Origin of the sequence: Hoeflea ulvae, from assembly GCF_026619435.1 — a bacterium.
Taxonomy (GTDB): Bacteria; Pseudomonadota; Alphaproteobacteria; order Rhizobiales; family Rhizobiaceae; genus Hoeflea; species Hoeflea ulvae.
Genome location: NZ_JAOVZQ010000001.1, coordinates 630,714 through 745,118 on the forward strand (window position 1 = coordinate 630,714; position 114,405 = coordinate 745,118).

The following is a 114,405-nucleotide window of genomic DNA, read 5'->3' on the forward strand; positions in this document are numbered from 1 at the left end:
ATGGGTGGCAGGGGCGGTGATCCTGTTTGGCTGCGCGGTGCCGATCACCATCGATGTTCTGGCGCGGTACTTCCTCAACCGCGGCCTGGTGGAGAGTTTCGAGGTTTCGGGTTACGGCCTTGCCGCCTGCATCGGGCTTGGCCTTGCCTTCACGGTCACCACCAAGGCCCATATCCGGGTCGATTTTATTGTGGCCAAGATGCCGTTTCCGGTGCGCGCCGCCTGTGATCTGCTGGCGGCCTGCGCCCTCGCCGTGGTGGCGGCGGCGCTGGCCTGGTTTGCCTGGGGCACGGTTTCGCAGTCCTGGGCGATGGGCGCGCGCTCGATGTCGCAGCTACAAATTCCCATAGTGATCCCGCAAGGCCTGTGGTGGATCGGACTGTTCTGGTTTGCCTGCATGGCCGTGCTGGCCCCGGTTCAGGCCGTGATCCGCCTTATCAAGGGCGACCGTGCCGGGTTTGAGGCGGCGATCGGGTCAGCCGATCTCAATGCCGAGATCGATGAAGCCGTGCACGCCGTGGAGGAGCTGCGATGATCTGGGCAGCGTTTCTCCTGCTGCTGGGAATGCTGGTGCTCAGCCTGCCGGTGGCAGCTGTTCTGGCCCTGACCGGCTACATCCTGTCCGAAAATTATGCGTTTTTCCCGATGACGGGGGCGGCGGGTGAACTGGCCTGGAATTCGTCCGAGGATTTCATCCTGATAGCAGCGCCGATGTTCATCATGATGGGCGAATTGATGCACCGCTCCGGTGTCTCGGGACGGCTGTTCAACGCGCTGACGCCTTGGTTTGCCCGGCTTCCGGGCCGGCTGATGCACACCAATATCGCTGCAAGCGCGGTCTTTGCCGCTACGTCAGGATCATCCATCGCCACCGCCGCCACCATCGGCACCGTGGCCATTCCGAACATGGACAAGGGCGGTTACAACCGGCCGCTGTTTCTGGGCTCCATCGCCGCCGGCGGCACGCTGGGCATTCTCATCCCGCCGTCGATCAACATGATCATCTACGCGGTGCTGACCGACACCTCGGTCGCCGATCTCTACGCTGCCGGATTCATCCCCGGCTTCCTGCTGGCCACGCTGTTTTCCGGCATCGTTCTGGCGCTGGTACTGTGGCGGCCGCACTGGGGCGGACCAAAGGTGGTCGATGGATCGCTGTGGCCGGAGCGGCTCAGGGGGCTGCCGCATCTTCTGCCGCCTCTGGGACTTTTCGCGATTGTGGTGGGCAGCATCTATGCCGGACTTGCCACCCCGACCGAGGCAGCAGCTCTGGGGCTGATCGCCACGGTGATCCTGGTGGCGCTGAACGGCAAGCTGACCCTGCCGGTGTTGCTGAGCGCCTTTGAAGGCACCGTGAGAACCACCTGCATGATCATGCTGATCGTGATCGCGGCCTTCTTTCTGAATTTCGTCATGGTCTCCATCGGCCTTGTCGGCGCGATTACCGATGCGGTGCTCTCGCTCGGCTGGCCGCCTCTGGGCATGCTGCTGGCCATTGTGGTGTTCTACCTGCTGCTCGGCTGTTTCATGGAAACGCTCTCGATGATGATCGCCACCACCCCGATCATCGTGCCGGTGATTGTTGGCCTGGGTTATTCCCCGGTCTGGTGGGGCGTGGTGTTCGTGATCCTCATCGAGGCCGCGCTGATTACCCCGCCGGTCGGCATGAATCTCTATGTGGTGCAGGCCGTGCGCAAGGGCGGCGGCGCGTTTACCGATCTGTTCAAGGGGGCTGCACCTTTCCTTGTCGCCATGCTGATCATGATCAGCCTGTTGATTGCCTTTCCGCAGCTGGCGCTTTGGCTGCCCACAATCGTCAATCCGAAAAGCGGCGGATAAAGCCGTTCAACCCAAGGGAGACTATGATGAAACTTCTTGCAACAACGACGCTCGCGACACTTCTGGCCCTGCCGGCAACAGCCCAGGAGATGCCCGCCACCGAATTCAACGTGGTCGGCTCCATCGGCAGCCTGTCGATGTACACCGACAAGGAACTGCCGTTCTGGTCAGAAACCGTGCCTGCCGAAACCGGTGGCAAGATAACCGCCAATGTCAAACCCTTCACCGAGCTCGGTTTCAAGGGCGGGGAGATCTTCCGGCTGGTCAGCAACGGCACCCTGCAAATCGCAACCACTGTCTTGGCCTACAATTCCGGTGAAGTGCCGCGCAACGAGGCCACCGATCTGGTCGGCGTGCTTTCCAGTGTCGAGCAACTGGCCGAAGTGGCCGACGCATGGCGGCCTTCCTATTCCGAGTTTCTGGAAAAGGAACACAACATCAAGCTTCTCGGCTTTGGCACCTATCAGGCCCAGGTGATCTATTGCCGCGATGAATTCACCTCGCTCGCCGATCTGGCAGGCCGCAAGGTGCGCGCATCCGGTGCCTCGCAGCAGGCCTTTGTCAGCCATCTCGGCGGCTCGCCTCTGTCCATCGCCTTCGCCGAAGTGCAGCCTTCGCTGGCCAGCGGCGTCGTCGATTGCGCCATCACCGGTGCGCTGTCAGGCTACAAGGCCAAATGGCATGAGAGCGCCAAGTTCATCTCGCCGATGCCGGTCAATTTCGGCCTTGCGGCACAGCTTGCCAATCTCGAATGGTGGAATGGTCTCGACGCTTCTGTTCAGGACTACCTGACAACAGGACTTCGCGGCCTCGAAACCTCGATCTTTGAGCTGGCGGCCACGGAAACCGAAACAGGTCTCGCCTGCAACACCACCGGCCCATGCTCCGAGGGTGAACCGGCCGGCATGACACTGGTCCCGATGACGGAAGCGGACGAAGCCCTGCGCGCCGAGGCCGTGAAGGTCGCAATCCTGCCGGCCTTTGCCGAACGCTGCGGCGCCGACTGCGTCTCCGCATGGAATGCAACCATCGGCGAAAAGCTGGGCGTTGCCATCCAGTAAGACATTTTGGGGCGGCGGGTCATCCTGCCGCCCTGATTCAACCAAGGGTTCGCTCAGTCCTGGCCCAGACCGCTAGATCCCGGTCATTGCGCCAAGGTCAGCGCTGTGCGCCTGGATAAACGCCTTTGTCCCATCGGCAAAATAGGCCTGCGCGATGCCGGGCCCAAGCCTCTCGAGGCGGAATGTATGGGTCTCGCCGTTCCTGAATTTTTCATAGCGGGTCCAGTAACTGTCTCCGTCGAACCCGTAAATGCCGGCGTCAGCCTCTCCCGACGAAAACCGCACTGCGCAGCGGCCATCCGATCCGTAATCGATGACCGCAAACAGAGTCTGGGTTTCGGGTGGAAAGCAGTAGATTTTGCGCCCTTCCAGAAACAGTCTTACCTCGTCGGCATGCATCATCATCCACCTTGATTGGTCACATCGTTCTGCTGATACAGGATCTGGAGACCGATCTCCAAGTCCAGCCAGGCACTTCTGTGAAAATGATGCGCGGCTGTTTGACAGTCAAAACTGTCCGCCGGCCTTTGCCCGCCCGTGCTTATGATGCCGGCTTTGTTAACCGCAAAATAAGGCGACGTCCTCAACTCGACGCCAATGGCCAGTCCGCGCCCGCCGACATCGCCGTTCTCGGGCAGTTCCGCCATTTGCCAGCTTTTTCGCCGGACAACCATGGTCACACCGGGATGCCTCCGGACGAAACCCAACAAAAAACCCCGCTTTCGCGGGGCTTTTTGGATGTTCTCGGATACTCCGGAACAATGAATTGGTGCCCAGAAGAGGACTCGAACCTCCACTCCCTTGCGAGAACTACGACCTGAACGTAGCGCGTCTACCAATTCCGCCATCTGGGCATTGGCGCGGATTTAGGGGGTCTCGGCGGCCGTGTCAACGACAGAATGCATCGCCTCCGAAATAATCCGGTCTTTGTTGGAATTTGCCGGCAAGCCGATGATATTTTTCCCGATCCCGATCCCGATCCCGATCCCGATCCCGATCCCGATCCCGATCCCGATCCCGATCCCGATCCCGATCCTGTTTCTGTTTCTGTTTCTGTTCCTGCAGCGGCAATGCGCCGGGTCCGCATCCGCGTTGTCACGGGCGGCGCAAGCTGGGCGGCGGGAGCGGCGCGGCAGAGACCGGCCGTCTGGCAGTGAGACGTGTCGGGTGAATTGACAAGGTGAAGTTTCGGGCAGCCTGTTCGCGTCTCCGGATGTCGCGTCCGCCGGCTTCCCAAGGCCGCTTTCCGGGCCTATGGATTCCGCATGCATCCCGAAGCCGTTCCCACTGCTGCACACACGCTCCCGCCGGACCCGCCGGCGCTTCCGGACGGGTCCGGCGCGGCCGAGGCCAGGCGCGGCGCGTTGCTGGTGTTCGGTGCTGCCCTGGTGTGGAGTTTTGGCGGCGCCCTTGCCCGCGGGCTCGAGGTCACCGATCCCTGGACCATCATTGCTTGGCGGTCCTTCTTTGCCGCGCTGTTCCTGCTCGGCTTCATGCTCTGGCGCGACGGCCCGGCGGGCACGATCAGGCTGTTTCGCACGATGGGACTGCCCGGCCTCGCCGTGGCGCTGTGCTTTGCCACCGCGTCGATCTCTTTCGTGGTGGCGCTGGGCTACACCAGTGTCGCCAATATCCTGCTGATGCAGGCCGGCGTGCCGCTGATGGCAGCACTGCTCGGCGTGGTGTTTTTGCGCGAGGCGGTGGACCGGGTCACCTGGGCGGCGATCCTGGCGGTGATTGCCGGTATCGCGGTGATGGTGTCGGATTCCTTTGCGGCACAGGTGTCCTTCGTCGGCGACGGACTGGCGCTGCTGATCGCGGTGGTGTTTGCCGCGGCCACGGTGATTACCCGGCGCCATGCCGGCGTGCGGATGACGCCTGCGGTCTGCCTCGGCGTCATGATCGGCACCGCGGTGGGCGTCGGCCTGTCAGCCGGGCTGAGGGTCAGTGCAGGCGATTTTGGTCTGCTGCTGCTGTTCGGCGGCTTCAATCTGGGGCTCGGCATGGCGCTGTTTGCCACCGGGGCGCGGATGATTCCTTCGGCGCTGGCCGCGCTGATTTCGACCATGGAGCCGGTGTTGGGGCCGGTCTGGGTCTGGCTGATCCATGCCGAAGTGCCGGCGCCCAGAACCCTGCTGGGCGGCGGCGTGGTGTTTCTGGCGCTGCTGGGCCATATTCTCTGGCAATGGCGCCTGAGCCGCCGCACGGCGCTGCCGCTGCCCAACTGAAGCGGGGTGAGGCTGCGCCGGTCAGGTCCGGCGTATGAACGTCAGTCGCCGATCTTCAGCGCCTCGATGAAGGCTTCCTGCGGGATGTCGACCTTGCCGAACTGGCGCATCTTCTTCTTGCCGGCCTTCTGCTTGTCCAAGAGCTTGCGCTTGCGCGTGGCGTCGCCGCCATAGCATTTTGCGGTCACGTCCTTGCGCATCGCCGAGATGGTCTCGCGCGCCACCACCTTGCCGCCGATGGCCGCCTGGATCGGGATCTTGAACATGTGCCGCGGGATCAGGTCCTTGAGCTTTTCGCACATCACCCGGCCGCGCTTTTCCGCCGCCGAACGGTGCACCAGCATCGACAGCGCATCCACCGGCTCGTCATTGACCAGGATCGACATCCTGACCAGATCGCCTTCCTCATGGCCGGTGATCTGGTAGTCGAAGCTGGCATAGCCCTTGGAGATCGATTTCAGCCGGTCGTAGAAATCGAACACCACCTCGTTGAGCGGCAACTGATAGGTCACCATCGCCCGCTTGCCGACATAGGAGAGGTCGGTCTGGATGCCGCGCCGGTCCTGGCACAGTTTCAGGATCGCGCCGAGATACTCGTCCGGCGTCAGGATGGTGGCCTTGATCCACGGCTCCTCGATGCTCCTGATCTTGACCACATCGGGCATGTCGGCCGGATTGTGCAGCTCCAGCACATCGCCATTGGTCATGTTCATCCGGTAGACCACCGAGGGAGCGGTGGCGATGAGATCGAGATTGAACTCGCGCTCGAGCCGCTCCTGGATGATTTCCAGATGCAGCAATCCAAGAAAGCCGCAGCGGAAGCCAAAGCCGAGGGCTGCCGAGGTTTCCATCTCGAACGAGAACGAGGCGTCATTGAGCCTGAGCTTGCCCATGGCGGCACGAAGATCCTCGAAATCTGCCGCATCGACCGGGAAGAGGCCACAGAACACGACGGGCTGTGCCGGCTTGAAGCCAGGCAGTGCCTGGGCGGTCGGGCGACGGTCTTCGGTGATGGTGTCACCGACGCGGGTGTCGGCCACTTCCTTGATCGAAGCGGTGATGAAGCCGATTTCGCCCGGTCCGAGCGAGTCCATCGCCACCAGCTTGGGCGTGATCACGCCGACCCGCTCCACCGTGTAGCGGGCATCGGTGCCCATCAGGCGGATCTGCTGGCCCTTTTTCATTTCTCCGTCGATGACGCGCACCAGCACGATAACGCCGAGATAGGTGTCGTACCAGCTGTCGACCAGCATGGCCTTCAGCGGATCCGTGACCGTGCCGCCCTTCGGCGGCGGCAGCCGCTTGACGATGGCCTCCAGCACGTCGGGGATGCCGATGCCGGATTTGGCCGATATCATCACCGCGTCGGAGGCGTCCAGTCCGATGACTTCCTCGATCTGTTCCTTGATCCGCTCGGGTTCTGCGGCCGGCAGGTCGATCTTGTTGAGCACCGGCACGATCTCGTGATCGGCATCAAGTGCTGCATAGACATTGGCCAGCGTCTGCGCCTCGACGCCCTGGCTGGCGTCCACCACCAGCAGCGAGCCTTCGCAGGCGCGCAGCGAGCGCGACACTTCATAGGCAAAGTCGACATGGCCGGGCGTGTCGATCAGGTTGAGCACATACATCTCGCCGTCCTGGGCGGTGTAGTGCAGTCGCACCGTCTGCGCCTTGATGGTGATGCCCCGTTCCTTCTCGATATCCATCGAGTCGAGCACCTGCTTGCTCATCTCGCGTTCGGCGAGGCCGCCGCAGGTCTGGATCAGACGATCGGCAAGGGTCGACTTGCCGTGGTCGATATGCGCGACGATGGAGAAATTGCGGATGTGGGAAAGGGGCGTGTTGCTCATAGGCCGCGATTTAGCAGTCCTGCGGAAAAAGGCAATCGCGGAAAGCGCCGAATCTGTGGCGTTTGGGCCGTGATCGCATCCGAATGACGTCCATTCATGACATTGCCTGCCGGGGACGGCCTTTCGGCCGGCGGCGAACCGCTTCGCGCCATCTGGTTTGGGCCGGTCCTGCCGGCCGGAAAACCGCGCGCACCGAAGCTGAAACTCTCCGGCCGGCACTGTCTGGCGAAGACTGGCAGGCCATCCGCATTGCACCGACAGCAGAAAATAATGACTGCCATGCCTGCACCCGGCCCTTGACGGGACCGAACTTTGCCAGCTCTATAAAACCCCTGCCTGAGCCGGTTTCGATGATGATATGCCGGGGGCGGCGTATTGTACAAAGATACAAGGCGTACCGGCAGGGTAGATGATTGCAGGGGGCTGACAAGTGTATGTAGGCAAGGATTCGGAAGAGCTCAGCATTATTGATGTTGTCCTGGCTCTCTGGCGCGGCAAATTTGTAATTCTGGGCATCACGGTGATCGCGCTGATCGCGGGCGCGGGTTTTGCTTCCCTGCAGAAGGACAGCTACCAGGTCTCCGTCGCCATACATTCCGATTTTGGCGGGTCCCTCGATGGAGGGGTATTGTTGGCCGAGCTTGGTCCGGGCTGGGCCCTGGGAGCCAATTGGCTGCCTGTTCCGAAAAAGGTCCGTACGGTCGTTGCGCCTGTGAGCGAAGGCGCGGACATATCTCCCTACGTGACAGAGGTGAGCCAGGCCGTGAATCGCGTGGCCGAGAGACAGGAGAAACTGACCGAAATCCAGAAGGACGTTCTTACCGAGAGACTGCCCTATGCGATGCGGGATTCCGATTCACTGGCTGTCACACTGTTCAATCTCGAGGTCTACAGTGCCCGGGTGGAAGCCGGGCAGGTCTTCGGCAAGGCGCTTGGCCCCGAAGAGAGCGACATGACCGGCATTTCCACAATTCCGGCCAGGACCGACAGGATTTTCCTGCTGGCAGCGGTTGTGGGATTCGGTCTCGGCTGTTTCATCGTACTGGCCGGCCATGCCGTGACCAATTACCGGCGCTGGAAAAAGGCCTCTCAACCTGCCTGACCCGGCATCTTTCTTCCCATTTTGAAAGCCGGGCGTATCTGCCACGACTGCCCGCCGGCCGGTCCCAGACAGCATTGTGCTGCGAGTTGCACAGCCCGGCAAAGGCTGTTAACTGCCTGCCCTGATCTGCGGCGGGGCCACCATCCACGTGGTCGATCGGCTCGGGCAGCGCGAAGGCGAGCATCTCCCGCCGGGTGCGCATTGGCATGACGACCCCCAACCGCCGCCTATGGCTGCGATCTCGTCGTCATCCTGACCGAATGGAGCGATTTTGTCGGTCTCGACTTCAAGGCGCTGGCTGCGGTAATGGCGGTGCCGCACATGGCGGATCTGAGAAATGTCTATGCGCCCGGGGACGTCGAAAATGTCGGTTTCACACGCTATTACGGGGTCGGGCGCGCCCGTGCGCCGGTTTGAACAGGATATGGCTGTGCCGCGTCAGGAACATTTCCCGCGTACCGGCGCATATGATACTGGATGGATCATCAATGTCTGAATCGGACGTAGCATCACGATGAAATACTGTTACCAGTGCCTTCAACCCGACACCAGGCCCAACACCCGGTTCACCGAAACCGGACTGTGCCCGGCATGCAATTATTGGCAGCAGCACAAGCAGATCGACTGGGACGAGCGCACCGAGATCCTGCTGGAGATTGTCGAGGAATATCGCAATCCCGATGCGCAGTATGACTGCATCATCGGTGTTTCCGGCGGCAAGGACAGCACCCGCCAGGCGGTCTGGGTCAGGGACAAGCTGGGGCTGCGGCCGTTGCTGGTCTGCCTGTCCTACCCGCCGCAGCAAGTTACCCAGCTCGGTGTCGACAACCTCTCCAACCTGATCGAGCTCGGCTTTGACGTGATCCAGTGCTGCCCCGGTCCGCAGACCTGGCGCCAGTTGATGGGTGTGGCGTTCGAGAATTTCGCCAACTGGGCGAAGGCCACGGAAATGGCGCTGTTTTCCGCCGTGCCGCGGCTGGCGATCGACTACAAGATCCCGCTGATCCTCTGGGGTGAAAATCCCGGCCTGCAGCTTGGCGATCTCGGAACGCTCGGCCGCACCGGCTATGACGGCAACAATCTGCGCAACATGAACACCCTGGCGGGTGGCGACAGGGACTGGATGCTGGCCACCGGGCTGTCGGAGAAGGACCTGATCCCCTACGACTATCCGACAATCGACGAGTTCGAGCAGCATGGTATCCAGGTGATCTATCTGGGATGGTTCCTGGGCGACTGGTCGCTGCTCAACAACGGCATGATCTCGGGGTTGAGCGGATTGAGGTTCCGGCATGATCCGCCCGAAAACACGGGTGACCTTTACGGGGTGACGGCGCTTGACGAGGACTGGGTGACGCTCAACCAGATGATCAAGTACTACAAGTTCGGCTTTGGCCGTGCGACGGACTATGCCAATGAAATGATCCGGCTCGGCACGGTCGACCGGAAGACGGGAATTGAGCTGGTGCAGAAATATGACGGCATGTGTTCGGACACCTATATCCAGAACTTCTGCGACTATATCGGCATCACGCCGACGGCGTTCTGGGAGAAGATCCTCGCGGTGACCAACAAGGACCTGTTCGACGTCTCGGGCAATCAGATCAAACCGAAATTCACCGTCGGCGAGGGGCTATGACTGAAGACAATCCGGGTTCCGTCCGCCCCTGCATCGGCCTGATCGATTACAAGGCCGGCAATATCGCCTCATTGCGCGGAGCGCTGGAGCGGCATGGCTTCAAGGTCATCGTGTCCGACAGCGCTTCCGCCCTGGACCGGGCCGATGCGCTGGTTCTGCCCGGCGTCGGGTCGGCCCAGGTCGCCATGCAGACGTTGCGCGACAACGGCCTGGACCGCTACATCGCCGACTGTTTCAGGTCCGGCACCCGGCCGATGCTCGGCATATGCCTGGGCATGCAGCTGATGTTTGACCGGTCGGAGGAAGGCCCCACCGAGACGCTGGGCCTGTTGCCCGGCACGGTCAGCCGCTTCGCCGACAATGGCTGCCATGTCGGCTGGGATGTCACCCGGACGCTGGCAGACGACTGCGACGAGCCAAGCTGGGCGCGGGCAGCGTTCTATTTCAACCATTCCTATTACGTGCCCGCCGACCCGGACTACACGATTGCCGAAGTGTCCGGCGACGACAATGTGCCGATGGCCGCTATCGTCCAGAAGGGCTGCTTTACCGGGGTGCAGTTCCATCCCGAAAAAGCCAGGCCGCCGGCGCGACGCTGCTCGCCCGGCTGCTGGGCAATGCAAGAGGAGAGCCACATGCTTAAGCGGCTGATTGGCGTCATCACCGTCAAGGACGGTTGGGCAGTCCAGTCGATGGGCTATGGCCGGTACCTGCCGCTTGGCCGGCCGGAAATCCTGGCGGAAAACTATGACCGATGGTTTCTCGACGAGATTCTGATCCTGTCGATCGACCGGACCACGAAAGGCCTCGGCCCCGATTTCGAGACCATCCGCAAGATCGGCGCGCGCCGGCTGGTGACGCCGCTGGCCTATGGTGGCGGGATCTCGAATGCCGCACAGGCGCTCGACATTGTCCATGCCGGGGCTGACCGGCTCTGCTGTGAAACCGCCTTTGATGCGGAAAGCCCCGACAGGCAGGCACAGCAGGCCGCGCTCGAGGCAATTCGCGATGCTGTCGGTGTCCAGGCCATGTTGCGGGTCATGCCGCTCGAGAAGGCCGACGACGGCACCATTGTCAGGTTCGATTACCGTAGCCGCCAGACCCGCCCGCTGCTGGTCACCGAGATCCAGGCGCAGAGTGCGCTGTTTTCCGAGTTGATCCTTGTCGATCGCCGCGGAGAGGGTGGACTGGCGACCTTCGACCCGGCGCTGCTTGAGCCCTTCGCCGGCAGCCATCTGCAGATTGTCGCATTTGGCGGCATCACCGAGCGTGATCAGGTCGCAGACCTGCTGGGCCGGGACAATGTTTCCGCCGTCGCGGTCGGCAATTCGCTGAGCTACAGGGAGATGGCCAACCGAACCCTGATTGCCCCCGGCTCGATCGACGACACCCGTTTCATAACCTATGGCGTCGAGACGCGAGGAGCGCGGCAATGGTGATTACGTGCAAACGCTGCCTCTATACCGAGAACCATGCGCTGGGGATCGTCTTCGATGACGAAGGCATCTGTTCGGGCTGCCGGATCCACGAGGAGAAGGACAGCCTCGACTGGGACAAACGCTGGACGAAGCTGGAGCAGGTGGTCGAACCCTATCGCCGCAAGGACGCACAATATGACTGCATCGTCCCGGTCACCGGCGCCAAGGACGGGCATTTCATTCTCGATCTCGTGGTCAACCGTCTTGGCCTGACGCCGCTCGTGGTGTCCTACAACAAGTTCTTCAACACCCCCGAAGGCATCGCCAATCTGGCCAATCTGCGGATCAAGTTCAACGTCGACTTCCAGCTGAAGAACGTGAACCCCCATGTGGTGAAGCGAATTTCCAAGCACACGCTCTATCGCTACGGCAACATGTACTGGCCGGCCCTGGCCGGCGAGACCGTGTTCCCGGTGCAGGTGGCGGTGATGATGAAGATCCCGCTGATCATCTGGGGCGCGCATCAGGGGCTCGAACAGGTCGGCATGTTCTCGCATGAACACGAGGTCGAGATGTCGCGGCGATACCGGAAGGATCACGATCTTTTCGGCACCGAGGCGCGCGACCTGACCCAGGCCTGGTCCGATGTGACCGACGAAGATACGCTGAACTACCGGTATCCGGCCTTTTCCGACATCGAAGCGCTGCAATTGCGCGGCATCTATCTGGGCAATTACGTCCGCTGGGATCCGCTGGCCCAACATCTCGACATGGTTGCCCGCCACGATTACCAGGGCCGGTGGCAGGCGCGCACCTTTGATATCTACGACCATGCCGATTGCTACGCCTATCCGGGGCTGCATGATGTGCTGAAATATTTCAAGCACGGCTACTCCAAGGTCCGGGACCAGGCCAGCAGGGAGATCCGCTTCGGCCGGCTGGATCGCGCGCAGGCCGCGGCCCTGGTGTCCTATTACGAATCGCGCGAACCTGCAGACATGGATCTGCTTGCCAATTGGCTGGGCGTGCCGGAAGCCACGTTGAAGATGGTCGTCAACCGGCACCGCAACGACAGGATCTGGGACGAGGTCTCGCCAAACCGCTGGGTCAGGCGCCCGGGGACCGGCGCGGCCGAGGAACTGGAAGATATCGGCGGCATTCCGGCGTCCCAGCCGGAGCTTCCGTGGAGCCAGCCGGGCTGTTCAACCCACTGCAAGGATGCCGAACGCAAGCTGATCACCGTCGGACGGGGGGTAAAATATCCGCTGCCGCCGCCGCTTCCGGAGGATGAGGGCGGATATCTATGAGACTGGAATTCCGCATGTTTGACGCCGGCGCAGGTGACTGCCGCGCCGGCAGGCCCTGCTTTCACACCCATTTTTCGCATTGGATCGGCCAGACCGGATGACACAGATGAAAAAGACGGTTCTTTGTTTTTCCCGCTCCTACCTGTCGGTGCTGCTGCCGCGGCTGCTGGCCGAGGACAAGGACATCGAGGCGCTGCACATCGTCCAGACCGACGAGGAAGAGCGCAACATCGTCGCCCTTGGCCAGAAGGTCGTGCTCAATCTGGGCAAGATCAGCAGGGAAGCCGTGCGTTCAAAGGACAGCCCGGTGTGGCGGGAACCGGCGGACATGCGCAGCCTGACCGGCTTTGATTTTTCCCCGATCTATGCGGATCGATACCTGCCGGAATTTCCGCAAGAGACACGTCAGCGGATCGCCGGCGCCATTCAGGCCGGTTTCGAGGAAATCTTTGCCAGCCACCGGATCGCCGGCGTGCTGTCGGAACCGGTGGCGCTGTTTCCGACCCACTACCTGCTGTATCTGTGCAAGAAGCATGACGCCCGACCGCTTTACTGGGCCAACACCTATTTCCCGGGGCACTTCTATTTCACCCACACCATCAACATGGTCAATCCGGTGCGGCGGGACGTGCCGGAGGCGCTTGATGAAGACGGCCCGCTGGTCAGCGAGATCCGCAGCTATCTGGAAAAAGTGGCGTCCGACGAGGCCGGTCCGGTCTATCACCACAAGTTTTCCAAGGGAAAACAGTCCGGATGGTCCTATTTCCGCCAGCGCAAGGGCATGGACGCCCTCGTGCTGTCCCCGGGACTGGTGTCGAAAGGCCTGCAGATCGCCCGCTGGGGACGGGCGCAATCGCTCAAGGCGCTGTTTCCGCGCACCGGCGACTATATCAGCGCGGCATCGGCTGCGGAGCACCGCTTCTATCTGCGCAATCAGTTCTACAGCCTGTCGCATTACGATGAAGCGCCCGGCGTCTTCGATGCCGGCAATGTCTTCTTCCCGCTGCAATACGAGCCGGAAGCCTCGCTGCTCTACGCCGCACCCTGGGCGCGCAACCAGTTTGCGGTGATCGAATCCATCCTGCAGGCGCTGCCGGAAGGCAAGCTCCTGTGGGTCAAGGAACACCCCAACCAGTTCGGTCCGCTGTCCGGTCCGGCCTGGCAGGCGCTGCGACGGCGCTATTCCAATCTGCGGCTGATCTTCGGCCGGGAAAACGGCAGGCACCTGATCCAGCGCTGCAGCCTGGCAATCGCGATCTCGTCGACGGCGGGTCTCGATGCGCTGATCTTCGGCCGCAAATGCTTCGTCCTGGGGGACAGCTACTACCAGGATTTCCCCGATGCGGTGCGGATCGGCAGCACGCGCCATCTTGCCGCAGCCCTCAACGACATGACGAACTATGTTGAAGAAAACCGCCGAGGTGATATTGCAGCTCTGACGCGTGCGCTCGGCAAGTTCGCCCGCTTCACCCATCCCGGTGACCCGCAGCCGAGCAACGAACTCTACGTTGCGGAAAATCTCGATGCCCTGCGGCGGGCAATCCGGTCGGAATTGGCAATCGAGGGCTGAGAGGCTAGATCTGTTCTGCGGATTTGCACGCGATGGCCGAGAAGACGGCGATGATACCTAGGACACGAAACAAGGGGTTCCCACAATGGCACTGACTGCCCATGAAATTGCGAGCTTTGTCAAATGGCGTCTGACTCCCGTGCGGTACATGGGCAGAATGCGCTATATCCGTCCGCATCACCTGTTCAAGGCGCCCCGCCCGCAAAGCCCTGTCGGGCTGGAGGTCGAACAGCACGGCTATGCGACCGGACCGGTCCGGACGGGCGCGGAGCTCGAGGAGCTCAAGCAGACCTTCCTGCCGCGCTCGCCTGAGCGCAAGCCGGACGGACTGAAGGCCCCCTTCGTCAATCTGTCGCGCAGCGAGGATTTCACGGTCGACAATCCGCTTTGCCGGCTTGCCTTTTCCAGGGAAGTATTTGACGTCGCGCTGGATTATTTCGGCGGCCGCTTGCGCCTCGACAGTCTGCAGGTGCTCTATTCCTTCCCCGATGATGGGGTGATGAAGGAAAGCCAGAAATGGCATCTCGACTATGGCGACAGCAGGTCGCTGCACTGCGTCATGTATCTGACCGATGTTGTCGACGATGCCGGCGGCCCCTTCGTGTTCATCGACAAGCAGGCTTCCAAACGCGTCGGACGCGGACTGACCATTCGCCGCATTCCCGACGACCAGCTGGTTGTCGAATCCGGCCATGCCGAACAGAAGACAATCTATGGCGAAGCCGGATCATCGGTGTGGATCGATCCCGCAGCCTGCTACCACTATGGCAGCCGGTGCAAGACGCCGCGGGTGGCCGTGTTCGTGACCTTCAACTCCGATGCGCCCTTCGTCGCGCCGGTTCCGCTGGTGCGCGACAATGCGGCCAAGATCGCGGAAGTCGGCAAGAAACTCCGCCCCGACCTCGATCCCAAGATTTTCGACCGGCTCCTCGGTTTCTAGGTTGATGTAAGACGATATGGGGTTTCCACTTCAGAAGTTCGGCCGCGCGCTCGGCGACGAGACGATCTTTGCGGTCCTGATGGTGGCCGCATCGTCCCTGAGCTTCATAAAATCCATCTCTCTGGCGATGATCTTCGTGCCGGAGCAATTCGGCCTGTATATTTCGAGTGTCGGGATCGCCACGCTTACCAGCGTCCTGGTCAGCTTCGGCCTGATCGAATCCACCACCAAGCTCTATCCGCACATGTATATCATGAGCGACATGGCGGGCATTCGCAGCCATATGCGGCGCGCCATATCGCTGCTGGCGGTGCGGATCATTGCCCTGGTGGCGGTGGCGGCCGTGGTGAAATTCGCCCTGCCGGATTTGCTGCAGTCGCTGTCCTACCTGACGATCGTGCTCGTCGGCGGACTGTCGATTGCCATCGGCGCGCTCCTGCTGATGGCCTCGCTTGTCAGGGCGATTGGCAGCGTGCGCATGCTGTTGATGTTTTCCTTCATGCGCGGCCTGTTTCCGTTGTGCCTGTCGCTTCCCACGGCGCTTCACTTTACTTGGCACTACGTGATCATTGCGGAAATCGTGGCGACATGGATTGTCTTCGAAGTGACCTCGCGGTGGAGCCGCAAATTCAATCACCCGCCGTCATCCGCCAGCCCAACCGAGCTTGACGAGACATCGGGAAAGGGCGGTTTCCTGCTCTACATCGCCGGTCTTTCCAGCACCTCGATCACCTATGGCAGCAGAAGCCTGGTGGCCGCATCCTACGGCACCGCCGTCGCCGGCGCCTTCGGCACGATCGGTATCATCCAGCAGATGGGGACGATGCTCGGCGGCGTCTTGGCGCAAAAGCTGGGCCCGACCCTGATCAAGGATGCGGCCACCGGAAACATGCGGCTGTGGCGGATCGGCTTGCTTGCACTTTTGATGATGCTGTTTGCCGCCGGCGCGACGGTCGGGCTTGTAGGCAGTTTCTACGTGCCGTTCTTCGCCAAATTCTGGGCGTCCTATGGCATCTCCCCGCAATTGCTGGTTCTCGTCGGAGTGTCCCTGTTCCTGCCGATCAATCTGGTCTTCCAGTTTGCCCTGATTGCGCGCAACGATGAAAAGACAATACTTTACGGTTCGATCGGCGCCGCTGTCCTTTGCTATTCGGGATTTGCGATCACGATTATCATGGGTTGGGGGTTGTCAGGCTTTGTCCTATCGGTCATTGCGGCGGACATGTTTCAGTTTGCTCTTCTGGGCGCAAAGCTCATCAAGCCCCGCCAGATCATCAGGGCGATGATCGAGAAGAACAAGAACTAGTCGAACGAAAGTGATGTCGCTGATGTTGAGATCTGTCAGGTCGATCCTTTTGAGGATGTGGCTCATCGAGTATCAAATTCGTGCGCATATCGCCTTTGTCCAGTTCCTGAACAGGCGGATACCCTATGCCGGTCGCTATCTCGGCATGATCATGGATCGGCTGATCCTGATCATCTACGGAATCGACATGCAGTCCAACAGCATTCATGTTCACCGGCTGTTGCTTGGCCATCCGGTGGCTGTCCATCTCGGCGGGCACGGCATCTATTCTGCTGGCCGCGTCCGGATGAATGCCTGCGTCCGGCTGACCGCCCGCGATGTCGGCGACCCGGAATATGAGCGGCTTTATGCCGAGGACCGTGTCTTCGTTCTGGGTGACAATGTGGTGCTCGGAGAAGCCAGTATTCTTCTCGGTCCGCTCGAAATATGTGACAATGTCGTCATCGGCGCCGGTGCGCTGGTCAACAAGTCGATCACGGAGCCGGGCATCTATGTCGGTTCGCCCGCCCGCAAGGTTGCCGAGGTGCCTGACGACCGCTGGGTCAGGGAGGCGGAGGTTTGAGCGTTCCCGCGACAGCGATGCAGCAGGAGCGCCCCGGCCCCCTGCGCAGGCTGGCGCATGTGCCGGTTGTCGATCTCGTCTATCTAGCGGTTCTGTTCTTCTGCCTGTTCCCCTATGTCCAGCTGGTTCCGCTCAGCAGCTATACCCAGCCCTACGGCTTCCTGATGGCGGCAGTGCTTGCGATGCTGTGGCCGGGCACGATTCCCGGCCTGCCGAAACTGGATCTGGTTCTGCTGGTCTATATCGCCGCTCTGGGATGCGTGATGTTTTCCATCGAATTCGTCGGCACGCTCGATATGCGGGAAGCGAGTTTTCTGTTGAGCTATCTGACGCCGCTGGTGACAACGGCTGCCTGCTACGCCTTCCTCCGCAGGAGCCCGGAGCTGGTCAGAAAATGCGTGATCTATGCGATCTTTGCCTGGCTCGGCGTCAGCGTGCTGCAATATCTGATCTCGCCGACATTCCTGACATTTCTCATAACCAGCAATTCGGAGCTCGGCTCCGACATCGTCGCTTCGGGGCGCGGCGTGATCGGTCTTGCGCCCGAGCCCACCCACGCTGCCTTCCACATCATTCTTCTGGGGGCGGTCGTCGCCTTTCTGGGCGGGCCGCTCTGGGTCACGCTGATGGCGCTGTGTTCGACCCTCCTTGTCTACCGGTCTGCAAGTGCGATCCTGGTCTTCGCGATTGCGCTTCTGATCTGGGGCGGGCTGCGGCCCTTCTGGCGCAGCTGGGTTCTTGGAGCCGTGGTGCTGGCCGCGCTGATTGCCCGTCCGCTGGCCCAGCTCTTGGGGGATTCCACCCGCATCGGCAGTCTGATGGGGCAACTGTCCGAGGGCGGATTGGGCTTGCTGGTCGCGGATTACAGCACCAATATTCGCCTGGCCGGCATGTTCATGCCGATTTACCATGCGTTCGAGAACTACCTGATGCCTCAGGGAATTTCGATTGAACGATGGGGGGAGATACGCTCCGAGATCCTGTCGCAATATTCCTGGATCATGGATCTCAGCTTCGCCGGCCCGGCAACCGGCTGGGGCCTGTTCATCGTTCAGGGCGGCTTTCTCGGTGTGCCATTCGTCATCTACGGCGCCTACCGGTTCTTCGGTCTGCGCGGTGTGGTTCTCAGCTATCTCGCGGTCGCCTGTTTCGTGGTGTTCATGAACCAGTTCTACGTATCGACGCCTGCATTCGGCCTCGTGCTGGCCGCCATTCTCTATTCCGGCAGCCGCGACAGGTCTGTGGCAGCCGGAGACAACCAGCCGCCGGCTGGCAACAATTCCTAGGTTGGGCGCATGATGAAAATCGTAATTGTCGGGGCGTCCGGGTTCGTCGGTCAGCAGGTCATTCCGTTGCTTGAGCGCAAGGACGTGGAGCTGGTCCTGACCGGCCGGGATCCGGAGAAGCTCCGGCAGCTCTTTCCCGGCGCCACCGTCTGCGGCCATGACGATCTTGTCAGCGCTGCGTCATCGGCCGACCTGTTTGTCAATCTGGCCGTGGTCAACAATGACAGCCAGGCCACGGAGGCCGAGTTTCGCGCGGTCAATGTGACCTTGATGCAGGAGCTTTATGCAAAGGCGCAGGCCGCAGGGGCAAAGGTCTTCTGCCAGTTTTCGACCTTTATCGTCGGGCGCGCGCCGCAGGCAACACCCTATGGGAAAACCAAGGCCGAAGCCGAGGCGTGGCTGGGAGGCAGGACGGAGCTGCCGGTCATGATCATGCGCATTGCCGCCGTTGCCGGCGACACGGACTTCCGCGGCAAGCTGGCTGTCCTCAACCGACTGCCGGCAGCCTTGCGCCCCACGGCACTCAATCTGCTGTCCGCCCTGCGCCCGATCGTTCGCCCGGGCGATATTGCAGACAGCCTGCTCTGGGCGGCGCGCAACCAGGCCCATGGCACGGTCTTCGTCTCCAGCAGGCAGATCGGCAACTGGGTCTATGGCGTTGGTAAATTCTGCCTCGACATCGGCTTTGCGCTGGCCGTGCTGATTGTCCTGTGGTGGCTCCTGCTGCTGGCCTATATCGCGGTGCGCTTTTCCAGTCCGGGGCCGGGCCTGTTCATCCAGGATCGTGTCGGGCAGAACGGCGCGGTGTTTCAGTGCTACAAGTTCAGAACCATGCAGGTGGGCACTCCGCAACGCGGCACGCATGAATTGCGTGGCACGTCGCTGACCCCGATCGGGGCCTTCCTGCGCAAGACCAAGATCGATGAATTGCCGCAGATCATCAATCTCCTGATGCGCAACATGAGCCTGGTGGGGCCTCGCCCGTGCCTGCCCATGCAGACCCTCCTGGTCGAGGAGCGCAAGCGACTCGGGGTGCTGCGCGTGCTGCCCGGCATCACCGGCCTGTCGCAATTGCGCGGCATCGACATGAGCACGCCGGTGGAACTGGCCAAATCCGATGCGGAGTACATCGCGCTGCGCACTTTGCCCTATGATATCAAGATGATAATATTGACGTTTCTCGGCAAGGGCTTCGGTGATCCTGCACAGCGCAAGGACGCGTGACGGCGCGGCGCGCCAACATTTGACTGCATCAGTGGTCAGGACTATACGGTCTGTCAGACGGCCGTTTCTACATGACCGCCTTTATTCAACGGGGAATATATGTTCGAAAATTCGACTATTCTGGTCACGGGCGGCACCGGCTCGTTTGGTAAAACCTTCGTCCCGATGACATTGGAACGCTACAACCCGAAGAAAATCATCATTTTCTCCCGGGACGAGATGAAGCAATGGGAAATGGCCAAGGGCTATCACAACGACCCCCGCGTCCGCTTCTTCATCGGCGATGTCCGCGATCGCGAGCGCCTGTACCGTGCTCTCGACGGTGTCGATTATGTGGTCCACGCGGCTGCGACAAAGATCGTTCCGACCGCCGAATACAACCCCTTCGAATGCGTGAAGACCAACATCAACGGCGCGATGAACGTCATTGACGCGGCGATCGACAAGAAGATCAAGCGCGTCGTCGCGCTGTCGACCGACAAGGCTTCATCGCCGATCAATCTCTACGGCGCGACCAAGCTCGCCTCGGACAAGCTCTTTGTCGCGTCCAGCGCCTATTCGGGCGAGCACGGCACCACGTTCTCGGTCGTGCGCTACGGCAATGTCATGGGATCGCGCGGTTCGGTGATTCCGTTTTTCATGTCGATCAGGCAGAGCGGCGAGCTTCCCATCACCGACCCGCGCATGACCCGGTTCATGATCACCCTGGAACAGGGTGTCGAACTGGTCTGGCATGCCTTCGAGGACATGATCGGCGGCGAGATCTACGTCAAGAAGATCCCCTCCATGAAGGTCACGGACATTGCCAGCGTGGTCGCGCCCGAGGCAAAGCAGAAAACCGTGGGCATCCGTCCGGGCGAGAAGCTGCATGAACAGATGATCGGCTTCGAGGATGCGCCGTTCACCTATGAATATCCGCACCATTTCAAGATCCTGCCGGCGATCAACAACTGGGCCACGAGCGAGGACCGCATCAAGGACGGCAAGCTGGTGTCGGAGAATTTCATCTATTCGAGCGAGATCAACCCCGAATGGATGCAGGATTCCGAACTGGCCGAGTGGATCGCCGCCAATGACGACAAGATAGGCATTATCTGACATGATTCCCTACGGACGCCAGGATATTTGCGAAAGCGATATTGATGCGGTCATCGACGTCCTGAAATCGGATTTCCTGACGCAGGGCCCGCGCGTCCCGGATTTCGAGAAATCCGTCGCAACGAAGGTCGGCGCAAGCCATGCTGTCGCCGTCAACAGCGCCACATCGGCCCTGCACATCGCCTGCCTGGCGCTCGGTCTCAAGCCTGGCGACCGGCTCTGGACCTCTCCGATCAGCTTCGTCGCTTCGGCAAATTGCGGGCTCTATTGCGGTGCGATCGTCGACTTCGTGGATATCGACCCCGAGACCTACAACATGTCGCCTGTGGCGCTGGAAAAGAAGCTCCAGGCCGCCGAGGCCGATGGCACCTTGCCCAAGGTCGTGGTGCCGGTGGACATGTGCGGCCAGTCGGCCGACCTGCGCGAAATCCGGGCTCTCGCCGACCGCTACGGCTTCAAGATTCTCGAGGATGCCTCGCATGCCATCGGCGCGCGATATGACGGGCATTATGTCGGCGACGGGCGCTATGCCGACATCACGGTGTTCAGCTTTCACCCGGTCAAGATCATTACCACCGCAGAAGGTGGCCTAGCGGTGACCAATGACAAGGATCTGGCGCAGACCATGTCCCTGCTGTCCAGCCACGGCATCACGCGGGATCCCGCGCTGATGACCGGGGAAAAGGATGGCGCCTGGTATTATCAGCAGATCGAGCTGGGCTTTAATTACCGGATGACCGAGATGCAGGCAGCGCTGGGCATTTCCCAGATGGCGCGGCTGGATGACTATGTCGCGCGCCGCGCGGCCCTGGCGGAGCGTTATGACCGTTTGCTCGAGGGACTGCCTCTGCGCAGGCCCCGGCAGATGGAGGCCACGGCGTCGTCCTGGCATCTCTATATCATACAGCTGCACGATGCCTCGCAGCACAACAGCGTGTTTGATTCCCTGCGCGATGCGGGAGTCGGCGTCAATCTGCACTACATCCCGATCCACCGGCAGCCCTATTACCAGAGGTTGGGCTTTTCTGCGGGGGATTTCCCGGCCGCCGAGGACTATTACACGCGGGCGATTTCGATCCCGCTGTTCCCGACCATGACCGAAGACCAGCAGGACTACATCGTCTCCCGCCTGCGCGGCTTGCTGACGGGAGCCAGGGCATGAGAATCGCCGTCATTCCGGCGCGGGGCGGCTCAAAGCGAATCCCGCGCAAGAACGTCAAGGAATTTGCCGGAAAGCCGATGATCTCCTGGTCGATCGCCGCAGCACAGGCATCGGGCGTGTTTGACCGTGTCATCGTCAGCACCGATGATGAAGATGTGGCCACGATTGCCAGACAGCACGGCGCGGAAGTGCCGTTCATGCGTCCGGCCAATCTTGCCGATGACCATACGCCGACCGTTCCGGTGATAGCCCATGCCCAGCAATGGGTTGCGGACCATTGGGGTGCGCCGTCGGCAGTCTGCTGCATCTATGCGACAGCGCCCTTTGTCCGCGCCGAGGATCTTCGCGAAGCCTATGAGCTCCTCTCGGGGTCGGATGCCGACTATGTCTTCCCAGTCACCAGCTTTCCCTTCCCGATCCAGCGCAGCGTGCGCCTGACAGAGGAAGGCCGGATGGAGATGTTCTGGCCCGAACATGCGCTGACCCGCAGCCAGGATCTTGAGGAAGCCTATCACGACGCCGGGCAGTTCTATTGGGGCCGCCCCGAGGCCTGGCATGGCGGCCGCATGCTTTTCGGCGCGGGCTCGATCCCGCTGATTGTTCCGCGCTACCGCGTGCAGGACATTGACACGATGGAAGACTGGGCAACGGCCGAAGCCAAGTTTCATGCACTGCAGAATCTGGGATGACCGCCGGCCGGCTAGACATGACCGTGGCCTTCCGGGCCGACGCGTCGCTGTCAATCGGGGCGGGCCATGTGATGCGGTGTCTGACCCTTGCGAACGAACTTTCCGAACGCGGCGCGCGCTGCCGCTTTGTCTGCCGCGCCCATGACGGCAACCTGATCGAGCGGATTGCAGCCTCGGGGATGGAGGTTTCAGTCCTGCCCGCGCCCGGCAAGCAGGCCGACGGCTCTGACCAGCCGCTGACATGGCAGGACGACGCCGCCCAGACCGCCGGCGAACTGGCGGGACAAGAGGTCGATTGGCTTGTGGTGGATCACTACGGACTGCCCCATGAGTGGGAAAGCGAAATGGCCGGGCACTGCGCAAGGCTGATGGTCATCGACGATTTTACCAATCGCAAACATTGCTGCGACGTGCTCCTGAACCAGAATCTGGGCGCGCAGGAAGCCGCTTATGCCGGGCTTGTCGGAACCGGTACCCGCGTGCTCGCCGGCCCTTCATTCGCCCTGCTGCGACCGGAATTTGCCCGGGCGCGGGCCGAAAAGCAGCGCAATCCGCATCCGCATCCGCGGGCGACGGGCCCGAAGCGGATGCTGATTTCCATGGGCGGTGTCGACCTTCCCAATGTCACCGGCTGGATGCTTGAGCAGTTGAGTGACTGCGCGGCCGCGGACGCATGGGAAATGACAGTCGTCATCGGCGGGCAGTCCCCGCATCGCGAGACTCTCCGCAAAATACTGTCGGGCATGACGATCCCGAGCAGGCTGATCGTCGATGCGACCAATATGGCCGAATTGATGGCCGATGCGGATCTGGCAATCGGCGCGGCCGGCTCGACCTCGTGGGAACGCTGCTGCCTCGGCTTGCCGACGGTCGTGGTGGTGATCGCGGACAACCAGGAAAGCATTGCCCGGGCGCTGGTCGAGGCCGGAGCCGCGGTGCGCGTGCAATTCGGCGAGGATCAGGCCACTGGCGCGGTGCTGGCGGATGTGCTGGGCAATCCCGATCGCATCGCCATGATGGCAAAGCAGGCAGCCTCCATTGCCGACGGCCTGGGCGCTGGGCGCGTCAGCGATGTGTTGATCGGCGCGGCACCGGGTGCCGGCGAAGTTGCGTCCGCAGGCACACGATCCTTGACCGGGCCGGATTGACCTGCGACAGGGAGAAAATCGGTCGGAAAATTGCCGGATTGTGCCGTGACAAGCCGTGGAAGACCCGTCTCCGCGATTGACGGTTCAGGCTGACGATGCAACTTGATACCAATGCCGGGCGCCGCTGGAAGGCCGCCTGGCCCCGGATTTGCCGTTGCCGGCGCAATTCGACCTGCACCGCACGGCTGACAGTGAACGCCACCCGTCCTTTTTCTAAGGCAAGGAAGGTGTTCAACCTGCTTATCAATGATGTCGGGCCGACGGCCGGCAAGGAAAGGGATGAAAACAATGGCGCGATCAATATCGATCGGGGGGCGTATGATCGGTGCCGATCATCCGCCATATGTTATTTGTGAACTCTCGGGCAATCACAATGGATCGCTCGAGCGTGCCCTGCACATGATCGAGGTCGCTGCCCAGACAGGCTGCGATGCAATCAAGCTGCAGACCTACACGGCCGACACGCTGACCATCGATCATGACGGACCGGAGTTTCAGATCACCGGTGGCCTGTGGGACGGGCGCACGCTGTACAGCCTCTACCAGGAAGCCCACACTCCCTTCGAGTGGCATGCGGCGCTGTTCGCCAAGGCGGCGGAATGCGGCGTGACGATGTTCTCGACCCCGTTTGACGAAACCGCTGCCGACCTGCTCGACGAGCTCGGCGCACCGGCATTCAAGATCGCATCCTTTGAAGCCATTGACCTGGCCCTGATCGCCTATGTTGCCCGCAAGCGCAAGCCGATGATCATATCGACCGGACTTGCCAATCTGGGTGAGATCGAAGCCGCAGTGCACACCGCCCGCGACAATGGCTGTGACGACCTGATTCTGCTGCACTGCATATCCTCCTACCCCGCGCCGACGGACCAATCCAACATCCGGACGCTTCCGCATCTGGGAGAGGCGTTCAATGTGGTGGCCGGCCTGTCCGACCACACGCTGGGAACGGCGACCTCGGTCGCCTCGATCGCGCTGGGCGGCGCGGTGATCGAGAAGCACTTCACGCTGGCGCGGTCCGATGGCGGACCAGATGCGGCGTTCAGCCTCGAGCCCGACGAATTCAAGCGGCTGTGCGATGACTGCTACAATGCCTGGCTGTCACTGGGCGAGGTCAGCTATGACATAAAGGGCGCCGAGGCCGGAAACGTCGTCTTCAGGCGTTCGCTGTATGTCGTCGAGGACATCGCCGCGGGCGAAGCCTTCACCAAGCGCAATGTCCGCTCGATCCGGCCCGGTTACGGGCTGTCGCCTGCAGCGCTCGAACGGGTGCTCGGTTCGACCGCGACACGGGATATCCGCCGCGGCGAGCCCCTGAGCTATGATCTGCTCCGTCAGACATCGGCAAAAGCCGGCGAATGACACCGCAGTTGGACGACATTGTTGTCGGAGCGGGGCTCACCGGCCTGGCGGTCGTGGCGGGACTGGATCCCGCCCGCAAGATTGCCGTGTTCACCGGTCAGGATGGCGAGGGTCTACTTTCCTATCCGGGCACGCAGATGCCCTATGCGCATTTCGGTCCGGGCGGACTGGGCGCCTATTGGCACGGTGTCATCCCATTGTGCGACAGCACCGGGCTGGTCGAGAATCGCGATGCCTTTGCCCGCCTGTTTGCCCATTTCTACCCTTCCAGCCGGATCAGGCCGGAGCCGCGTGCCGACAGACTGTTCGTTCCCTGGTCTCCGATCAGACCAGCCAGGGAACTGGCGGGTCTGAAAGAAAAACGGCCCAATCTGACGACGGTCGATGCGTCGGTCACGTCGATCCGCAGCGAAGCCGGTGGCTTCGTGGTCGAGGCCGGAGGGTCGCAGACAAGTGCGCGTCGTCTGTGGCTGGCCGCGGGAGCAGTGGCAACACCCCGGCTTCTGGAAACGCTCACCGGCAAGCCTGCGGCAGACAGCCGGACGATCTCGGACCACATCATCGGATATGCCGGACAGATACCCGCAAGCGCGGCCGTCGCGGACATCATGCAAAGTATCCGTCGGGATCGGTCAGGGCTTGATATTCCAGCCTTCTACAATCAGCGCGGCGATATTCTCTACACGATCAGGCCGGCGATGTTCGATTTTGCCACGCTCGACAAGGGTTTCGAGAAACGCGCGGTGTTCGGACTGCCGCTTTCCAGGGGCCTTGCCGGGCTCAGGGGACGGGTCTCGCCCGGCCTGATCGCGGAGGCCCTGTTCAACAAGGCGGCGATCGGGCGCACGGCGAAGCTCTACAGCGTCTATTACCAGGCTGCCCTGCCAGGACTCTATGCGCTGGACCGGCAACTGGCATTGACCGGCCCGGTCGACCAGGACGCGATCCGGGCGCTGGGTGTTCGCGCGCAACAGGAAGCGCCCTTTGCCGATCTGATGCCGTCACACCATCCCGAGCGCTATCTGCCGGGCATTCACATGCACGGCTCGCTTGACACGGCGGAGCTGACGGACTTGATGGCCCTTGAAAACGGCGCGCAGGCGCTGCACGTTGTCGATTCCTCTGCCCTGTCCGTCATCGGGCCCGAGCACCATTCCTTCCGCGTCATGGCGCGTGCCTTTTCCATGGCTCGATCATTGTCGCACTAGCTAGTCCGGATCCCATGCCCAGAACGACCATCATCACTCCTGTCTACAATGGCGCGGCCCTGCTCGCCGAGACAATCGCCTCGATTCTGGCTCAGGATGATTCTGATTTTGAATATCTGATCGTCGATGACGGCTCGACCGATGCCTCGATGGAGATCGCCAATGCAGCGGCCGCGCAGGATGCGCGCATAAGGGTGCTGCAGATGCCGCGCAATTCCGGCGGCCCGGCCGGCCCGCGCAATCTCGGCATCCGCGAGGCCGGGGCCGACTGGGTTGCCTTTTGCGACGCGGACGATCTCTGGGCTCCATCCAAGCTGCGGCTGCAGCATGACCTGGCCGGCCGGGTCGAAGCCTCGATCTATGGCGTTACGCTTCAGAATTTCAATCACGGCGACACGATCGAGCCTCTCGCGGCCCCGGTAGGCACGCCGGAAAGTGACATCATTCCGATCAGCCGCATGCTGGTGAAAAACTGGATCGGGCTTTCGGGGGCGATGGTGCCCAAGGCGCTGTTCCACACCGTCGGGTTCTTCAACGAGGAACGCGCCTATGCGGCCGTCGAGGATTACGACATGTGGCTGCGGCTGATGGGCACGACAGGCCTGCCGGCGGTGAAGCTGAAGGCCCCGCTGGTTCACTACCGGATCCTGCCCGGCTCGATCTCGCGCAACAAGTTCAAGCACCTGGTCAAGGTGATGCGCGTCCAGCAGGCCTATTTCGAATCGAAAGGGCAGGGGACCCAGTTTCGCATCACGCTCCCTGCGCGCATCCTACGCTATGCCGCGGTCTCGATCGTGACCCGGATTTTCATCGGCAAGCTATAACCCGGTCAGGAGACCTCCTGTGAGCTATGACAAGAAACGTATTCTGGTAACCGGCGGTGCGGGCTTCCTCGGAAGCCATTTGTGCGACCGCCTGGTCGAGCAGGATCTCGAGGTTCTGTGCCTCGACAATTTTTACACCGGCCGCCGCCGCAATGTGGAACATCTGCAGGCAAAACCGAATTTCGAGCTGATGCGGCATGATGTGATCCAGCCCCTGCATGTGCAGACCGATGCGATCTACAATCTCGCCTGCCCGGCTTCACCGGTCAATTACCAGCGCGACCCGATCCAGACGATGAAGACCTCGGTCTTCGGCGCGCTGAACATGCTGGAACTGGCAAAGCGCTGCAACGCCACGCTTCTGCAGGCCTCGACATCAGAGGTCTATGGCGACCCGGAAGTCCATCCGCAGGAGGAAAGCTACTGGGGCCATGTCAATCCGATCGGCATCCGCTCCTGCTACGACGAAGGCAAGCGCTGCGCCGAGACGCTGCTGTTCGATTACCGCAGGCAGAACGGCGTCGAGATCCGGGTCATGCGCATCTTCAACACCTATGGCCCGCGAATGGATCCCAATGACGGCCGTGTGGTCTCCAACTTCATCATGCAGGCGCTCAAGGGTGAGCCCATCACCATTTACGGCGATGGCAGCCAGACACGGTCCTTCTGCTATGTCGACGACCTGATCGACGGCATGATGCGGCTGATGAATGCCGAAGACGGTGTCACCGGCCCGATCAACATCGGCAACCCGTCCGAATTCACCATTCTGGAGCTTGCCGAAAAGGTGCTGGCGATGATCGGAGGAAGCTCGAAGCTGAACCACATGCCGCTTCCCTCGGATGATCCGCTGCAGCGATGCCCGGACATTTCCAAGGCCAAGTCGACGCTCGGATGGCAGCCCAAAGTCAGCCTTGACGAAGGTCTCGAGCGCACGATCCACTATTTCCGCTCCTATGTCTGAGACGCCCGCCGCCGCCCCCGCAAGATCTGTCGTCATCGGGCGCAATTCTTCGATCTGGAAGGCTCTTGCGCCACGCAAGATGGCCTGCGTCACGGCAATCGGGCATGCGGATATCGGTGATTTCGAGTTCCGCCCGGACGACACGGTCTGGATATTCTCGTTTTCGCGGGATGACGCCGAGAACCGCCACCTCTTCGAGCGGTTGTCACAGGCCTGCAAGGGGTCGTTTGTCTATGTGTCGACGGCCACCGCAAATGTGGTGGATCACACCCGGTGCTACACCTATCCGACCGTAAAGCGCACGGCTGAGGACCTGGCGCGGCAAATTCTGGGTGCGAGGATTGTGCGCATCGGGCTTGTCCATGCCTCTGTCGAGGATCTGCCGGCCGGAACCTGTGCCGCCACCTCGTTCGATGACATCGCCAATGCGCTGCAAGGCGCGGATCTTCCTGCGCCCGGCGCCGGCGATATTGTCCGTCTCTACCGTCTCGAGACCCGGCCGTTCCGCTCGGCCCTGGAAAGGACCGCCTACAGCGCCTATAGCGCGCTTTTGATGAAGCTGTCGTCATGGCCATGCCTGTTGCGGCCGCTCGATGTTTTGCTTCGGGCGATGAACTGGAAATGGTACGGCTATCTCAGGCTGAGTTCCGCCCTGATCGAAAAGTCGGGTGAGGCCGGCGCCAATGCAACAGCGGGCGAGAAAAAGTGAGCAACCTGTCCTCCACCCTGCGTGGCGATTTCGATCATTACCTGCGGCTGGCCCAGCGGCCCGAGGGTGCGCCGCTGTGGCGCATGTTCGTCAATCCGAGATCCCTTCCCGTCGCCCTGATCCGCTGTGCGCGCGCATTGGAGCAAGGCCCGGTTTCGCTGCTGGCGCCCCTCCTCCGGCTCCTTGTCCTGTGGTGGTTCCGGGTCGAGGCCCCGAAGGGCGTCGACATCGCGCCCGGGCTGGTGCTGCCGCATCCGGGCGGCATTGTGCTCGGCTCGGCCCGGATCGGCGCCAACGTGATCATTTTCCAGAATGTGACGCTCGGGGCCCGCAGCTATGACGGCGCGTTTGACCTGTCCACCCGACCGGTCATCGAGGATGATGTCGTCCTCGGCACAGGCGCGGTGATCCTGGGGCCCGTCACCGTCGGCAAGGGCGCGCAGGTGGCTGCCAATTCGCTGGTTCTGTGCGATGTTCCTCCCGGCGCGACCGCCATTGGCGTGCCCTGCGAGATACGGGAACGGAAATGACACTGCGCGTCGGCATCATCGGCCTGGGCCGCATTGCCTGGGGCTATGACGGTGGTCACTGGGACAGCACGGCGCCGGCGCTTACCCATGCCTCGTGCTTTGCACGCCATCCCGACACCGAGCTGGTTGCAGCCTATGACCCCGTGACGGAGGCGCGTGCCGCATTTCGCACCGGCCATGCCGGGAACGCGCAGGTCGCGCTCCACGATGATCTGGACGCCTTTCTCAAGGAAAATCTCGATCTGGTCGCCATCGCCTCTCCGTCGGAGCATCACGCTCTCCACATCGCTGCCTGTCTGGATGCCAATGTGCCACGGCTGTGGATCGAAAAGCCGGTGACGCTGAAACTCGATGACTATTCGCGTCTTCTCGAGCGCATCCAGTCGATGCCGCAACCGCCGCGGACCTGCGTGAACTATCCGCGCCGCGCATTGCCGCAGCTTGCCGAGATGAAGCGCCATCTCGCGTCAAGTCAAACCCGGCCCGAAAACATTTCCATCGCGGTAAACTACAGCCGCCAGCTTGCGGTCAACGGCGTGCACATGCTCGATCTGCTCAGCGCCCTGACCGGCGCCACCGAGGTTCCACCGCTCGACTACCTGCGCAAGGGTCCCAACGGCAATCCGCAATTCGGCTTCAGCCTAGCGGGTCATCCGGTCACGGTGACAGGTCATGATCTGCCCTATCATCTCATCGAACTGAGCATCACCGATGGTCGCGGCCGCCTGTCGCTTGTGCGCGGCGGTCGTGATCTGGTCTGGGAAAAGGCCGTCCCCAATCCGGGCTATCCGGGCTTTTTCCATCTGGCTCCACCTCAAGGCCTTGAGGGTGTCGAAGACGGGGAAACGGCGATGAACCAGTCCATGTACCGCATGCTGTGTTCCCTGGCTGACCCGCAGGCGCCGGAACTGTCGACCTTCGAGACGGCCTGGTTCGCCCAGGCGCTTCTCGAAAGCGTCAGCGCAAGGGGCGGGCTGGCGGCATGAGGATATTGTTTGCCGCCGGAGATGTCGGCGGGGCGCGTTCGATCCTGCCCGTGGCCCGGCTTGCGTCCACGCGCGGCCATCACGTCAGCGCCCTGCAGCACGGCGTTCTTGCCACCGAAGGCGATCCGGCCTGGACCTGGCATGGCTTCGATCAGGCCCTCGACGCAGTGACCGGCATGGACATGCTGATTTACGCCACCAGCGTTTCCGATCAGAAAGCGGTGCAGACTGCGGCCCGTGCGCGGCATGCCGGTGTGCCCTGCCTGCACGTGCTGGACAACTGGTCATCCTATGCCGAGCGCATCAGCGGGATCGTGCCCGATGCCTATGCGGTAATGGACGAACTGGCGCAGGGCGAGGCGATTGCCGCCGGCGTCCCCGAACACATTATCCATGTCACGGGGCACCCAAATCTCGGGACGCTCGCCGATGAGGCGCAGGCTTATCCGGCGCTTTCGGGCAAGACCGGGATCCTGTTCGTCTCCGAGCCTGCCAGGGCCGACCAGGGCCCATCGGGACGGGGTTATGACGAGGCCGGGGTTGCCGAAGCGCTGGTGGCGGGGCTCGCCCGATGCAGGTTTGACGATGCGACGCTCTGGGTCGCGCCTCACCCGCGCGAAGACCGCGCCGACGTGACGGCGCGCATGACCGGTCTGATGCAACGCCACGGCGGCTTCATGCCGGTAAGGATTGTCCCGGCAGACCAGGTCCGCAGCTGCCTGCATGGCGCCAGCCACGTGGCGGGCATGACATCTATCCTGCTTTACGAAAGCTGGCTTTTGGGCCGGCCGACGCTGTCGCTGCAGCCGGGCCTTTGTGTCGCGGGACTGAGAACCCTGTCCCGCCGCCAGGGCGTGTTCTTTCATGACCGCAAGGCCGGCACTGACGAAACCATCGGGAAATGGCTGGCCGCCGCACCGGGACGGGCGCAACCGGCGCTGAGCCGGCACAGGGATGCGGCCGAAAATGTTTTGGCCCTTGCCGTGGAAATCAAGAAACCGTCAATTAAGTAGAGCCTTGGCCTCAGACATGATGCATTGTTTGGTTTACTGTCTGGCACGCCATCGGCTTAAGGGAGCGATATCATGCACATGAACCTAAATGAGCTTGCCATTCACGGTGGCAAGAAAGTCCGCGACACATTGTTCCCTGCCTATGTCACCGCCGGTGCAGAGGAAAAAGCCGCGGTGTCCAAGGTGATCGATGGCGGCGTGCTGTCGAATTATCTCGGCGCCTATCACGAGAATTTCATGGGTGGACCGGTGGTGCGCGAATGCGAGGCCGAATGGGCTGCCTATTTCGGCGCGGCCCATGCGCTGTGCGTCAACTCGAACACCTCCGGCCTGATCGCGGCCCTCGGCGCCATCGGCATCGGCCCGGGCGATGAAGTGATCGTGACCAGCTATTCGATGTCGATCTCCGCCACTGCGCCTCTGTTTTACGGTGCGCTTCCGGTCTTCGCCGATATCGAGGCCGACATGTTCTGCCTCGATCCGGCATCGATCGAAAGCCTGATAACGCCCAATACCAGGGCGATCCTTGTCGTCGACCTGTTCGGACAGCCCTTCGACGCGCCGGCAATCCGGGCGCTCGCCAAGAAGCATGACCTGAAGATCATCGAGGACTGCGCCCAGGCGCCGGGTGCCTCGCTGAACGGCGAGAAGGCGGGCCTTCTGGGCGACATCGGCGTGTTCTCGCTCAATTATCACAAGCACATTCATTCCGGCGAGGGCGGCATTCTTCTTACCAATGACGATGATCTTGCCCAGCGCCTTTCGCTGATCCGCAATCACGCCGAATGCGTGGTCGGCCCAATGGGAGTCACCGATCTCAGAAACATGATCGGCCACAATTTCCGCATGACCGAGATCGAGGCGGCCATTGCCATGTGCCAGTTGCGTAAGCTCGGCGGCCTCCTCAATGACCGCTGGGACAGGGTCCGTTATTTCGAAAGCAGGCTCGATGGTTTCGAAGGCTTCTCCATGCCGAAGGTGCGCGACGGAGCCGTGCACTCCTTCTATGTGCATCCCTGCCTGTGGAACATGGAGACCGGGGTTGACCGCAATCGCTTTGTAGAAGCGGTGAAGGCCGAATTACCCTGCTTCGAATTGCGCGAAAAGGAAGGCGTCAAGTTGGGCGCCGGCTATGTCCGGCCGATCTATTACCTGCCCGCCTTCCAGCAGCGCGTCGCCCTGGGCGGCAATCTCAACCCGCTGGTGGATGCCAGGCAGGATTTCGGACCCGGCCTGTGCCCCGTCGCCGAGGATTTGCACTTCAACCGGCTGATCTCGCATGAATTCATCGTGCCGAGCATGCAGGAATCCGACATCGACGACGTCGTGCGGGCGATCGAGAAGGTCTGGGATCAGAGGCACAAGCTGTAATGGCCAGGGCGGAGCGCCTCAGGGGCCAACATGTGCTGCTGGAGCCGTTCTCCGACCGGTATCTGTCCGAAGACTATGTCGGCTGGCTCAATGATCCGTCCGTCATGCGCTATTCGGAACAGCGGCACCGGCGCCACAGCCTTGACAGCTGCAAGGCCTTTGTCGCCTCGTTCGACACGTCGCCCCATCAGCTCTGGGCGATCGTCAGGGCGGATACCGGCGAGCATATCGGCAATATCACCGCCACGCATGATCCCAACAACCATATTGCCGATATCGGAATTCTCATCGGCGCCAAGGGCGTTCAGGGCAAGGGCTATGGCAGGGATGCCTGGCGCACGGTGCTGGATTACCTTGTCGCCAGGCCGGACCTCTTCAAGGTGACCGGCGGATGCATGGCGGCAAACACCGCCATGGTGCGCATCATGGAAAGCTGCGGCATGGCCGGGGACGGCTGCCGCCCGGCCCATTATCTGCTTGATGGCGCCCCGGTCGATCTGGTGTTTTACGCCCTCAGGGGCGCCCGCGGGCTGGCGGCCTGAAGTAGGTCCGCTGTATCCTGCTGCACCTAGCGGTCAGGCGCGTGCCAGTCGGTTTCGACGGATTTGCGGCGGCTCAGGCGCAGCGCCAGGCCGATCGAGACGCCGGCGCCGATGGCCACGGTCAGATCGACCAGAACGGTCAGAACCAGCGTCAGCAGCAGAAGCAGCACATCGCTTTTTCGGCCGCGGGCATAGTCGCGCCACTTGTGCGGCTCGGTCATGTTCCACGCCGTGACGATGAGCAGGGCGGCCAGCGCCGGCATCGCCAGATAGCTTGCCAGCGGCGCGGCAAACATCATCACCAGCAGGATCACCAGGGCATGGACGAGGCCCGCCACCGGCGTCTTGCCGCCGGCCTTGATGTTGGTCGCCGTGCGCGCAATCGCGCCGGTGGCAGGAAGGCCGGTAAACAGCGCCGAGCCGATATTGGCGATGCCCTGAGCCGTCAGCTCGGCATTGGGCCGGTGCTGCCCTTCGATCATCTTGTCGGCGACCATGGCCGACAGCAGCGATTCGACCCCCGCCAGAAAGGCGATGATGAAGGCGGAGGGAAGCAGTTCGATCATCCGCGCGGGCGAAACATCCGGCAGTTGCGGCCAGGGAATCTGGCTCGGAAGCTCGCCGAAGCGTGAGCCTAGCGTGTCGACCGGCAAGGCCATGAAGGCCACAAGCGCGGATCCCACGCCGACGGCCACGATGAGGCCGGGAAATCGTGGGGCAATGCGGCGCAGAAGCACGATCAGGATCAGCGTGACCAGCGCAATGGCAAGCGTTGCCGCGCTGAATGTGTCCCGCGCCTCCCACAGCACCGGGATCTTTTCGAGAAAATCGGCAGGTTCCTGGTCAACGCTCAGGCCGAGAAAATCCTTGAGCTGGCTGGTGGCGATGATGATGCCGATGCCGATGGTGAAGCCGTTGACCACCGCCTCGGGAACAAAGGCGATCAGGTTTCCGGCGCGGAAATATCCGCCCACCAGCAGGATGATCCCGGCCATGAAGGTGGCCAGCACCAGCCCGTCATAGCCATATTGGGCGATGACGGAAAACACCACGACGATGAAGGCCCCGGTCGGCCCGCCGATCTGGACCCGGCTGCCGCCAAACAGCGAAATCAGAAAGCCGCCGACAATCGCGGTGACAATGCCCTTGGCCGGATCGGCCCCGGACGCAATCGCAATGGCCAGGCTCAGCGGCAGCGCCACCATGGCAACCGTTGCGCCTGCCAGCAGATCGCTGACAAAGGTCTTGAGGTTGTAGGTCTGCAGTGTGGTGAGGATCTTTGGTTGGCGCATGTCGAAAACCCATTGCTAAAATTGCCAGATTTCAGCGGCGTGATCGTCGGCAGGGTTGTCGGCGGTCGCCGTCGCGACTTGAGTGAGGTTCAGTGTTGCGTTCAGGATGGCGGTGTCGGGTCTTTCAGTCTGACCCCACGGCCGCCGGTGGTGCTCGATGCATTGTCGCCGATGAGCTCGATCCCGGCCTTGTCGAGAGCCTCGGCCACCTTGGTCAGGGTGTCGATGATGCCGCGAACATTGCCGTCACTGGCTTCCATCCGCTGGATTGTCGGCAGCGACACGCCGGCCATGGCGGCAAGGGTTTTCTGGTCGATGCCCAGAAGCGCCCTGGCGGCGCGCAGTTGCGATGCGGTGATCATGATCCGGCTCTGTTGGGTCGATGCTGCATCACAGCGTTGTAAAACAGCAATAGTGATGTGTCAAACATCAATGATGATGTTTGTGCATCAAGCTTACCCATAGGCGGGATGAGCGGCCGCGACGGACGGGACGCTATCAAGAGGAAAGAGAAAGGTTTCGGGAACGGGCAGCGCCGGTCAGCCGGCGCGTCAGATGCTCACTCAGACGATGCAGCGTCTTCGCGTTTGGCGCCCGGGTCCTGATGTTTCGCCGGACCCCATTCAAGCCGCTTGTAGTCGAAGCCATATTCGAGCGTCGGCTTGACGATGCGGAAATAGGGCGAGAGGTCGAAATCGCGCGGGGCGAACAGCGAATGATGCCGGATGTGCAGGATCTCGCGGCGGGAGTAATCCGAATCGGCATGCTGACGGCCCGGTGCCAGCGTCACCTCGGGCAGGATCGGATACTGCACCGACTGGAGCGCCTGGGCGATCATCGAGGAGCAGATGGCGCGGGTCGGGTCGCCCGATCCGAAGGCGATCATGCGGCGCCGCCACCGCACCGGAACCGGCGGGGTCGGAATGAAATAGCGCAGCATGTCGAAGATGTTCTTCAGGTCATAGCGGACCCCGAGCCGTTCGATCATGTAGCGCACGATCGCGTCGCGGTCTTCCGGCGTGAGCCCCACCGGCCGGCAGATGCGGGTGTTGAAGCGGCTGTACTTGGACAGCGGCACCGCCACGCAGCCTTCGCCCAGATTGACCTCGATGAGCTGCGGGTAGGGCGCGTCGCCCGCGGCTTCCGGCTTGAGCGCGTCGCCGACATAAAGGGCTGCATGCGACCAGGTCGATTGGGTGAGATACTTGATTGCCGCCGAGATTTTCTGGTTGCCCTCCACCAGCAGGATGTCGCCGGGCCGGAGCGCGCGCGACAGCGTCACCGGATCCGACGGGGTATAGGGCTCGTATCCGGGATTGACCGAATGCAGCCGCCGCGCCAGGAAACGTCCCAGCCGGTCGAGTAAGGTGTCGGTCATTTCCCGTGCTTCGGTCATGGTGCAACAAGTGGCCCGGGGGCGCCGCCGGATCAACCCGTGATCTTCCAACTTTGTGTTTTCCCGGCTTGAAAACCGGGCTGGACCGGATTAGTTTAGAATCATTCTAAAAAAGGAATGACTCATGCTGTCTCGTTTCACCGGCTTCAACCGTCGCCCCTTCGAGTCCCTGAGCGAGCAGGAAATTCTTGCGCTCGCCATTTCGTCTGAAGAGGACGATGCGCGCATCTATCTCGCCTATGCCGACCACCTGCGCGACGACTATCCGCAATCGGCAAAGGTGTTCGAGGAAATGGCGGCGGAAGAGGGCGTGCACCGCGCCCGGCTGATTGACCGCCACAAGCAGCGCTTCGGCGACCGCATTCCGCTCATCCGCCGCGAACATGTCCGCGGATATTACGAACGCAAGCCCGACTGGCTGGTCAGGAACCAGTCCGTCGACGTGATCCGCCAGACGGCCGAGGACATGGAAGCCCAGGCGCACACTTTTTATCTGGCGGCAGCGCAGCGCACGCAGGACGCGGATACCAGAAAGCTGCTCGGCGATCTGGCCCTGGCCGAAAAGGCCCATGAATCGCTGGCCCGGCGGCTGGGGCTGGAGCACACCCCGGAAGACGTCAAGGCCGAGGAGGCCGAGACCTACCGGCGCAAATTCATCCTGACCTATGTTCAGCCGGGACTGGCAGGGCTGATGGACGGCTCGGTGTTCACGCTGGCGCCGATCTTCGCGACCGCCTTCGCCACGGGGGATACCTGGACCACATTCCTGGTCGGCCTGTCCGCTTCTGTCGGCGCCGGCATTTCCATGGGCTTCACCGAAGCCGCCCATGATGACGGGGTGATCTCCGGCCGGGGATCTCCGGTCAAGCGCGGGCTGGCCTCGGGCATCATGACCGCGCTCGGCGGTCTCGGCCATGCGCTTCCCTACCTGATTCCGGACTTCACCATCGCCACCAGCGTTGCCATCGCCGTGGTGTTTGTCGAGCTCTGGGCCATCGCCTGGATCCAGAACCACTGGATGGACACGCCCTGGAGCCGGGCGATCTTCCAGGTGGTTCTGGGCGGCGCCCTGGTCTTCGCCGCAGGCCTGCTGATCGGCAATGCCTGAACCGGCGTGAGCGCAAGCTGTCCGCCGTAGCGTTGCGCCTGCCAAGCCGCCCATGCGGGCGGCGGTGGTCAGGCGGCGTCCGGAGGTGATCGGCCGGCTTGAAGCGGAATAGGTGCGATCACGACACATATCCCGAAAACCGGCCTCAAGCGCCGCGCAACAGCATGCCATTGAGTTGCCAAGTGCGGGGCTGTGTGCCATTGAGCGGGGCGCCATGAATCCCCTATTGGCAGTATAACGACAAGCAGGAAGAGACAGAAAGCATGATCGGTAAGTTGATCCACTGGCTTGCCGCGAGAGATCGGCGCACCAAGCAATCCATCCTCGTCGGGTTCGATTTCATCCTGTTCGCTTGTGCCGTGTGGTTTGGTTATTCCATTCGTTTCAACGTTTTATACAGCCCTGATATTACCCAGGTTCTTCTCATCCTGGCAGCACCTGCCATCGGCATCCCGATCATGTCTGCCTTCGGCCTTTATACCTCTGTCACCCGTTATGTCGGCGAACATGCGCTGTGGACGATTTTCAAGGCGGTGGGCCTGACGGCGGTGGTCTGGACGGCGGTGGCCTTCCTGGTCCGGATTGAAGGATCGACGGCGGTGCCGAGGACGGTGCTGGTGCTGTTCTGGCTGCTGTCGCTGTTGCTGGTGGCCGGCTTTCGCTACACCTCCCGCTGGCTGATCCTGGAATTCACCCGCGAACCGACGCCGCAACGCAATATCCTTGTCTATGGGGCCGGCGATGCCGGACGCCAGATCGCCGCGACGCTGAAGCAGAGCAGCTACCGGATCGCCATCTTCCAGGTCGATGACGATTCCACCCTGTGGGGCGCCACCATCGGCGGCATCAAGATCAGGAACCCGGCCGAACTCGAGTCCCTGGTCAGCCGCAACAACATCAATGAAGCGATCGTGACGATGCGGAGCGCCAACACCGCCCGCCGCGCCGAGGTGGTCGAGCAGTTGACCGGGCTTGGCCTGCGCGTCCGCATCCTTCCCGCCTTCGTCGATATCGCCGACGGCAAGCACACCGTCGACCTGATCCGCGATGTCGAGATCGGCGACCTGCTCGGCCGCGATGCGGTGCCGCCCGAGCCGGGCCTGATGGCCACCAACACCCGCGGCAAATGCGTGCTCGTGACCGGAGCCGGCGGGTCGATCGGCTCGGAACTGTGCCGCCAGCTCAGTGCCGTCGGCGTTTCCAGGCTGATCATGATGGATTCAAGCGAATTCGCGCTCTACCAGATCGACCGTGAGCTCGCCCGCCAGACCGGCTTCGAAAAGGTGCCGGTCCTGGGTTCGGTCACCGATGCCGCCTTGATGCGCCGGGTGATGAACGAGAACAAGGTCCACACGGTGTTCCACGCCGCCGCCTACAAACATGTGCCCCTGGTGGAAGCCAACCCGTTCGAAGGCGTCAAGAACAATGCCTTCGGCACCTATGCGGTGGCTTCGGCTGCTTTTGAAAGCGGGGTCGAGGTGTTCGTGCTGATCTCGACGGACAAGGCGGTGCGGCCATCGAGCGTCATGGGCGCCTCCAAACGCCTGGCCGAGCTGATTGTCCAGGATTTCGCCGAAAAGGCGCGGCTTAGAAACAGCGGAAAGGTGTTCTGCGCCGTCCGCTTCGGCAATGTCATCGGATCCAGCGGTTCGGTCATTCCCCTGTTCAAGGAACAGATCCGCAAGGGCGGGCCGATCACCCTGACCCATGCCGAAACAACCCGCTATTTCATGTCGATCGAAGAGGCCGCGCAACTGGTCATCCAGGCCGGCAGCCTGGCCCGGCGCAACGACGAGGCCGGCGATTTCCCCGGCCGGATCTTCCTGCTCGACATGGGCCAGCCGGTGCGGATCCGGGACCTGGCGGTCAAGATGGTCCAGTTGTCGAATCTGACGGTATGCGACGAAGCCAATCCCAATGGCGATATCGTCATTCAGGATGTCGGTCTGCGCCCGGGCGAAAAGCTGCATGAAGAGCTGTTCTTCTCGGTCGAGGCGGCTTCGCCGACATCGCACCAGAAGATTTCCGTCGCCGCTGAATCCGCCCCCGAAGGTCTCGATATCGAGCAGATGTACCAGGAACTCAAGCAGCTGACCTCTGAAGAAGACCATCCCGGCCTGCTCTCGTTCCTGCGCCGCGTCGCCGGTATGGGCGCCAAATGCGAGTGAACATCCCGCGCGGGACCTGCGGGACAATGGAAGCCGGATAGATGGAGTGGGGTCTTGTCCCGAAGTCTGCCCTGGTCGGCCTGGCGCGCCTGAAGCGCGACAGCGCAAGGGCTCCACGGTGAGCGACCTGCCCCGCCGCATCGAACCGCTGACCCTGCTTATCGGCGTTTCGATGACCGTCGGCTATGGCACGCTGTATTATCCCTTCGCCATTCTCGGCCCGGAGATCGCCCGGGCGCAGGGCTGGAGCAACAGCTTTGTCTTTGGCGTATTCTCCGTGGCCTTGCTCACAAGCGCGGTCACGGCGACGCTCGTGGGCCGTGCCATGGATCGTTTCGGCGCCCGGCCGGTGATGGTCGCCGGGTCCTGTCTGGCGGCGCTGACGCTGTTCAACCTGTCGCTTGTCCAGTCGATGGCGGGTTTCGTCGTCGCCATGCTGCTGATCGAATTCTCCGCGCGCATGGTCCAGTACGAGACCGGATTTGCCGCGCTGACCGCCATTCATGGCCGGAAGGCGCGCCGGCCCATCGCCCATGTCACCCTGGTCGCGGGCTTCGCCTCCACCGTGTTCTGGCCGCTGATCCACTGGCTGCTCGGTTTCATGGACTGGCGTGGCGTCTGCCTGATCCTCGCCGCGACCAACCTGCTCATTGCCTTGCCGATCCATGCGCTGATTCCGCGCCGGCCGGGCCGCAGCCTTGATCCGCATCCGGTTGCGCCGGCGCTCAGCGATCCCGGCCTGTTGCGGCCCGGCCGCCGCACCGCGGCATTCGTTCTGATGGCCATTGCCTTTTCCGGCAGCAGCTTTCTGATGTCGGCGGTGCACACCTCGTTCTTCCTGATCCTCGACGAAATGGGACGCCCGGCGGCGCTTGCGGCCCTTGCCGGCGCGATCATCGGCCCGATGCAGGTGGCGTCGCGGCTGATCGAGATGCTGACCGGCGAACGGGTCGCCTCGTCGATGGTGGGCGTGATTTCCAGCGGCGCCCTGCTGTTCGGCCTTGCCTGCCTCGCCGCGGCGCTGTGGCTCGACGGAGAGCTCGTCGTCATCGTGTTTGCCGCCAGTTTCGGAATAGGCCAGGGCCTCAACTTCATCGCCCGGGCGATCCTGCCGGCGCGCCTGTTCGGCACCGAGGGCTATGGCGCGCTGACCGGCAAGCTGGCAACGGTCCGGCTCTTTGCCATGGCCGGTGCCCCGATCTGCACCGCACTCGCCATCAGCCATGCCGGCATCGGCGCGACATTTGCCCTGCTCGGGCTGACGGCGGCCATCGGCGTTGCGGCCGCTTGCGGGCTTCACATCATAGAAAGACGGGCGGCTGCGGCACAGGCCGCCCCGGCAACCGGCGCAGACTGAGCAATGCCCTGTGCGGGTGTGTCTACTTCAGTGCCCCGACCAGCACATCCGAACCATTTTCGATGGTGACCCAGCGGCCTGCATTGTTCGAGGCCTGACGCTTGAGATAGCGGTAGGGGGTGTCGCGCCAGTTCTTGACCTCGTCGACCAGGTTGTCGAGCACGAAATCGCCCTCGGAGGTTCTCAGCGTCAACACGGCATGGCCTTCGCCATCAGGCTTGCGCACGACGGTGATCAGCGTGTCGGCGGCGGAAAAGCCGCGTTCTATCAGCATGTGCCGCTTGAGCAGGACATAATCCTCGCAATCGCCGGCAACGTCTGGATAGGCCCAGACCTCTTCCTTGCCGAAGACTTCGAGATCGGTCTTGGGCATCACCGAGAAATTGACGGCGCGGTTGATCTCGTTGACCACGTCCCACCCGTAATCGGTGACCTTGGGTGCGGCATAGGAACCCTTGACCGGTTTGCACTCGGCGGAGAACTGCTTGCAGAACTCGTAATGTCCGATCGGCTGCGATGTCACCCGGCCTGTTTCCATGGACCGGCCCGCGGCCATGCTCCCTGCGGGCACCGCGACCAGCGCCATCAGGGCGATCAAGGTCAGTCTCTTTTGTCCCGGGCCGAAAAACATTGCCGGTATACTCCACGCCGTCGAACTTCGTTAACAAAGAGTTAAGAGCCGATGGCGTGAAGAGTCAATTGCATGTTCGGGTTCTTCTCAAGACATGGTTACCGGCCGCGGCTTTCCCGCCACACTTCAGGCTTGCCGGGCTGATCAAAGGGCGTAGGCGAGGTCGCGGAAGGGTCAGTTGCGCGCCGCAATGCCGTTGGCGGCGTCAAGAATGCGGGCAATGTCCTCGTCGCGCGAGAGCCGGTGGTCGCCGTCGCGGATCAGCGTCAGGGTGACGTTTTCCGACGGCAGATGCTCGATCAGCCGGAGTGCGTGGCGCCAGGGCACATCCGGATCGGCCATGCCACTGGATGATGTGAACCGGGGCGCCGGTGTCGATCAGGCCCTCAAGCACCCGGTTCTTGCGGCCATCCTCAAACAGCGCCCGGGTAAACACATTCGGCTCCGGACCATAGGGTGTCGGCTCTTCGTAATAGCCGTCGCGCTCGAGCGCCTGGCGCTGCGCATCGGTGAGCTCGGGCTCCATCAGTTCGAGCGTGAAGTCGGGCGCCGGCGCAATCAGCACCAGTCCCGCCACCCGGTCGCCATCCCCGCGCGCCCTGAGCTCCTGCACCATGCGCAGCGCGATCCAGCCGCCCATCGACGAGCCGACAAGGATCTGCGGACCGGATGTGCATGCGTCGAACACCGCAAGGCTCTCTTCCAGCCAACGCGATATCGTGCCCTCGCGAAAGCTGCCGCCGGATGCGCCATGACCGGAATAGTCGAAGCGCAGCGCGGCGCGACCCTGGTCTCCGGCCAGTTGGCACAGCGCTTCCGCCTTCGATCCGGTCATGTCGGAGCGGTAGCCGCCGAGCCAGACGAAACCCGGCAGATCCGCGCCGGCCGGGCTGGCCTTGCGCGACAATATGGCGATGGTGCGCGCCGCGTCGCCGGTGCCTGTGGACAGCGTGCTGGCCTGTGGTTGCATCATGTCTGTGGCACTCCGTTGGCTGGGTTTGGACCCCTTTTACAAGATTCGCGGGCGTTCGGCCGCTGCTGTGGTGATTTTTTCGCAAAGCCATGCTATTGACACCGGCCTGCCGATGACGACATTGCGCGTAAACAAGTATACTCGCGCGTTGTCACAGGCAGAACCGACGAGTTAATCAGGAGACCAAAACCATTCGCAGACCATTCAGAGCGCCGCCAACCGCCAACGAAGGCCCCCGCGCAAACCAGAATATCCGGACCCCGACCGTCCAGCTCATTGATTCCGAAGGTCACAACCACGGCGTCGTGCCGACCGACCAGGCCTTGGCCATGGCCGAGGAGGTTGGCCTCGATCTTGTCGAGATCAATTCCGCCGGCGACGTGCCGGTTTGCAAGATCGTCGATCTGGGCAAGCTGAAATACGCATCGCAGAAAAAAGCCTCGGAAGCGCGCAAGAAGCAGAAGACCGTCGAGGTCAAGGAAATCAAGATGCGCCCGAACATCGACACGCATGACTATGACGTGAAGATGCGCGCCATGAACCGCTTTTTCGACGAAGGCGACAAGGTCAAGGTCACGCTCAGATTCCGTGGCCGTGAAATGGCCCATATGGAACTGGGCATGAAATTGCTCCAGAAGGTCAAGGACGACACGGTCCTGATCGCCAAGGTCGAGGCCGAGCCGAAGCTCGAGGGCCGTCAGATGATGATGGTGCTGGCGCCGAAGTAACACGATGATGGCCTGAGGCGAACCGGTCCGGCGTGTGCCGGGGCCGGTTTTTGCTTTTATCGGGCGGAATCATTGCAACACCCGTTGCGCTTTAATCCGGCTACGGCTATAAGGCGCGCGTTCAAACCGGCCGGCAGGGCATGCCGAGGCGGTTGTCAACGCTTGATGCAAATGGGGACTTCGCCCTTTGTATCTCACCCAACAAGAAGACGGCTGCGTGGCGCCATAACGGCGCGCAAAGGCCTCATAAGGAGTAGCGAAATGCCCAAGATGAAGACGAAATCGTCTGCCAAGAAGCGGTTCAAGATCACGGCAACCGGCAAGGTTATGGCCGCCGCCGCAGGCAAGCGCCATGGCATGATCAAACGGTCCAACAAGTTCCTTCGCGACGCCCGCGGCACCATGGTTCTGTCCGAACCTGACGCCAAGATCGTCAAGAAGTTTCTTCCCAACGGCCTTTAAGAAGCGCCGGGACCACCGAATTTAAGGAGATCATGATATGGCACGCGTAAAACGGGGCGTACCCGCCCATGCAAAGCACAAGAAAGTCCTGAAGAAAGCCAAGGGCTTTTACGGACGCCGCAAAAATACCATCCGCGCAGCGAAGGCCGCCGTCGACAAGTCGATGCAATACGCCTATCGCGACCGCAAGGTCCGCAAGCGGAATTTCCGCGCTCTCTGGATCCAGCGCATCAACGCCGCTGTCCGCGAGCACGGCCTGACCTATGGCCGCTTCATCGATGGTCTGACCAAGTCGGGCATCGAGGTTGACCGCAAGGTTCTTTCCGACATGGCGATCCATGATGCGGAAGCCTTCGGCGTACTCATCGCCGCTTCCAAGGAAGCGCTTGTGTACCTCAAGGATTCCACGCCGAACGAATTTGAAAGCGCTGTCGCCTAAGCCAGCGTTTTCCAAAAGCAGAATTTGAATTTTGGGATCCCGCGCTGGCACGGCTGGCGCGGGATCTTTCGTTTCAGGACCGGGCAATCCCTGTTTCGTGACAATGCCAATTCGTTTAAGCACGGGCGAGCCGCCCGCCAGATACGGCCAGCAAAAATACAGGTAGTCAAAGACCATGAGCCAGTACCAGACACTTGAAACCTCCATCATGGCCGAGATCGCGGCGAGCGCCGACGAGGCGACCATCGAGGCCGTACGGGTGTCGGCCCTCGGCAAGAAGGGCTCCGTCTCCGAACTGCTCAAGGGGCTGGGCAAGATGTCCGCCGAGGAACGCCAGGAAGCAGGTCCTGCGATCAACGGCCTCAAGGCGCGCGTCGCCGATGCCATTGCAGCCCGCAAGAGCGAGTTGCGCGATGCCGCCATTACCGAACGCCTGGCGCGCGAAACAGTTGATGTCAGCCTGCCGGTACGCTCGTCACCGGCCGAACGCGGCCGCATCCATCCGATCAGCCAGATCACCGACGAGATCACCGCGATCTTCGCCGATATGGGCTTTGCCATTGCCGAAGGTCCCGATATCGAGACCGATCATTACAATTTCACCGCGCTGAATTTTCCCGACGGCCATCCGGCGCGGGAAATGCACGATACCTTCTTCCTCGAGCCAGATGACAAGGGCGAGCGCAAGGTGCTGCGCACCCACACCTCGCCGGTGCAGGTCCGCACCATGGAAACGCAGAAGCCGCCGATCCGCATCGTCATTCCGGGCAAGACCTACCGGCAGGATTCCGACGCCACCCATTCGCCGATGTTCCATCAGGTCGAGGGGCTGGTGATCGACAAGACCGCCAATGTCGGCCATCTGCGCTGGGTGCTGGAGGAATTCTGCAAGACCTTTTTCGAGGTCGACAATGTGGTGATGCGCTTCCGCCCGTCGTTCTTTCCCTTCACCGAGCCCTCTTTCGAGGTCGATATCCAGTGCGACCGCACCTCGGGTCCGATCGTCAAGTTCGGCGAGGGCTCCGACTGGATGGAGATTCTGGGCTGCGGCATGGTGCATCCCAATGTGCTGCGCGCTGGCGGACTGGATCCCGACGAATATCAGGGCTTTGCCTGGGGCATGGGGCTCGACCGCATCGCCATGCTGAAATACGGCATGCCCGACCTGCGCGACTTTTTCAACGCCGATGTCCGCTGGACCAGCCACTACGGCTTCCGCCCCCTCGACATGCCGACCCTGTTCGGCGGCCTGAGCGCGTAAGGAGAATAGACCCATGAAATTCACACTCTCCTGGCTCAAGGATCACCTTGATACCAACGCTCCTCTTGATGCAATTGTCGAGCGGCTGACGGCCATCGGCCTCGAAGTCGAGGATGTCGACGACAAGGCGGCCTACAGGCCGTTCACCATCGCCGGGGTCGTCTCTGCCGAGCCGCACCCCAATGCCGACAAGCTGCGCGTGTTGATGGTCGACAAGGGCGACGGCAAGCCGGTGCAGATCGTCTGCGGCGCGCCCAATGCCCGCGCCGGGCTGATTGGCGCGCTGGCCGAGCCGGGCACCTATGTCCCGGGCATCGATGTGACCTTGTCGGTCGGCAATATCCGCGGCGTTGAAAGCCACGGCATGATGTGCTCGGAAAAAGAGCTCGACATGTCCGACAGCCATGACGGAATCATCGACCTGCCCGAGGATGCGCCGATCGGCACGCCGTTTGCGTCCTATGCCGGGCTTGATGATCCGGTCATCGAGATCAATTTGACGCCGAACCGTCCCGATTGCACCTCGATCTACGGCATCGCCCGCGATCTGGCAGCTTCCGGCCTCGGCACGCTGAAGCAGCCGCAGGCCCCGAGCTTTGCCGTGGATGGCGAGACGACGCAGAATGTGAAGATCATTCTCGACGATGAATCGCTCTGCCCCGGCTTTGCCTGGCGGCTGGTGCGTGGCGTCAAGAACGGCCCGAGCCCGAAATGGATGCAGAAGCGGCTTTTGGCCATCGGTCTGCGCCCGATCTCGGCGCTGGTCGATGTCACCAACTACATGACCTTCGACCAGGGCCGGCCGATGCATGTCTTCGACGCCGACAAGGTCAAGGGCGAGCTGGTGGTGCGCCGCGCCCAGGAAGGCGAGGAAATCCTCGCGCTCGATGGCCGCACCTACAAGCTCAATCCGGCCAATGTGGTGATCGCCGACGACAATGGTCCCGAATCGATCGGCGGCATCATGGGCGGCGAGCATTCCGGCTGCGACGACAACACCACCAATGTGCTGATCGAATCCGCGCTCTGGGACCCGATCAACATCGCCAAGACCGGCCGCAGCCACGGCATCATCACCGATGCCCGCTACCGCTTCGAGCGTGGCGTCGATCCTGAGTACATGGTTCCGGGGCTTGAGCGCACCACCGAACTGGTGTTCGACATGTGCGGCGGCACCGCAGCCGAAGTCCGGGTGACCGGCTATTCCGGCCACGACAAGAAAATCGTCGATTTCCCCTTCGCCGAAGTCAAGCGTCTGACCGGCCTGACCGTCTCCGATGACGAATCGCGAAAAATCCTCACCGGCCTCGGCTTCGAGGTCACGGGCAGCGGCGAAACCGTCAAGGTTGCGGTTCCGTCCTGGCGTCCGGATATCGACGGCAAGGCCGATCTGGTCGAAGAGGTCATGCGTGTGTTCGGCGTCGACAAGATCGCGCCCGAGCCGCTGGCGCCGACCGGTTCGGTCAACGGCAAGATCCTGACAACGATCCAGATCCGCACCCGGTCGGCCAAGCGCGCACTGGCATCACGCGGCATGCTCGAGGCTGTCACCTGGTCATTTATCTCGGCCGAGCAGGCCAAGCTGTTTGGCGGCGGAAGCCGGGCGCTGAAACTGGTCAATCCGATCGCCGCCGACATGTCCGACATGCGGCCGTCGCTGCTGCCGGGCCTGCTGCTGGCGGCCCAGCGCAATGCCGACCGCGGCTATGGCGATGTGGCGCTGTTTGAAGTCTCCGGCACCTATGAGAACGACACGCCCGAAGGCCAGCGCCGGGTCGCTGGCGGCATCCGCCGCGGCACAGCACTGATGACCGGTTCGGGCCGCCACTGGGATGGCGCGGCCAAGCCGGTTGGCGTGTTCGATGCCAAGGCCGATGCGATTGCGGTGCTTGAAGCCTGCGGCGCGCCGGTCGACCGGCTGTCCTTCGAACCCGGCGCTCCGGACTGGTATCATCCCGGCCGCTCCGGCCTGATCAAGCTCGGTCCGAAAACCGTGCTCGGCCATTTCGGCGAATTCCATCCTAACACGCTTTCGGCCCTGGATGTCTCCGGTCCGCTCTGCGGCTTCGAGGTGTTCCTCGACGCCATTCCGGAAGCCAAGCGCAAGGCCACCCGCACCAAGCCGGTGCTGTCGCTCTCGGCCTTCCAAGCCGTGCGCCGCGACTTTGCCTTCGTGGTCGATTCCGATGTGCCCGCCGCGACGCTGATCCGCGCCGCGTTAGGAGCCGACAAGGCGCTGGTCACCGGCGTCAATGTCTTCGATCTGTTCGAAGGCCCGTCGCTGGGCGAGGGAAAGAAGTCGCTGGCTATCGAAATCACCATCCAGCCGCGCGATCGCACGCTGACCGACGAAGATCTCGACAAGCTGGCCAAGGCGGTCATCGCCAATGTCGAAAAATCCTCGGGCGGCGTGCTCAGGGGGTGATCCGTCAATCGGGGCGGTCCTGAACGGACCGCTCCGGCCGGATGAAGCGGGTCACGTCAACCCGCCAACAAAATTGCTGTCCCGACCGATCAATTGCCCCGGTGCTCTTGCCGAAGTGGTCTCTGCAATTGCATGTTGTGCGTCGATGAGATCAAGCGCCGGAGTGTAATGCGTATCATGAACCCCATTCTCAATTCCGACAGCTACAAATACTCGCATTTTGCGCAATACCCGCCCGAAACGGCGGCGATTTCGGCCTATATCGAGGCGCGGCCCGGCGGCAAGCACGACCATGTGCTGTTCTTCGGCCTGCAGATGTTTTTAAAAGATTATCTCTCCCGCAAGATCACCATGGCCGATGTCGACGAGGCCGAGGAGATGATCACCGCCCACGGGCTGCCGTTTCACCGCGACGGCTTCGAGAAGATCGTCACCCGCCACAATGGTCATTTCCCGCTGCTGATCGAGGCTTTGCCCGAGGGGATGGTGGCGCCTACCGGCACGCCGCTGGTGCAGGTCAGGAACACCGATCCGGATTTCTTCTGGCTGCCGACCTTTATCGAGACCGCACTCTTGCGCGCGGTCTGGTATCCCTCCACCGTCGCCACGGTCTCTCATGGCGCGCGCCAGATCATCGCCGCTTCGCTCGAGCGCACCTGCGACGCGCCCGACGAGGTGCTGCCGTTCCGGCTGCATGATTTCGGCGCCCGCGGCACCACGTCGCTCGAACAGGCCGGCATCGGCGGCGTCGCCCATCTGGTCAATTTCCTCGGCACCGACACTGTCAGCGCGCTGGTCACGGCGCGGCGCTTTTATCACGAGCAGATGGCTGGCTTCTCGATTCCCGCCGCCGAGCATTCGACCATGACCAGCTGGGGCGAGGACCGCGAGACCGAGGCCTATCGCAACATGCTCAAGCAGTTCGCCGGCCCCGGCAAGCTCGTCGCCGTGGTCTCCGATTCCTATGATCTCTATCGCGCGGTGAAGAACATCTGGGGCGAAGAGCTTAAGGCCGAGGTCGAGGCCACTGGCGGCACGCTGGTGGTGCGGCCCGATTCCGGCGACGCCACGCGCGTGCCGGTCGACACCGTCGAGATGCTCGGCGAGATTTTCGGCTTTTCCCTGAACAACAAGGGCTACAAGGTGCTCAACCCGGCGGTCCGCGTCATCCAGGGCGACGGCGTCACGCCCGATTCCATCCGCATCATTCTCGGCCGGCTGGAAGACCGGGGATGGTCGGCGGAAAACATCGCCTTCGGCATGGGCGCGGGTCTGTTGCAGAAGGTCAATCGCGACACGTTGCGCTTTGCCATGAAGGCCAATGCCCGGCAGGACAAGGATGACGCCTGGCACGGCATCAACAAGAACCCCAAGACAGATCCCGGCAAGGCTTCAAAGCGCTACCGCCAGGCGGTGGTGATGGAGGGCGGCCGGCCGCTGGCCGTGGCGCTGAAGGATATCGGCGAGCGCCAAAACCTGCTGCAGCCGGTGTGGCAGGATGGCGAATTGCTGGTCGACTGGACCCTGGCGGAAATCCGCGAACGCGCGGCGTCGGGCAAATAGGCCTGCAGTTTTGCCGGACGCCGATCCGGATGTAAAACACCAAAGACGCAGCGCCGCAGTGTGCCGCAGCAAATAATTGGGAGAAAATCATGTTTCGATGGGGAATTTTGTCGACCGCCAAGATTGGCCGCGATCACGTCATCCCGCAATTCCAGGATTCCAAAAACGGCGTGGTCAGCGCCATTGCCAGCCGCGACCATGATCGCGCCCGCGCTCTGTGCGACCGTTTCGGCGTGCCCTTAGCCTTCGGCTCCTATGAGGAATTGCTAGCCTCACCTGATGTCGATGGCGTCTACATTCCGCTGCCGACCTCGCAGCACATCGAATGGGCAATCAAGGCGGCCCAGGCCGGCAAGCATGTTCTGTGTGAAAAGCCGATCTCGCTCAATGCCGATGAAATCGCGCCGTTGATTGCCGCCCGCGATGCCGCCGGAGTGCTGGTCAGCGAGGCCTTCATGGTCACCTACCACCCGCAATGGCACAAGGTCCGGGCGCTGATCGCCGAGGGCGCCATCGGCCGCCTGCGCCATGTCCAGGGCGCATTCGCCTATCACAATGTCGATCCGTCCAACATGCGCAACACCGCCTCGCTCGGCGGCGGCGGGTTGCCTGATATCGGCGTCTATCCGACGGTCGCCACCCGCTTCTCCACCGGCAAGGAGCCACTGCGGGTGCAGGGCAGCGTCGAGTTCGATCCCGATTTCGGCACCGACCGCTACGCCAATGTCAATGCCGATTTCGGCGACTTCACCCTCAGCTTCTACTGCTCCACCCAGATGGCGGCGCGTCAGCTGATGGTCTTCCACGGCGAGGACGGCTACATCGAGGTCGGCGCCCCGTTCAATGCCGGAGATTACGGCCATCCGACGGTGGTGCTCGAACGGCGCGGCCATGACGAGGCCAGCATCTTCCGCTTTGGCGGCGTGCGCCAGTACCGGCTGCAGGCCGAGGCCTTCGTCCGCAAGGTCGGCGGCAGCGATGACGAGGTGTTCACGCTCGAGCAGTCGGTGCTCAATCAGAAGCTCATTGACGCGATCTATCGCGCCGCCAGGCATGACAGCTGGGAAACCGTGTAGCAAAACGGGACAGGCGGGAAGCCGTTCAGCGTTTTGCGCCGAAGACGAAGCGGGAATAGCCCAGATAGGAAAACACGGTGGCTGATCCTGATCCCAGGATCAGCGCAAGATAGGGCGAGATGCCCGGCAGCGAGAGCAGGCTTGCCGAATAGACCGCGTAATTGAGCAGCGCCGATGCGATGCCGACGCTGCCATAGCGCGCACCCTCGACCGCCACCTTGCGGTGCGATGCGCCGAAGGTGAAGGTGCGGTTGATGCCATAGGTGCTCAGCATCGCCGAGCCGATGGCCAGCACCCGGGCGCTGAACGGGCCAAGCAGGCCTGAATCCAGGAACATCCACAGCACACCCATGTCCACCGTGAAGCCCACGGCGCCTGCGAACAGGAAGAAGGCAATTTTTCTCATGAAGCGCGTTTTCGGCTCTCGGTTGCGTCAGGCAGCGAACCGGCTTTTCCGGTTGCCCTGAGGTCCTGCGCCACAGCCTTGTCCAGGTCAATGCGTGTCGGTGAAATTGACAGGTAATGAAAGCGTTTTTGTTCCGCCCGGCCGCGCGCCACCGAATCCAGGATCACGCCGCCGGCAAAGATCATAAGCGACATCATCATCAGCGCCATGGCCAGCATCCAGGTCGGCATCCGGGTGACCAGGCCGGTGAGGAAATACTCGTTGAGCACCGGCACCATGAACATCATCGACGCCGCCAGCGTGGCGATGCTGAGATAGCTGAAGAATGTGAAGGGCCGGGTTTCCTTCATCAGCATGGCGAACATCCACAGGATCTTGGCGCCGTCGCCGAAGGTGGAGAGCTTGGAATGCGAGCCTTCCGGCCGGCGCCCGTAATCCAGCGCCAGCTCGGTCACCGGCAGCTTCAGCACCGAGGCATGCACGCTCATCTCGGTCTCGATCTCGAAACCGTCCGAGACCGCCGGAAAGCTCTTGGCGAAGCGGCGCGAAAACGCCCGGTAGCCCGAGAAGATGTCGGAAAAATCATTACCGAAAATCGACTTGTACAGCCCGTTGAAGATCGAGTTGCCGAAGGCATGGCCGCGGCGGCCGGCGTCATCGGTCACCCCGCGTCGGGTGCCCACAACCATGTCGCAGCGCTCGGTCAGCATGGTGCGGATCAGTTCGGGCCCGTCGGCGGGCGCATAGGTGCCGTCGCCATCGGCCATGAGGTAGATATCGGCATCGATATCGGCAAACATCCGCCGCACCACATGGCCCTTGCCCTGGCGCGGCTCGCGCACCACCGTGGCGCCGGCCAGCGCTGCGCGCAGCGCGGTCTGGTCCTTGGAATTGTTGTCATAGACATAGATCCGGGCCGAAGGGATTGCCGCGCGAAACCCTGCGACGACATCGCCAATGGTGGCCGCTTCGTTGTAGCAGGGCAGAAGCACCGCGATCTCGAGGCCTTCGAACAAACCGTCTGTCATGTCAATCACCATTGGCTGCGAGCAGTGCTTGCTCGTGGCTTTACTATTTCTTGAGAAGGTTAAGGCTAGGTTGAACTCACCCAAGAAAGTGCGCGTTGGAGTTCCCGTGTTCAAGAGTAGCCCGCTTGCTGGCCAGTCCGGCCTCACCACGTCGGCGTTTCTTCAACGTCCGGAAAGCACCAGTCCGCTCGCCCCGCTGCACCGCCCGGTGCTGCTGGCCTTTGCCTTGCTGACCGTCCTGACCGTGGGGATGCATTTCAGCTCCTATATCGATTATGTCGGCAGCGACAATGACGACGTCATGCGTCTGGTCGAGGTGCGCGACCTGCGTGGCGGCCAGGGCTGGTTCGACCTCATGCAATACCGTCTCGGGCTCGAAGGCGGCACGCTGATGCACTGGTCGCGGCTGATCGATCTTCCGATCGCCAATCTGATCATGCTGTTCTCGCTGGTCATGAGCCCGGTCATGGCCGAGGCCTCGGCGCTGTTTGTCTGGCCACTGTTGACCGCACTGCCTGTGTTTTATGCGCTGTCGCTCGGCGGCGGCGTTCTCGGCGGCCCGTCCGGCCGCCTCATCGGCCTGGTTCTGGCCTTCCTGTTCGTGCTCGGGATCAACCGGTTCCAGCCCGGGTCGATCGATCATCACAATGTCCAGCTCGGACTGATCGCCACCATAGCCGCCTGTCTGATCCTGCCGGGCCGGTCGCCGCGCGCCCATGCGCTGGCCGGCGTCGCCGCGGCGCTGGCGATTGCCATTGGTGCTGAAACCACGCCGCATATCGTCGTGGTCGCCGCCATCGTTGCGCTGCAGTGGCTGTGGCTGGGCGAGGACATGAAGGCCGCCGCATCGGCCTTTGCGCTGGCCATGGCGGCGGCGCTGACGGCAGTGTTTTTCCTCACCGTGCCACCGGCGCAGTACAGCCTGGTGGCCTGCGACGCCTTGTCGACCGGCTTCTATGCGCTCGGCGTTGTCGGGGCAGGCGCCTTCTTCGTGGCGGTATCTGCGATGTCGGGCCGTAGCTTCGCCATCCGCCTGTCGGGCCTGGGCGGGGTCGGCGCCGCCACCCTCGGTCTCGCCCTGATGATCGCGCCGCAATGTCTTGGCAATCCGCTGGCAACACTGGATCCGCTGCTGGTCAGCATGTGGCTCGACAATGTCACCGAAGCCCAGTCGGTTGTCTCGCAACTGCGCATCGCGCCCTGGACCGCCAGCGGCTTCTATGTCGTTCCCTTCCTGGCCATGGTGCTGTGCGTGCGCCGCATTGTCCAGGGCCGCAATGCCCATGCCCACGGCGTGCTGCTGGCGCTGCTGGCGGTGTCCTGGGCGATCTCGCTGGTGCAGGTCCGCGGCGCGGTGTTTGCCAATATGCTGTCGGCAATCCCCTTTGCGGCGCTGGTGGCCGAGATGCGGCTGCGATCCAATGCCGACCCGAAGAACCTGCGCAAGGGGCTGGTATTCGCCGGCACGGCCTTTGCCGCCGTTCCTGTGGTCTGGGCGCTGTCGGGCGCGCTGCTGCTGATGGGGCTCAACAAGGTGAGCGGCGAAGAGGCCGGCAGCCTGCCGGAGAAGGAAGAAAATTTCTGCACCAATGCCGAGGCCATGGCGCCGCTGGCCGCCGAACCGGTCGGTGTGGTCTCCGGCCCGTCCAATCTCGGCGCCCATATCCTGCGCTACACGCCCCATCGCGCCATTGCCGCGCCCTATCACCGCAACCAGGGCGGCATGCTGACCGAGCTGCATGCCGCGATGGCCAGGCCCGTGGATGCGGTCAAGTTCCTGCGCGGCGCCGGCGTGACGCTTGTTGCCTTTTGCGACAGCGACGGCCAGGTTTCGAGCGTCGTTGCGGCAGCACCCGATGGGCTTTATGCGCAGCTCAGGAACGGGGAGGTGCCCGACTGGCTGGAAGCCGTGCCTGGAACCGAAACCAGCGCATTGCAGCTGTTCCGCGTCAAACCCTGACCCTGAGGCTCTGAAAAGTGAGCCCTGAACCCGGACTCCGGGGTCGGCCCTGGGCCGGCGCTGCCCCTGGCAGGTCACGCATCTGATGCAAATCGATTCCCTCTCGCGCCGAAAGCCACTAAACTGGCGCGAGGTGATTTGCGCCGGATACCGGCTGCGAGACCGGGGAGTTGAAACCGAATGATCCGCATCAGCCATTTCCGCCCGCTTGCCGGTCACCTGCTGGCCGCTGCCATGATGCTGGCGTCGGGCTTACTGGGCAGTGCAGCTCCTGTCCTGGCCGATCAGCCCGCCAAGCAGATTTTCGGAGCGGCGAAACTTCCCGCCATATTGCCTCCCAGCCCGATCGGGTTCTATTCCAAGGGGTGCCTGGCCGGCGGCATCGCCATTCCCAATGATGGCGCAACCTGGCAGGCCATGCGGCCGTCGCGCAACCGCCGCTGGGGACACCCGGATCTCGTGGCGCTGGTCGAGCGGCTGTCGCGCGAAGCCGCGGCCCAGGATGGCTGGCCCGGGCTTCTGATCGGCGATATCTCGCAGCCGCGCGGCGGGCCGATGCTGTCGGGCCATGCCTCGCACCAGGTCGGGCTCGACGCCGATGTCTGGCTCACCCCGATGCCGAACCGCACCCTGTCGGCGCAGGAGCGCGAAAGCCTGTCGGCCACCTCGATGCTCAAGCCCAACACGCTCTATGTCGATGACAGGGTCTGGACCGCAGCCCATGCGCGGCTGTTGATGCGGGCTGCAAGCTATCCCGAGGTCGAGCGCATTTTCATCCATCCCGGCATCAAGAAGAAGCTTTGCGACACCTGGCAGGGCGACCGCTCGGCCATGGGCAAGCTCAGGCCCTATTATGGCCACCACTATCATTTCCATATCCGCATCAAGTGCCCGCCCGGCGCTAACAATTGCCGCAGCCAGAGCCCGCCGGCACAGAGCTCGGGATGCGACAAGTCGCTGGCCTGGTGGTTTACCGATGAGCCCTGGGCACCGGCCAAGCCGAAGAAGAACGACAAGCCCGCACCGAAAAAGCGCGAGATCCAGCTCTCGGATCTGCCTGCGGCCTGCGCGGCGGTAGCCTCCGCGCCGGGCCCGGCCACCGAAGCGCAGGTCACCTTCGGAACAGCCGATCCGATCGGCCGCATCGCCGGGGCCAATGCCGCCTCCGCCGTCACCGCCTCGGCCTCTGCGCCGATGCCGGTGCCCGGTCGGATACCGGTGCCCAAGCCGCGGCCGTCGAACTGAAGCCCCGGCGGCCGGCTGTCATTTGAAATTCACATCCCGCATCTTTCGCTCGCACGGCGGAACGGCTATAGAATGGAACTTCAAATCGATTGAAAGTGCGGAATTGGCGGGAAATGCCTGATTTCGTGGGAATCCGGGCCGCCATGACCACTCACAAAGCCGTCGCCTTGATCGCGCATGACCAGAAGAAGGACGATCTCGCGGCTTTTGCCCGGTCGCACCAGCAGGCGCTGTCGCGGTTTCCGATTGTTGCCACAGGCACCACCGGCGGCCGCATCGCCGAGACCTGTCCGGGGCTCAAGGTGGAACGGCTCAAGAGTGGTCCGCTGGGTGGCGATCAGCAGATCGGCGCCATGATCGCCACCGGCGATGTCGGGCTGGTGATTTTTTTCGTCGATCCGTTGACCGCCATGCCGCATGATGTTGATGTCAAGGCGCTGATGCGGCTGGCGATCGTCTACGACATTCCCATGGCGCTCAACCGCGCCACTGCGGAAACCTTGCTCACCGCACTCGGGTAGGCCAGCACCCGATCTGCCGGTCCCGCCGGACCGCGCCGCAACCAGACCACGCCAAACAGGGACCTGCCCCATGTCCATCGACACCGACCACATCATTCCGTTTCCGATCCTGATCGGCGATATCGGCGGCACCAATGCACGGTTCGCCATTCTGCTCGATGCCAATGCCGAGCCGAAGGAATTTCCGATCATACACACCGCCGATTTTGCAACGATCGACGAGGCGATCCAGGCCGGCGTGCTGGACAAGACCTCGCTGCAGCCGCGCTCGGCCATTCTCGCGGTGGCCGGTCCGGTCAAGGGTGACGAGATCGACCTGACCAATTGCGACTGGGTGATCCGGCCGCGGGAGATGATCCGCGATCTGGGTTTTGAAGATATCGTGGTGATCAATGATTTCGAAGCCCAGGCCCTCGCCGCGGCTTCGCTGGGGCCGGAATATCTCGAAAAGATCGGCGGCGGCGAAATCCGCGAATCCTCATCGCGTGTGGTTGTCGGGCCCGGCACCGGGCTTGGGGTGTCCGGCCTCGTCCATGCCCGCCACACCTGGTTTCCGGTGCCCGGCGAAGGCGGCCATGTCGATATCGGTCCGCGCACGGCCCGCGATTTCGAACTGTTTCCGCATTACGAGACCATCGAGGGGCGGGTGTCCGCCGAGCAATTGCTGTGCGGCCGCGGCATGATGAACATCTACCGCGCCGTCTGCCAGACCAGCGGCGTCACCCCGGCCGCGTCCAACCCCTCCGAGGTCACCGCTGCCTGGGCCGAAGCTTCGGACCCGGCGGCCGTCGAAACCATCGAACTGTTCGTGACCTATCTCGGCCGGGTGGCCGGCGATCTGGCGCTGATCTTCATGGCGCGGGGCGGCGTGTTTCTCGCCGGCGGCATTGTCCAGAAGATCATTCCGGCGCTTCAGGAGCCGCGATTCCGCCAGGCATTCGAGGACAAGGCGCCCCATTCCGCCATTCTGGCCAATATCCCGACTTTCGTCATCACCCATCCGCTTGCGGCCCTGTCGGGCCTTGCGGCCTATGCCCGCACGCCCGTGCGCTTCGGGGTTTCGACCCAGGGCCGGCGCTGGAAAGCATAGGCAAAGCGCTTTCAACCGGCTATAGAGCCGCGATGAACAGGGCAGGGTTCTCCTGCATGATCGAGACAGGGCAGCCTTCGCGGCTCGCCTGACAGGAAGAGACGACGTGGCGCGCAGCAGAAACATCAAGCAGGATGTGGAATCGCTGACAGCGATGATCCGCCGGATCATCCGTGAGAACGGCCGTGACTACGTCAAGACCTATGTGTTTGCCGCCTTCTGCCTGGTGCTGGTGGCGGCGTCCACGGCGTTCATGGCCTGGATCATGGAAGCGGTGATCAACGAGGCCTTCGCCAAGAAAAACGCCGACATGATCTGGCTGATCTGCGGTTCGGTGCTGGCCGCCTTCGTGATTCGCGGTGCCGCCTCCTACGGCCAGGCCGTGGCGCTGGCGCAGGTCGGCAACAATCTCGTCGCCCGCTACCAGCAGCGCCTGCTCGATCATCTGATGAGCCTCGGCGTCAGCTATTTTGGCGACACCCGTTCGGCCCAGATCGCGGCCCAGATTTCACAGAATGTCGCCGGCATCCGCGACGTCATGAACCTGACGATCACCTCCTTTGCCCGCGACCTGTTGACCCTGATCGCGCTGCTGGTGGTCATGGTGACCAAGGATCCGATCCTTTCCATCATTGTCTTCATCGGCGCCCCGCCGGTGCTGATTGCGCTGCGCTACATTTCCAAGCGGCTCAGAAGTGCGACGCGCGAATCGATCGATCTCAACAGCCGCGTGCTGTCGGCCATGCAGGAGACGGTGCAGGGCATCACCATCGTCAAGGCCTTCACCATGGAAGAGCAGATCAGCGCCCGCACGGCCGATCTGATCAAGGCCGCCGAAGGCCGTTCCAACCGCATTGCCCGGCTGACCGAGCGGACTTCGCCACTGACCGAAACCGTCGCCGGTCTGGCGATCTCAGGCGTCATCGCCTATGCGGCGTTCCGTTCGATCTATGGCGATGTGCTGCCCGGTGCCTTCTTCTCCTTCATCACCGCGCTGCTGCTGGCCTATGATCCGGCGCGGCGGCTGGCGCGACTGCAGATCAATCTCGAGCGCGCCGTCGTCAATGCCCGGATGATCTATGAAATTCTCGACGAGAAACCGACCCAGGGTGACCGGCCGGGTGCCGGCGAACTGGCGGTCGACAAGGGCGAGATCGAATTCCGAGACATCGGCTTTGGCTACGGCAAGGGCGAGATCGTGCTCGATGCGGTGAGTTTCACCGCCGAAGCCGGCAAGACCACGGCCATCGTCGGGCCGTCAGGCGCGGGCAAGTCGACGCTGATTTCGCTGGTGCCGCGGTTTTACGATCCGGCTTCCGGCCAGGTGCTGATCGACGGCGTCGACATCGCCACGGTCACCAAGAAATCGCTGCGCCACCGGATCGCCTATGTGTCGCAACAGGCCTGGCTGTTCGAAGGCTCGATTCGCGACAATCTGCGCTATGCAAGACCCGACGCCACCGACGCCGAGATCGAGGATGCGGCCAGGCTCGCCAATGCGCATGAGTTCATCCTGGCGCAGCCGCAGGGTTATGACACGCTGCTGGGTGAAAACGGCGTCAATCTGTCCGGCGGCCAGCGCCAGCGCATATCGATTGCCCGCGCATTGGTGCGCAATGCGCCGGTCCTGCTGCTTGATGAGGCAACCTCGGCGCTGGACAATGAATCCGAGGCTGCGGTGCAAAGCGCGCTCGAACGCGCCATGAAGAACCGCACGGTGCTGGTCATCGCCCACCGGCTGTCGACCATCGCCAAGGCCGATCGCATCGTCGTCATGCAGGCCGGCCGGGTGGTCGAGATCGGCAACCACGCCGATCTCAGCGCCGCCAAGGGCGGGCTCTACGCGCGGCTGCAGGCGTTCAGCGAGATGGCGCAGCCCGAGACCTCCAGTGCCGCCGAAGCGGAAGCAGAAGGAAGCAAGCCATGACCGAAACTCCTGGCTCAATGGGCCTCATTGTCGTGGGCGCGGCCGGCCGCATGGGCCAGTCGCTGATCCGCACCATTGCCGAAATTGACGGCGTGCATCTGGCCGGCGCCGTCGAACGTCCCGGATCCGAGGCGCTGGGCCGCGATGCCGGCGAACTGGCCGGTCTCGGCCCCGACGGAATTCTCATCACCGACGACGCGCTGCCGGTCTTTGCCCAGGCCGAGGGCGTGCTCGATTTCACCGCCCCGGCGGCGACACTGGAATTTGCCGATCTCGCCGCCCAGGCGCGCATCGTCCATGTCATTGGCACCACCGGCATGGATGCGAGCCACGAGCCGCGGCTGCACTCTGCCTCGCGCCATGCCCGCATCGTCAAGTCGGGCAATATGAGCCTCGGCGTCAATCTTCTGTCGGTGCTGGTGCGCCAGGCGGCCAGGGCGCTGGAGGCGAGCAACTGGGACATTGAGGTGCTGGAAATGCATCACCGCCACAAGGTCGACGCGCCATCCGGCACCGCCCTTCTGCTGGGCGAGGCGGCCGCCGGAGGCCGCGGCATCGATCTCGCCGACCATTCGGTCCGGGTGCGCGACGGCCACACCGGCGCGCGCGAGCCGGGCACGATCGGCTTTGCCACCCTGCGCGGCGGTTCCGTGGTCGGCGAGCACTCGGTGATCCTGGCCGGCGAAGGCGAAACCATCGAACTCAGCCACAAGGCCACCGACCGCTCGATCTTCGCCCGCGGCGCCGTCCGCGCGGCACTCTGGGCACGTCACCAGAAACCGGGCTATTATTCCATGCTCGACGTGCTTGGCCTGACCGATTACTAATCCGAACCGCCTGAACAAAGGAATGCACCATGTCCGGAACCCTTGTCCTTGTCCGCCACGGCCAAAGCGAATGGAATTTGAAAAACCTGTTCACAGGCTGGAAGGATCCTGATCTCACCGAACTCGGCATCGAAGAAGCCAAGACCGGCGCGCAGGCCATCAAGGCCACCGGCCTCAAATTCGACGTCGCCTTCACGTCGGTCCTGATCCGCGCCCAGCACACGCTCGACCTGATCATGGACGGCATCGGCCAGGCCGATCTGCCGGTGATCCGCGACGAGGCGCTCAATGAGCGCGATTACGGTGATCTGGCCGGCCTCAACAAGGATGACGCGCGCAAGAAATGGGGTGAGGAGCAGGTCCATATCTGGCGCCGGTCCTACGACGTGCCGCCTCCGGGTGGCGAAAGCCTGAGGGACACCGGCGCCCGCGTCTGGCCCTATTACATGACCGAGATCCTGCCCCGCGTGCTGCGTGGCGAGACCGTGCTGGTCGCCGCCCACGGCAATTCGCTGCGCTCGCTGGTGATGGTTCTCGACCGGATGTCGCGCGAGGAGATCGTCAAGCTCAATCTCGCCACCGGCGTGCCGATGGTCTACAAGCTCAACGCCGATTCCACCGTCGCTTCCAAGGAAGTGCTGGGCGATATGTCCAAGGCGCACTGACGGCATATTTTGCAGGACTGTGACATCGAAAAATCCGCTTGGCATGGCCGGGCGGATTTTTTGTCGGTTCAAGCGTGCCTGGTGTCACCCGACTGCACACATCCGGTCTCCCAGCCGAGCATCGCGCGCTTGCGGGTAATGCCCCAGTGATAGCCGGTGAGCGCGCCGGTTTTCCCCATCGCCCGGTGGCATGGCACCACGAAGGAAATCGGGTTGCGCCCGACCGCCGCGCCGACGGCGCGTGCGGCTGACGGCTTGCCGATGGCACGCGCCACATCCTGGTAGCTTGAAGCTGTGCCGAGCGGAATCCTCAACAATGCCTCCCAGACCCGCACCTGAAAATCAGTGCCGATCATGACAATGCGCAAGGGCCGGTCGGCGCGCCATTGCTCGGGCGAAAACACCCGGCCGACATAGGAAGCGGTGGCCTCCTGGTTCTGCGTCAGCCGTGCGCCGGGCCAGCGCCTGGTCATGTCCTCCAATGCTGCGGCTTCTTCGCCCGGATCGGCGAAGGCAAGGCCGCACAGGCCCCGGTCTGTCGCCATCACCACGGCAGTTCCGAAGGGCGAGGGGTGAAAGCCGTAACTGATCTCAAGTCCCGCGCCGCCGGTCTTGAAATCGCCCGGACTCATGGCTTCATGGGTGACGAACAGGTCATGCAGCCGCCCAGGGCCCGAGAGGCCGAGCTCATAGCTGGCATCAAGCAGCGGCAGGCCTTCATGGCCGAGCAGACGGCGGGCGTGATCCAGCGTGACGGCCTGCAGAAAGGCTTTCGGGGTCAGCCCGGCCCAGCGGCTGAAGGTCTTTTGCAGGCGTCCCGGGGCCACGCCGATATCCGACGCGATATCCTCCAGCGATGGCTGCGCCCGATAATCCAGCGAGATCCGCTCGATGGTCTTGCGGACGAGGTCATAATCATCGCCTTCTGGCGTGATGTCGCGGTCAAGCTGTGCGGTTACGGTCATGGTCTGGCTCCTTGACCCTACTCAACCATGCGCCGACATGCGCCGCCACCCGAAACACGCCGCGGGGAAATAATCCGACTAGCGTTTTTTCACCGTCGCCAGTGCCCGTTGGAAAGCGCTGGCGAAACTCTCCTTGTCGTCGGGATTGAGGAACGAGCCGACATCGGTCTGCCGGCCCTGGCCGCTGATGCGCATGTCGGTGATGCCGATCTCGTCGTGGCGGGCGATGTTGAAGCGGGTCCAGAACGGGTTGAACTGGTGATCGACAGTCCGGCCTGAGGGCGCCACCTTGCGCACGGTCAGGTCGGTGCGCGACACCCGCACGAATTCGCGCGCCCGCCCGGAGCGGTAGCTGAGCCAGAAGGCGCCGAACAGCAGCGCCAGGTCGAGCCCGAAAAACCCCAGAACCGGCCAGGCCTTGGCCACGGCGAACACCGCCATATGGGCGATGGTGATCGCGGTGGTGATGCTCATCAGGATCACGAAGCCGGCGCGGCCCAGCGACCGGTGCGGTTTCAGCACGGCTTCGAACACGGGTTCGTCATTCATGCGCGCACGGCCTCCAGCCTGCTGTGTTTGCCATTGCCCCCTGACAATGATTATAGGGATGGAATGCAAAAGCCCAAGAGCCCAAAACCTGCCAAAGTGTCGCTTGCGTCTGCACCGGCGGCAAAGAAGCCGGCCCGTGCCAAGCCGGCGACGCCACGCAAGCCGGCTGTGCGCCGCAAGAAAATTCCCTACAGCACGGAAGAAATCCACGAAATCTTCCGTCGCTTCTCGATCCAGCGGCCCGAACCCAAGGGCGAACTCGAGCACGTCAATCCCTTCACCCTGGTGGTCGCGGTGGCGCTGTCAGCGCAGGCCACCGATGTCGGCGTCAACAAGGCGACGCGAGCGCTGTTTGCCATCGCCGACACGCCGCAAAAGATGCTGGCGCTGGGCGAGGACCGGGTGCGTGATTACATCAAGACCATCGGGCTTTACCGCAACAAGGCCAGGAACGTCATCGCGTTGTCGCAACGGCTGGTTGATGAATATGGCGGCGAGGTGCCGCGCAGCCGCGAAGAACTGGTGACACTGCCCGGCGTTGGCCGCAAGACCGCAAATGTGGTGATGTCGATGGCTTTCGGCATTCCGACGCTGGCCGTCGACACCCATGTCTTCCGCATCGGCAACCGCCTGAAGATCGCCCCGGGCAAGACCCCGGACGAGGTCGAGGCCGCGTTCCTCAGGATAATTCCGGACGAATATCTGTTCCACGCCCACCACTGGCTGATCCTGCACGGCCGCTATTGCTGCAAGGCGCGCAAACCCGAATGCGAACGCTGCGTCATCGCCGATATCTGCAAATCGCCCGAAAAGACGGTGGATGTGCCGGCGCCGTTGGTGGAGTTGCCGGTATAGAAAAAGATACGGAAGAGCGCGCGCCACCGCCTTTTCTTGAAATCGGTAGGAAAGTTGCCTACCATCAAGCGAAGGAGCAAATGCGATGGCAAATGTCGAGAAAATCAGTGTCGCGTTGACGCCTGAAATGGCGATGACCATGCGCCGCGCGGTCGAATCCGGTGAATATGCATCGGCAAGCGAAGTCATGCGCGAGGCCATGCGCGAATGGCAATTGCGCCGCGCCGAACGCGAACAGGCGCTTGCGCAGCTGGGGAACCTCTGGGACGAGGGCATAGCCAGCGGTGACGCCACAGACGGCGAGGCCGCCTTTGCTCGCATCAAGCACTCGCTTGACACCAAGATCGGCAATGGCGGGTCCCTGTGAGCTTCAGGCTCACACCGCGGGCCGAAGCCGACATCACTGCCATCGTGCTCTACATCGCTGAAGACAACCCGGCAGCCGCGGTTCGCTGGTACGACGACATGTTGCGCCACTGCCGGAACCTGGGCGCAGTGCCCGAACTGGGCGTGGCGCGGCCGGATGTCCGGCCCGATCTCAGAACCTTCCCGGCCGGGAACTACATGATCCTCTATCGCAAGAGTGACGAAGGTGCCGAGATCGTCCGCGTCGTGCACGGCGCGCGCCAGTGGCAGAAGCTGCTCGACTAAGTCAGCGGATCAAGCCTCACGCCATTGGCGGGACAGCCCGCCTCCCTTCGCCGCAATCATCTTGTTGAGATGCACCATCATGCCGGCTGCGAACATCGGAGTCAGCAGGTTCAAGAGCGGCACCGACAGGAAGCCGGCGATGATCAGGCCGGCGAAGAACACCGTGGTGCTGTTGCGGGCTCTCAGCCGCTTGGCATCCGCCGGGCTCATGAAGCGCATGGCGGCGAATTCGAAGAATTCCCGGCCCAGCAGGTACCCGTTGACCACGAAGAACGCCACCAGATTGATGCCGGGCACGATCAGCAGCACCAGCGCAAACAGGTTGCCCAGTCCCACCACCAGCAAAAACCCCAGCGATTGCCGGATCGACTGGCCGAGCGGCATCGGGCGGCCGGGCTGGTCAGCGGGATAATCCCGGGCCTCGATCACTTCGGCGATCTCGTCGAGATAAAGCCCCGCCATTGCCGCCGTCACCGGCGCGATGAACAGCGCCAGCACCAGCGCCAGCCCGATGCCGGCGATGATCGCGGCAAGCGTGCCGGCCCATCCGGCCCAGTCGGGCAGGCCGGGCAGCAGCGCTTCGAGCCAGGGCATCGCCGTCATTGCGAACAATTCGCCAAGCCCGAACCACAGCCCGATCAACAGCAGAATGGTCAGCCCGAGCGACTTGAACAGGACCGAGCGCGAGGCGGCCGACAACAGGTTGGATCCGCTCAGTCTTGCGGCTTCAATGATCATCGCTGGCTTTTCCTTGTCTGGGCGGGCGGTGGCTTGGCATGTGGGGATTGCGGCCATCCGCGTCAACACTTGGCCTCATTGCGAGCCGTGCCTCGTACAGCGAAATCTCGCTTGCGCCCCGGTGACAGAGCGACACAAATCAGCCATGATTCACGCGCCTGAGAGGCAGGCCGTCAAAGGCTGTGATCACTTGTTTTTCCGGGACCTCCCATGTCCGCACCGCGGATACGCCCAGCCACCATTTCCGACATTGATGCGCTCGATGCCATCGAGACCGCGGTGTTTTCCGCTGACCGGATTTCCCGCCGCTCTTTCCGCACGCTGATTGACCGGCCGACCGCCGAAACCATTGTCATCGAGGCCGGTGGCGAGGTCTGCGGCTACGCCATGATCCTGTTTCGTGCGGGTGCTGCACTGGCCCGGCTCTATTCGCTGGCGGTTGCCCCCGGCCACACCGGTAAGGGCTTTGGCCGGGCACTGCTCGCCGCCGCCGAAGCCGCCGCGATGGATCACGACCGGATTCTCTTGCGGCTCGAAGTCCGCGAGGACAACGAGACCGCCATCGCACTCTACAGAAACGCGTCCTACCGCCGGATCGGCCGCGTGGCCGACTATTATGCCGACGGGATGGCGGCGCTGAAGTTCGAAAAGCTGCTGCGCGGGCCGGAATCTCCGGCTGTCCGCACCCCGTTTTATGAACAGACCGCGGATTTCACCTGCGGCTCGGCCTGCCTGCTGATGGCGCTGGCCCGGTTCCGCTCGCCCAATTTTCTCGATCCGGTCTGGGAAATCCGGCTCTGGCGCGAGGCCACCACCGTGTTCATGTTGTCGGGCCCCGGCGGCTGCGAACCCTTTGGCCTGGCTATGGTGGCGCGCGATCACGGGCTCAATCCGGAAGTCTGGTGCTCCACCGAAGAGATGCTGTTTCTCGAAACCGTGCGCGATCCGGAAAAACGCCGGGTCATGGAACTGGCGCAGACCGATTTCCGCGCCCGTGTCGCCGAGGCCGGCACGCCGGTGCATTCGGAGGCGTTCACGCTTGACTGGCTGCGCGACCGGCTGGCCGAGGGCCATGTCGCCATCATCCTGGTCAGCGGCTATCTGATGATGGGCAAGAAGGTTCCGCACTGGGTGCTTGCCCATGGCGATGACGGCCGCCACATCTTCGTGCATGACCCCTGGGTCGAGGACGAGGTCGGCGAGACCATCGATGACGCCGCCAATATTCCGGTGCCCTATGCCGTGTTTGACCGGATCGCCCGTTTCGGCCGCTCGGGCCTGCGCGCCGCAGTCCTTATCAAGGGAAATTTGCTCCATGTCTGACTGGATCATTCTGTCCACCGCGCTGGCGGGCTTTGACCACACCGCCACCAAGCACAAGGTGCTCGCCACCCGCGATTACCTGGCCAAGCCGGAAATGTTTCGCGGCGCGCGGCCCAACATCATCAACCTGTCGCGCTCCTATGCCTATCAGAGCCGCGGTTATTACGCCTCGCTGCTGGCGGCGGCACGCGGCCAGCGGGTGATTCCCTCGGTCGAGACCATCATCGATCTCTCAGCCCGCAAGCTCTACGAGAACGCGGTTCCTGAACTCGAGGATACGCTCAACAAGAGCCTGCGCGGCCAGGCCGGCGATCCGCTGCCCTCGCGGCTGCGGGTGTTTTTCGGCACCTGCACCGACCCGCGGCTCGAGCGCTTCGGCCGGCTGCTGTTTGACTGGTTCCGCGCCCCCATTCTCGAACTCACGCTCAAGCAGGGAGACTGGATCTCGATTTCCAGGATCGGGTTGTTGCCGTTCGGCAAGCTCGATGACGCCGGGCGCGAGACGTTGTTTCAGGCCATGGCGCGCTACACCGCGCGGCAGTGGAAAGACGCAAAATCCCGGGCGCCGGCGCGCTATTCCTTCGCCACCCTGGTCGATCCCGACGAGGCGCTGCCGCCGTCTTCGATCTCCAGTCTCAAGCACTGGTCGCGGATTGCGGCGCGGATGGGCGTGTCGGTGGAGCCGATCACCCGCAAGGATCTGCCGCGTCTGGCCAATTTCGACGCGCTGTTCATCCGCGAAACCACCTCGATCTCCAACCACACCTATCGCTTTGCCCGCCGCGCCCAGCAGGAGGGCATGCCGGTGATTGATGATCCGGTGTCGATGATCCGCTGCACCAACAAGGTCTATCTTGATGAGCTGATGTCATCCAATGGCATCCCGGTGCCCGTTACGGTGATGCTGATCGGGCCGGAGGATTTCCAGCGCGCCGCCGATTTGTTGGGCTTTCCGATGGTACTGAAAGTGCCGGATTCGTCCTTTTCCAGAGGTGTCAAGAAAGTCGCCTCGATGGCGGAGCTCAAGGCGCTGGCCGGCGCCTGGCTGCACGATTCCGAGGTGTTGATCGCGCAGAAATACATGCCGACCAGTTTTGACTGGCGCATCGGCGTGCTCGGCGGCAAGCCGCTGTTTGCCGTGCAATATCTGATGGCCAAGCAGCATTGGCAGATCGTCAAGCACGACACCGGCGGCAAGCCGCTGGAAGGCGGCTTCAAGTCGTTCTCGCTGGCGCAGGTGCCGCCCTTGGTGCTCGACACCGGCCTGCGCGCCGCCTGTTCGGTGGGCGACGGGCTTTACGGTGTCGATCTCAAGGAAACCGATGACGGCGTCTTTGTCATCGAGGTCAATGACAATCCCAATCTCGAGCATGGCGTCGAGGATGCGGCGGAAAAGGACGAGGTCTGGATCCGGTTGACCAACTGGTTCATCGAACGCATTGCCACCTGAGGGCTTGGTCCTGGCAAAGCCTCCGGTCGCGGACTGTCGTTTCGTTGCGAAACAGGCTATAGCAGCCCCGCTTGGCGCGCCGAGCGTGATCACTGACAGCGACCAGGACCTCGAAGCATGTTGAAAACCGCCGAAGACAGCCTCAATCTCAACCAGATTGTCGATCCGGCGGTGTTGCGTGAAACCCTCGACGCCATCGCCACTGAGCATGGCGGCGCCAGCCTGGAGGCCCGGCAGGCGGTGCTGGCCGAGGTCAAGCGCGTCAATGCCGAAGGCCGCGAAACCGCCCGCACCATGCTGTTTGACGATGGCGGCGGCACAGCCTGCGCCACCCGGATCTCGCATTTGCAGGACGTCATCACTTCGGCGCTCTATGATTACGCCAGCATCCATGTCTACCGCGTCGAAAACCCCTCGACGTCGGAACGCATGACCGTCACCGCTGTCGGCGGCTATGGCCGCGGCACCCTGGCGCCGGGCTCCGATATCGATCTCTTGTTCGTGCTGCCCTACAAGAACACCGCCTGGACCGAACAGGTGGTCGAATGGATCCTCTATATCTTGTGGGACATGGGGCTGAAGGTCGGCCACGCCACCCGCAATGTCGATGAGTGCATCCGGCTGTCGCGCTCCGACATGACCATCCGCACCGCCATTCTCGAAGCCCGGTTTTTGTGCGGCGAGCGCACATTGTTTGCCAATCTGGCCGACCGCTACGACAATGAAGTAGTGGAGGGCACCGGGCCGGAGTTCATCGCCGCCAAGCTTGCCGAGCGTGACGAACGTCACCGCAAATCCGGCGATACCCGCTATCTGGTCGAACCCAATGTCAAGGAAGGCAAGGGCGGGCTTCGCGATCTCAACACCCTGTTCTGGATCGCCAAATATTTCTACGATATCCGCGACACCAAGGAGCTTGTCGGGTTAGGCGTGCTGTCAAAGCGCGAGTTCAACCTGTTCGTCAAGGCCGAGGATTTTCTCTGGGCGGTGCGCTGCCACATGCATTTTCTCACCGGAAAATCCGAAGAGCGGCTGTCGTTTGACATCCAGCGCGACATCGCCTCGGGCCTGGGCTACCAGGATCACCCCGGCCTCTCCGCGGTCGAGCGCTTCATGAAGCACTATTTTCTCGTCGCCAAGGATGTCGGCGACCTGACCCGCATCTTCTGCGCCGGTCTGGAAGACCAGCAGGCCAAGCAGGCGCCGGGCCTGACCGGCGTCATCACCCGCTTCGCCAGCCGTCCGCGCAAGATCCCCGGCACGCTCGATTTCATCGAGGACAAGGGCCGGATCAACATTGCCAATGCGGATGTGTTCAAAAACGATCCCGTCAACATCATCCGGCTGTTTCATCTCGCCGATATACGCGGGCTCGAGTTCCATCCCGACGCACTCAAGCGCGTCACCCGCTCATTCCGGCTTATCAATGCCGAACTGCGCGAAAACGAGGAAGCCAACCGGCTGTTCCTGTCGATCCTGACATCAAGACGCCAGCCGGCGATCATTCTCAGGCGCATGAACGAGGCCGGCGTGCTGGGCCGTTTCATCCCGGAATTCGGCAAGATCGTCGCGATGATGCAGTTCAACATGTATCACCACTACACGGTCGATGAGCATCTGATCCGCACCGTCGCGGTGCTGTCGAGCATCGACAAGGGCGAGGAGGAGCGCGAGCATCCGCTGGCCAACAAGCTTCTGCCCAGCATCGAGGAGCGCGAGGCGCTCTATGTCGCGGTGTTCCTGCACGACATCGCCAAGGGAAGGCCCGAAGACCACTCCACCGCCGGCGCCAAGGTGGCGCGCAAGCTGTGCCCGCGGCTGGGTCTGACGCCGAACCAGACAGAACTCGTGGTCTGGCTGATTTCCGAACACCTGACCATGTCGATGGTGGCGCAGACGCGCGATCTCAACGACCGCAAGACCATCACCGATTTCGGCGAGAAGGTCCGCACCCTGGAGCGGCTGAAAATGCTGCTGGTGCTGTCGGTGTGCGACATCCGCGCCGTCGGCCCCGGGGTCTGGAACGGCTGGAAGGGGCAATTGCTGCGCACGCTCTATTACGAAACCGAGCTGATGCTGTCGGGCGGATTTTCCGAAGTCTCGCGCAAGCAGCGCACGGCGCATGCCCGCGAAGCGCTGGGCGAAGCGCTGTCGGGCTGGAGCGACAAGGAGCGCGCAGCCTATCTCAAGCTTCATTACGAGCCCTATCTGCTGGCGGTGCCGCTGGAAGAACAGCTCCGTCATGCCGAGTTCATCCGCGAGACCGACAAGGCAGGCAAACGGCTTGCCACCATGGTCCGCACCAATGCGTTTCATGCCATCACCGAGATCACGCTGCTGTCGCCGGACCATCCGCGGCTCTTGTCCATCGTCACCGGCGCCTGCGCCGCTGCCGGCGCCAACATCGCCGATGCGCAGGTCTTCACCACCTCCGACGGTCGCGCCCTCGACACCATCCTGATCAACCGCGAACTGCCAGATGACGCCGACGAACTCCGGCGCGGCGCCTCGATCGGTCGGATGATCGAGGATGTGCTGGCCGGCAAGACCCACATGCCGGAAGTGATCGCCCGCAAGACCGGCGCCAGGCGCAAGCCGCGGCCTTTCATCGTCAAGCCCCAGGTCACCATCTCCAACACGTTGTCCAACAAGTTCACGGTCATCGAATTCGAATGTCTTGACCGCACCGGCCTGCTCTCCGAGGTGACCTCGGTGCTGTCGGACCTGTCGCTCGACATTGCCTCGGCGCATATCACCACCTTTGGCGAAAAGGTGGTGGACACCTTCTATGTGCGTGATCTCGTCGGCATGAAGATCACCAGCGAGACCCGGCAGCTCAACATCGCGGCAAGGCTCAAGGCGGTGCTCGCCAAGGAAGAGGACGAAGTCCGCGACAAGATGCCCTCGGGCATGATCGCGCCGCAGGGCTCCTCCCGCCGCGGCCGGACGCCGGCCTGAAGATCTTCCCCGACCCATGAAGCGCGCGCGCAACCACGGATAAGCCAGCATGAGCCTGATCAGGAAATTCGCAAGCGTCGGCGGTGCCACCATGGCCAGCCGCGTATTGGGCTTTGTGCGCGAGGCGATGATCGCCGGTTTTCTGGGCGCCGGGCCGGTCGCCGATGCGTTTTACGCCGCGTTCCGCTTTCCCAACCTGTTCCGGCGCCTGTTTGCCGAAGGCGCTTTCAACGCAGCCTTCGTGCCGCTGTTTGCCGGGGAGATCGAGGGCGGCGGCCCGGCGGCGGCGCGAAAATTCGCCGAACAGGTGCTGTCGGTGCTGCTGCTTTCTCTGTTTGCGATCAGCGCTTTGGCAATGATCTTCATGCCGTTCCTCGTCGGCACCGTCATTGCGCCCAAATTCGCTGATGACCCGGAAAAATTCGAGCTCACCGTGCTGCTGGCGCGGATCATGTTTCCCTATCTGGCGGCAATGAGCCTGGTGGCGATGCTGGCGGGCATTCTCAATTCGCTGCGGCGCTATTTCCTCGCGGCCCTGGCTCCGGTGCTGCTCAATGTGGTGCTGGTCGCGAGCCTCGTCGCTGCCGGCTATCTGGACCTGTCGGCGCCAATCATCGGCGAGGTTCTGGGCTGGTCGGTCACCGTCTCGGGAGTGCTGCAGCTCGGACTTCTGGTCTGGGCGCTCAGGCGCGAAGGCTTTGGCCTCGGTTTCGTCCGGCCGAGGCTGACGCCCGCCGTCAAGCGCCTGCTGTGGCTGGCGCTGCCGGCCGCGGTGACCGGCGGCATCACCCAGATCAACCTGCTGGTCGGCCAGATCATTGCCTCGGCCCAGGACGGGGCCATCGCCATCATCAACTATGCCGACCGGCTCAACCAGTTGCCGCTCGGCGTGATCGGCATTGCCATCGGCGTCGTGCTGCTGCCCGAACTGTCACGGGCGCTGCAGGCCGGCGACAAGAAGGAAGCGCAATATCTGCAGAACCGCAGTCTCGAATTCGGCCTGGCGATCACCGTTCCCGCCGCCGTCGGGCTGGCGCTGCTGCCCGAGCCGATCATCGCACTGGTGTTCGAGCGCGGCGCCTTCACCCGTGAGACCACGCTGGTCACGGCTTCGGTGCTGTCCGCCTTCTCCATCGGCCTGCCGGCCTTCGTGCTGACCAAGATCTTCACCCCGGTGTTCTACGCCCGCGAGGACATGCGCACCCCGCTGAAGGCCTCGGTGATCTCGGTGGTCATCAACATCGCCGGCAGCCTGCTGCTGTTTCCGCGCATCGGGGTCACCGGTCTGGCGATCGCCACCAGTCTGGCCGGCTGGATTTCGGCATTCTATCTGGCCCAGCAGCTGATTTCGCGCGACCTGTTCCGTCCGGCTGCGGTCACGCTCCGGCGGATCGGGCTGATCGTGATCGGCGCGGCACTGATGGGCGCACTGCTGTGGTGGGCCGAGGCCACGTACCCGCATCTGCTGCTGGAGGCAGGCCTGCTCGTCCGTCTGGCCTCCGTGCTGGCAACCATTGCCGCCGCGGCCGTGGTCTATTTCGGCTTCGCCTTTGCCACCGGCGCGCTCAACCGGGCCGAATTCGCCCGATTGCTCAGGCGCCGCAAGAAGGCCTGACCTGGCGGTATCGCTGCGTTTGGGACTTGACCTCATCCGGCCGCAGCCGCATAACCCCGCCCGATTTCAACGAGGAATGCAGGCCCTCCACAAGCCTGCCGGGAGCGCATCATGTCCGCCACTTTCAAGCCGCTGGTCTTTTCCGGTGTTCAGCCCACCGGCAATCTTCATCTTGGCAATTATCTCGGCGCGATCCGCAAGTTCGTGGCACTTCAGGAAGAGCATGACTGCCTGTTCTGCGTGGTCGACATGCACTCGATCACCGCGCAACTGGTGCATGAGGATCTCAAGGGCCAGACCCGGTCCATCGCCGCGGCCTTCATCGCCTCGGGCATTGATCCGGCCAAACACATTGTCTTCAACCAGTCTTCCGTTCCCGGCCATGCCGAACTCGCCTGGGTCTTCAATTGCGTTGCCCGCATCGGCTGGATGAACCGGATGACCCAGTTCAAGGACAAGGCCGGCAAGGATCGCGAAAAGGCCTCGCTCGGCCTGCTCGCCTATCCGAGCCTGATGGCCGCCGACATCCTGCTCTATCGCGCCACCCATGTGCCGGTCGGCGACGACCAGAAGCAGCATCTCGAACTTGCCCGCGACATCGCCCAGAAATTCAACAATGATTTCTCGTCGCGTATTTCAGATGCCGGGCTGGGCATCGACATGATGGTCGGCGAGGAAAAGGTCTCGGGCTATTTCCCCTTGATCGAACCGCTGATCGGCGGCCCGGCTCCGCGGGTCATGAGCCTGCGCGACGGCACGAAGAAGATGTCGAAATCAGACCCGTCCGATCTCTCGCGCATCAACATGACCGATGATTCCGACACCATCGCCAAGAAGATCCGCAAGGCCAAGACCGATCCCGCACCCTTGCCCGACACGCTCGAAGAGCTTGAGGGCCGGCCCGAGGCGCAGAACCTGCTCGGCATCTATGCCGCGCTCAGCGACCGCACCCGCATGGATGTGCTCGCCGAATATGCGGGCCGGCAATTCTCGGAATTCAAGCCGGCGCTGGTCGAGCTTGCCGTCGAGGTTCTCGCCCCCATCACCTCCGAGATGACGCGGCTGATGGACGACCCCGGCCACATCGATGCGATCCTCAAGGATGGCAGCGCGCGGGCCAATGTTCTGGCCGAAAAGACCATGAGCGACGTGCGCGAGATCATCGGATTCGTCTGAGTCTCTCATAGAATACAAGAGGTTAAAACGCCGTGCAGTCTCCATGATGCACGGCGTTTTGCCGTGCTGGTGGACGGCGCGAAAAACGGTCTTGCGGAAAAGACCGCTCTGATGGCATTGTCCGCCCCATGGTATCAAGACGACTCTCACGCGAAGCCGGACACCGGCGCAAGTTTCTCGCTGTCATTGACGACACCCCGGAATGTGAGCGCGCCATGCGCTACGCCGGCATGCGCGCCCACAATTCCGGCGGCGGTCTGGTTCTTGTCTATGTCATCGAACCCGGCGACTTTCAGCACTGGCTGGGGGTCGAGGAAATCATGCGCGCCGAGGCGATGGAGGAGGCGGAAGCCACCCTTGCCAAGGCCAGCGAGAAGATGCGCCAGATCATCGGCATCGATCCCGAAGTGGTCATCCGGCAGGGCAAGACCACCGAGGAAATCCACGCAGTCATCGAGGAAGATCAGGACATTGCCATCCTGGTGCTGGCCGCAGGGTCGGCCAAGGACGGCCCCGGTCCGCTGGTGACTTCGATTGCCGGACGCGGCGCGGCGTTCCCGATCCCGGTCACCGTGATTCCCGACGCGCTCTCCGATGAAGAAATCGATGCGCTGAGTTGATTGCGATAGCCCTTGATTGACGAGCCTTCGAGGCTTATCTTGTTTTGAAGAGTTCTAAACTGGCCGGTCCCGAGACCAGGCAGGGAGATAGCAGATGTTCATCCAGACCGAATCCACCCCCAATCCGGCCACGCTGAAATTCCTTCCGGGCAAGGTCGTCATGGACCAGGGCACCGCGGATTACCGCAGCGTCGACGAGGCCGGCACGGCGTCGCCGCTGGCGGCCAAGCTGTTCGGCATCCCCGGCGTCACCGGCGTTTTCTACGGCTATGATTTCATCACCATCACCAAGGATGGTCCGGACTGGCAGCACCTCAAGCCTGCCGTGCTGGGCACCATCATGGAACATTTCATGTCCGGCGCCCCGATCCTGTCGGGTGCGGAAAGTGACACGCCTGTCTCCGACGAGGAATTCTTCGAGGACGGTGACGAGGTCATCGTCGCCACCATCAAGGAACTGCTTGAGACCCGGGTTCGCCCGGCGGTGGCTCAGGACGGCGGCGACATCACATTCCGCGGTTTCCGCGAAGGTACGGTGTTCCTGCACATGAAGGGCGCCTGCGCCGGCTGCCCGTCCTCGACGGCAACGCTCAAGCACGGCATCCAGAATCTGCTCAAGCATTTCGTGCCGGAAGTGCGCGAAGTCGAGGCCGTCTGACCGCCGCCTGCCTTTACCGCGCTGGCCAATGTCCTTATTGACGTCGGTGACGTAGTGCCGCGCGCTGTCTGCGCGGCCAATTCAACGGATCTGCCCGGTGTTGACACTTGCCATCGATTGTTCCGCTCGGTTCTGCTCCGTAGCGCTTTTCCAGGATGACACGGACCTGATCCTGGCGTCTGCCAGTCCGGATATCGGCCGCGGCCATGCCGAGCATCTGCCGGCTGTCCTGCAATCTGTTCTCGATGAAGCCGGCGTGGCGCTGCCTGATCTCGGCCGGATCGGTGTTTCGATCGGTCCCGGATCCTTTGCCGGCATCCGCGTCGGCGTCGCATTTGCCCGCGGGCTGGCGCTGGCGCTTGACGTGCCGGTGGTCGGTGTCGGGTCGCTGGAAGCCATCGCGATCCCAGCTGCGCAGCAGAGCGGCAAGCCCGTGCTGGCAGTGCTCGATGCCGGGCGCGATTGCGTCTGGGCGCTGCTGGTCGGCGCTGACGGCTGCCCGTCTGCGCCTGCCGCCGAACTCACGCCTGCAGCGGCCGTTGCGCTGGCGCTTGAAGCCCGATGCGCGCTCAGCGGCAGCGGCGCACCATTGCTGGCCGCTCTTGACGCCGCGCTCGAACCCCACGTGCTGACCGATCTGGTGGCGCCTCGGATCGAGGATGTGGCGCGTCTGGCGGCAAGGCTCGATCCGCAGGCCAATCCCGCCGAACCACGCTATCTGCGTGAAGCCGACGCCAAGCCGCAGGCCGGCTTCGCCGTGCCGCACGAGGTTCCGGCCTGATGGTGTTCAATCCGTTTGGCCGCAAGCCGGAATGCCTGATTCTCGAGATCGAGATGAAGGATGCGCGCACGGCGTCGCGCATTCACGGCGAGGCCTTCGCCCGCGCCTGGGGTGACGGGGAATTCGAGAGCCTGATTACCCAGCCATCCGTGTTCGGCTTTCTGGCCTGTCCGGAAGGCCGCGCCCGCGACGGTGCGGCCGGTTTCGTGCTGTGCCGCGAGGCCGCCGGCGAAGCCGAGATCCTGTCGATCGGCATCACCCCGAAACAGCGCCGCAGCGGGCTCGGCTGGCGGCTGATGCGCAGCGCCATGCAGGAAGCCAAGCGCCGTGGCGCGGAGGAAATGTTCCTCGAGGTCGACGAGACCAACCTTGCGGCTGTCACGATGTACCGCAAGCTCAAATTCGTCCAGGTCGGCGAACGGCGGGCCTATTACGTCCAGGAAGGTGCTGCGCGCACGACTGCGCTTGTCATGCGCTGTGATCTTCGTTAGTCCCCAAGGGATCGTCGGCTCCATTGGCGTCGGCAAATCCTCTGCACACAAGCGGGCGGGGCAGGTGATGGACGAGCAGAAACCCTTGGAAGACAGATGTGCCGAGCGCGGAATGCGCATGACCGAGCAGCGGCGCGTCATTGCCCGGGTGCTCGACGGCGCCGATGATCATCCCGATGTCGAGGAACTGCACCGGCGCGCGGTGCTGGTTGATTCGCGCATTTCCATGTCCACCGTCTACCGCACGGTCAAACTGTTCGAGGATATAGGCATCATCGAGCGGCATGATTTCCGCGACGGCCGCTCGCGCTACGAGACCGTGCCCGAGGAACATCACGATCACCTCATCGATCTGCGCACCGGCACGGTGATCGAGTTCCATTCGCCCGAGATCGAGGCGCTGCAGGAGCGCATCGCGCGCGAACACGGCTTCCGGCTGGTCGATCATCGGCTCGAACTGTACGGAATTCCGCTCAAGACCGACAAGACCTAGCCCGCCGTGAGCACGGGGCCCGCGCGCATTCCTGTATCGTCTGTCCGGCCATGATCGCCGCGCTGCGCCTGGTCCTTGTCGGGGCGGCCTTTCTCGTGCTGACCTGTGCGCTGTTGCCGGTGCAGATGATCGCGCTGGGCCTGGGCCATTCGGTGATGCGGCGGTTGCCGCGCTGGTGGCACCGGATCATGTGCCGCACCATCGGGCTCCGGGTGCGGTCCCATGGCAGCCTTTCGCCCGACCGTCCGCTGCTTCTGGTCTCCAATCACGTCTCCTGGAAGGACATTCTGGTTCTGGGCTCGGTCGCCGAGGTGGTGTTCATCGCCAAGTCGGAAGTCCGTGACTGGCCGGTGCTTGGCTGGCTGGCGCGGCTGCAGCGCTCGGTGTTCGTCGTCCGCGCGGAGCGGCGCAAGACCGGCACGCAGATTTCCGAGGTCTCCGAGCGGCTGCTGGCAGGAGAGGTGGTGGTGCTGTTTGCCGAGGGCACCACATCGGACGGCAACCGGGTGATGCCGTTCAATTCGTCGCTGTTCGGCGCCGCCAGCGCGGCGCTTGCCCATGCGCCGGAAGGCAAGGTGCATATTCAGCCGGTGTCGATCGCCTATACCGGCATTCACGGCATGGCCATGGGCCGCTATCACCGGCCGGTGGCCGGCTGGCCCGGCGACGTGGCGCTGGCACCGCATCTGCTGCGCGCCATCCGTCATGGCGCGCTCGATGTCGATGTGGTTTTCGGTGACGCCATTGCCTTTGATGCCAGCATGGACCGCAAGAAAACCGCCCGGCTTGTCGAGGCGCGGGTGCGCGATGGCCTCAATGCGGCGCTGCGCGGAAAACTCAATGCGTGAATCGCCATTTTCAAGCCACTGTTTTGCAGCTAAAAGCCCCCCATGACACAAGCACTCCTTACGCCAGATGCCAAACCGTCCAACGCTGAACCCAAGAAGGTCTTCGTCAAGACCTATGGCTGCCAGATGAATGTCTATGACAGCGAGCGCATGGGCGACGCCCTGACCCGCGACGGCTACCAGACCGTCGATTCGGTCGAGGCCGCCGATCTGGTGCTGATCAACACCTGCCATATTCGCGAGAAAGCCGCCGAGAAGGTCTATTCGCAGCTCGGACGTCTGGCCAAGCTGAAAAAACAGCGCAATGCCGATGGCGGCGATCTGATGGTGGCCGTTGCCGGCTGCGTCGCCCAGGCCGAGGGAAGCGAGATCATCCGCCGTGCGCCGGTGGTCGATGTGGTCATCGGCCCGCAGACCTATCATCTGCTGCCCGAAGCGCTGGCAAAGGCACGGCGCGGCGAGCGCGTTGTCGAAACCGATTTTCCCGCCGAAGACAAGTTCGACGGTCTGCCCGTCGCGCCGGAAAAATCCATCCGCGCCCGCGGTGTTGCTGCCTTTCTCACGGTGCAGGAAGGCTGCGACAAGTTCTGCACCTTCTGTGTGGTGCCCTATACCCGCGGCTCGGAAGTCTCCCGGCCCGTCGACCGGATCCTGCTCGAGGCCGAGCGTCTGGCCGCAGCCGGCGTGCGCGAGATCACGCTGCTGGGCCAGAACGTCAATGCCTGGCACGGCAAGGGTGCGGATGGGCGCGAATGGGGGCTGGGCGAGCTGCTCCGCCGCCTGGCGACAATCGACGGCATCGACCGGCTGCGCTACACCACCAGCCATCCGCGCGACATGGATGACGCGCTGATCGCCGCCCATGGCGACCTGCCCGAGCTGATGCCCTATCTGCATCTGCCGGTTCAGTCGGGTTCGGACCGCATTCTCAAGGCGATGAACCGCCGCCACACCGGCGCCGATTACCGCCGGCTGGTCGACCGCATCCGCGCCGCCCGGCCCGACATTGCGCTGTCGGGCGATTTCATCGTCGGCTTTCCCGGCGAGACCGATGCCGATTTCGAAGACACCATGCAATTGATCCGCGACGTCAGATATGCCGCCGCCTTTTCGTTCAAATATTCCATCCGTCCCGGTACGCCGGGCGCAGGCATGGACAACCAGGTCGATGAGGCGGTCAAGACCGAGCGGCTGTTGCGGCTGCAGGAGCTGCTGAGCCAGCAGACCCGCGAGTTCGGCCAGCAATGCGTGGGCAAGACCGTCGAATTGCTGCTGGAGAAACCCGGACGCAACACTGACCAGATTGTGGGCCGTTCACCCTGGCTGCAACCGGTAATAGTTGATGCAAAGCTCGGGAAAATCGGTGACATTGTCAAAGTGCGAATCACACAACCCGGCACGAGCAGTCTATTCGCGGAACCCGTGGAATGATGTGTTCGGGCAATTATGGAGCCAGATCGTTTGACCGCTGAGCACCTGTCTCGGACAGAAGCTGCCACGCCCGCCTCGGGCGCGTCGGATCCGACCCATCTTGAACTGACCTTCGAGAACAACCGTCTTGCCAGTGAGCTTTTTGGCCAGTTTGACCAGAATCTGGCGCTGATGGAGAAAAAGCTGAACATCGACGCCCGCGCCCGTGGCAATACGGTCGCCCTGCGTGGCGAGGAAATCGCCACCAACCAGGCGCGCCGGGCACTGGATTTTCTTTATGACCGCCTGCTCAAGGGCGCCAGTGTCGAAACCTCCGATGTCGAGGGCGCCATCCGCATGGCGCTGGCGGCGGACGATCAGCTTGTTCTGCCGACCCTGGAACGCAAGGGCAAGATGACCCTGGCGCAGATCTCCACGCGCAAGCGAACCGTGATCGCCCGGACCCCGACACAGGACCTCTACATGCGCGCCATGGAGCGCTCGGAGCTGGTCTTCGGCGTCGGTCCGGCCGGCACCGGCAAGACCTTTCTGGCCGTGGCCCACGCGGCGCAACTGCTCGAGCGTGGGTCGATCGAACGCATCATCCTGTCGCGCCCTGCGGTCGAAGCCGGCGAACGCCTGGGCTTTCTGCCAGGCGACATGAAGGACAAGGTCGATCCCTATCTGCGGCCGCTCTATGACGCGCTTTACGACATGATGCCCGGCGATAAGGTCGAACGCGCCATTACCGCCGGCGTGATCGAGATCGCGCCGCTGGCCTTCATGCGCGGCCGCACGCTGGCCAATGCCGCCGTGATCCTCGACGAGGCGCAGAACACCACGCAGATGCAGATGAAGATGTTCCTGACCCGTCTGGGCGAGAACTCGCGCATGATCATCACCGGTGATCCGAGCCAGATCGACCTGCCGCGCGGCGTCACCTCCGGTCTGGTCGAGGCGCTGTCGATTCTCGATGGTGTCAACGGTGTTGTCGCCTGCCGCTTCCGCGCCGCCGATGTGGTGCGCCATCCGCTGGTGCAGCGCATTGTCGAAGCCTATGACCGCCGCGAATATCCCAAGCCCGACGCGACTGAATGAGCGCCGGCCCCGAAATCAGCCTGGAGATCGCGGTCGAGGCCGGCGAATGGGGCGATGTGACCGCGCTCGAGGCGCTGGCCCTGGCCGCGCTCGATGCCGCCGCCGCCGATCTGGCGCAGCGCGAGGGCCAGCCCTTTCCCGGACATCCGCCGGAAGTCTCGCTCGTGCTGGCCGATGACGCGATGATGGCCGGCATCAACGCCGAGTGGCGCAATCAGCCCAAGCCGACAAATGTGCTGTCCTTTCCGGCCTTCCCGCTGGTCCCGGGCGGCATGCCCGGGCCGATGTTCGGCGACATCATTCTCGCCCGCGAAACCATCGAGCGGGAAGCCGCCGAGCTGGGCAAGCCGGTCGATGCGCATATCACCCACCTGATTGTGCATGGATTTCTGCATCTTTTCGGCTATGATCACATTGAAAACAACGATGCCGAGAAAATGGAAGCGATCGAGACTCGCATTCTGGCCTCGCTTGGCCTATCTGACCCCTACGGCGACACTGAGCCGGTTTTACACCGAAGAGACGATGACCGATAGCAATGCCCCGGCCACAACCGGAGACGCACAGAGCGCTTCGAGCGCAACATCCACCGAAGAAGCCCCCAGTTATCTTCCCGTGCCCTATGTCGGTGCGCCGGACGAGCGCAATGGCATGGGGCTTTGGCAGCGGCTGGTCCGCGCCCTTTTCCCGCCTTCCGATCGCGAGTCCATCCGCGAGGATCTGACCGACGCGCTGCAGTCGGGCGGGGAATTGCACGAGGCATTTTCCGCCGATGAGCGCGCCATGCTCAACAACATCCTGCGGCTGCGCGAAGTCCGGGTCGAGGATGTGATGGTGCCGCGCGCCGATGTCGAGGCGGTCGACCAGACCACCACGCTCGGACGCCTGCTCGAGATCTTCGAGGAATCGGGCCGCTCGCGCATGCCGGTCTATGCGGAAAACCTCGATGACCCGCGCGGCATGATCCACATCAGGGATCTGCTGGCCTGGATCACCAAGCAGGCCCGCTCCAAGCGCCGCTCCGTGGCCAAGAGCGCCGTTGCCATCCAGAAGCGCAATGCGCTCAACGCGCTGGAACTCTCCCGCGTCGATCTGGGCAAGACCATTCAGGAATCCGGCATCACCCGCAAGGTGCTGTTCGTACCGGCCTCGATGCTGGCATCGGACCTGATGCAGCGGATGCAGGCCAACCGCATCCAGATGGCGCTGGTGATCGACGAGTATGGCGGCACCGACGGTCTGGTCTCGCTCGAAGACATCGTCGAGATGGTGGTGGGCGATATCGCCGACGAACATGACGACGAGGACGAAACGCTGATCAGCCGGGTTGGCGAAGACGTCTGGATTGTCGACGCCAAGGCCGAGCTCGACGATCTGGCCGCCGAAATCGGCCCGGAATTCGACATCCGCGCCCAGAGCGAGGAAGTCGACACCATCGGCGGGCTGATCTTCTCCGAACTCGGCCGCGTGCCGGTGCGCGGCGAGGTGGTGCAGGCCTTGCTCGGCTTCGAGTTCCACGTCACTGATGCCGATCCACGCCGGGTCAAGCGCGTGCGCATCGTCCGCAAGCGCCAGGGCACACGGCGCCGTCCGGCCCGCGGCGAATCCCCGTCTATGAAACAACCGGATGACGCCAGCGCCGCCTGAGCCGGCAACAGCGCCCGGCCGGTTGCGGTGCGCCGCGCTCCGGGGCTCAGCTGCTCGTGCAGCTTCGCGCAAAAAGCGCCGCGCCGCAACGGACACGGCGGCAGTTTTTTGAAAAGATGCGGTCAACTGATTCGCTTGAGAGCAAAGCGGCAGATGAGCCCGACTTGCGTCGGCGGGGAGTAAGCCGGATTTGGAACGGATAGCTGAAGCCATCATGCTGAGCTGGGGCGGCAAGCGGATCCTGGCAGCCTTTGGCACCGGCGCGCTGTCCGTACTGGCCCTGCCGCCCTTCAATTTCTTCGCGGTACTGTTTGTCTCCTTTCCGGTGCTGGTCTGGCTGCTCGATGGCGCCAGCGGTCCGGCGGAGGCCGGTTTCCTGGGCCGCCTGCGCCCGGCATTTGCCACCGGCTGGTGGTTCGGCTTCGGCTATTTCGTCGCCGGCATCTGGTGGCTGGGCAATGCGCTGCTGGTCGAAGGCGAGGGATTCGCCTGGGCGCTGCCGCTGGCCGTGCTCGGACTGCCGGCGGGCCTGGCGCTGTTTTACGGTGTGACCACCGCCCTGGCGCGGCTGTTGTGGTCCGACGGCGTCGGCCGCATCGCGGCACTTTCGGCAGCCTTTGGTCTGGGCGAATGGGCGCGCGGATATCTCTTCACCGGTTTTCCCTGGAACGCCATCGGCTATGCCGCCATGCCCGCGCCGCTGATGATGCAGTCTTCCGAACTGGTCGGCATTTTCGGCATGTCGGCCTTGACCGTATTTGTCTTTTCAGCCCCCGCGCTGGTCGGCACGCGCCGCGGTGCGGCCGCCGGGATCGCCGTGGCGCTGGCGCTGTTTTCCGCCCATGTCGGCTATGGCTGGTATGCGCTTGCCAGGGTGGACGCAGCCGAACCGCAGCCCGCGCGGGCGGTGATCCGCATCGTCCAGCCGGCAATTGACCAGTCCGCAAAGTGGGACATGTCGGAGCGGGAACGCATCTTTGCCCGGCTGCTGGAGCTGAGCGCGGTGCCGCCGCGCGAGGACCAGCCGCGCCCGACCCATATTGTCTGGCCCGAGACCGCCCTGCCGTTCCTGCTCACCGAAAATCCCGGAGCGCTGTCGCGCATTGCCGGCATGCTGCAGGTCGGCCAGACCCTGATCACCGGGGCGGTCCGGTTTGAGGACGGTGTGGCGGGCGCACCGTCGCGCTATTACAACACCATCTATGTCATCGATGATGAGGGCCAGATCATCGGCTCCGCCGACAAGGCGCATCTGGTGCCCTTCGGTGAATATCTCCCCTTCGAGACGCTGATGCGGCGCTTTGGTCTGGAGCCGGTAGCCGAGACCTTCGGCGGTTTCTCCGCCGCCGACCGGCGCGGACTGCTCGACCTGCCTGGCGGTCTGGGCGCCATCCCGCTGATCTGCTACGAAGCGATTTTTCCTGACATGGCCACTGTGCCCGATGGTCGCGGCTCCTTGCTGCTCAATGTCACCAATGACGCCTGGTACGGCAACACGCCTGGCCCCTACCAGCATCTGCGCCAGGCGCAACTGCGCGCGGTGGAGACGCGGCTGCCGCTGGTCCGCGCCGCAAACAGCGGAATATCGGCGGTTGTGGACGCCGGCGGCCGGGTTGTCGCCAGTCTGGGGCTGGGAGAAGCAGGTGTTTTCGATGTCGAGTTGCCACCGAGTGCCGGTGATTTTTCGTACATCAGAAATAGGCAATTTAACTTTGGATTGATTATTGCAATAATGTTGGGCACGGCCGTCTGGTCGCGCAGGCGCAAAAGGCAAGGCTTTGATTGACGGAAAACCCCTTAAATAGCATAGTTGTTCCGTCAACCCACTTCCCGTTTCCGGACTGACTGAAACTGATCTGTCGCTCCTGGATTTTGTGAATGCAATCACTGCGGGATAAATTAACCAGAGAGTCTGAGGCTCTTGTCAGGACGTTTTAATGATTGAAAACAAGAAGAAGCCCAACCCGATCGACATTCATGTCGGCAGCAGGGTCCGCTTGCGGCGTACCATGCTCGGCATGAGCCAGGAAAAGCTTGGCGAGGCGTTGGGAATCACATTTCAGCAGATCCAGAAATACGAGAAGGGCACCAATCGCGTTGGCGCCAGCCGGCTGCAGAACATCTCGACTGTCCTCAATGTGCCCGTCAGCTTTTTCTTCGAAGACGCACCTGGCGATCCGGCCACCGGACAGCAGGGCATGGCCGAAGCCAACAGTTCCAATTACGTGGTCGATTTCCTGTCGTCTTCCGAGGGCCTGCAGCTCAACCGCGCCTTCATCAAGATCCCCGACCCGAAGGTTCGGCGCAAGCTGGTCGATCTGGTCAAGTCGCTTGCCTCCGAGCCTGAAGTCGACTGATCCCTCCGCGTTTGGATGACATCATCCGAGCGCCGGAAGACCTGCATCATTTCATTGTCTCACGGCCTCCTTTCCGCATCTCGTTGATTGGCCGGTTCCGTGGACAGTCTGCGGTCTGGCGACAATGCCTGATCCGCGCAAGATGCCCCACGACCGCCGCGGCCGACCGGCACGGGACGAGCGATGATCCGCTTGCTGCATTTTAGGCGATTGCAGTTGCTCCTGTAGGCTCACCGCACCGGTCCTGATTTTGCAGCGCCACGTGTCGATTGCGACGCGTGGCGCTGCGCTTTTGCGGGGCCGTGCGGCTGCATTTTCGCTGCCTTCGGCCCAAGAGACCTAATCACATCAAGATATATTTATGTCATTCTGACCTTGTCAGGATTGTGTGTTGCCACTAAACAGGCTCAAAGATCTCAATCCGATGGAGTCACCATGGCCCGCAAGAACTATCTTTTCACCAGTGAATCGGTTTCAGAGGGCCATCCGGACAAGGTATGCGACCGGATTTCGGACGAGATCGTCGATCTGGTCTACCGGGAAGCCAAGAAGTCCGGCATGAGTCCCTGGGATGTGCGGGTTGCATGCGAGACGATGGCAACCACCAATCGCGTCGTCATTGCCGGTGAAGTGCGGGTCCCGCCGTCGCTGCTCAAGCAGGACAAGGAAGGCAACATCCTCACAAACGCCGCCGACTTCCCGATCATCAACCCCTCGAAGTTCAAGTCCGCCGCCCGCAAGGCGATCCGGGCCATCGGCTATGAGCAGGACGGCTTTCACTGGAAAACCGCCAAGATCGACGTGCTGCTGCACGGCCAGTCCGCGGACATCGCCCAGGGCGTCGACAATGCCGCCGACCAGCAGGGTTCCGAAGGCGCGGGCGACCAGGGCATCATGTTCGGCTATGCCTGCACCGAAACCCCGGACCTGATGCCGGCGCCGATCTATTATTCGCACAAGATCCTCGAGCTTCTCGCTGCCGCCCGCCACAAGGGTGAAAACGATGCCGGCAAGCTTGGCCCCGACGCCAAGAGCCAGATCACCGTGCGCTACATCGACGGCAAGGCCGCAGAAGTCACCTCCATCGTGCTGTCGACGCAGCATCTCGACCCGAGCTGGGATTCGGCCAAGGTCCGCAAGGTTGTCGAACCCTACATCCTGGAAGCCTTCGGCGACCTGCCGATTGCCGAGGATTGCGCCTGGCATATCAACCCGACCGGAAAATTCGTCATTGGCGGACCTGACGGCGATGCCGGACTGACCGGCCGCAAGATCATCGTCGACACCTATGGCGGTGCGGCGCCCCATGGCGGCGGTGCATTCTCCGGCAAGGACACCACCAAGGTGGACCGGTCCGCAGCCTATGCGTCGCGCTATCTGGCCAAGAACATCGTTGCCGCCGGCTTTGCCGAGCGTTGCACCATCCAGCTTGCCTATGCCATCGGCGTGGCCCAGCCCGTTTCGGTCCATGTCGACATGCATGGCACCGGCAAGGTCTCCGAGGAGCGGCTGGAAGCGGTTGTGCGCGAAGTCATGGACCTGACCCCGCGCGGCATCCGCCTGCACCTGGACCTCAACAAGCCGATCTATGGCCGCACCGCAGCCTATGGCCATTTTGGCCGCAAGGCCGGCCGCGACGGCTCGTTCTCCTGGGAAAAGCTGGATCTGGTGAAGCCGCTCAAGGAAGCCCTCAAGGGCTGAAGCTTCGGATCCGGTCGGGTTTGCGAATGATGGTGAGGCAGACCTGATGCCGAAGACAGACATGGCGATGACCAATCCGCCGCGGCGCACGCGTGCAACCGAAGCCTTTTTCGGTCGCCGCAGCGGCAAGACCCTCAAGACCCAGCAGGTCGCGGTGCTCTCGGACGTGCTGCCGGCGCTGAAGCTCGATCTGTCGGGCCCGGCGCCGCAGCCGCTGGCCGCACTCTGGCCACAGCCGGTCACCGAAATCCGGCTTGAGATCGGCTTCGGCGGCGGCGAACATTTGCTGCACCAGGCACGGCAGGCGCCCGGCACCGGCTTCATCGGCGTCGAGCCCTTCATCAATTCCATGGCCAAGATGCTGGCGGTGCTTGATGCCGAGGGCCTTAACAATATCCGCGTTCATGATGACGACGCCACCCAGGTGCTCGACTGGCTGCCCGACGGCTGTCTTGACCGGATCGACCTGCTCTATCCCGATCCCTGGCACAAGAAGAAACACTGGAAGCGCCGCTTTGTTTCTCAGGTCAATCTCGACCGTTTCGCCAGGGTGCTCAAGCCCGGTGGTCGGTTCGGCTTTGCCTCCGACATCGAGACCTATGTCAACTGGACGCTCGCCCATATCGAGGCGCATCCGGATTTCGCCTGGACCGCAAGGACGGCCGCCGACTGGCGCGGGCCCTGGCCGCAATGGCCCGGCACCCGCTACGAGGCCAAGGCCATCCGCGAAGGCCGCACGCCGTGCTATCTCGAATTCGAACGCCGCGCCTGAGGCCATTATCAGAACAGTCAGACCCCGGATGCAGATCGTGGTCGTGGCCGGATATACATCAAATCCGGCGCGAAAACCCGGGGCCGGCGGCCTGTATTGGGGAATGCCCTTGCTCGCAGCTTCAAAACAGACTATATACCGTTCAAATTCTTGATCGTACTGAGCAAGGGTGGGCCCGCAAGGACCCGCTCTTTTTTGTTGCCCCGCTCCCGTTGGGCCAGACGGTCAGACGCACAAACAGCCAGGACCGGACCCTATGACAGAAGACACCGCAATGCCGAACGATCAAAGACTGGTCACCGAGACCGGCGTTGACGCGCGCATTGCAGAGATCGTCGAACCGGTGATCGAGTCGCTCGACATGCGGCTCGTGCGGGTGCGTCTGTCGGGCCAGAACGGCCATACCCTGCAGATCATGGCCGAGCGCCTCGACGGCACGATGAATGTCGAGGACTGCGAGGCGGTGTCCCGTGCGATTTCGCCTGTGCTGGATGTAGAGGATCCGGTGGAAAAGGCGTATCATCTGGAAATCTCGTCGCCGGGCATCGACCGCCCGCTGGTTCGCCGGTCCGATTTCCTGCGCTGGGAAGGCCATCTTGCCCGTTGTGACACCTCGGTGCTGGTCAATGGCCGCAAGCGCTTCCGCGGTTTCATTCGCGATGTTACCGAAACCGGGTTTTCGATCGAGCGTGACCAGCCGGCCTATGGCGAGGACAATCTCGCGGTCATCCCGTTCTCGGCGCTTGCCGAAGCCAAGCTGGTGCTGACCGACGACCTGATCCGCGAATCGCTTCGCGCCGACAAGCTCGCAAAGGCCGCGCTCGCGGCTGAAGAGGCTGATGCCGGGGACACCCCGGACGTCCCTGAAGGCTCGCAGGCAGGGACCCCGGACTGAGCCGGGTTCGAGACGAGTTGAATGGCGCCTGCTTGCGGCGCAGTTGATCCGGTCCGCTTGACGGACCCAAACCAGACAAGACCTGCCGATTGCAGGTCGATACATGGAGACAGACATGGCAGTCAGTGCAAACAGGCTTGAGCTTCTTCAGATCGCTGACGCGGTCGCACGCGAGAAGTCCATTGACCGCGAGATCGTGATCGAAGCCATGGCCGATGCCATCCAAAAGGCGGCGCGCTCGCGCTACGGCTCTGAATCCAACATCCGCGCCGACATCAACGCCAAGACCGGCGAGATCCGCCTCCAGCGCCTGCTCGAGGTCGTCGATCACGCTGAAGATTATTCCCTGCAGATTCCGCTGGCTTTGGCCCGCGACCGCAATCCTGATGCGCAGCTTGGCGATTTCATTGCCGATCCGCTGCCGCCGATGGATTTCGGACGCATCGCCGCCCAGTCGGCCAAGCAGGTCATCGTGCAGAAGGTGCGCGAAGCCGAGCGTGACCGCCAGTTCGACGAATTCAAGGACCGCATTGGCGAGATCGTCAACGGCACCGTCAAGCGCGTCGAATACGGCAATGTCATTGTCGATCTCGGCCGCGGCGAAGGCATCGTCCGGCGCGACGAGACCATTCCGCGCGAGGCTTTCCGCTATGGCGACCGGGTTCGCGCCTATGTCTACGATGTCCGCCGCGAACAGCGCGGCCCGCAGATTTTCCTCTCCCGCACCCATCCGCAGTTCATGGTTCGCCTGTTCCAGATGGAAGTGCCGGAAATCTATGACGGCATCATTGAGATCCGCTCGGTTGCCCGCGATCCCGGCAGCCGCGCCAAGATCGCCGTGATCTCCAATGATTCCTCCATCGACCCGGTCGGCGCCTGCGTCGGCATGCGCGGCAGCCGCGTTCAGGCTGTTGTCGGCGAATTGCAGGGCGAGAAGATCGATATCATTCCATGGTCGCCGTCGCCGGCCACCTTCATTGTCAACGCCTTGCAGCCGGCCGAAGTCTCCAAGGTCGTGCTCGACGAGGATGCCGAGCGCATCGAGGTCGTCGTGCCCGACGAGCAGCTGTCTCTGGCCATCGGCCGTCGCGGCCAGAACGTGCGTCTCGCCTCGCAGCTGACCGGCTGGGACATCGACATCCTCACCGAGGAAGAAGAAAGCCAGCGCCGCCAGAAGGAATTCAGCGAGCGCACGCAGCTGTTCATGGAAGCCCTTGATGTCGACGAGATGGTCGGCCAGGTGCTGGCATCGGAAGGCTTCAGCCAGGTCGAGGAAGTTGCCTATGTCGATCTCGGCGAAATCACCGCGATCGAGGGCTTTGACGAAGACACCGCCAACGAGCTTCAGACCCGCGCCAAGGAATATCTCGACAGGCTTGAAGCCGAGCTCGACAGCAAGCGCAAGGAACTCGGCGTCGAGGACGAGCTGCGCTCGATCCCCGGCATGACCACGCAGATGATGGTGGCGCTCGGTGGCGACGGCATCAAGTCCGTTGAGGACTTCGCCGGTTGCGCCGTCGATGACCTGACCGGCTGGTCGGAACGCAAGGACGGCGAGACCAAGCGTTTTGACGGCCTGTTCAAGGGCCTCGACGTCACCCGCCCCGAAGCGGAATCGATGATCCTTTCGGCCCGTCTGGCCGTTGGCTGGATCACCGAGGACGAAGTGGTGATGCAGGAAGTCGACGAAGACGCCGAAGCCGAAGCCGGCGAGGCTGAAGCAGCGACGGAAACAGAAGCAGGCGGCGAAGAGGCCTGAGGCCGAACGTCGCCGGAGGCTTTGCGGTGAAGGTCAGGATCGAGCCCGTGAACGACCGAATGTGCATTGTCACCCGGGAACGGGGTCAGCCTGACGGGCTGATTCGGTTTGTTGCCGGTCCCGACGGATCCGTCGTGCCGGATTTGCGCCTGGGGCTTCCCGGGCGCGGCTGCTGGGTGACGGCGGAACGGGCCGTGGTGGACCTGGCGGTCAAGCGCAAGCTTTTCGGGCGGGCGCTGAAGACCGAAGTGAACACCGACCCCGATCTGGGTGGTGTCGTGGAGAGGTTGCTCTGTGGCAGCCTTTTTGGGATGATGAACCTGGCCCGGAAATCAGGTCAGTTCATCACCGGATCGGGCAAGGTCGAAGACGCGATACGATCCGGCGGCGCGGTGGCGCTGATGCATGCCACGGATGCTGCCGATGACGGCGTGCGCAAATTGCGCCAGGCCAATACGGCCCGGGCGATGGGTGTGAAAGAGGCGGAAATTCCCGTCTTTCGGCTGTTTTCAGCCGATGAATTGACGCTTGCCTTGGGCGACGGCGCTTTTATCCATGCCGCAGCGCTTGCAGGGCAGGCCGGAGAGGGTGTAGTGAAGCGCGCAAAGATGCTTGCGCGCTACAGAAACGGTCCCGCGACGGGACTGGACTGAAAACGGGCTACCGGGCGCCATGCCCGGATGCAATCGATCAAGAAGCCGACGCGCATGTGCGCGATGCGGTTTCCCGCGGAAACGGATACGGAATGAGCGACAGCAACGACGACAAGACGATCAGTGTTACCGGCAAGAAGACCTTCTCGCTGAAACGCCCCGCTATCGAGCAGGGGATGGTTCGCCAGGAGATGGGCCGTGGCCGCACCAAGTCAGTGGTGGTGGAAACGCGCAAGCGCCGCGTGACCCGCCCTGAAGACGAGAATCCGGTGCCGCCCGTAACCTTCAAGCCGCGCCCTGCGCCGGTGACGGAAAAGCCGGTGGTCACAGTCGTGCCGCCGCCACCGCCACGCGCACCTGCGACACCGCCACGCGGCGCCGTTCTCAACCAGCTTTCGGCTGGTGAGGTCGAGGCCCGCCGTCGCGCCTTGCAGGACAGCCGCGTCCGCGACATCGAGGAGCGCAAGCGCGCCGAGGCCGACGCCATCCGTCGTGCCGAGGAAGAGGCGCGCCAGGCTGCCGCCGATGCCGAGGCCGCCCGCCTCAAGGCCATCGAGGACGCTGCAGCGGCCAAGGAAGCCGCCGAGCAGGCCAAGATCGAAGCCGCATCGCCAACGCCCAGCGCGCCGCCTGCTGAGGCAGCCCCCGTTGCCGTGCCGGTTGATGACGCCGCACGCGGACGCCGTCGCGACAACGAAAGCGAAGCACCGGCACGCACCGGCGGTCCGGCACGTCCGGGCGCCAAGGTCACGCGTCCCGAAACAGCCAAGCCGACCCGGCCCAAGGCCGAGGAAGACCGCCGCCGCGGCAAGCTGACGCTGACAGCCGCGCTCAACGACGACGGCAATTCCCGTGGCCGTTCGCTGTCGGCGATGCGTCGCCGCCAGGAAAAGATGCGCCGGTCCTCGATGCAGGAGCCGCGTGAAAAGGTCATGCGCGAAGTGCAGCTGCCCGAGACCATCACCATTCAGGAACTGTCGCAGCGCATGGCCGAACGGTCGGTCGATGTGATCAAGTTCCTGATGAAGGAAGGCCAGATGATGAAGCCGGGCGACATCATCGATGCCGACCTTGCCGAACTGATTGCCAGCGAATTCGGCCACACCGTCAAGCGCGTGTCCGAATCCGACGTCGAACTCGGCATCTTCAATGTTGCCGACGAGGGCGGCGAACTGGTTTCGCGGCCTCCGGTGGTCACCATCATGGGCCATGTCGACCACGGCAAGACCTCGCTGCTCGACGCCATCCGCGACGCCAATGTCGTCTCCGGCGAGGCCGGCGGGATCACCCAGCATATCGGTGCCTACCAGGTCGAGAAGAACGGCAAGCTGATCACCTTCATCGACACCCCGGGCCATGCGGCGTTTACCGCCATGCGTGCCCGCGGCGCCCAGGCAACCGACATCGCCATCCTTGTGGTGGCGGCCGACGATTCGGTGATGCCGCAGACCGTTGAATCGATCAACCACGCCAAGGCGGCCGGTGTGCCGATCATCGTGGCGATCAACAAGATCGACAAGCCCTCTGCCGATCCGCAGAAGGTCCGTACCGGTCTTCTGCAGCATGAAGTCTTTGTCGAAAGCATGGGCGGCGAGGTCCTTGACGTCGAGGTCTCGGCCATCAAGCACACCAATCTCGACAAGCTGCTCGACGCCATCCTGCTGCAGGCCGAACTGCTCGACCTCAAGGCCAATCCGACGCGCACCGCTGAAGGTGTCGTGGTCGAGGCCAAGCTCGATCGCGGCCGCGGTTCGGTGGCCACCGTTCTGGTGCAGACCGGAACGCTGCGTCCGGGCGACATCCTCGTGGCCGGCGACCAGTGGGGCCGTGTGCGCGCCCTGGTCAATGACCGCGGTGAACAGGTTAAGGAAGCCGGTCCGGCATTCCCGGTCGAAATCCTCGGCATCCAGGGCACGCCGCAGGCCGGCGATCGCTTTGCGGTGGTCGAGAATGAAGGCCGTGCCCGCGAAATCGCCGAATACCGCCAGCGGCTTGCCCGCGACAAGGCGGCGGCGCGCCAGAGCGGAACACGCGGTTCCCTCGAGCAGATGATGACCCAGCTGCAGGATACCGGCAGCCAGGAATTCCCGCTGCTCATCAAGGGCGACGTGCAGGGCTCCATCGAGGCGATCGCCGGTGCGATCGACAAGCTGGGAACCGACGAAGTCCGGGCCCGCATCATCCATTCGGGTGCCGGCGGCATCACCGAATCCGACATCTCGCTGGCCGAGGCCTCGGGCGCTGCCATCATCGGCTTCAACGTCCGTGCCAACAAGCAGGCCCGTGACGCGGCTGAACGCGATGGCGTCGAGATCCGCTATTACAACATCATCTACGATCTGGTTGATGACGTGAAGGCGGCGATGTCGGGCATGCTCTCGCCGGAACGTCGCGAGACCTTCCTCGGCAATGCCGAGATCCTCGAGGTGTTCAACATCACCAAGGTCGGCAAGGTTGCCGGTTGCCGCGTCACCGAAGGCAAGGTTGAACGGGGTTCGGGCGTCCGCCTGATCCGCGACAACGTTGTCATTCACGAAGGCAAGCTCAAGACCCTCAAGCGCTTCAAGGACGAAGTGGCCGAGGTTCACGGCGGCCAGGAATGCGGCATGGCCTTTGAAAATTACGAAGACATTCGTGCCGGCGACGTTATCGAGTGCTTCCGCGTCGAGCACATCACGCGCACGCTTTGATCGGGTCACTGCCCGGCGCCTGAGGCGCCGGGCAGGTCTCTGGTCTTGCGCCCGGGCCCATGGCCCGCAAATTCGGTTGGAATCCCATGACCAAGCCATCTTCCTCGGCTCCTTCCCAGCGCATGTTGCGCGTGGGCGAACAGGTCCGTGTCGCCATTACCCAGGTGCTGCAGCGCGGTGATGTCCGAGATCCGCTGATCGAATCCTCGGTGATCTCGGTCTCCGAAGTGCGCATGTCGCCGGATCTGAAGGTCGCCACCGCCTATGTCACGCCGCTGGGGCAAAAGGATCACACCGCCATCATCGCGGCGCTCAACAAGCATGCCCGCTATCTGCGCGGCCGTGTGTCGCCGATGATCCGGCAGCTCAAATACATGCCGGAACTTCGCTTTCGCGATGACACCAGCTTCGACAATTACGCAAAGATCGACGCGCTGCTGCGCTCGCCCGAGGTCGCCCGCGACCTGGGCCATGACGATGCCGACGAAAATGACAACAACAACAACAAAGACGGTGGAAACTAAGATGGCGACGCTCGTGACACCGGAAAAGATTGAGGCCATGTCCACCGAAGACCGGACAACGCTTTATGCGAACTGCATGCGCACGGTTAACAACGAAGACGCCATTTCGATTGTCGAAATGATCGTCGCCAGCGACTTGCCCTACGCCCGCAAGAAGGAAATCTCCCACGCCGATCCGGAAATGCGCATGATCGAGCTGATCGTCAATGCGCCGGCCAATGATGCGGCCATCGTCGAGGCGGCGCTTGCCGGCAAGCCGCCGCTGGCAGCCATCGAGCACCTGATCGCCAAGAAACTGAAGACCCAGTACAACAACCAGAACGGCACGGTCACGGCCGCCGGCTTCCTCATCGCCAAGAAGCTCTACGCGCTCGACTTCGAGAAGGGTCCGATGCAGCCGATGCCGGAAGGCACCATCGCCAGATCCGGCGCCACCTTCCGCAAGAAGCCGGGATACGCCTGATATGGGCCGCCGCGGCAAGAAAAAGGGCCGGCCCATCTCGGGCTGGCTGGTTCTCGACAAGCCGTGGGATTTCGGATCCACCGAGGCTGTCTCCAAGATCAAATGGCTGTTCAAGGCCGAAAAGGCGGGCCACGCCGGCACGCTCGATCCCCTTGCATCGGGCATGTTGCCGATCGCGCTCGGCGACGCCACCAAGACCGTTCCCTATGTCATGGATGGCCGCAAGGTGTATGAATTCACCGTCGCCTGGGGCGAGGAGCGCAACACCGACGATCTCGAGGGCATGGTCACGGCCAGTTCCGAGAGCCGGCCTGACCGGGCGGCCATCGAGGCGCTGTTGCCGGCCTATACCGGCGTGATCGAACAGGTGCCGCCCGCCTTTTCCGCCGTCAAGATTGCCGGTGAACGCGCTTACGACATGGCCCGCGGTGGCGAAGTGGTGGTAATTCCGCCCCGCGAAGTGGAAATCCACCGGATCACGCTGCTGGGCTGTCCCGACCCCGATCATGCGGTGTTCGAGGTCGAATGCGGCAAGGGCACCTATGTCCGGGCGCTGGCGCGCGATTTCGGCCGCGAACTGGGCTGCTATGGCCACATCTCGGCGCTGCGCCGGACGCTGGTGGCGCCGTTCGCCGAAGCCGCCATGGTCCCGCTTGCCGATCTGATCGCACTCGAAGAGATCGAGGACGAGGCCGATCGGCTGGCCGGGCTCGACGCCTATCTGGTTCCAGCAGGCGAGGCGCTCGGCATGCTGCCGCGCATCGATGTCAGTGATGACCAGGCCCACCGCATCCGCATGGGCAATCCGATCATTCTCAGGGGCCGTGACGCGCCCGTGGCCACTGACGATGCCTGCGCCTTCGTGCGCGGCGCATTGCTTGCCATCGGTGACGTTGCCGAAGGCGAATTCCGGCCCCGGCGGGTGTTCAAGGGCTGAGCCCAGGTCCGGCGCCGGGCGGCTGGCTCAGCTGAACACCGGCCCGCAATTACCCTGAAAACCCGTGATTGGCTTCGATCTGCTCCGCCACCAGCGCCTGCAGCCGCCACAATTTGCGGTCGTGAATGCCGAGGCTTTCGAGCATCGTGACGGTTGAAAACAGATAATCCGCCATTGAGCCGCGAAACCCGCAAGCCGTGGCCAGCACCGCGGCGGTCTCCGTTTCGGAGAGCCCGGCGGCATAGCGTTGATTGTTGCGGTCCATGGCAAATGTCAGCGCCCTGAGCGGCCCCTGTTCGGTGTCGACCTTGATCCAGCGCCAGGGAAAGGCCGAGGGCAACTGGCTCAATTCGCGGCGGATCAGCCGGTGCAGCTCCGCCTCCAGCCCCGCGCGCGGCAGACGATAGACCATGCCCTTGCACTGGCCGCCGCGATCGAGCGCCATCATCAGGCCGGGATGGTCATGGCTGCCGCGATAGCGGTAGTCCGGCCCGAGGCAGAAGCTGCGGCGCCAGCCGATGGCGGTCGCAAGCCGTTTCTCCTCAAAGGCGGTTTCCGGGTTCCAGATCAGCGAACCATAGCCGAACAGCCAGAAGTCGCCCTGAGGACGACTCGCCATCATGCCGTCGACGGCCTCGGCGAAATCCGCCTCGGTCGCGGCGCGAAAGCCGGGAAGAAGCTTCGGGCCGGGGTCCTGGATGTCGCGATGGACAAGATCGACATGACGCCGGCTCAGCCGCATTTTCCTTGTTTCGGCCATGGGGGCGGGGTCCTCTTCACGTTTTCGGGCATCCGGCAGGTCCATGCCGGGCATGGCCCGTTTCATGCCACCCCGGAGAACAAAACGGAAGTGTTCTCTGGATGGCGGCCGCGGATCCACCTGAGGGGCAGGTGCCAAATCCCCGGTGGCTTGTCTGCGACAGCGCCTTGCGCCAGACTGTCATGAAAAGGGGGAAGGACAGTGTCAGATATCAAGATTGCCATCGCTGTTGCTGTTCTGGCCGTGGCCGGCGCGACAGCCATGCCCGCCCGGGCGCAGACGCCGGGCTATGACGGCAGCGGCTGCGGGTGGTACATCATCCTGGGCTGTTCGAAGAGCCAGTCGGACGCCAGGCGGATCCTCGGCCGTCTCGGCGGGCCGATGGTCGGCGGCGGCGCCGGTTCGCAGGTGCTCGACACCTCGGATGTCGGCGGCTTCCGCGACGGCTTTTACTGCGTTGCCGACGGGCCCTATGTCTCGCGGGACTCGGCTGAATCGGTCGCCTGGAAAGAGGCGGTGCGCGACGCTTACGTCAAGCGCGGCTGCTGAAGGCGCGCCAAAGCCGCAGCCACGCTGGCGCGCCGGGGTGGCGTCCGGCACATTTCCCTTTCAATTCGGCGGGAATTGGCCTATAGCCCAGCCGTTATCGCCGGTCCTGCCGGCATGACGTTCGAGGCCCCTGCTGGACGACATCCCGGCAGCGGGCGCCATATTCATCCAGATTGAAAGGATTTGAGATGTCGATTACTGCTGAGCGCAAGGCTGCGCTGATTGAAGAATACGCCACGAAGCCAGGCGACACCGGTTCCCCGGAAGTCCAGGTTGCCATTCTGACCGAGCGGATCAACAATCTGACCGGTCACTTCAAGGAAAACAAGAAGGACAACCACTCACGGCGCGGGCTGTTGACGATGGTGTCCACGCGTCGGTCCCTGCTTGATTATGTCAAGCGCAAGGAAGAAGCGCGTTACACGTCGCTGATCTCCCGTCTGGGCATCCGCCGCTAAACTGCTTTCCGGCGGGCGGCGCCCTGCGCACCGTCCGCCGAAGCCATTCACCGGTTCCCACCCCAACCAACCCGGGAGCCGTGGCGCAGCGGCGCGCGCCGTCAGGCCGCAAGGCCGGGAAAATCGCGCCGAAACCGTTCTGCTCTCCGGACACTCCGGATCAGAACACTCAAAATAGCCTGTCATGGGGCAGGATTGCCGGATGCTTTCGCCGTTGACGACAACGGTTCCTCAAAGCCTCCGGCTGTCTTGCCCGAGATGCGCTCAAACAACGGGACAGTGAAGCGCGCGGCCGAAAGTTGCCACGCCCACATGCCCGCATACGAAGGACAAGACATGTTCGATACCCACAAGGTCGAGATTGAATGGGGCGGTCGTCCGCTCACACTGGAAACCGGCAAGGTTGCCCGTCAGGCTGATGGCGCCGTCATCGCCTCCTACGGCGAAACCGTCGTGCTCGCCACCGTCGTTTCGGCGAAGTCGCCCAAGCCCGGCCAGGATTTCTTTCCGCTGACCGTCAACTACCAGGAAAAGACCTACGCAGCCGGCAAGATCCCCGGCGGCTATTTCAAGCGCGAAGGCCGCCCGAGCGAAAACGAGACGCTGACATCGCGCCTTATCGACCGTCCGCTGCGCCCGCTGTTCCCCGAGGGCTACAAGAACGACACGCAGATCATCATCACCGTTCTGCAGCATGACCTCGAAAACAACCCGGATATCCTGGCGCTCGTCGCAGCTTCCGCTGCACTGACCATTTCCGGCATCCCGTTCATGGGCCCGATTGCCGGCGCCCGCGTCGGTTACATCGGTGGCGACTATGTGCTCAACCCGCATGTCGACGAAATGCCCGAATCGGATCTCGATCTGATCGTTGCCGGCACCTCCGACGCGGTTCTGATGGTCGAATCGGAAGCCAAGGAACTCGGCGAAGACGTCATGCTCGGCGCCGTCATGTTCGGCCACAAGGCCATGCAGCCGGTCGTCGACGCGATCATCAAGCTGGCTGAAGCCGCTGCCAAGGAGCCGCGCGACTTCTCTGTTCCTGACAATTCGGCGCTCGAAACCGAAATGCTCGCCATGTGCGAAGCCGATCTGCGCGACGCCTACAAGAACACCGACAAGACCGCCCGCTACAATGCGCTCGACGCGGTCAAGGCCAAGGTCAAGGAACACTTCGCTCCGGCCGAGGGCGAAGAGCCGCGCTTCAGCAATGAAGTCATCGGCGCCGTCTTCAAGACGCTGCAGGCCAAGGTCGTTCGCGGCGCCATCATCGAGACCAAGAGCCGCATCGACGGCCGCGATCTCTCGACCGTGCGTCCGATCGTCTCCGAAGTCGGCCTGCTGCCGCGCACCCACGGTTCGGCGCTGTTCACACGCGGCGAAACCCAGGCGATCGTTGTCGCCACGCTGGGCACCGGCGAAGACGAGCAGTATGTCGACAGCCTGACGGGGACCAAGAAGGCCACCTTCATGCTGCACTACAACTTCCCGCCTTACTCGGTTGGTGAAACCGGCCGCACCGGTTCGCCCGGCCGCCGCGAAATCGGCCACGGCAAGCTCGCATGGCGCGCCATCCACCCGATGATGCCGTCGGCTGACCAGTTCCCCTACACGCTGCGCGTTGTCTCGGAAATCACCGAGTCCAACGGCTCATCCTCGATGGCCACGGTCTGCGGCACATCACTGGCGCTGATGGATGCAGGTGTGCCTCTGGCCAAGCCTGTCGCCGGTATCGCCATGGGCCTGATCAAGGAAGACAAGGATTTTGCAGTCCTGTCCGACATCCTGGGTGACGAAGATCACCTCGGCGACATGGACTTCAAGGTTGCCGGCACCACCGATGGCATCACCGCCCTGCAGATGGACATCAAGATCGATGGCATCACCGAGGAAATCATGCAGATCGCGCTTGGCCAGGCCAAGGACGGCCGTCTGCACATCCTCACCGAGATGGGCAACGCCATTGCCGAAAGCCGTGGCCAGCTGGGCGAATTCGCTCCGCGCATCGAAGTGATGAACATCCCGGTCGACAAGATCCGTGACGTCATCGGTACGGGCGGCAAGATCATCCGCGAAATCGTCGAGAAGACCGGCGCCAAGATCAACATCGACGACGATGGCACCATCAAGATCGCTTCGTCCTCGGGCAAGGAAATCGAGGCCGCCAAGAAGTGGATCCACTCGATCGTCGCCGAGCCTGAAGTTGGCGTGATCTATGAAGGCACCGTCGTCAAGGTTGCTGATTTCGGCGCCTTCGTGAACTTCTTCGGTCCCAAGGACGGCCTGGTCCACATCTCGCAGCTCGCTGCCGAGCGTGTCGCCAAGACATCCGACGTGGTCAAGGAAGGCCAGAAGGTCTGGGTCAAGCTGCTCGGCTTCGACGAGCGCGGCAAGGTCCGCCTGTCGATGAAGGTCGTCGACCAGGAAACCGGCAAGGAAGTCGAAGCCGGCGAATAAGCCGCAGCGACATCCTTCCAGGGCGGCACGCCGCCCCGGTCCAAAAATCGAAACCCCCGGATTGCACAATCCGGGGGTTTTTGCGTTGAGGACAGGGAGCATGAAAAATCTTGCCGATAATCAGGCCTATCTGTTGAAACATGAAGACGGTAAAAGACTGCATGAGCAAATGGCACACCCTCACCATCAGCCCGATCCTGAAGAACATCGGGCACTTCACCGTGTTCGCGGTCCGGCGCTTCTACAACGAGCGGATGAGCAGCGCGGCGGCGTCGCTGACCTATTCGACCCTGCTGGCGCTGGTGCCGATGCTGGTCATCGCCTTTGCCATCCTGTCGAGCTTTCCGGCCTTCGATGCGGTCAAGGAGCGGATGCAGGCTCTGTTCTTTGCCGCCGTGGTGCCGGAGGCCGGCGCCGCCATCACCGAATATCTGTCCAATTTCACCCAGAGCGCCAACAATCTCACGGCCGTCGGGGTGGTGGCGCTGGCGGTTACCGCACTTTTGCTGCTCTCCACGATCGAGGACACGCTCAACCGCATCTGGCATGTCGAGCGGCCGCGGCCGATTTTCGTCCGTTTCCTGATCTTCTGGGCGATCCTGACCATGGGGCCGCTGGTCTTCGGCGCCAGCTTCACCCTGACCTCGGATATCGCCGCCATCGCCCGCCGCTCCGGTTTCTTTGATCTGGGCGGTGCGGTCGACGAGGTGCTGCTCGAGGGATGGTCGACCCTGAGCAACCTGTTGAGCCTGGCGATCAAGATCTGCGGCTTCACCGCCCTGTTCGTGCTGGTTCCCGCCCGTCGCGTCCGGCTGCGCCATGCCGCCATTGGCGCGACCTTCGCCGCCGTAGCGCTGGAGATCCTGTCCTGGGGCTTCAATTCCTTTCTCACTTCCGGCTCGAGCTACGAAACCATCTATGGCGCTGTCGCCGCCGTCCCCGTCTTCCTGGTCTGGATCTATGCATCCTGGACGGTGATCATTCTGGGCGCGGTGGTGGCAGCGGCCATTCCCGACTGGAGACTGGCCCGGGCCGCGGTTCTCAGCGTGCATCTCAAGGCCCCGGGCAAGCTGACCATCGCCATCGCGCTTCTGGCAAAGCTCTACCAGCAGGCGCAGATCGGCGGAGCCGTCGCCGAGGAGGAACTGGTCGAGACGATTCCGATCGAGGCGCGCGACGAGATCTACAACATCCTTCAGGCCTCGGGTTATGTGCTGCAGACCGAGGACAGCAGCGTGGTGCTTGCCCGCGACCTGCACACCACGACGGTGTTCGAACTGGCCACCGAAATGGAGCTGGCCCTGGGCATCGCCACCGATCACAAGGCGGAGACGGGCCTTGAGGCCATCGACGGGCTGGACGAGGAGACCGCCGCGATCCATCGCCTGCTCACCGAACTCTCCGACGCCGAGTCGCGGATCCTGGGCTGCCCCATCGTCGATGTGATCGCCAACCGGTGCGACGAGACCCGGATGACCGGCAAGGACGCGACCGCGCGGGTGCGCAGTGCCTGATCGCTTGCCGCATCAGGGCGCGCATGGCCTGTGCCGGCATTTCTTTGCCTCCGGTCGGGCTTCGCCTCTTTTTCGCTATGATCGTCGCTACATGGAACAGCCAACCGGGAAAGGACTGGATTGAGTGGCAGAGACCGACACAGATGTTTCCCGGACGGCGTTTGCCGGCAGAGCCGATCTTGAAGATCTGATCGCCTGCCCGCATTGCGATGCGCTCTATACCGCCCAGGTGCCCGCCAGCGGCGAGCGCGCGGTCTGCGCGCGCTGTCACACCGTGCTGATTGCGCCGATCCGCAAGGCCGGCCTCAAGATCATCGCGCTGACGGTGGCCATGCTGATCCTGATCGTCTCGGCGGTGTTCTTTCCGTTTCTCGATATCGAGGTGTCGGGGTTCACCAACCAGGCTTCGATCCTCGACACGGCGCTGTCGTTCCGTTCGGGCCTGATGGCGTTGCTGGCGGTGGCGACGGCCGCCATGGTGGTGCTGATCCCGGCTCTGCGCCTGCTGCTGGTGCTTTATGTGCTCACGCCGATCGTGCGCGACCGCGTTCCCTACCGCTACGCGAAACCCGCCTTCGGCCTGTCGCAGCGGCTCAAGCCCTGGGCCATGGCCGAAATCTTCGCAATCGGCTGCGCGGTTGCGCTGGTCAAGGTCGCGGCCCTGGCCTCGATCGGCTTCGGGCCGGCGTTCTGGATGTTCACCGCTTTCGTCTTCATAGTCCTTGTTAGCGACAACTTTTACTGTACATGGTCGGTATGGAAATCACTGGAACATCAACGGGATTGACCGCACGCGCGGCGGGTCTGGTTGCCTGTCGCCACTGTGCGCGGGTCTGGCCGGCCGGCACCGCGCAGTGCGAGCGCTGCGGCAGTCACCTGCAATCGCGCGACACCCGCAGCCTGCAGAAGGTCTGGGCGCTGTGGCTTGCCGGGCTGATCTGCTATGTTCCGGCCAATCTCTATCCGATGCTGGTCACCCAGACCCTGTTGCAGCATTCCGAAAGCACCATTGTCGGAGGCGCGGTCGAACTGCTGCAGCATGGCGCGATCGGTGTCGCCACCATCATCCTTATCGCCAGCGTGCTGATCCCGGTCGGAAAATTCATGGCCATTGCCTATCTGGCCATCTCGGTGCGGCGCGGCACCCGGATGTCGTCGGGCCGGCGCCATCATCTTTACGAGGTGGTCGAGTTCATTGGCCGCTGGTCGATGATCGATGTGTTCGTGGTGGCGATTCTCAGCTCGCTGGTCCAGCTCTCCGTCGTGGCCTCGATCCGGCCCGGACCGGCGGCGCTGACCTTCGCCCTGTCGGTTGTCTTCACCATGTTGTCGGCGCAGTCCTTCGACACCCGCCTGATCTGGGATGAACCCCATCAAGAAAGCGACACCGCCGGATGAGCGATATCGACACTCCCGGATCCGGCCGTCCCGGAAATGTTCCGGTCAGGCCCGGCAGGAAGAGCTTCTGGGACAGCGCCTCGCTGATCTGGGCAATCCCGATCATTGCCCTCGCCATCGCGCTTGCCGCGGCCTGGCAGAACTACAATCAGCGCGGCCCGCTGATCGAAATCGCCTTCACCGAGGCCGGCGGGATCAAGGCCCAGGAAACCCAGCTTCGCTATCGCGATCTCAGCGTCGGCAAGGTCGAAAAGATCCGCTTCAGCGCCGATCTCGAAAAGGTCGTGGTGTCGATCCGCATCGAGAAGGATCTGGCCCGCTACATCGATTCGGATGCAAAATTCTGGGTGGTGCGTCCGCAGGTCAGCGCCCGCGGCGTGTCCGGCCTCGATACGGTGCTTTCGGGCGTCTATATCCAGGGCGTCTGGGACAATGTCGCGTCGCTGCCGCAGAGCGAGTTTCAGGGCCTCGACGATGCCCCGCTGATCGGTCTGGGCCGCGAGGGCATCACCTTCAAGCTGCGCTCGACCAAGGGCCTGCCGGGCGCCGGAACCCCGATCCTCTACAAGGATGTCGAGGTCGGCGCGATCGGCGAAACCACGTTCAATGCCGACGGCACCGGGGTCGTCGCCGATGCGGTGATCTACGAACCGATGACCGGTTTCGTCACCACATCGACCCGCTTCTGGGACATTTCCGGCTTCAGCTTTTCACTCGGCGCCACCGGCGCCAAGGTCAATTTCACCTCTCTCGCCTCGCTGATTTCCGGCGGCGTGACCTTCGAGACCATTGGCTCGGGCGGGGAACCGCTGACCGAGGGCACCGTCTATGAACTGTTCAAGACCGAAGATGAGGCCCGCGACGAATTCCTGATCGAGGACGAAGGCAAGGCCGTCGATGTCGCCATGGTCTTCGACCAGAACCTGCCCGGCCTGTCCACAGGTGCGGCCGTCGAGCTTGGCGGCCTGCGGGTCGGCGATGTCACCGGCATCAATGGGCTGGTCGACAAGGAGCGGTTCGGCGACAGCTATGTCCGGCTGATTGCCTCGGTGCGGCTCAATCCGGGCCGTCTTGGCCTGGGCGAGGGCGCTGGCGAAGGCGCGCTGCTGGATTATCTCGAGGACCGCACCGGGGACGGTCTGCGCGCCCGGCTGGTCAACGCATCCCTGTTCACCGGCGGTCTCAAGATCGAGCTCACCGATCTCCCCGATGCCGAGCCCGCAACGCTTGACCGCTCGGCCACGCCGCTGCCGACAATTCCCACCGCACCCGCCGATGTCGCCGATGTCGGGGCCACCGCGCAAGGCGTGCTGCAGCGCGTCAGCGATCTTCCGATCGAGGAACTGATGCAGTCGGTGATCGCCTTTCTCGGCAATGCAACCGCACTGGTCGGCTCCAAGGAACTGCAGGCAGCCCCTGCCGAACTCACCGGCCTGCTGGCGGCCGTGCGCACCGTGGCTGAAAGCCAGCGTGTCCAAGGCATGCCCGAGCAGATCGGCGGGCTGCTTGATGAACTCAAGACCACCGGCGAGACCCTCAACCGGCTGATGCGCGAGATCGAGACCCAAAAGACCATCGAGCGCCTGACCGAGACGGTTGACGCCGTCGCCACCGCCGCCGACGGCCTGCCGCAACTGGTCGAACAGGCCCGCGGCATCCTCACAAATGCCGGCGAAGTGCCGCTGAATGACCTCGCCGACCGCGCCTCGAACCTGCTCGAGGCGGCCAATCTGCTGCTCGATCAGGACTCCACCCGGCAATTGCCGGCCGAACTCAACGGCGCGCTGGCCGCCATGCGCCAGACGCTGGACGAGCTGCAGAATGGCGGTCTGGTCGACAATGCCAATGCGACGCTGTCCTCGGCCCGCGAGGCCGCTGACGCCATCGCCGAAGCCTCGGCAACGTTGCCGCAGCTTGCCGGCGAATTGCGCAAGGTCGCAGGCCAGGCCGGAACGGCACTGGCGACCTATTCCGAGGATTCCGAGTTCAGCCGCGAAGCCCGCGGTGCAATTCGCGAGATCAACGCCGCCGCGCGCGCCATCGAAAGCCTGGCCCGCGCCATCGAACGCAACCCGAATTCGCTCATTCTGGGACGGTAGACCAATGCCAAAACGCCAAATCTCCACGCTGATGCTGCTGCTCTCGGCCGTTGCGCTGAGCGCCTGCACCACCAAGGACATCCGCTACGCCAGCGAGCAGATCGAACCCTCGGTGCGCATCAGCTCGCGCTACGAGACCGTGGAGGTGGTCGAGGTCACCCTGCCGGTCTATGCCGCGTCCGAGCAGATATTCACGCAAGGCGCGGACGGCGCGATCACCGAGCTGGGCCCACTCTGGGCCGACAACCCGGCGCGCGCAATCACCCTGCAGCTGGCGCGCGACATGGCCGCCATCACCGGCGCCATGGTGGTGCCCGAGCCCTGGCCGTTCCGCGGCCGCGCCGAGGCCCGGGTCGATGTCCGCATCGAGGAAATGCTGGCGACCGCCGACGGCGCCTTCCGGATTGCCGGCCAGTTTTTCGTAGCCCCCGAAAATGCCGGGGCCGATCGCTCGGGCCAATTCTCGATTTCGGTGCCGCTGCCGGCCAAACCCACCCCCAGCCAGATCGCCGCAGCCCGCAGCGCGGCGACATCGCAGCTGGCCGAGAAGATTGCCACGGCGGGCCTGAAATAGGCCAAGAGGTGTAAGGTGGCGAAGCGGGCGCGGGCATGGCTCGGGGAGGATCGTCTCAGTGCTCTACACGAAAGACAGCTTTGCGCATGACACGGATGGAGCGTCTCTGTCCGCGAGAAAGCCAGGGCCGCTTGACCGGGTTTCCGGCGTAGCGATGCCGGTCCGCTGATGACAAGGCCCTTCCGCCGCAGGCTGATGCCGCTCTGGCTGCTGATCTTCCTTCAGGCCGGCATTTCCGCATCCAGCCTTGTCGTCGAGATCCTCGCCGGGCGCATGATCGCACCCTATGTCGGCATGAGCCTCTACACCTGGACATCCATCATAGCGGTGGTGCTTGCAGGCTTTTCAGCCGGCCACTGGTGGGGCGGGAGGATCGCCGGGCTCCCCACCGGCCGCGCTCTGCGGATGACGGGCTGGACCATGATCGCAGCCGCCTGCACAACTGCCGCGGCAACCTTGCTCCTGCGGGCTGTTGCCAGCCCGGTCCTCGAAACCCTCCAGCATCCGCTGGCGGCGATCACGGCCCTGAGCGGGCTTGCATTCTTCCTGCCGTCGCTTTTCGCAGGTGTGCCGGCACCTGTCCTGACCGTGGCCGCGATGCGCACCAGTGACCAATCCGAGCGCGCGCTCGGTGCGATGTTTGCGGCGGGGGCGATCGGCGCAATTGCCGGCACACTGCTGGCGGGCTTTGTCTTTGTTCCTTGGCTGGGCTCGGTGGCAACCCTGTTTGTGGTCGCCGTGGTCTATCTCATGGCTGCGGGTATCTGTTTCTGGCTCGGCGGCGCGTCGCGCGCCGAATCCATGGGCGCTGTCTCAGGCGTGGGCATGGTCTTTCTGATCGGCGTTGCTTCTTTCGATCTGCCGCCCGTGTGCGACCGGGAAAGCAGCTATTACTGCATCCGGACGATGGCGGTTTCCGACAATGCGCAGGATCCGGTCAACCTGATGATCGTCGATCACCTTGCGCATGGGATCAGCGCCCGAAACGCGCCACGGGTCATGTTCACCGAACACGCGGCAATGCTGGATGCTTTGCCCCGAATGCGCATGGGGCGAACCGATTTCACGTCCTTTCATATTGGTGGAGGATCCTACTCCGTGCCCCGGGCCTGGGCGGACAGGGGGATTTCAGGCATGACCATTGCCGAGATCGACCCCGACGTGACGGCCATGGCCGTCGACCGCTTCTGGTTTGACCCCGCGACTGCCTCGGTCCTGCACGCGGATGCGCGGGTGGCGCTGCGCAACAAACCTCAACAGTTCGATGTCATCATTGGCGATGCCTTCACCGACATCGCAGTCCCTGAACATTTGGTGACGCTGGAATTTTTCACCCTCGTCTCCGACAGGCTGACCTCGGGCGGGGTCTTTGCCATGAACCTCCTGGACAATCTCGACAGGCTCGATGCGCTGGCGGCAGTGGTGACGACATTGCGCAAGGTGTTTCCAAGCGTCGAGGTCTGGACCGTCGGAAGCCCGCCCCGAAAAGGTGAGCGTCGGGTTTTTGTCCTGTTGGCCAGCGCACGGGACAGCCCCGTATCGTCAATCGAGACGGAGGCGCCGGATGTCACCCGCTTCCAGGTCTTGGAAACCGGCTTTGTCGACACCATTCTTCAGCGCAAGAACGCAAAGATCCTGACCGATGATCATGCGCCGCTGAGTTACCTCATGGGTCTGGATCCGGTCATAAACTGACGTTGACTGCATCGCGTGTCAGGGGATGGTTCACAAAAAAAGCCCCGAACCATCCGGCCCGAGGCTTCCCGTTTCCACCAGAGCTTACGCCCGGCGCTATTCCGTGTCGGCCTTGGTCAGTTCCTCGACAATCGGCATCGAGGTGATGTTGAAGCCGGAATCGACGTAGTGGATTTCGCCGGTGACGCCCGATGACAGGTCCGACAGCAGATAGAGCGCCGATTTGCCGACATCGTCGATGTCGACGGTGCGTCTGAGCGGCGCGTTCTTCTTCTGATAGCTGAACATGGCGCGTGCATCGCCGATGCCGGCACCCGCCAGCGTCCGCACCGGGCCTGCCGAAATCGCGTTGACGCGGATGCGGTCCTGGCCGTAATCGGCGGCAAGATAGCGCACCATGGCTTCAAGTGCGGCCTTGGCAATGCCCATCACATTGTAGTTCGGCATCACCCGCATCGAGCCGCCATAGGTCAGCGTCAGGATCGAGCCGCCGTCGCGCATCAGGGGCGCGGCGCGCTGTGCCACTTCCGTGAACGAATAGGCCGAGATCACCATGGTGCGGGAAAAATTCGCCCGCGTGGTCACATCGGCATAACGGCCCTTGAGCTCGTTCTTGTCGGAAAACCCGATGGCATGGACGACAAAGTCGATTGTGCCCCATTCTTCCTTCAGGCGGTCGAACACGGCGTCGACAGTGCTGACATCCTCGACATCGCATGGCAGCAGCAGCGTCGAGCCGAGCGAATCGGCCAGCGGCTTGACCCGCCGTCCGAAAGCCTCGCCCTGATAGGTGAACGCCAGTTCGGCGCCGGCCTCGGAGAGCTGCTTGGCGATGCCCCAGGCAATCGAGTGGCTGTTGGCGACGCCCATGATCAGGCCCCGCTTGCCCTGCATTATTCCGGTCATGCTGTTCATCCGTTATAACGCTGGAACACGAGCGTCGCGTTGGTTCCGCCAAAGCCGAAGGAGTTCGACAGCACGGTGTCAATCTTGGCGTCGTCGATGCGCTCGCGCACGATCGGCACACCGTCAAATTCGGGGTCCAGTTCGGTGATGTGGGCGCTCTCGCCGATGAAGTTCTCCTTCATCATCAAAAGCGAGTAGATCGCCTCCTGCACCCCGGTGGCGCCGAGCGAATGGCCGGTCAGCGATTTGGTCGACTGCACATGCGGCATGTCGGTGCCGAACACTTCGCGGATCGCGCCGATTTCCTTGGAGTCGCCCACCGGCGTCGAGGTGCCGTGGGTGTTGATGTAGTCGACCCGGCCCTTGACCGTGGTCAGCGCCTGCCGCATGCAGCGGATCGCACCTTCGCCCGACGGCGCCACCATGTCGTGGCCGTCGGATGTGGCGCCATAGCCGGTCAGCTCGCCATAGATCTTGGCGCCGCGCGCCTTGGCGTGCTCGAGCTCTTCCATCACCAGCACACCGGCGCCGCCGGCGATGACAAAGCCGTCGCGGGTAATGTCATAGGCGCGGCTTGCCGTGGTTGGCGAGGTCTCGTTGTATTTCGAGCTCATCGCGCCCATGGCATCAAACAGGTTCGACATCGACCAGTCGAGGTCCTCGTGACCGCCGGCAAACACCATGTCCTGCTTGCCCCACTGGATCAGCTCCGCAGCATTGCCGATGCAATGCGCCGAGGTCGAGCAGGCCGACGAGATCGAGTAGTTCACGCCGTGGATCTTGAACCAGGTCGCCAGCGTGGCAGACGCAGTCGAGGACATGGCTTTGGGCACCGCGAAGGGGCCGATGCGCTTCGGACTGCCATTCTTGCGGGTAATGTCGGCGGCATCGATCAGCGTCCGTGTCGACGGTCCGCCCGAGCCCATGACAATGCCGGTGCGCTCATGGCTGATCTCGGCCTCCGTCAGCCCGGCATCCTCGATCGCCTGCTTCATGGCGACATGGTTCCAGGCGCCGCCGCGCGACAGAAATCGCATGGCGCGGCGGTCGACCATTTCGGTCGGATCCAGCGTCGGCGCCCCCCAGACCTGGCTGCGGAAGCCATGGTCGGCGAAATCCTGGCTGAAACTGATGCCGGATTTGGCCTGGCGCAGTGAGTCGGTCACTTCGCTGGCTGTGTTGCCGATCGAGGATACGATCCCCATGCCCGTCACAACGACTCGTCTCATATGTCTGCCCTTTCGAGTAGAGGGTCCTGGTGTGTCCTGACGCCCGTTGTGGGTGTCCGGCTACCGGATGTGTCAGCCGGTCTTGTCTTTTGCAAGGCCGACCTTCAAATCCGTTGCGTTATAAATGGTTTCGCCATCGGCCTTGAGCCAGCCATTGGCAATGCCCAGCACCAGGCGTCCGCGCATGACGCGCTTGAAGTCGATGCCGTATTCGAGCTTCTTGACCTCGGGCGTGACCATGCCCTTGAATTTCACTTCGCCGGTCGACAGCGCCATGCCGCGGCCCTGCTCGCCAAGCCAGCCGAGATAGAACCCGGTCAACTGCCACATGCCGTCCAGCCCGAGACAGCCGGGCATCACCGGATTGCCCTTGAAATGGCAGGGGAAGAACCAGAGATCGGGGGTGATGTCGAATTCGGCGCGCAGATAGCCCTTGTCGAATTCGCCACCGGTTTCCGAAATATCGGTAATCCGGTGCACCATCAGCATCGGCGGCAGCGGCAGTTGCGCATTGCCCGGTCCGAACAGCTCGCCTTCGGCGCAGGTCAGGATTTCGTCGTATGTATAGCTCGATTGCCTGTCGACCATGAAAAATGCATCTCCTCGTTCGCCGCCTCCGCGCGGCTTCAAATTCTGCTGTGCACGCTAGCACAGGCCCGCATTGCGGCGAAACCACCCGTCGCGGCATTCCCGAATAAAGGATGAGGCCTGCAAGGGAAAGAGGCGACGTAACGGAAAGTGGCTTTCAAGCGGTCTATTGAAAGCACTGCCCACAAAAGATATATGGAAGCCATGACATCCATCGATTGGACGCCGTAGACCATGCCTGTAGCTCAGAGATCAAAATCCACCGACCGCGACGCGGCCGCACGCCTGCGCGGCGCGGGGCTCCGTCCGACGCGTCAGCGCGTGGCTCTGGCGGATCTGCTGTTCGCCAAGGGCGACCGGCATCTGACCGCCGAGGAGCTGCACGAGGAAGCCACCTGCATCGGCTGTTCCTGTTCGCTTGCCACCGTCTACAACACGCTGCACCAGTTCACCGAGGCCGGCCTGCTCAGGGTGCTGTCGCTGGAAACCGCGAAAACCTATTTCGACACCAATGTCTCCGACCACCATCATTTCGTGGTCGAGGGCTGCAACCGGGTGCTCGACATTCCGGTCGGCAATATCTCGGTCTCCGATCTGCCGGAGGCGCCAGACGGTATGGAAATCACCCATGTCGATGTGGTGATCCGCGTCCGTCCCAAGCGCTGAGGCCCTCTCGGGCGGCAGACAGGGCCTCCGGCGTCCTTCAAACAGCTGAACTGCGCGGCGCGGACAGGCGCTGACACCGCTGTGGGTTGATCCCTCTGGAAATGCAGCTGTTTTCCGATTATGAGCATCAGCACACTGTCATGCCCCGAACCAAGCGCGCGGGGATGCCGCTTGTTCCGGAAGCCCAAAGAGGAATTGCTCATGCCGCCCTTTCGTTCGAGAACCTCCACCCATGGCCGCAACATGGCTGGCGCCCGCGGCCTGTGGCGCGCCACCGGCATGAAGGACGGCGATTTCGGCAAGCCGATCATCGCGGTGGTCAATTCCTTCACCCAGTTCGTCCCCGGCCATGTGCACCTCAAGGATCTGGGGCAGCTGGTCGCCGGCGAAATCGAACAGGCCGGCGGTGTCGCCAAGGAATTCAACACCATCGCCGTCGATGACGGCATCGCCATGGGCCATGACGGCATGCTCTATTCGCTGCCGTCGCGCGAACTGATCGCCGATTCGGTCGAATACATGGTCAATGCCCATTGCGCCGATGCGATGGTCTGCATTTCCAATTGCGACAAGATCACGCCGGGCATGCTGATGGCGGCGATGCGGCTCAACATTCCCGTCGTTTTCGTCTCCGGCGGCCCGATGGAGGCCGGCAAGGTGATTCTCGAGGACGGCTCTGAGAAGGCGCTGGACCTGGTCGACGCCATGGTTGCCGCCGCCGATGACAATATCAGCGATGCCGACGTGGCCTCGATCGAGCGCGCCGCCTGCCCGACCTGCGGGTCATGCTCCGGAATGTTCACCGCCAATTCGATGAACTGCCTTGCCGAAGCCATGGGCCTGGCGCTGCCGGGCAATGGTTCGACGCTCGCCACCCATTCCGACCGCGAGCGGCTGTTCCGCGAGGCCGGACGCACCGCCGTCGCGCTGGCCAAGCAATATTACACCGGTGACGACGCCAGCGTGCTGCCGCGGTCGATTGCCAGTTTCGCCGCCTTCGAGAATGCCATGATCCTCGACATCGCCATGGGCGGGTCGACCAACACCGTGCTGCATCTCCTGGCGATCGCCCATGAGGGCGAGGTCGATTTCACCATGGCCGATATCGACCGGCTGTCGCGCAAGGTGCCGGTGCTGTGCAAGGTCGCGCCCGCCAAGGCCGATGTGCATATGGAAGACATCCACCGCGCCGGCGGCATCATGGCTATTCTCGGCGAACTGGACCGGGCCGGCCTGCTCGACACATCGGTGGGCACCATCCACGAGAAGACCCTCAAGGATGCGCTGAAGAAATGGGATGTGGTGCAGTCGACCGACGAAGCCGTGCATGAATTCTATCGCGCGGCACCCGGCGGGGTCCCGACCCAGACGGCTTTCTCGCAATCGCGCCGCTACAAGGACATTGATACCGATCGCGAAGCCGGCGTGATCCGCAATGCCGAACACGCCTTTTCGCAGGACGGCGGACTGGCGGTGCTGTTCGGCAATCTCGCCGAGGACGGCTGCATCGTCAAAACCGCGGGCGTCGACGAATCGATCCTGAAATTCTCCGGTCCTGCGAAGATTTTTGAAAGCCAGGATGATGCCGTCTCCGACATCCTGACAGGCAAGGTCAAGCCCGGCCAGGTGGTGCTGATCCGCTATGAAGGGCCGCGCGGCGGCCCCGGCATGCAGGAAATGCTCTACCCGACCAGCTATCTCAAGTCCAAGGGCCTGGGCAAGGCCTGCGCGCTGGTCACCGATGGCCGCTTCTCCGGCGGCTCCTCGGGGCTGTCGATCGGCCATGTGTCGCCCGAAGCCGCCGAAGGCGGATTGATCGGTCTGGTCGAGGACGGCGATCTCATCGAGATCGACATTCCCAATCGCAGCATTCATCTTGCCGTCGACGAGGTCACGCTCACCGAGCGCCGGGCCCGGCGCGAGGCGGAAGGCTGGAAGCCGGAAAAACCGCGCAAGCGCGCCGTCTCGACCGCGCTGAAAGCCTATGCCGCCATGACCAGCAGTGCGTCAAAGGGAGCGGTTCGCATTCTGTGAGGCAGCAGGTTCATCACCGGCCAAAATGCTTTGCGCATCCTTGTTTTGGATGTCTAATGGCTTGATTTGGGACGGAGCGATGAAGGCGTTCGAATTCGTCAGTGAAGCGGCCAAGCGGGATTTTCCGGATCTGCCACGCGAGATCGTGAGCCAGTTTGGCGTCAGTCTCAACGCCATACAGAATGGGCAGGAGCCACTGCTGCCGATCAAGCACCTGACTGGCAGCGTTGGCCCGGGCGCCATTGAACTCATCGAGAATGGCAGCCCGGCTTACAGGGCTGTCTACTGCGCCAAGTTTGAGGACACGGTGTTCATCCTGCATGCCTTCACCAAAACGACCAATGGTGTGGACCGCAAGGCGATGCGAACCGCACAGCAGCGTTACAAGGAAATGATCGCGTTGATAGCGGAACGCAAAAAGCAGAAAAACAGCTAAATCGTCCCGTGCTTCAGGCCGCCGTCACCACTTCGCAGACAACTTCGTGATCCGCCGAAAAGGATGGCCTGAGCCTTACCCCCAGCTTGGCGAGATATCCGATCAACTTGTCTGCCGAGAAAAGGTGAACCTTGCCTCGCAGCAATTCGCTAACCCGTGGCTGAGGAATCTCCAAGGCACCTGCGATGGCGGCCTGGTTCCATTGATTTGCTTCAAAGATATTCCGCAAGGTCACAATGAGGTCAGCGCGGAAGCTCAAGTCAGCAGCCTCGCTCTTGTCGTCGGTGATGGCGTCAAAGATGTTGTTGTATCTGAGTTGCGTCATGGGTGCGCATCCAATTTATACGGAATTACGTATAAAGATATTAGGCGCCTGGTCCAGTGTCAATCCTGGTACGGCTTTCCTCGTCAGCCATCAGTGCAGTTGATGACACGGAGCGTCTGCCGGCATCGCTTGCCACGGTTCGGGGCCTACCTTAATTGATGGCAAGCGCATCTGAAGCCCGGGCCCGGCTCTAGCGGAAGGCTTCGCCGGGATAGGCGCCCCAGATCTCGTTTTGCGGCACCCAGCCGCTGGTGCCGTCGGCGCGCGCCTCGCACCATTCGCCGTCGCAGGCCAGAATCTCGACCATCACGCCCGGCTCGAGCCGCGCCACGATATTGGCATTGGTGCGGGCTTCGCGGTGCATGTTGATGAAACTGTCTTCGCCTTCGCTCTTCTTCCACGGCGCGGTGACTGCCGTGCGCTCGCCCGAAAGCAACGACTGGTAGACCCAGCCCTCGGTGCCTTCAGCGTCGCGCACCCGGCGCCAGTTGTCATATTCCTGGATGACCTCCATCGGCACGCCCGACTTGGTGTAGAGCCACGACACCGCGTAGTCGCGGCCGGGTCCGATGCGCAGATTGACCCGCTTGGCCTTGAGGCTGACGAAACGCGGCAGCGGCAATCCGCTCGGCCCCTTGGCCGCGCCTTGGGCGAAGGCGGCGGAGCCTGGTGTGCTGTCCAGCATCGGGCTGGCAACCAGCCCGGTCAGGGCCAGACAGACTGCGGTGATAAACGAAAGGCGACGCATGGCTTACACCTTCTGGGTTGGGCGCCGGTCATCCAGCGCTGCTGATCTGTGGTGCCTTGGCCCCGGCGTGGTGGCCCGCGCGCGGTTGGCGGCCATCTGCGTCAAGGCCAGGCGGCGCGGACAAGGTCCGGCGCGGTGTCTTGTGGTGCTTTAAAAAACAGCAATCCGGGCGCTTTGGATTGTCATCGCCTGTAGGTCTGTTAGAAAAAGCAGAACGCATCCCCACTGTCGCCGAGTTTGGTTAAAGAGCTCTCAACACCCGGACCTGAAAAAATGCCTACCATAAAAAAACCCAAGGTCTTCATCACCCGGCGTCTGCCCGACGCGGTTGAAACCCGCATGCGCGAATTGTTCGACGCCGAGCTCAACATCACCGATGAGGCCCGCACCCAGCCCGAGCTGGTCGCTGCCATGCGCACGGCCGATGTCCTGGTGCCGACCGTGACCGACAGGATTGACGCCGCGCTGATCGAGCAGGCCGGCCCGCAGATGAAGCTGATCGCGAATTTCGGCAATGGCGTCGACAATATCGATGTCGAAGCCGCGCAGAAAAAGGGCATCACCGTCACCAATACCCCCAATGTTCTCTCCGAAGACACCGCCGACATGACCATGGCGCTGATGCTGGCCGTGCCGCGGCGGCTGACCGAGGGTGCCAATGTCATCGTCGGCACCGGCGGCAGCTGGAAGGGCTGGTCGCCGACCTGGATGCTGGGTCACCGCATCAGTGGCAAGCGGCTCGGCATCATCGGCATGGGCCGCATCGGCACCGCGGTCGCCCGCCGCGCCAAGGCCTTTGGCCTGGCCATCCATTACCACAACCGCCGCCACGTCGATCCGGCCACCGAGGACCAGCTCGAGGCCACCTATTGGGACAGCCTCGATCAGATGCTGGCCCGCGTCGACATCGTCTCGGTGCATTGCCCGTCAACGCCGGCCACCTTTCATCTGCTGTCGGCCCGCAGGCTCGAGCTGATGAAACCCGGCGCTTACATTGTCAACACCGCCCGCGGCGGCATCATCGACGAGGACGCGCTGATCAAGGCATTGCGCGAGGGCCGTCTCTCAGGCGCCGGCCTCGATGTGTTCGAGCATGAGCCGGCCGTCGACAAGCGCCTGGTCAAGCTCGCCGCCGAAGGCAAGGTGCTGCTGTTGCCGCATATGGGCTCGGCCACCATCGAGGGCCGTATCGACATGGGCGACAAGGTGATCATCAACATCCGCACCTTCTTCGACGGCCACCGCCCGCCCGACCGCGTGCTGCCGCACAGGAACTGAGAGCCGGTAAAATCGGTGACAGTTTACTTTTCCACGCGGCCTCGTGCCGGTCGCGAGCGTGTGCCGGAAAAGTAAACTGTCACCGATTTTGTTCGTTCAGCCTTTCCTTGCGTAGCGCACGGTCTGGAAACTGGCATTGAGCCCGTCATAGAGTAGCAGCCGGCCGATCAGCGGTTCACCGGCGCCGGTGATCAGCTTGATCACCTCCATCGCTTCCAGCGTGCCGATTACCCCGGTCAGCGCGCCGATGACGCCGGCTTCGGCGCAACTCGGCATCATCCCGGGCGGCGGCGCTTCGGGAAACAGATCCCGGTAGCGCGGACACGGCGTCCCGTCTGCGCCTGTCTCATAGGGTGTCAGCACCGTGACCGAACCGTCAAAGCGGCCCACGGCCGCCGTCACCAGCGGAATCTTCAGCGTCTCGCAGGTGTCGGCCAGCAAATAGCGGGTCTCGATGGTGTCGGATCCGTCCACCACCAGATCATAGCCGGTCAGGATATCGACGGCATTGGCCGCGGTCAGCCGCAGCTCATGCGTGATCACGCGGCTGTGCGGATTGAGCCGCCTGAGCGCGCGGGCCGCGCTTTCGGTCTTGGCCATGCCTATATGGGCGGTGTCATGCAGGATCTGGCGCTGCAGATTGGACAGCGACACATGGTCGTCATCAATGATGCCGAGCAGCCCGACGCCTGCGGCAGCCAGGTAGCTCAGCACCGGTGAGCCAAGCCCGCCGGCGCCCAGCACCAGCACCCGCGCAGCTTTCAGCTTCTGCTGCCCGGCGCCGCCGATCTCCCTGAGCACGATATGCCGCGCATAGCGCGCCACTTCGTCCGGATTGAGTTGCGCTTCATCCATGGCCAGTCTCCCTGCGCGCCGCGGCGCCCATCCTGTCGCGCCGGCTCAGGCGCTATCCTGGTGCGGCGTCACCCGGCCGTCGGCCACGGTCAGGATCTGCCCGCGCGCGCCCAGGCTTGCAAACATATGCGCGTCGGTCCCGGTCATGAAGGCCTGGCATTCGAGCGCCTCGATGAGATCAAACAACGCTGCGCGGCGGCCTTCGTCAAGATGGGCGGCAATCTCGTCAAGCAGCAGCACCGGTGCATGCCCGGTCATGCCGCGCACCAGCTGCGCATGGCCGAGCACGATGCCGATCAGCAGCGCCTTCTGTTCGCCGGTCGAGGACAGGGCAGCCGGCATCGCCTTGGCCCGGTGATGCACGATCAGGTCCGACCGGTGCGGTCCAGACAGGGTGCGCCCCGCAGCCGAGTCGCGGCCGCGGCCGGTTTTCAGCATGCCGGCAAAATCGGCTTCCATGTCACTGGCCGAGGGGTGGGCCGCGTCTTCGAGAAAACCCTCGAGCCGCAGGGTCGCCGCCGGAAAGGCGCTCTGCGCCGTCTGCGATTCGATCAGCCCCGACAGCAGATTGACCACTTCATTGCGCGCCATCGCCATGGCGACGCCCAGTTCGGTCATCTGCGCCTCCAGCCCGTCAAGCCAGGCCGGGTCGGCGCGTCCTTCAGAAAGCAGCCGGTTGCGGCTGCGCATGGCGCGTTCGTAATTCAGCGCGCGGCCGCCATGCGCCGGGTCCACCGACAGCACCAGCCGGTCGAGAAACCGCCGCCGGTCGCCCGCAGGCCCGGTAAACAGTCCGTCCATTGCCGGTGTCAGCCACAACAGCCTGAGATGTTCGAGAAGCTCGTCGGTGGAGCGGGCAGGCGCGCCGTTGATCCGCACCCGGCGGGCTCCGCCATCCTCGCCGCCATCGACCCCGGTGCCGATATCCACCGGCCCGGCCATGCCCTCAAGGCTGGCAAAGACGCTGAAGCCGCTGGCCGGTCCCGATCCGGCCTTGAGCAGGTCGGCATAGGGCGCCCGGCGCAGGCCGCGGCCCGGCGTCAGCAGCGACAGCGCTTCCATCAGATTGGTCTTGCCTGCGCCATTGTCGCCCGCCAGCACCACATGGCGCTGGTCAAGCTCGAGCGACAGGTTCGCATAATTGCGGAAACCCGCAAGCTTCAGTCGTTGGATATGCACCCTGGGGGCCATGTCAGAGCAATTCCAGCAAAAGTGTGGAGCGGTTTTGCGACCGGAATTGCGCACATATAAACAAGAGCATTTCCGAGCCTCC

At 62.9% G+C, this 114,405-nt stretch carries 109 protein-coding genes, 1 tRNA gene and 1 pseudogene (1 of these 111 cut by a window edge); 89 read left to right on the forward strand and 22 right to left on the reverse strand.

Annotated features, from left to right (window positions below):
- The 3 genes in view from OEG82_RS03075 to OEG82_RS03085 are tightly spaced (at most 26 nt apart) and all read left to right on the forward strand, a layout consistent with a single transcriptional unit that may run on beyond the window.
- Nucleotides 1-535 carry the 3' portion of a TRAP transporter small permease subunit gene (locus OEG82_RS03075; protein ID WP_267610998.1) on the forward strand. Its footprint begins 41 nt before the window's first position, so only the last 535 of its 576 coding nucleotides appear in the window; its start codon lies off the left edge, out of view; it ends in the stop codon at nt 533-535.
- Nucleotides 532-1,839 carry a TRAP transporter large permease gene (locus OEG82_RS03080; RefSeq protein WP_267610999.1) on the forward strand — a complete coding sequence of 436 codons (1,308 nt, stop codon included), beginning with the start codon at nt 532-534 and terminating at the stop codon, nt 1,837-1,839. The genes OEG82_RS03075 and OEG82_RS03080 overlap by 4 nt, the downstream gene beginning before the upstream one ends.
- Nucleotides 1,840-1,865: 26 nt before the next feature.
- Nucleotides 1,866-2,900 carry a TRAP transporter substrate-binding protein gene (locus OEG82_RS03085; RefSeq protein WP_267611000.1) on the forward strand — a complete coding sequence of 345 codons (1,035 nt, stop codon included), beginning with the start codon at nt 1,866-1,868 and terminating at the stop codon, nt 2,898-2,900.
- 72 nt (nt 2,901-2,972) lie between these two features.
- On the opposite strand, the gene OEG82_RS03090 is transcribed toward OEG82_RS03085, so the two are convergent.
- The 3 genes from OEG82_RS03090 to OEG82_RS03100 all read right to left on the reverse strand — a co-directional run bounded on the left by OEG82_RS03090 (nt 2,973) and on the right by OEG82_RS03100 (nt 3,754).
- Nucleotides 2,973-3,299, reverse strand: a complete 327-nt coding sequence (locus tag OEG82_RS03090) for a hypothetical protein (protein ID WP_267611001.1) — start codon at nt 3,297-3,299, stop codon at nt 2,973-2,975.
- Nucleotides 3,300-3,301: 2 nt separating this feature from the next.
- Entirely contained in the window at nt 3,302-3,580 is a 279-nt protein-coding gene (locus tag OEG82_RS03095) for a hypothetical protein (protein ID WP_267611002.1), read from the reverse strand.
- Between the two features lie 87 nt (nt 3,581-3,667).
- Nucleotides 3,668-3,754 (reverse strand) — tRNA-Leu (locus OEG82_RS03100).
- Between the two features lie 411 nt (nt 3,755-4,165).
- Here OEG82_RS03100 and OEG82_RS03105 point away from each other — a divergent pair.
- Nucleotides 4,166-5,128, forward strand: coding sequence for a DMT family transporter (locus tag OEG82_RS03105; protein WP_267611003.1), 963 nt, complete (start codon nt 4,166-4,168; stop codon nt 5,126-5,128).
- A 41-nt stretch (nt 5,129-5,169) separates the two neighbouring features.
- Here the strand turns inward: OEG82_RS03105 and lepA are convergent, their stop codons facing one another.
- Nucleotides 5,170-6,978, reverse strand: a complete 1,809-nt coding sequence (gene lepA / locus OEG82_RS03110; RefSeq protein WP_267611005.1) for a translation elongation factor 4 — start codon at nt 6,976-6,978, stop codon at nt 5,170-5,172.
- Nucleotides 6,979-7,408: 430 nt separating this feature from the next.
- Here lepA and OEG82_RS03115 point away from each other — a divergent pair, with 430 nt between their 5' ends.
- The 26 genes and pseudogenes from OEG82_RS03115 (at nt 7,409) to OEG82_RS03235 (ending at nt 32,938) form a co-directional block, all read left to right on the forward strand.
- Nucleotides 7,409-8,080: a Wzz/FepE/Etk N-terminal domain-containing protein gene (locus OEG82_RS03115; RefSeq protein WP_267611006.1), complete on the forward strand. Its 672-nt coding sequence runs from the start codon at nt 7,409-7,411 to the stop codon at nt 8,078-8,080.
- Between the two features lie 231 nt (nt 8,081-8,311).
- Nucleotides 8,312-8,497 (forward strand): annotated as a pseudogene (locus OEG82_RS03120) (UDP-glucose 6-dehydrogenase); the annotation flags it as partial.
- A gap of 97 nt (nt 8,498-8,594) precedes the next feature.
- Nucleotides 8,595-9,719, forward strand: coding sequence for an N-acetyl sugar amidotransferase (locus OEG82_RS03125; RefSeq protein WP_267611007.1), 1,125 nt, complete (start codon nt 8,595-8,597; stop codon nt 9,717-9,719).
- A complete protein-coding gene (gene hisH, locus OEG82_RS03130; protein ID WP_267611008.1) occupies nt 9,716-11,158 on the forward strand; it encodes an imidazole glycerol phosphate synthase subunit HisH in 1,443 nt (480 codons plus the stop codon). The genes OEG82_RS03125 and hisH overlap by 4 nt, the downstream gene beginning before the upstream one ends.
- Entirely contained in the window at nt 11,152-12,444 is a 1,293-nt protein-coding gene (locus OEG82_RS03135; protein ID WP_267611009.1) for an N-acetyl sugar amidotransferase, read from the forward strand. The genes hisH and OEG82_RS03135 overlap by 7 nt, the downstream gene beginning before the upstream one ends.
- Before the next feature lie 106 nt (nt 12,445-12,550).
- Entirely contained in the window at nt 12,551-14,014 is a 1,464-nt protein-coding gene (locus OEG82_RS03140; RefSeq protein ID WP_267611011.1) for a capsular polysaccharide export protein, LipB/KpsS family, read from the forward strand.
- An 85-nt stretch (nt 14,015-14,099) separates the two neighbouring features.
- The gene (locus OEG82_RS03145) at nt 14,100-14,954 is read left to right on the forward strand and encodes a hypothetical protein (RefSeq protein ID WP_267611012.1); all 855 of its coding nucleotides are present in this window, start codon (nt 14,100-14,102) and stop codon (nt 14,952-14,954) included.
- A 16-nt stretch (nt 14,955-14,970) separates the two neighbouring features.
- Entirely contained in the window at nt 14,971-16,260 is a 1,290-nt protein-coding gene (locus tag OEG82_RS03150) for a polysaccharide biosynthesis protein (RefSeq protein WP_267611013.1), read from the forward strand.
- Nucleotides 16,261-16,317: 57 nt separating this feature from the next.
- Entirely contained in the window at nt 16,318-16,599 is a 282-nt protein-coding gene (locus tag OEG82_RS24290; RefSeq protein WP_425497526.1) for a hypothetical protein, read from the forward strand.
- Nucleotides 16,547-16,822 (forward strand): hypothetical protein, encoded by a 276-nt coding sequence (locus OEG82_RS24295; protein ID WP_425497527.1) that lies wholly within the window; start codon nt 16,547-16,549, stop codon nt 16,820-16,822. Before OEG82_RS24290 ends, OEG82_RS24295 begins: the two co-directional genes overlap by 53 nt.
- Nucleotides 16,819-18,108: a hypothetical protein gene (locus OEG82_RS03160; RefSeq protein WP_267611015.1), complete on the forward strand. Its 1,290-nt coding sequence runs from the start codon at nt 16,819-16,821 to the stop codon at nt 18,106-18,108. Before OEG82_RS24295 ends, OEG82_RS03160 begins: the two co-directional genes overlap by 4 nt.
- Nucleotides 18,109-18,117: 9 nt before the next feature.
- Nucleotides 18,118-19,332, forward strand: a complete 1,215-nt coding sequence (locus OEG82_RS03165) for a sugar transferase (protein ID WP_267611016.1) — start codon at nt 18,118-18,120, stop codon at nt 19,330-19,332.
- A 99-nt stretch (nt 19,333-19,431) separates the two neighbouring features.
- A complete protein-coding gene (pseB, locus tag OEG82_RS03170; protein ID WP_267611017.1) occupies nt 19,432-20,430 on the forward strand; it encodes a UDP-N-acetylglucosamine 4,6-dehydratase (inverting) in 999 nt (332 codons plus the stop codon).
- A gap of 1 nt (nt 20,431) precedes the next feature.
- Nucleotides 20,432-21,592, forward strand: a complete 1,161-nt coding sequence (pseC, locus tag OEG82_RS03175; protein ID WP_267611020.1) for a UDP-4-amino-4,6-dideoxy-N-acetyl-beta-L-altrosamine transaminase — start codon at nt 20,432-20,434, stop codon at nt 21,590-21,592.
- A complete protein-coding gene (gene pseF, locus OEG82_RS03180) occupies nt 21,589-22,281 on the forward strand; it encodes a pseudaminic acid cytidylyltransferase (RefSeq protein ID WP_267611021.1) in 693 nt (230 codons plus the stop codon). Before pseC ends, pseF begins: the two co-directional genes overlap by 4 nt.
- Complete coding sequence (pseG, locus tag OEG82_RS03185) at nt 22,278-23,429, forward strand: UDP-2,4-diacetamido-2,4,6-trideoxy-beta-L-altropyranose hydrolase (protein ID WP_267611022.1); 1,152 nt, start codon at nt 22,278-22,280, stop codon at nt 23,427-23,429. The genes pseF and pseG overlap by 4 nt, the downstream gene beginning before the upstream one ends.
- A gap of 288 nt (nt 23,430-23,717) precedes the next feature.
- On the forward strand, nt 23,718-24,791 hold the full coding sequence (gene pseI, locus OEG82_RS03190) for a pseudaminic acid synthase (protein WP_267611023.1): 1,074 nt from the start codon (nt 23,718-23,720) through the stop codon (nt 24,789-24,791).
- A complete protein-coding gene (locus tag OEG82_RS03195) occupies nt 24,788-25,999 on the forward strand; it encodes a hypothetical protein (RefSeq protein ID WP_267611024.1) in 1,212 nt (403 codons plus the stop codon). Before pseI ends, OEG82_RS03195 begins: the two co-directional genes overlap by 4 nt.
- A gap of 14 nt (nt 26,000-26,013) precedes the next feature.
- Nucleotides 26,014-26,823: a glycosyltransferase family 2 protein gene (locus OEG82_RS03200; RefSeq protein WP_267611025.1), complete on the forward strand. Its 810-nt coding sequence runs from the start codon at nt 26,014-26,016 to the stop codon at nt 26,821-26,823.
- Nucleotides 26,824-26,842: 19 nt separating this feature from the next.
- Nucleotides 26,843-27,787 (forward strand): UDP-glucuronic acid decarboxylase family protein, encoded by a 945-nt coding sequence (locus OEG82_RS03205; protein WP_267611027.1) that lies wholly within the window; start codon nt 26,843-26,845, stop codon nt 27,785-27,787.
- A complete protein-coding gene (locus OEG82_RS03210; protein WP_267611028.1) occupies nt 27,780-28,496 on the forward strand; it encodes a hypothetical protein in 717 nt (238 codons plus the stop codon). The genes OEG82_RS03205 and OEG82_RS03210 overlap by 8 nt, the downstream gene beginning before the upstream one ends.
- On the forward strand, nt 28,493-29,026 hold the full coding sequence (locus tag OEG82_RS03215) for a serine O-acetyltransferase (protein ID WP_267611029.1): 534 nt from the start codon (nt 28,493-28,495) through the stop codon (nt 29,024-29,026). Before OEG82_RS03210 ends, OEG82_RS03215 begins: the two co-directional genes overlap by 4 nt.
- The gene (locus OEG82_RS03220; protein ID WP_267611030.1) at nt 29,023-30,012 is read left to right on the forward strand and encodes a Gfo/Idh/MocA family protein; all 990 of its coding nucleotides are present in this window, start codon (nt 29,023-29,025) and stop codon (nt 30,010-30,012) included. The genes OEG82_RS03215 and OEG82_RS03220 overlap by 4 nt, the downstream gene beginning before the upstream one ends.
- On the forward strand, nt 30,009-31,025 hold the full coding sequence (locus OEG82_RS03225) for a hypothetical protein (protein ID WP_267611031.1): 1,017 nt from the start codon (nt 30,009-30,011) through the stop codon (nt 31,023-31,025). The genes OEG82_RS03220 and OEG82_RS03225 overlap by 4 nt, the downstream gene beginning before the upstream one ends.
- Nucleotides 31,026-31,097: 72 nt before the next feature.
- On the forward strand, nt 31,098-32,396 hold the full coding sequence (locus OEG82_RS03230; protein WP_267611033.1) for a DegT/DnrJ/EryC1/StrS family aminotransferase: 1,299 nt from the start codon (nt 31,098-31,100) through the stop codon (nt 32,394-32,396).
- Nucleotides 32,396-32,938, forward strand: a complete 543-nt coding sequence (locus OEG82_RS03235; RefSeq protein WP_267611034.1) for a GNAT family N-acetyltransferase — start codon at nt 32,396-32,398, stop codon at nt 32,936-32,938. The genes OEG82_RS03230 and OEG82_RS03235 overlap by 1 nt, the downstream gene beginning before the upstream one ends.
- 26 nt (nt 32,939-32,964) lie before the next feature.
- Here OEG82_RS03235 and OEG82_RS03240 read toward each other — a convergent pair whose 3' ends face one another.
- The 3 genes from OEG82_RS03240 to OEG82_RS03250 form a co-directional block, all read right to left on the reverse strand.
- Nucleotides 32,965-34,230 (reverse strand): SulP family inorganic anion transporter, encoded by a 1,266-nt coding sequence (locus OEG82_RS03240; RefSeq protein WP_267611035.1) that lies wholly within the window; start codon nt 34,228-34,230, stop codon nt 32,965-32,967.
- 101 nt (nt 34,231-34,331) lie between these two features.
- Nucleotides 34,332-34,592, reverse strand: coding sequence for a helix-turn-helix domain-containing protein (locus OEG82_RS03245; protein ID WP_267611036.1), 261 nt, complete (start codon nt 34,590-34,592; stop codon nt 34,332-34,334).
- Nucleotides 34,593-34,789: 197 nt separating this feature from the next.
- A complete protein-coding gene (locus OEG82_RS03250; RefSeq protein WP_267611037.1) occupies nt 34,790-35,608 on the reverse strand; it encodes a C40 family peptidase in 819 nt (272 codons plus the stop codon).
- Between the two features lie 142 nt (nt 35,609-35,750).
- Here OEG82_RS03250 and mbfA point away from each other — a divergent pair, with 142 nt between their 5' ends.
- From mbfA to OEG82_RS03265, 3 genes are all read left to right on the forward strand, one after another.
- Nucleotides 35,751-36,734 carry an iron exporter MbfA gene (gene mbfA / locus OEG82_RS03255; protein WP_267611038.1) on the forward strand — a complete coding sequence of 328 codons (984 nt, stop codon included), beginning with the start codon at nt 35,751-35,753 and terminating at the stop codon, nt 36,732-36,734.
- A gap of 263 nt (nt 36,735-36,997) precedes the next feature.
- Complete coding sequence (locus OEG82_RS03260; protein ID WP_267611040.1) at nt 36,998-38,902, forward strand: polysaccharide biosynthesis protein; 1,905 nt, start codon at nt 36,998-37,000, stop codon at nt 38,900-38,902.
- Nucleotides 38,903-39,020: 118 nt separating this feature from the next.
- Complete coding sequence (locus tag OEG82_RS03265) at nt 39,021-40,259, forward strand: MFS transporter (protein ID WP_267611041.1); 1,239 nt, start codon at nt 39,021-39,023, stop codon at nt 40,257-40,259.
- Nucleotides 40,260-40,281: 22 nt separating this feature from the next.
- Here the strand turns inward: OEG82_RS03265 and OEG82_RS03270 are convergent, their stop codons facing one another.
- Nucleotides 40,282-40,890: a transglutaminase-like cysteine peptidase gene (locus OEG82_RS03270; protein WP_425497528.1), complete on the reverse strand. Its 609-nt coding sequence runs from the start codon at nt 40,888-40,890 to the stop codon at nt 40,282-40,284.
- A 205-nt stretch (nt 40,891-41,095) separates the two neighbouring features.
- On the reverse strand, nt 41,096-41,863 hold the full coding sequence (locus OEG82_RS03275; RefSeq protein ID WP_267611042.1) for an alpha/beta fold hydrolase: 768 nt from the start codon (nt 41,861-41,863) through the stop codon (nt 41,096-41,098).
- A 191-nt stretch (nt 41,864-42,054) separates the two neighbouring features.
- Here OEG82_RS03275 and infC point away from each other — a divergent pair, with 191 nt between their 5' ends.
- From infC to OEG82_RS03310, 7 genes are all read left to right on the forward strand, one after another.
- On the forward strand, nt 42,055-42,591 hold the full coding sequence (gene infC / locus OEG82_RS03280; protein WP_267614842.1) for a translation initiation factor IF-3: 537 nt from the start codon (nt 42,055-42,057) through the stop codon (nt 42,589-42,591).
- A 261-nt stretch (nt 42,592-42,852) separates the two neighbouring features.
- Nucleotides 42,853-43,053, forward strand: coding sequence for a 50S ribosomal protein L35 (rpmI, locus tag OEG82_RS03285; RefSeq protein ID WP_267611043.1), 201 nt, complete (start codon nt 42,853-42,855; stop codon nt 43,051-43,053).
- A 37-nt stretch (nt 43,054-43,090) separates the two neighbouring features.
- Complete coding sequence (gene rplT / locus OEG82_RS03290; RefSeq protein WP_047031582.1) at nt 43,091-43,492, forward strand: 50S ribosomal protein L20; 402 nt, start codon at nt 43,091-43,093, stop codon at nt 43,490-43,492.
- 175 nt (nt 43,493-43,667) lie between these two features.
- Nucleotides 43,668-44,753 (forward strand): phenylalanine--tRNA ligase subunit alpha, encoded by a 1,086-nt coding sequence (pheS, locus tag OEG82_RS03295; protein ID WP_267611044.1) that lies wholly within the window; start codon nt 43,668-43,670, stop codon nt 44,751-44,753.
- A gap of 13 nt (nt 44,754-44,766) precedes the next feature.
- The gene (gene pheT / locus OEG82_RS03300) at nt 44,767-47,178 is read left to right on the forward strand and encodes a phenylalanine--tRNA ligase subunit beta (RefSeq protein ID WP_267611045.1); all 2,412 of its coding nucleotides are present in this window, start codon (nt 44,767-44,769) and stop codon (nt 47,176-47,178) included.
- A gap of 177 nt (nt 47,179-47,355) precedes the next feature.
- Nucleotides 47,356-48,741 carry a nicotinate phosphoribosyltransferase gene (locus tag OEG82_RS03305; protein WP_267611046.1) on the forward strand — a complete coding sequence of 462 codons (1,386 nt, stop codon included), beginning with the start codon at nt 47,356-47,358 and terminating at the stop codon, nt 48,739-48,741.
- Between the two features lie 89 nt (nt 48,742-48,830).
- On the forward strand, nt 48,831-49,817 hold the full coding sequence (locus OEG82_RS03310; protein WP_267611047.1) for a Gfo/Idh/MocA family protein: 987 nt from the start codon (nt 48,831-48,833) through the stop codon (nt 49,815-49,817).
- 25 nt (nt 49,818-49,842) lie between these two features.
- On the opposite strand, the gene OEG82_RS03315 is transcribed toward OEG82_RS03310, so the two are convergent.
- Entirely contained in the window at nt 49,843-50,223 is a 381-nt protein-coding gene (locus OEG82_RS03315) for a GtrA family protein (protein ID WP_267611048.1), read from the reverse strand.
- Nucleotides 50,220-51,251 carry a glycosyltransferase gene (locus OEG82_RS03320; RefSeq protein WP_267611049.1) on the reverse strand — a complete coding sequence of 344 codons (1,032 nt, stop codon included), beginning with the start codon at nt 51,249-51,251 and terminating at the stop codon, nt 50,220-50,222. Before OEG82_RS03320 ends, OEG82_RS03315 begins: the two co-directional genes overlap by 4 nt.
- A gap of 106 nt (nt 51,252-51,357) precedes the next feature.
- On the opposite strand from OEG82_RS03320, the gene OEG82_RS03325 reads away from it, so the two are divergent.
- The 7 genes from OEG82_RS03325 to OEG82_RS03355 all read left to right on the forward strand — a co-directional run bounded on the left by OEG82_RS03325 (nt 51,358) and on the right by OEG82_RS03355 (nt 59,486).
- Nucleotides 51,358-53,211 carry a hypothetical protein gene (locus OEG82_RS03325; RefSeq protein WP_267611050.1) on the forward strand — a complete coding sequence of 618 codons (1,854 nt, stop codon included), beginning with the start codon at nt 51,358-51,360 and terminating at the stop codon, nt 53,209-53,211.
- Nucleotides 53,212-53,391: 180 nt separating this feature from the next.
- Complete coding sequence (gene mepA / locus OEG82_RS03330; protein ID WP_425497529.1) at nt 53,392-54,456, forward strand: penicillin-insensitive murein endopeptidase; 1,065 nt, start codon at nt 53,392-53,394, stop codon at nt 54,454-54,456.
- Between the two features lie 143 nt (nt 54,457-54,599).
- Nucleotides 54,600-54,977 carry a methylglyoxal synthase gene (locus OEG82_RS03335; protein ID WP_267611051.1) on the forward strand — a complete coding sequence of 126 codons (378 nt, stop codon included), beginning with the start codon at nt 54,600-54,602 and terminating at the stop codon, nt 54,975-54,977.
- Between the two features lie 70 nt (nt 54,978-55,047).
- Nucleotides 55,048-56,067 carry a glucokinase gene (locus OEG82_RS03340; RefSeq protein WP_267611053.1) on the forward strand — a complete coding sequence of 340 codons (1,020 nt, stop codon included), beginning with the start codon at nt 55,048-55,050 and terminating at the stop codon, nt 56,065-56,067.
- A gap of 154 nt (nt 56,068-56,221) precedes the next feature.
- A complete protein-coding gene (locus tag OEG82_RS03345; RefSeq protein ID WP_267614845.1) occupies nt 56,222-57,994 on the forward strand; it encodes an ABC transporter ATP-binding protein in 1,773 nt (590 codons plus the stop codon).
- The gene (dapB, locus tag OEG82_RS03350) at nt 57,991-58,821 is read left to right on the forward strand and encodes a 4-hydroxy-tetrahydrodipicolinate reductase (protein ID WP_267611056.1); all 831 of its coding nucleotides are present in this window, start codon (nt 57,991-57,993) and stop codon (nt 58,819-58,821) included. The genes OEG82_RS03345 and dapB overlap by 4 nt, the downstream gene beginning before the upstream one ends.
- Before the next feature lie 29 nt (nt 58,822-58,850).
- A complete protein-coding gene (locus tag OEG82_RS03355) occupies nt 58,851-59,486 on the forward strand; it encodes a 2,3-bisphosphoglycerate-dependent phosphoglycerate mutase (RefSeq protein WP_267611057.1) in 636 nt (211 codons plus the stop codon).
- 68 nt (nt 59,487-59,554) lie between these two features.
- On the opposite strand, the gene OEG82_RS03360 is transcribed toward OEG82_RS03355, so the two are convergent.
- Nucleotides 59,555-60,451, reverse strand: a complete 897-nt coding sequence (locus OEG82_RS03360) for a bifunctional helix-turn-helix domain-containing protein/methylated-DNA--[protein]-cysteine S-methyltransferase (RefSeq protein WP_267611060.1) — start codon at nt 60,449-60,451, stop codon at nt 59,555-59,557.
- Between the two features lie 78 nt (nt 60,452-60,529).
- On the reverse strand, nt 60,530-61,000 hold the full coding sequence (locus tag OEG82_RS03365; protein ID WP_267611061.1) for a DUF2244 domain-containing protein: 471 nt from the start codon (nt 60,998-61,000) through the stop codon (nt 60,530-60,532).
- Between the two features lie 63 nt (nt 61,001-61,063).
- Here OEG82_RS03365 and nth point away from each other — a divergent pair, with 63 nt between their 5' ends.
- The 3 genes from nth (at nt 61,064) to OEG82_RS03380 (ending at nt 62,506) form a co-directional block, all read left to right on the forward strand.
- Nucleotides 61,064-61,855, forward strand: coding sequence for an endonuclease III (gene nth / locus OEG82_RS03370; protein WP_267611063.1), 792 nt, complete (start codon nt 61,064-61,066; stop codon nt 61,853-61,855).
- Between the two features lie 85 nt (nt 61,856-61,940).
- A complete protein-coding gene (locus OEG82_RS03375) occupies nt 61,941-62,222 on the forward strand; it encodes a type II toxin-antitoxin system ParD family antitoxin (RefSeq protein WP_267611064.1) in 282 nt (93 codons plus the stop codon).
- Complete coding sequence (locus OEG82_RS03380) at nt 62,219-62,506, forward strand: type II toxin-antitoxin system RelE/ParE family toxin (RefSeq protein ID WP_267611065.1); 288 nt, start codon at nt 62,219-62,221, stop codon at nt 62,504-62,506. Before OEG82_RS03375 ends, OEG82_RS03380 begins: the two co-directional genes overlap by 4 nt.
- A 9-nt stretch (nt 62,507-62,515) precedes the next feature.
- Here OEG82_RS03380 and OEG82_RS03385 read toward each other — a convergent pair whose 3' ends face one another.
- Nucleotides 62,516-63,244 carry a sulfate transporter family protein gene (locus OEG82_RS03385; protein ID WP_267611067.1) on the reverse strand — a complete coding sequence of 243 codons (729 nt, stop codon included), beginning with the start codon at nt 63,242-63,244 and terminating at the stop codon, nt 62,516-62,518.
- Between the two features lie 210 nt (nt 63,245-63,454).
- On the opposite strand from OEG82_RS03385, the gene OEG82_RS03390 reads away from it, so the two are divergent.
- From OEG82_RS03390 to truB, 26 genes are all read left to right on the forward strand, one after another.
- The gene (locus tag OEG82_RS03390) at nt 63,455-64,567 is read left to right on the forward strand and encodes a GNAT family N-acetyltransferase/peptidase C39 family protein (protein ID WP_267611068.1); all 1,113 of its coding nucleotides are present in this window, start codon (nt 63,455-63,457) and stop codon (nt 64,565-64,567) included.
- On the forward strand, nt 64,560-66,017 hold the full coding sequence (locus tag OEG82_RS03395; RefSeq protein ID WP_267611069.1) for a RimK family protein: 1,458 nt from the start codon (nt 64,560-64,562) through the stop codon (nt 66,015-66,017). The genes OEG82_RS03390 and OEG82_RS03395 overlap by 8 nt, the downstream gene beginning before the upstream one ends.
- A gap of 117 nt (nt 66,018-66,134) precedes the next feature.
- Nucleotides 66,135-68,975, forward strand: a complete 2,841-nt coding sequence (locus OEG82_RS03400) for a [protein-PII] uridylyltransferase (RefSeq protein ID WP_267611070.1) — start codon at nt 66,135-66,137, stop codon at nt 68,973-68,975.
- A 49-nt stretch (nt 68,976-69,024) separates the two neighbouring features.
- Nucleotides 69,025-70,590, forward strand: coding sequence for a murein biosynthesis integral membrane protein MurJ (murJ, locus tag OEG82_RS03405; protein ID WP_267611071.1), 1,566 nt, complete (start codon nt 69,025-69,027; stop codon nt 70,588-70,590).
- Nucleotides 70,591-70,701: 111 nt separating this feature from the next.
- Nucleotides 70,702-71,766 (forward strand): tryptophan--tRNA ligase, encoded by a 1,065-nt coding sequence (trpS, locus tag OEG82_RS03410; protein WP_267611072.1) that lies wholly within the window; start codon nt 70,702-70,704, stop codon nt 71,764-71,766.
- A gap of 128 nt (nt 71,767-71,894) precedes the next feature.
- Entirely contained in the window at nt 71,895-72,386 is a 492-nt protein-coding gene (locus OEG82_RS03415; protein ID WP_267611073.1) for a universal stress protein, read from the forward strand.
- Between the two features lie 94 nt (nt 72,387-72,480).
- The gene (locus tag OEG82_RS03420; RefSeq protein ID WP_267611074.1) at nt 72,481-73,044 is read left to right on the forward strand and encodes a NifU family protein; all 564 of its coding nucleotides are present in this window, start codon (nt 72,481-72,483) and stop codon (nt 73,042-73,044) included.
- Between the two features lie 97 nt (nt 73,045-73,141).
- Complete coding sequence (tsaB, locus tag OEG82_RS03425) at nt 73,142-73,825, forward strand: tRNA (adenosine(37)-N6)-threonylcarbamoyltransferase complex dimerization subunit type 1 TsaB (RefSeq protein WP_267611075.1); 684 nt, start codon at nt 73,142-73,144, stop codon at nt 73,823-73,825.
- On the forward strand, nt 73,825-74,316 hold the full coding sequence (locus OEG82_RS03430; RefSeq protein ID WP_267611076.1) for a GNAT family N-acetyltransferase: 492 nt from the start codon (nt 73,825-73,827) through the stop codon (nt 74,314-74,316). The genes tsaB and OEG82_RS03430 overlap by 1 nt, the downstream gene beginning before the upstream one ends.
- A 67-nt stretch (nt 74,317-74,383) precedes the next feature.
- On the forward strand, nt 74,384-74,809 hold the full coding sequence (locus OEG82_RS03435) for a Fur family transcriptional regulator (protein WP_267611077.1): 426 nt from the start codon (nt 74,384-74,386) through the stop codon (nt 74,807-74,809).
- Between the two features lie 50 nt (nt 74,810-74,859).
- Nucleotides 74,860-75,657, forward strand: coding sequence for a lyso-ornithine lipid O-acyltransferase (gene olsA, locus OEG82_RS03440; RefSeq protein WP_267611078.1), 798 nt, complete (start codon nt 74,860-74,862; stop codon nt 75,655-75,657).
- Nucleotides 75,658-75,699: 42 nt separating this feature from the next.
- Complete coding sequence (gene miaB / locus OEG82_RS03445; protein ID WP_267611079.1) at nt 75,700-77,088, forward strand: tRNA (N6-isopentenyl adenosine(37)-C2)-methylthiotransferase MiaB; 1,389 nt, start codon at nt 75,700-75,702, stop codon at nt 77,086-77,088.
- 30 nt (nt 77,089-77,118) lie between these two features.
- Complete coding sequence (locus tag OEG82_RS03450; RefSeq protein WP_425497530.1) at nt 77,119-78,165, forward strand: PhoH family protein; 1,047 nt, start codon at nt 77,119-77,121, stop codon at nt 78,163-78,165.
- Entirely contained in the window at nt 78,162-78,701 is a 540-nt protein-coding gene (gene ybeY / locus OEG82_RS03455; protein WP_267611080.1) for an rRNA maturation RNase YbeY, read from the forward strand. The genes OEG82_RS03450 and ybeY overlap by 4 nt, the downstream gene beginning before the upstream one ends.
- The gene (locus tag OEG82_RS03460) at nt 78,664-79,812 is read left to right on the forward strand and encodes a hemolysin family protein (protein WP_425497624.1); all 1,149 of its coding nucleotides are present in this window, start codon (nt 78,664-78,666) and stop codon (nt 79,810-79,812) included. Before ybeY ends, OEG82_RS03460 begins: the two co-directional genes overlap by 38 nt.
- Before the next feature lie 190 nt (nt 79,813-80,002).
- Entirely contained in the window at nt 80,003-81,598 is a 1,596-nt protein-coding gene (lnt, locus tag OEG82_RS03465; protein WP_267611082.1) for an apolipoprotein N-acyltransferase, read from the forward strand.
- Between the two features lie 151 nt (nt 81,599-81,749).
- A complete protein-coding gene (locus OEG82_RS03470; RefSeq protein WP_267611083.1) occupies nt 81,750-82,169 on the forward strand; it encodes a helix-turn-helix domain-containing protein in 420 nt (139 codons plus the stop codon).
- A 435-nt stretch (nt 82,170-82,604) separates the two neighbouring features.
- Nucleotides 82,605-83,870 carry a methionine adenosyltransferase gene (gene metK / locus OEG82_RS03475; RefSeq protein WP_267611084.1) on the forward strand — a complete coding sequence of 422 codons (1,266 nt, stop codon included), beginning with the start codon at nt 82,605-82,607 and terminating at the stop codon, nt 83,868-83,870.
- Nucleotides 83,871-83,937: 67 nt separating this feature from the next.
- Nucleotides 83,938-84,642, forward strand: coding sequence for a tRNA (guanosine(46)-N7)-methyltransferase TrmB (gene trmB, locus OEG82_RS03480; protein ID WP_267614847.1), 705 nt, complete (start codon nt 83,938-83,940; stop codon nt 84,640-84,642).
- Between the two features lie 256 nt (nt 84,643-84,898).
- Nucleotides 84,899-85,537, forward strand: a complete 639-nt coding sequence (gene rimP, locus OEG82_RS03485) for a ribosome maturation factor RimP (RefSeq protein WP_267611085.1) — start codon at nt 84,899-84,901, stop codon at nt 85,535-85,537.
- 115 nt (nt 85,538-85,652) lie between these two features.
- A complete protein-coding gene (nusA, locus tag OEG82_RS03490) occupies nt 85,653-87,296 on the forward strand; it encodes a transcription termination factor NusA (RefSeq protein WP_267611086.1) in 1,644 nt (547 codons plus the stop codon).
- Nucleotides 87,297-87,322: 26 nt separating this feature from the next.
- On the forward strand, nt 87,323-87,949 hold the full coding sequence (locus OEG82_RS03495; RefSeq protein WP_267611087.1) for an RNA-binding protein: 627 nt from the start codon (nt 87,323-87,325) through the stop codon (nt 87,947-87,949).
- A 92-nt stretch (nt 87,950-88,041) separates the two neighbouring features.
- Complete coding sequence (gene infB, locus OEG82_RS03500; RefSeq protein ID WP_267611088.1) at nt 88,042-90,639, forward strand: translation initiation factor IF-2; 2,598 nt, start codon at nt 88,042-88,044, stop codon at nt 90,637-90,639.
- Nucleotides 90,640-90,725: 86 nt separating this feature from the next.
- On the forward strand, nt 90,726-91,163 hold the full coding sequence (gene rbfA / locus OEG82_RS03505; RefSeq protein ID WP_267611089.1) for a 30S ribosome-binding factor RbfA: 438 nt from the start codon (nt 90,726-90,728) through the stop codon (nt 91,161-91,163).
- Nucleotide 91,164: 1 nt separating this feature from the next.
- Complete coding sequence (locus OEG82_RS03510; protein ID WP_267611090.1) at nt 91,165-91,626, forward strand: hypothetical protein; 462 nt, start codon at nt 91,165-91,167, stop codon at nt 91,624-91,626.
- Nucleotide 91,627: 1 nt separating this feature from the next.
- Nucleotides 91,628-92,563, forward strand: coding sequence for a tRNA pseudouridine(55) synthase TruB (gene truB / locus OEG82_RS03515; protein ID WP_267611091.1), 936 nt, complete (start codon nt 91,628-91,630; stop codon nt 92,561-92,563).
- A 49-nt stretch (nt 92,564-92,612) separates the two neighbouring features.
- Here the strand turns inward: truB and OEG82_RS03520 are convergent, their stop codons facing one another.
- Nucleotides 92,613-93,323, reverse strand: coding sequence for a gamma-glutamylcyclotransferase (locus OEG82_RS03520; protein ID WP_267611092.1), 711 nt, complete (start codon nt 93,321-93,323; stop codon nt 92,613-92,615).
- 201 nt (nt 93,324-93,524) lie between these two features.
- Between OEG82_RS03520 and OEG82_RS03525 the strand changes: the two genes are divergently transcribed.
- The 9 genes from OEG82_RS03525 to OEG82_RS03565 all read left to right on the forward strand — a co-directional run bounded on the left by OEG82_RS03525 (nt 93,525) and on the right by OEG82_RS03565 (nt 104,067).
- Nucleotides 93,525-93,872 (forward strand): hypothetical protein, encoded by a 348-nt coding sequence (locus OEG82_RS03525; RefSeq protein ID WP_267611093.1) that lies wholly within the window; start codon nt 93,525-93,527, stop codon nt 93,870-93,872.
- Between the two features lie 188 nt (nt 93,873-94,060).
- Nucleotides 94,061-94,330 carry a 30S ribosomal protein S15 gene (gene rpsO / locus OEG82_RS03530; protein ID WP_267611094.1) on the forward strand — a complete coding sequence of 90 codons (270 nt, stop codon included), beginning with the start codon at nt 94,061-94,063 and terminating at the stop codon, nt 94,328-94,330.
- 336 nt (nt 94,331-94,666) lie between these two features.
- A complete protein-coding gene (gene pnp, locus OEG82_RS03535; RefSeq protein WP_267611095.1) occupies nt 94,667-96,787 on the forward strand; it encodes a polyribonucleotide nucleotidyltransferase in 2,121 nt (706 codons plus the stop codon).
- A gap of 161 nt (nt 96,788-96,948) precedes the next feature.
- Complete coding sequence (locus OEG82_RS03540) at nt 96,949-98,301, forward strand: YihY family inner membrane protein (RefSeq protein ID WP_267611096.1); 1,353 nt, start codon at nt 96,949-96,951, stop codon at nt 98,299-98,301.
- A 124-nt stretch (nt 98,302-98,425) separates the two neighbouring features.
- Nucleotides 98,426-99,088 (forward strand): paraquat-inducible protein A, encoded by a 663-nt coding sequence (locus OEG82_RS03545; protein ID WP_267611097.1) that lies wholly within the window; start codon nt 98,426-98,428, stop codon nt 99,086-99,088.
- Nucleotides 99,085-99,699: a paraquat-inducible protein A gene (locus tag OEG82_RS03550; protein ID WP_267611098.1), complete on the forward strand. Its 615-nt coding sequence runs from the start codon at nt 99,085-99,087 to the stop codon at nt 99,697-99,699. Before OEG82_RS03545 ends, OEG82_RS03550 begins: the two co-directional genes overlap by 4 nt.
- Nucleotides 99,696-101,798: a PqiB family protein gene (locus OEG82_RS03555; protein WP_267611099.1), complete on the forward strand. Its 2,103-nt coding sequence runs from the start codon at nt 99,696-99,698 to the stop codon at nt 101,796-101,798. The genes OEG82_RS03550 and OEG82_RS03555 overlap by 4 nt, the downstream gene beginning before the upstream one ends.
- Before the next feature lie 4 nt (nt 101,799-101,802).
- The gene (locus tag OEG82_RS03560) at nt 101,803-102,372 is read left to right on the forward strand and encodes a PqiC family protein (protein WP_267611100.1); all 570 of its coding nucleotides are present in this window, start codon (nt 101,803-101,805) and stop codon (nt 102,370-102,372) included.
- Nucleotides 102,373-102,567: 195 nt separating this feature from the next.
- A complete protein-coding gene (locus OEG82_RS03565) occupies nt 102,568-104,067 on the forward strand; it encodes a fused MFS/spermidine synthase (protein WP_267614848.1) in 1,500 nt (499 codons plus the stop codon).
- A gap of 96 nt (nt 104,068-104,163) precedes the next feature.
- Here the strand turns inward: OEG82_RS03565 and fabI are convergent, their stop codons facing one another.
- From fabI to fabA, 3 genes are all read right to left on the reverse strand, one after another.
- Complete coding sequence (fabI, locus tag OEG82_RS03570) at nt 104,164-104,973, reverse strand: enoyl-ACP reductase FabI (protein WP_267611101.1); 810 nt, start codon at nt 104,971-104,973, stop codon at nt 104,164-104,166.
- A 5-nt stretch (nt 104,974-104,978) separates the two neighbouring features.
- Nucleotides 104,979-106,202 carry a beta-ketoacyl-ACP synthase I gene (gene fabB, locus OEG82_RS03575; RefSeq protein WP_267611102.1) on the reverse strand — a complete coding sequence of 408 codons (1,224 nt, stop codon included), beginning with the start codon at nt 106,200-106,202 and terminating at the stop codon, nt 104,979-104,981.
- A 72-nt stretch (nt 106,203-106,274) separates the two neighbouring features.
- Entirely contained in the window at nt 106,275-106,790 is a 516-nt protein-coding gene (fabA, locus tag OEG82_RS03580) for a 3-hydroxyacyl-[acyl-carrier-protein] dehydratase FabA (RefSeq protein ID WP_267611103.1), read from the reverse strand.
- A 234-nt stretch (nt 106,791-107,024) separates the two neighbouring features.
- Here fabA and irrA point away from each other — a divergent pair, with 234 nt between their 5' ends.
- From irrA to OEG82_RS03595, 3 genes are all read left to right on the forward strand, one after another.
- Nucleotides 107,025-107,456 carry an iron response transcriptional regulator IrrA gene (gene irrA, locus OEG82_RS03585; RefSeq protein WP_267611104.1) on the forward strand — a complete coding sequence of 144 codons (432 nt, stop codon included), beginning with the start codon at nt 107,025-107,027 and terminating at the stop codon, nt 107,454-107,456.
- A gap of 201 nt (nt 107,457-107,657) precedes the next feature.
- The gene (ilvD, locus tag OEG82_RS03590; RefSeq protein ID WP_267611105.1) at nt 107,658-109,490 is read left to right on the forward strand and encodes a dihydroxy-acid dehydratase; all 1,833 of its coding nucleotides are present in this window, start codon (nt 107,658-107,660) and stop codon (nt 109,488-109,490) included.
- A 79-nt stretch (nt 109,491-109,569) separates the two neighbouring features.
- Nucleotides 109,570-109,926, forward strand: coding sequence for a type II toxin-antitoxin system RelE/ParE family toxin (locus OEG82_RS03595; protein WP_267611106.1), 357 nt, complete (start codon nt 109,570-109,572; stop codon nt 109,924-109,926).
- A 13-nt stretch (nt 109,927-109,939) separates the two neighbouring features.
- Here the strand turns inward: OEG82_RS03595 and OEG82_RS03600 are convergent, their stop codons facing one another.
- Complete coding sequence (locus tag OEG82_RS03600; RefSeq protein ID WP_267611107.1) at nt 109,940-110,251, reverse strand: helix-turn-helix domain-containing protein; 312 nt, start codon at nt 110,249-110,251, stop codon at nt 109,940-109,942.
- 190 nt (nt 110,252-110,441) lie between these two features.
- The gene (locus OEG82_RS03605; RefSeq protein WP_267611108.1) at nt 110,442-110,999 is read right to left on the reverse strand and encodes an SH3 domain-containing protein; all 558 of its coding nucleotides are present in this window, start codon (nt 110,997-110,999) and stop codon (nt 110,442-110,444) included.
- Between the two features lie 273 nt (nt 111,000-111,272).
- Between OEG82_RS03605 and OEG82_RS03610 the strand changes: the two genes are divergently transcribed.
- A complete protein-coding gene (locus OEG82_RS03610; protein ID WP_267611109.1) occupies nt 111,273-112,277 on the forward strand; it encodes a 2-hydroxyacid dehydrogenase in 1,005 nt (334 codons plus the stop codon).
- Between the two features lie 96 nt (nt 112,278-112,373).
- Here the strand turns inward: OEG82_RS03610 and OEG82_RS03615 are convergent, their stop codons facing one another.
- Both OEG82_RS03615 and recF read right to left on the reverse strand, forming a co-directional pair.
- The gene (locus OEG82_RS03615; RefSeq protein ID WP_267611110.1) at nt 112,374-113,132 is read right to left on the reverse strand and encodes a molybdopterin-synthase adenylyltransferase MoeB; all 759 of its coding nucleotides are present in this window, start codon (nt 113,130-113,132) and stop codon (nt 112,374-112,376) included.
- 45 nt (nt 113,133-113,177) lie between these two features.
- Entirely contained in the window at nt 113,178-114,323 is a 1,146-nt protein-coding gene (recF, locus tag OEG82_RS03620) for a DNA replication/repair protein RecF (protein ID WP_267611111.1), read from the reverse strand.
- Between the last annotated feature and the right edge of the window lie 82 nt (nt 114,324-114,405).

Coding starts and splice junctions, on each gene's coding strand:
- fabA (WP_267611103.1), bottom strand. CDS start 106,790: ATGGTCGACAGGCAATCGAGCTATACATACGACGAAATCCTGACCTGC.
- OEG82_RS03310 (WP_267611047.1), top strand. CDS start 48,831: ATGTTTCGATGGGGAATTTTGTCGACCGCCAAGATTGGCCGCGATCAC.
- OEG82_RS03400 (WP_267611070.1), top strand. CDS start 66,135: ATGTTGAAAACCGCCGAAGACAGCCTCAATCTCAACCAGATTGTCGAT.
- OEG82_RS03150 (WP_267611013.1), top strand. CDS start 14,971: ATGGGGTTTCCACTTCAGAAGTTCGGCCGCGCGCTCGGCGACGAGACG.
- rplT (WP_047031582.1), top strand. CDS start 43,091: ATGGCACGCGTAAAACGGGGCGTACCCGCCCATGCAAAGCACAAGAAA.
- OEG82_RS03540 (WP_267611096.1), top strand. CDS start 96,949: ATGAGCAAATGGCACACCCTCACCATCAGCCCGATCCTGAAGAACATC.
- nth (WP_267611063.1), top strand. CDS start 61,064: ATGCAAAAGCCCAAGAGCCCAAAACCTGCCAAAGTGTCGCTTGCGTCT.
- OEG82_RS03595 (WP_267611106.1), top strand. CDS start 109,570: ATGAAGGCGTTCGAATTCGTCAGTGAAGCGGCCAAGCGGGATTTTCCG.
- OEG82_RS03360 (WP_267611060.1), bottom strand. CDS start 60,451: ATGACCGTAACCGCACAGCTTGACCGCGACATCACGCCAGAAGGCGAT.
- OEG82_RS03275 (WP_267611042.1), bottom strand. CDS start 41,863: ATGATGCAACCACAGGCCAGCACGCTGTCCACAGGCACCGGCGACGCG.
- irrA (WP_267611104.1), top strand. CDS start 107,025: ATGCCTGTAGCTCAGAGATCAAAATCCACCGACCGCGACGCGGCCGCA.
- rbfA (WP_267611089.1), top strand. CDS start 90,726: ATGACCAAGCCATCTTCCTCGGCTCCTTCCCAGCGCATGTTGCGCGTG.
- recF (WP_267611111.1), bottom strand. CDS start 114,323: ATGGCCCCCAGGGTGCATATCCAACGACTGAAGCTTGCGGGTTTCCGC.
- OEG82_RS03520 (WP_267611092.1), bottom strand. CDS start 93,323: ATGGCCGAAACAAGGAAAATGCGGCTGAGCCGGCGTCATGTCGATCTT.
- OEG82_RS03080 (WP_267610999.1), top strand. CDS start 532: ATGATCTGGGCAGCGTTTCTCCTGCTGCTGGGAATGCTGGTGCTCAGC.
- OEG82_RS03345 (WP_267614845.1), top strand. CDS start 56,222: ATGATCCGCCGGATCATCCGTGAGAACGGCCGTGACTACGTCAAGACC.
- OEG82_RS03375 (WP_267611064.1), top strand. CDS start 61,941: ATGGCAAATGTCGAGAAAATCAGTGTCGCGTTGACGCCTGAAATGGCG.
- olsA (WP_267611078.1), top strand. CDS start 74,860: ATGATCGCCGCGCTGCGCCTGGTCCTTGTCGGGGCGGCCTTTCTCGTG.
- OEG82_RS03420 (WP_267611074.1), top strand. CDS start 72,481: ATGTTCATCCAGACCGAATCCACCCCCAATCCGGCCACGCTGAAATTC.
- OEG82_RS03365 (WP_267611061.1), bottom strand. CDS start 61,000: ATGAATGACGAACCCGTGTTCGAAGCCGTGCTGAAACCGCACCGGTCG.
- OEG82_RS03315 (WP_267611048.1), bottom strand. CDS start 50,223: ATGAGAAAAATTGCCTTCTTCCTGTTCGCAGGCGCCGTGGGCTTCACG.
- OEG82_RS03600 (WP_267611107.1), bottom strand. CDS start 110,251: ATGACGCAACTCAGATACAACAACATCTTTGACGCCATCACCGACGAC.
- nusA (WP_267611086.1), top strand. CDS start 85,653: ATGGCAGTCAGTGCAAACAGGCTTGAGCTTCTTCAGATCGCTGACGCG.
- OEG82_RS03355 (WP_267611057.1), top strand. CDS start 58,851: ATGTCCGGAACCCTTGTCCTTGTCCGCCACGGCCAAAGCGAATGGAAT.
- OEG82_RS03230 (WP_267611033.1), top strand. CDS start 31,098: ATGCACATGAACCTAAATGAGCTTGCCATTCACGGTGGCAAGAAAGTC.
- pseG (WP_267611022.1), top strand. CDS start 22,278: ATGACCGCCGGCCGGCTAGACATGACCGTGGCCTTCCGGGCCGACGCG.
- murJ (WP_267611071.1), top strand. CDS start 69,025: ATGAGCCTGATCAGGAAATTCGCAAGCGTCGGCGGTGCCACCATGGCC.
- pseB (WP_267611017.1), top strand. CDS start 19,432: ATGTTCGAAAATTCGACTATTCTGGTCACGGGCGGCACCGGCTCGTTT.
- OEG82_RS03390 (WP_267611068.1), top strand. CDS start 63,455: ATGTCCGCACCGCGGATACGCCCAGCCACCATTTCCGACATTGATGCG.
- trpS (WP_267611072.1), top strand. CDS start 70,702: ATGTCCGCCACTTTCAAGCCGCTGGTCTTTTCCGGTGTTCAGCCCACC.
- OEG82_RS03195 (WP_267611024.1), top strand. CDS start 24,788: ATGACACCGCAGTTGGACGACATTGTTGTCGGAGCGGGGCTCACCGGC.
- OEG82_RS03305 (WP_267611046.1), top strand. CDS start 47,356: ATGAACCCCATTCTCAATTCCGACAGCTACAAATACTCGCATTTTGCG.
- pheS (WP_267611044.1), top strand. CDS start 43,668: ATGAGCCAGTACCAGACACTTGAAACCTCCATCATGGCCGAGATCGCG.
- fabB (WP_267611102.1), bottom strand. CDS start 106,202: ATGAGACGAGTCGTTGTGACGGGCATGGGGATCGTATCCTCGATCGGC.
- OEG82_RS03105 (WP_267611003.1), top strand. CDS start 4,166: ATGCATCCCGAAGCCGTTCCCACTGCTGCACACACGCTCCCGCCGGAC.
- OEG82_RS03145 (WP_267611012.1), top strand. CDS start 14,100: ATGGCACTGACTGCCCATGAAATTGCGAGCTTTGTCAAATGGCGTCTG.
- OEG82_RS03610 (WP_267611109.1), top strand. CDS start 111,273: ATGCCTACCATAAAAAAACCCAAGGTCTTCATCACCCGGCGTCTGCCC.
- OEG82_RS03555 (WP_267611099.1), top strand. CDS start 99,696: ATGAGCGATATCGACACTCCCGGATCCGGCCGTCCCGGAAATGTTCCG.
- hisH (WP_267611008.1), top strand. CDS start 9,716: ATGACTGAAGACAATCCGGGTTCCGTCCGCCCCTGCATCGGCCTGATC.
- mbfA (WP_267611038.1), top strand. CDS start 35,751: ATGCTGTCTCGTTTCACCGGCTTCAACCGTCGCCCCTTCGAGTCCCTG.
- OEG82_RS03470 (WP_267611083.1), top strand. CDS start 81,750: ATGATTGAAAACAAGAAGAAGCCCAACCCGATCGACATTCATGTCGGC.
- lepA (WP_267611005.1), bottom strand. CDS start 6,978: ATGAGCAACACGCCCCTTTCCCACATCCGCAATTTCTCCATCGTCGCG.
- OEG82_RS03085 (WP_267611000.1), top strand. CDS start 1,866: ATGAAACTTCTTGCAACAACGACGCTCGCGACACTTCTGGCCCTGCCG.
- OEG82_RS03235 (WP_267611034.1), top strand. CDS start 32,396: ATGGCCAGGGCGGAGCGCCTCAGGGGCCAACATGTGCTGCTGGAGCCG.
- OEG82_RS03245 (WP_267611036.1), bottom strand. CDS start 34,592: ATGATCACCGCATCGCAACTGCGCGCCGCCAGGGCGCTTCTGGGCATC.
- OEG82_RS03165 (WP_267611016.1), top strand. CDS start 18,118: ATGATGAAAATCGTAATTGTCGGGGCGTCCGGGTTCGTCGGTCAGCAG.
- pseF (WP_267611021.1), top strand. CDS start 21,589: ATGAGAATCGCCGTCATTCCGGCGCGGGGCGGCTCAAAGCGAATCCCG.
- OEG82_RS03435 (WP_267611077.1), top strand. CDS start 74,384: ATGGACGAGCAGAAACCCTTGGAAGACAGATGTGCCGAGCGCGGAATG.
- metK (WP_267611084.1), top strand. CDS start 82,605: ATGGCCCGCAAGAACTATCTTTTCACCAGTGAATCGGTTTCAGAGGGC.
- OEG82_RS03320 (WP_267611049.1), bottom strand. CDS start 51,251: ATGACAGACGGTTTGTTCGAAGGCCTCGAGATCGCGGTGCTTCTGCCC.
- truB (WP_267611091.1), top strand. CDS start 91,628: ATGGGCCGCCGCGGCAAGAAAAAGGGCCGGCCCATCTCGGGCTGGCTG.
- pseC (WP_267611020.1), top strand. CDS start 20,432: ATGATTCCCTACGGACGCCAGGATATTTGCGAAAGCGATATTGATGCG.
- OEG82_RS03260 (WP_267611040.1), top strand. CDS start 36,998: ATGATCGGTAAGTTGATCCACTGGCTTGCCGCGAGAGATCGGCGCACC.
- rimP (WP_267611085.1), top strand. CDS start 84,899: ATGACAGAAGACACCGCAATGCCGAACGATCAAAGACTGGTCACCGAG.
- OEG82_RS03200 (WP_267611025.1), top strand. CDS start 26,014: ATGCCCAGAACGACCATCATCACTCCTGTCTACAATGGCGCGGCCCTG.
- OEG82_RS03140 (WP_267611011.1), top strand. CDS start 12,551: ATGAAAAAGACGGTTCTTTGTTTTTCCCGCTCCTACCTGTCGGTGCTG.
- OEG82_RS03565 (WP_267614848.1), top strand. CDS start 102,568: ATGCCGCTCTGGCTGCTGATCTTCCTTCAGGCCGGCATTTCCGCATCC.
- ybeY (WP_267611080.1), top strand. CDS start 78,162: ATGAGCGCCGGCCCCGAAATCAGCCTGGAGATCGCGGTCGAGGCCGGC.
- pseI (WP_267611023.1), top strand. CDS start 23,718: ATGGCGCGATCAATATCGATCGGGGGGCGTATGATCGGTGCCGATCAT.
- OEG82_RS03240 (WP_267611035.1), bottom strand. CDS start 34,230: ATGCGCCAACCAAAGATCCTCACCACACTGCAGACCTACAACCTCAAG.
- OEG82_RS03615 (WP_267611110.1), bottom strand. CDS start 113,132: ATGGATGAAGCGCAACTCAATCCGGACGAAGTGGCGCGCTATGCGCGG.
- rpsO (WP_267611094.1), top strand. CDS start 94,061: ATGTCGATTACTGCTGAGCGCAAGGCTGCGCTGATTGAAGAATACGCC.
- fabI (WP_267611101.1), bottom strand. CDS start 104,973: ATGACCGGAATAATGCAGGGCAAGCGGGGCCTGATCATGGGCGTCGCC.
- OEG82_RS03210 (WP_267611028.1), top strand. CDS start 27,780: ATGTCTGAGACGCCCGCCGCCGCCCCCGCAAGATCTGTCGTCATCGGG.
- OEG82_RS03225 (WP_267611031.1), top strand. CDS start 30,009: ATGAGGATATTGTTTGCCGCCGGAGATGTCGGCGGGGCGCGTTCGATC.
- ilvD (WP_267611105.1), top strand. CDS start 107,658: ATGCCGCCCTTTCGTTCGAGAACCTCCACCCATGGCCGCAACATGGCT.
- pnp (WP_267611095.1), top strand. CDS start 94,667: ATGTTCGATACCCACAAGGTCGAGATTGAATGGGGCGGTCGTCCGCTC.
- OEG82_RS03335 (WP_267611051.1), top strand. CDS start 54,600: ATGACCACTCACAAAGCCGTCGCCTTGATCGCGCATGACCAGAAGAAG.
- dapB (WP_267611056.1), top strand. CDS start 57,991: ATGACCGAAACTCCTGGCTCAATGGGCCTCATTGTCGTGGGCGCGGCC.
- OEG82_RS03340 (WP_267611053.1), top strand. CDS start 55,048: ATGTCCATCGACACCGACCACATCATTCCGTTTCCGATCCTGATCGGC.
- miaB (WP_267611079.1), top strand. CDS start 75,700: ATGACACAAGCACTCCTTACGCCAGATGCCAAACCGTCCAACGCTGAA.
- OEG82_RS03510 (WP_267611090.1), top strand. CDS start 91,165: ATGGCGACGCTCGTGACACCGGAAAAGATTGAGGCCATGTCCACCGAA.
- infB (WP_267611088.1), top strand. CDS start 88,042: ATGAGCGACAGCAACGACGACAAGACGATCAGTGTTACCGGCAAGAAG.
- rpmI (WP_267611043.1), top strand. CDS start 42,853: ATGCCCAAGATGAAGACGAAATCGTCTGCCAAGAAGCGGTTCAAGATC.
- OEG82_RS03415 (WP_267611073.1), top strand. CDS start 71,895: ATGGTATCAAGACGACTCTCACGCGAAGCCGGACACCGGCGCAAGTTT.
- pheT (WP_267611045.1), top strand. CDS start 44,767: ATGAAATTCACACTCTCCTGGCTCAAGGATCACCTTGATACCAACGCT.
- OEG82_RS03430 (WP_267611076.1), top strand. CDS start 73,825: ATGGTGTTCAATCCGTTTGGCCGCAAGCCGGAATGCCTGATTCTCGAG.
- OEG82_RS03270 (WP_425497528.1), bottom strand. CDS start 40,890: ATGTTTTTCGGCCCGGGACAAAAGAGACTGACCTTGATCGCCCTGATG.
- OEG82_RS03090 (WP_267611001.1), bottom strand. CDS start 3,299: ATGCATGCCGACGAGGTAAGACTGTTTCTGGAAGGGCGCAAAATCTAC.
- OEG82_RS03250 (WP_267611037.1), bottom strand. CDS start 35,608: ATGACCGACACCTTACTCGACCGGCTGGGACGTTTCCTGGCGCGGCGG.
- OEG82_RS03220 (WP_267611030.1), top strand. CDS start 29,023: ATGACACTGCGCGTCGGCATCATCGGCCTGGGCCGCATTGCCTGGGGC.
- OEG82_RS24295 (WP_425497527.1), top strand. CDS start 16,547: ATGAATGCCTGCGTCCGGCTGACCGCCCGCGATGTCGGCGACCCGGAA.
- OEG82_RS03385 (WP_267611067.1), bottom strand. CDS start 63,244: ATGATCATTGAAGCCGCAAGACTGAGCGGATCCAACCTGTTGTCGGCC.
- OEG82_RS03605 (WP_267611108.1), bottom strand. CDS start 110,999: ATGCGTCGCCTTTCGTTTATCACCGCAGTCTGTCTGGCCCTGACCGGG.
- OEG82_RS03560 (WP_267611100.1), top strand. CDS start 101,803: ATGCCAAAACGCCAAATCTCCACGCTGATGCTGCTGCTCTCGGCCGTT.
- OEG82_RS03135 (WP_267611009.1), top strand. CDS start 11,152: ATGGTGATTACGTGCAAACGCTGCCTCTATACCGAGAACCATGCGCTG.
- trmB (WP_267614847.1), top strand. CDS start 83,938: ATGACCAATCCGCCGCGGCGCACGCGTGCAACCGAAGCCTTTTTCGGT.
- OEG82_RS03125 (WP_267611007.1), top strand. CDS start 8,595: ATGAAATACTGTTACCAGTGCCTTCAACCCGACACCAGGCCCAACACC.
- OEG82_RS03395 (WP_267611069.1), top strand. CDS start 64,560: ATGTCTGACTGGATCATTCTGTCCACCGCGCTGGCGGGCTTTGACCAC.
- mepA (WP_425497529.1), top strand. CDS start 53,392: ATGATCCGCATCAGCCATTTCCGCCCGCTTGCCGGTCACCTGCTGGCC.